The organism is Agrococcus terreus, from assembly GCF_014645235.1.
In the GTDB taxonomy this organism is placed as follows: domain Bacteria; phylum Actinomycetota; class Actinomycetes; order Actinomycetales; family Microbacteriaceae; genus Agrococcus; species Agrococcus terreus.
On record NZ_BMLM01000001.1, the window covers coordinates 1,568,524 to 1,678,492 of the forward strand.

Annotated in this window: 109 protein-coding genes, 1 tRNA gene and 1 pseudogene (2 of these 111 running past the window's edge); 64 read left to right on the forward strand and 47 right to left on the reverse strand. The window is 73.9% G+C overall.

The annotated features are described in order from the left end of the window. Together coaE and uvrB are read left to right on the forward strand one after the other, a co-directional pair. Positions 1–451: the 3' portion of a dephospho-CoA kinase gene (gene coaE / locus IEW90_RS07585; protein WP_188717555.1), read on the forward strand. It extends 167 nt beyond the left edge of the window; the window shows 451 of its 618 coding nt (coding positions 168–618); its start codon lies beyond the left edge, outside the window; the stop codon is at positions 449–451. A 9-nt stretch (positions 452–460) separates the two neighbouring features. Beyond that, complete coding sequence (gene uvrB / locus IEW90_RS07590) at positions 461–2,512, forward strand: excinuclease ABC subunit UvrB (RefSeq protein WP_188717556.1); 2,052 nt, start codon at positions 461–463, stop codon at positions 2,510–2,512. A 10-nt stretch (positions 2,513–2,522) separates the two neighbouring features. Here the strand turns inward: uvrB and IEW90_RS07595 are convergent, their stop codons facing one another. Continuing rightward, positions 2,523–3,257 carry a response regulator gene (locus IEW90_RS07595; RefSeq protein WP_188717557.1) on the reverse strand — a complete coding sequence of 245 codons (735 nt, stop codon included), beginning with the start codon at positions 3,255–3,257 and terminating at the stop codon, positions 2,523–2,525. 26 nt (positions 3,258–3,283) lie between these two features. Next, positions 3,284–4,522 carry a sensor histidine kinase gene (locus IEW90_RS07600; protein ID WP_188717558.1) on the reverse strand — a complete coding sequence of 413 codons (1,239 nt, stop codon included), beginning with the start codon at positions 4,520–4,522 and terminating at the stop codon, positions 3,284–3,286. A 112-nt stretch (positions 4,523–4,634) separates the two neighbouring features. Between IEW90_RS07600 and IEW90_RS07605 the strand changes: the two genes are divergently transcribed. Genes IEW90_RS07605 through IEW90_RS07615 form a run of 3 tightly spaced genes read left to right on the forward strand, consistent with a single transcriptional unit; the run spans position 4,635 to position 7,812 of the window. Beyond that, positions 4,635–5,615: a Bug family tripartite tricarboxylate transporter substrate binding protein gene (locus IEW90_RS07605; RefSeq protein WP_188717559.1), complete on the forward strand. Its 981-nt coding sequence runs from the start codon at positions 4,635–4,637 to the stop codon at positions 5,613–5,615. Continuing rightward, the gene (locus IEW90_RS07610) at positions 5,612–6,292 is read left to right on the forward strand and encodes a tripartite tricarboxylate transporter TctB family protein (protein ID WP_188718121.1); all 681 of its coding nucleotides are present in this window, start codon (positions 5,612–5,614) and stop codon (positions 6,290–6,292) included. Before IEW90_RS07605 ends, IEW90_RS07610 begins: the two co-directional genes overlap by 4 nt. Beyond that, positions 6,280–7,812, forward strand: coding sequence for a tripartite tricarboxylate transporter permease (locus IEW90_RS07615; protein ID WP_188717560.1), 1,533 nt, complete (start codon positions 6,280–6,282; stop codon positions 7,810–7,812). The genes IEW90_RS07610 and IEW90_RS07615 overlap by 13 nt, the downstream gene beginning before the upstream one ends. A 51-nt stretch (positions 7,813–7,863) precedes the next feature. On the opposite strand, the gene IEW90_RS07620 is transcribed toward IEW90_RS07615, so the two are convergent. Continuing rightward, on the reverse strand, positions 7,864–8,499 hold the full coding sequence (locus IEW90_RS07620; protein ID WP_229679539.1) for a GntR family transcriptional regulator: 636 nt from the start codon (positions 8,497–8,499) through the stop codon (positions 7,864–7,866). A gap of 293 nt (positions 8,500–8,792) precedes the next feature. On the opposite strand from IEW90_RS07620, the gene IEW90_RS07625 reads away from it, so the two are divergent. The 15 genes from IEW90_RS07625 (at position 8,793) to IEW90_RS07695 (ending at position 26,099) form a co-directional block, all read left to right on the forward strand. Next, positions 8,793–9,968, forward strand: coding sequence for an NRAMP family divalent metal transporter (locus IEW90_RS07625; protein WP_229679615.1), 1,176 nt, complete (start codon positions 8,793–8,795; stop codon positions 9,966–9,968). A gap of 9 nt (positions 9,969–9,977) precedes the next feature. After that, a complete protein-coding gene (locus IEW90_RS07630; protein WP_188717563.1) occupies positions 9,978–10,745 on the forward strand; it encodes a LamB/YcsF family protein in 768 nt (255 codons plus the stop codon). Continuing rightward, positions 10,745–11,563, forward strand: coding sequence for a putative hydro-lyase (locus IEW90_RS07635; protein ID WP_188717564.1), 819 nt, complete (start codon positions 10,745–10,747; stop codon positions 11,561–11,563). The genes IEW90_RS07630 and IEW90_RS07635 overlap by 1 nt, the downstream gene beginning before the upstream one ends. After that, positions 11,560–13,134 carry a 5-oxoprolinase subunit B/C family protein gene (locus tag IEW90_RS07640; RefSeq protein ID WP_188717565.1) on the forward strand — a complete coding sequence of 525 codons (1,575 nt, stop codon included), beginning with the start codon at positions 11,560–11,562 and terminating at the stop codon, positions 13,132–13,134. The genes IEW90_RS07635 and IEW90_RS07640 overlap by 4 nt, the downstream gene beginning before the upstream one ends. 5 nt (positions 13,135–13,139) lie before the next feature. After that, positions 13,140–14,852, forward strand: coding sequence for an acetyl/propionyl/methylcrotonyl-CoA carboxylase subunit alpha (locus tag IEW90_RS07645; protein WP_188718077.1), 1,713 nt, complete (start codon positions 13,140–13,142; stop codon positions 14,850–14,852). Between the two features lie 66 nt (positions 14,853–14,918). Next, positions 14,919–17,795 (forward strand): excinuclease ABC subunit UvrA, encoded by a 2,877-nt coding sequence (uvrA, locus tag IEW90_RS07650; protein ID WP_188717566.1) that lies wholly within the window; start codon positions 14,919–14,921, stop codon positions 17,793–17,795. Between the two features lie 7 nt (positions 17,796–17,802). After that, positions 17,803–19,722, forward strand: a complete 1,920-nt coding sequence (gene uvrC, locus IEW90_RS07655) for an excinuclease ABC subunit UvrC (protein ID WP_188717567.1) — start codon at positions 17,803–17,805, stop codon at positions 19,720–19,722. A 29-nt stretch (positions 19,723–19,751) separates the two neighbouring features. Beyond that, positions 19,752–20,582, forward strand: coding sequence for an RNase adapter RapZ (gene rapZ, locus IEW90_RS07660; protein WP_188718078.1), 831 nt, complete (start codon positions 19,752–19,754; stop codon positions 20,580–20,582). A gap of 14 nt (positions 20,583–20,596) precedes the next feature. After that, a complete protein-coding gene (gene whiA / locus IEW90_RS07665) occupies positions 20,597–21,574 on the forward strand; it encodes a DNA-binding protein WhiA (protein WP_188717568.1) in 978 nt (325 codons plus the stop codon). Positions 21,575–21,685: 111 nt separating this feature from the next. Beyond that, the gene (locus IEW90_RS07670) at positions 21,686–22,309 is read left to right on the forward strand and encodes a superoxide dismutase (RefSeq protein WP_188717569.1); all 624 of its coding nucleotides are present in this window, start codon (positions 21,686–21,688) and stop codon (positions 22,307–22,309) included. Positions 22,310–22,393: 84 nt separating this feature from the next. Beyond that, the gene (gap, locus tag IEW90_RS07675) at positions 22,394–23,398 is read left to right on the forward strand and encodes a type I glyceraldehyde-3-phosphate dehydrogenase (protein ID WP_188717570.1); all 1,005 of its coding nucleotides are present in this window, start codon (positions 22,394–22,396) and stop codon (positions 23,396–23,398) included. A 5-nt stretch (positions 23,399–23,403) separates the two neighbouring features. Next, the gene (locus tag IEW90_RS07680) at positions 23,404–24,615 is read left to right on the forward strand and encodes a phosphoglycerate kinase (RefSeq protein ID WP_188717571.1); all 1,212 of its coding nucleotides are present in this window, start codon (positions 23,404–23,406) and stop codon (positions 24,613–24,615) included. Continuing rightward, positions 24,609–25,394 carry a triose-phosphate isomerase gene (gene tpiA, locus IEW90_RS07685; RefSeq protein WP_188717572.1) on the forward strand — a complete coding sequence of 262 codons (786 nt, stop codon included), beginning with the start codon at positions 24,609–24,611 and terminating at the stop codon, positions 25,392–25,394. Before IEW90_RS07680 ends, tpiA begins: the two co-directional genes overlap by 7 nt. A gap of 100 nt (positions 25,395–25,494) precedes the next feature. Then, positions 25,495–25,743, forward strand: coding sequence for a preprotein translocase subunit SecG (gene secG, locus IEW90_RS07690; RefSeq protein ID WP_188717573.1), 249 nt, complete (start codon positions 25,495–25,497; stop codon positions 25,741–25,743). Continuing rightward, on the forward strand, positions 25,743–26,099 hold the full coding sequence (locus IEW90_RS07695) for an RNA polymerase-binding protein RbpA (protein ID WP_188717574.1): 357 nt from the start codon (positions 25,743–25,745) through the stop codon (positions 26,097–26,099). Before secG ends, IEW90_RS07695 begins: the two co-directional genes overlap by 1 nt. A gap of 83 nt (positions 26,100–26,182) precedes the next feature. Here IEW90_RS07695 and pgl read toward each other — a convergent pair whose 3' ends face one another. From pgl to tkt, 6 genes are all read right to left on the reverse strand, one after another. Continuing rightward, positions 26,183–26,887: a 6-phosphogluconolactonase gene (pgl, locus tag IEW90_RS07700; RefSeq protein WP_188717575.1), complete on the reverse strand. Its 705-nt coding sequence runs from the start codon at positions 26,885–26,887 to the stop codon at positions 26,183–26,185. Further along, on the reverse strand, positions 26,884–27,837 hold the full coding sequence (locus IEW90_RS07705; RefSeq protein ID WP_188717576.1) for a glucose-6-phosphate dehydrogenase assembly protein OpcA: 954 nt from the start codon (positions 27,835–27,837) through the stop codon (positions 26,884–26,886). Before IEW90_RS07705 ends, pgl begins: the two co-directional genes overlap by 4 nt. After that, positions 27,834–29,405 (reverse strand): glucose-6-phosphate dehydrogenase, encoded by a 1,572-nt coding sequence (gene zwf, locus IEW90_RS13825; RefSeq protein WP_229679616.1) that lies wholly within the window; start codon positions 29,403–29,405, stop codon positions 27,834–27,836. The genes IEW90_RS07705 and zwf overlap by 4 nt, the downstream gene beginning before the upstream one ends. A 62-nt stretch (positions 29,406–29,467) precedes the next feature. Next, the gene (locus IEW90_RS13830; RefSeq protein ID WP_229679540.1) at positions 29,468–31,063 is read right to left on the reverse strand and encodes a glucose-6-phosphate isomerase; all 1,596 of its coding nucleotides are present in this window, start codon (positions 31,061–31,063) and stop codon (positions 29,468–29,470) included. Next, complete coding sequence (tal, locus tag IEW90_RS07715; protein WP_188717577.1) at positions 31,060–32,172, reverse strand: transaldolase; 1,113 nt, start codon at positions 32,170–32,172, stop codon at positions 31,060–31,062. The genes IEW90_RS13830 and tal overlap by 4 nt, the downstream gene beginning before the upstream one ends. 26 nt (positions 32,173–32,198) lie before the next feature. Next, complete coding sequence (gene tkt / locus IEW90_RS07720) at positions 32,199–34,295, reverse strand: transketolase (protein WP_229679541.1); 2,097 nt, start codon at positions 34,293–34,295, stop codon at positions 32,199–32,201. Positions 34,296–34,495: 200 nt separating this feature from the next. Between tkt and IEW90_RS07725 the strand changes: the two genes are divergently transcribed. Next, a complete protein-coding gene (locus tag IEW90_RS07725) occupies positions 34,496–35,446 on the forward strand; it encodes a heme o synthase (RefSeq protein ID WP_188717579.1) in 951 nt (316 codons plus the stop codon). Between the two features lie 27 nt (positions 35,447–35,473). Here the strand turns inward: IEW90_RS07725 and IEW90_RS07730 are convergent, their stop codons facing one another. Next, positions 35,474–36,430: a Ppx/GppA phosphatase family protein gene (locus IEW90_RS07730; RefSeq protein ID WP_188717580.1), complete on the reverse strand. Its 957-nt coding sequence runs from the start codon at positions 36,428–36,430 to the stop codon at positions 35,474–35,476. Between the two features lie 64 nt (positions 36,431–36,494). Next, positions 36,495–37,403: a COX15/CtaA family protein gene (locus tag IEW90_RS07735; RefSeq protein WP_188717581.1), complete on the reverse strand. Its 909-nt coding sequence runs from the start codon at positions 37,401–37,403 to the stop codon at positions 36,495–36,497. Positions 37,404–37,590: 187 nt separating this feature from the next. Here IEW90_RS07735 and sufB point away from each other — a divergent pair, with 187 nt between their 5' ends. From sufB to IEW90_RS07760, 5 genes are read left to right on the forward strand one after another with little or no spacing between them, the layout of a single operon-like run. Further along, positions 37,591–39,009, forward strand: a complete 1,419-nt coding sequence (gene sufB, locus IEW90_RS07740; protein WP_188717582.1) for a Fe-S cluster assembly protein SufB — start codon at positions 37,591–37,593, stop codon at positions 39,007–39,009. Continuing rightward, positions 39,009–40,196, forward strand: coding sequence for a Fe-S cluster assembly protein SufD (gene sufD, locus IEW90_RS07745; protein ID WP_188717583.1), 1,188 nt, complete (start codon positions 39,009–39,011; stop codon positions 40,194–40,196). The genes sufB and sufD overlap by 1 nt, the downstream gene beginning before the upstream one ends. Continuing rightward, the gene (locus tag IEW90_RS07750) at positions 40,193–40,516 is read left to right on the forward strand and encodes a non-heme iron oxygenase ferredoxin subunit (protein WP_188717584.1); all 324 of its coding nucleotides are present in this window, start codon (positions 40,193–40,195) and stop codon (positions 40,514–40,516) included. Before sufD ends, IEW90_RS07750 begins: the two co-directional genes overlap by 4 nt. 31 nt (positions 40,517–40,547) lie before the next feature. Further along, the gene (gene sufC, locus IEW90_RS07755; protein WP_188717585.1) at positions 40,548–41,306 is read left to right on the forward strand and encodes a Fe-S cluster assembly ATPase SufC; all 759 of its coding nucleotides are present in this window, start codon (positions 40,548–40,550) and stop codon (positions 41,304–41,306) included. Next, positions 41,306–41,638 carry a metal-sulfur cluster assembly factor gene (locus IEW90_RS07760; RefSeq protein WP_188717586.1) on the forward strand — a complete coding sequence of 111 codons (333 nt, stop codon included), beginning with the start codon at positions 41,306–41,308 and terminating at the stop codon, positions 41,636–41,638. Before sufC ends, IEW90_RS07760 begins: the two co-directional genes overlap by 1 nt. Positions 41,639–41,695: 57 nt before the next feature. Here IEW90_RS07760 and IEW90_RS07765 read toward each other — a convergent pair whose 3' ends face one another. Together IEW90_RS07765 and IEW90_RS07770 are read right to left on the reverse strand one after the other, a co-directional pair. Continuing rightward, a complete protein-coding gene (locus tag IEW90_RS07765) occupies positions 41,696–42,067 on the reverse strand; it encodes a tryptophan synthase subunit alpha (protein ID WP_188717587.1) in 372 nt (123 codons plus the stop codon). Continuing rightward, the gene (locus tag IEW90_RS07770) at positions 42,064–43,929 is read right to left on the reverse strand and encodes a DEAD/DEAH box helicase (protein ID WP_188717588.1); all 1,866 of its coding nucleotides are present in this window, start codon (positions 43,927–43,929) and stop codon (positions 42,064–42,066) included. Before IEW90_RS07770 ends, IEW90_RS07765 begins: the two co-directional genes overlap by 4 nt. Positions 43,930–43,980: 51 nt before the next feature. Here IEW90_RS07770 and pnuC point away from each other — a divergent pair, with 51 nt between their 5' ends. Beyond that, positions 43,981–44,679 carry a nicotinamide riboside transporter PnuC gene (gene pnuC / locus IEW90_RS07775; protein WP_188717589.1) on the forward strand — a complete coding sequence of 233 codons (699 nt, stop codon included), beginning with the start codon at positions 43,981–43,983 and terminating at the stop codon, positions 44,677–44,679. 12 nt (positions 44,680–44,691) lie between these two features. On the opposite strand, the gene IEW90_RS07780 is transcribed toward pnuC, so the two are convergent. The 4 genes from IEW90_RS07780 to IEW90_RS07795 form a co-directional block, all read right to left on the reverse strand. Beyond that, complete coding sequence (locus tag IEW90_RS07780) at positions 44,692–46,209, reverse strand: DHA2 family efflux MFS transporter permease subunit (RefSeq protein WP_268236821.1); 1,518 nt, start codon at positions 46,207–46,209, stop codon at positions 44,692–44,694. Between the two features lie 115 nt (positions 46,210–46,324). Next, positions 46,325–47,365, reverse strand: a complete 1,041-nt coding sequence (locus tag IEW90_RS07785) for a LacI family DNA-binding transcriptional regulator (protein ID WP_188717590.1) — start codon at positions 47,363–47,365, stop codon at positions 46,325–46,327. Beyond that, positions 47,353–47,547: a hypothetical protein gene (locus IEW90_RS07790; protein ID WP_188717591.1), complete on the reverse strand. Its 195-nt coding sequence runs from the start codon at positions 47,545–47,547 to the stop codon at positions 47,353–47,355. Before IEW90_RS07790 ends, IEW90_RS07785 begins: the two co-directional genes overlap by 13 nt. A 175-nt stretch (positions 47,548–47,722) precedes the next feature. Continuing rightward, the gene (locus IEW90_RS07795) at positions 47,723–48,346 is read right to left on the reverse strand and encodes a biotin transporter BioY (protein WP_188717592.1); all 624 of its coding nucleotides are present in this window, start codon (positions 48,344–48,346) and stop codon (positions 47,723–47,725) included. A 77-nt stretch (positions 48,347–48,423) separates the two neighbouring features. On the opposite strand from IEW90_RS07795, the gene IEW90_RS07800 reads away from it, so the two are divergent. From IEW90_RS07800 to IEW90_RS07810, 3 genes are all read left to right on the forward strand, one after another. Beyond that, positions 48,424–49,179 carry an isocitrate lyase/PEP mutase family protein gene (locus IEW90_RS07800; RefSeq protein ID WP_188717593.1) on the forward strand — a complete coding sequence of 252 codons (756 nt, stop codon included), beginning with the start codon at positions 48,424–48,426 and terminating at the stop codon, positions 49,177–49,179. 91 nt (positions 49,180–49,270) lie between these two features. Continuing rightward, positions 49,271–50,881 (forward strand): ABC-F family ATP-binding cassette domain-containing protein, encoded by a 1,611-nt coding sequence (locus IEW90_RS07805; RefSeq protein ID WP_188717594.1) that lies wholly within the window; start codon positions 49,271–49,273, stop codon positions 50,879–50,881. Positions 50,882–50,920: 39 nt separating this feature from the next. Then, complete coding sequence (locus tag IEW90_RS07810) at positions 50,921–51,613, forward strand: trimeric intracellular cation channel family protein (RefSeq protein WP_188717595.1); 693 nt, start codon at positions 50,921–50,923, stop codon at positions 51,611–51,613. Here IEW90_RS07810 and IEW90_RS07815 read toward each other — a convergent pair. Genes IEW90_RS07815 through IEW90_RS07825 form a run of 3 tightly spaced genes read right to left on the reverse strand, consistent with a single transcriptional unit; the run spans position 51,610 to position 52,978 of the window. Continuing rightward, on the reverse strand, positions 51,610–52,404 hold the full coding sequence (locus tag IEW90_RS07815; RefSeq protein ID WP_188717596.1) for an SURF1 family cytochrome oxidase biogenesis protein: 795 nt from the start codon (positions 52,402–52,404) through the stop codon (positions 51,610–51,612). The genes IEW90_RS07810 and IEW90_RS07815 overlap by 4 nt on opposite strands. Continuing rightward, complete coding sequence (locus tag IEW90_RS07820) at positions 52,404–52,640, reverse strand: hypothetical protein (protein WP_229679542.1); 237 nt, start codon at positions 52,638–52,640, stop codon at positions 52,404–52,406. Before IEW90_RS07820 ends, IEW90_RS07815 begins: the two co-directional genes overlap by 1 nt. Then, complete coding sequence (locus IEW90_RS07825; protein WP_188717597.1) at positions 52,637–52,978, reverse strand: DUF3099 domain-containing protein; 342 nt, start codon at positions 52,976–52,978, stop codon at positions 52,637–52,639. Before IEW90_RS07825 ends, IEW90_RS07820 begins: the two co-directional genes overlap by 4 nt. A gap of 81 nt (positions 52,979–53,059) precedes the next feature. On the opposite strand from IEW90_RS07825, the gene fabG reads away from it, so the two are divergent. Together fabG and IEW90_RS07835 are read left to right on the forward strand one after the other, a co-directional pair. Continuing rightward, positions 53,060–53,767, forward strand: a complete 708-nt coding sequence (gene fabG / locus IEW90_RS07830; protein WP_188717598.1) for a 3-oxoacyl-ACP reductase FabG — start codon at positions 53,060–53,062, stop codon at positions 53,765–53,767. 31 nt (positions 53,768–53,798) lie between these two features. After that, entirely contained in the window at positions 53,799–54,194 is a 396-nt protein-coding gene (locus tag IEW90_RS07835; protein WP_188717599.1) for an SRPBCC family protein, read from the forward strand. A gap of 3 nt (positions 54,195–54,197) precedes the next feature. Here IEW90_RS07835 and serB read toward each other — a convergent pair whose 3' ends face one another. After that, on the reverse strand, positions 54,198–54,833 hold the full coding sequence (serB, locus tag IEW90_RS07840; RefSeq protein ID WP_188717600.1) for a phosphoserine phosphatase SerB: 636 nt from the start codon (positions 54,831–54,833) through the stop codon (positions 54,198–54,200). After that, complete coding sequence (gene glgC, locus IEW90_RS07845; protein WP_188717601.1) at positions 54,830–56,080, reverse strand: glucose-1-phosphate adenylyltransferase; 1,251 nt, start codon at positions 56,078–56,080, stop codon at positions 54,830–54,832. The genes serB and glgC overlap by 4 nt, the downstream gene beginning before the upstream one ends. Before the next feature lie 127 nt (positions 56,081–56,207). Here glgC and glgA point away from each other — a divergent pair, with 127 nt between their 5' ends. The 3 genes from glgA to IEW90_RS07860 all read left to right on the forward strand — a co-directional run bounded on the left by glgA (position 56,208) and on the right by IEW90_RS07860 (position 58,567). Continuing rightward, a complete protein-coding gene (gene glgA, locus IEW90_RS07850; protein WP_188717602.1) occupies positions 56,208–57,407 on the forward strand; it encodes a glycogen synthase in 1,200 nt (399 codons plus the stop codon). Positions 57,408–57,438: 31 nt separating this feature from the next. Then, positions 57,439–58,224, forward strand: coding sequence for an ABC transporter ATP-binding protein (locus tag IEW90_RS07855; RefSeq protein WP_188717603.1), 786 nt, complete (start codon positions 57,439–57,441; stop codon positions 58,222–58,224). Positions 58,225–58,318: 94 nt separating this feature from the next. Further along, positions 58,319–58,567: a type B 50S ribosomal protein L31 gene (locus IEW90_RS07860; RefSeq protein WP_188717604.1), complete on the forward strand. Its 249-nt coding sequence runs from the start codon at positions 58,319–58,321 to the stop codon at positions 58,565–58,567. A gap of 73 nt (positions 58,568–58,640) precedes the next feature. Here the strand turns inward: IEW90_RS07860 and IEW90_RS07865 are convergent, their stop codons facing one another. Continuing rightward, positions 58,641–59,372: an exonuclease domain-containing protein gene (locus IEW90_RS07865; RefSeq protein ID WP_229679543.1), complete on the reverse strand. Its 732-nt coding sequence runs from the start codon at positions 59,370–59,372 to the stop codon at positions 58,641–58,643. Between the two features lie 48 nt (positions 59,373–59,420). Between IEW90_RS07865 and IEW90_RS07870 the strand changes: the two genes are divergently transcribed. Continuing rightward, positions 59,421–60,326 carry an alpha/beta fold hydrolase gene (locus tag IEW90_RS07870; protein ID WP_188717605.1) on the forward strand — a complete coding sequence of 302 codons (906 nt, stop codon included), beginning with the start codon at positions 59,421–59,423 and terminating at the stop codon, positions 60,324–60,326. Next, the gene (locus IEW90_RS07875) at positions 60,323–61,405 is read left to right on the forward strand and encodes a glycosyltransferase family 4 protein (protein ID WP_188717606.1); all 1,083 of its coding nucleotides are present in this window, start codon (positions 60,323–60,325) and stop codon (positions 61,403–61,405) included. The genes IEW90_RS07870 and IEW90_RS07875 overlap by 4 nt, the downstream gene beginning before the upstream one ends. Here IEW90_RS07875 and IEW90_RS07880 read toward each other — a convergent pair. Then, on the reverse strand, positions 61,402–62,277 hold the full coding sequence (locus IEW90_RS07880; RefSeq protein WP_188717607.1) for a Sir2 family NAD-dependent protein deacetylase: 876 nt from the start codon (positions 62,275–62,277) through the stop codon (positions 61,402–61,404). The genes IEW90_RS07875 and IEW90_RS07880 overlap by 4 nt on opposite strands. Between IEW90_RS07880 and IEW90_RS07885 the strand changes: the two genes are divergently transcribed. Then, positions 62,267–63,082 carry a TrmH family RNA methyltransferase gene (locus IEW90_RS07885; protein ID WP_188717608.1) on the forward strand — a complete coding sequence of 272 codons (816 nt, stop codon included), beginning with the start codon at positions 62,267–62,269 and terminating at the stop codon, positions 63,080–63,082. The genes IEW90_RS07880 and IEW90_RS07885 overlap by 11 nt on opposite strands. Then, positions 63,079–64,341, forward strand: coding sequence for a D-alanyl-D-alanine carboxypeptidase family protein (locus IEW90_RS07890; RefSeq protein WP_188717609.1), 1,263 nt, complete (start codon positions 63,079–63,081; stop codon positions 64,339–64,341). The genes IEW90_RS07885 and IEW90_RS07890 overlap by 4 nt, the downstream gene beginning before the upstream one ends. 22 nt (positions 64,342–64,363) lie before the next feature. Here the strand turns inward: IEW90_RS07890 and IEW90_RS07895 are convergent, their stop codons facing one another. After that, positions 64,364–65,164, reverse strand: coding sequence for an SGNH/GDSL hydrolase family protein (locus IEW90_RS07895; protein ID WP_188717610.1), 801 nt, complete (start codon positions 65,162–65,164; stop codon positions 64,364–64,366). A gap of 97 nt (positions 65,165–65,261) precedes the next feature. On the opposite strand from IEW90_RS07895, the gene dinB reads away from it, so the two are divergent. Then, entirely contained in the window at positions 65,262–66,521 is a 1,260-nt protein-coding gene (gene dinB, locus IEW90_RS07900; protein WP_229679544.1) for a DNA polymerase IV, read from the forward strand. On the opposite strand, the gene IEW90_RS07905 is transcribed toward dinB, so the two are convergent. The 6 genes from IEW90_RS07905 to IEW90_RS07930 form a co-directional block, all read right to left on the reverse strand. Continuing rightward, positions 66,518–67,219 (reverse strand): DUF8692 domain-containing protein, encoded by a 702-nt coding sequence (locus IEW90_RS07905; protein WP_188717612.1) that lies wholly within the window; start codon positions 67,217–67,219, stop codon positions 66,518–66,520. The two genes, dinB and IEW90_RS07905, sit on opposite strands and share 4 nt — an antisense overlap. A 75-nt stretch (positions 67,220–67,294) precedes the next feature. Beyond that, entirely contained in the window at positions 67,295–67,870 is a 576-nt protein-coding gene (locus tag IEW90_RS07910; protein ID WP_188717613.1) for an isochorismatase family protein, read from the reverse strand. A gap of 86 nt (positions 67,871–67,956) precedes the next feature. Continuing rightward, a complete protein-coding gene (locus IEW90_RS07915; RefSeq protein WP_188717614.1) occupies positions 67,957–68,196 on the reverse strand; it encodes a PspC domain-containing protein in 240 nt (79 codons plus the stop codon). A 122-nt stretch (positions 68,197–68,318) separates the two neighbouring features. Beyond that, positions 68,319–69,812: an HNH endonuclease signature motif containing protein gene (locus IEW90_RS07920; protein WP_188717615.1), complete on the reverse strand. Its 1,494-nt coding sequence runs from the start codon at positions 69,810–69,812 to the stop codon at positions 68,319–68,321. A 107-nt stretch (positions 69,813–69,919) separates the two neighbouring features. Further along, positions 69,920–70,339 (reverse strand): pyridoxamine 5'-phosphate oxidase family protein, encoded by a 420-nt coding sequence (locus IEW90_RS07925; RefSeq protein ID WP_188717616.1) that lies wholly within the window; start codon positions 70,337–70,339, stop codon positions 69,920–69,922. 101 nt (positions 70,340–70,440) lie between these two features. Further along, a tRNA-Leu gene (locus IEW90_RS07930) sits at positions 70,441–70,526 on the reverse strand. Between the two features lie 132 nt (positions 70,527–70,658). Here IEW90_RS07930 and IEW90_RS07935 point away from each other — a divergent pair. The 3 genes from IEW90_RS07935 to IEW90_RS07945 are packed head-to-tail and all read left to right on the forward strand — an operon-like array spanning position 70,659 to position 74,063. After that, positions 70,659–71,951 carry a M20/M25/M40 family metallo-hydrolase gene (locus IEW90_RS07935; RefSeq protein ID WP_188717617.1) on the forward strand — a complete coding sequence of 431 codons (1,293 nt, stop codon included), beginning with the start codon at positions 70,659–70,661 and terminating at the stop codon, positions 71,949–71,951. A 7-nt stretch (positions 71,952–71,958) separates the two neighbouring features. Beyond that, positions 71,959–72,792, forward strand: coding sequence for an undecaprenyl-diphosphate phosphatase (locus IEW90_RS07940; protein WP_188717618.1), 834 nt, complete (start codon positions 71,959–71,961; stop codon positions 72,790–72,792). Continuing rightward, on the forward strand, positions 72,789–74,063 hold the full coding sequence (locus tag IEW90_RS07945; RefSeq protein WP_188717619.1) for a cysteine--1-D-myo-inosityl 2-amino-2-deoxy-alpha-D-glucopyranoside ligase: 1,275 nt from the start codon (positions 72,789–72,791) through the stop codon (positions 74,061–74,063). Before IEW90_RS07940 ends, IEW90_RS07945 begins: the two co-directional genes overlap by 4 nt. Before the next feature lie 4 nt (positions 74,064–74,067). On the opposite strand, the gene IEW90_RS07950 is transcribed toward IEW90_RS07945, so the two are convergent. Beyond that, positions 74,068–75,120 (reverse strand): PAC2 family protein, encoded by a 1,053-nt coding sequence (locus IEW90_RS07950; protein WP_229679545.1) that lies wholly within the window; start codon positions 75,118–75,120, stop codon positions 74,068–74,070. Between the two features lie 80 nt (positions 75,121–75,200). Here IEW90_RS07950 and IEW90_RS07955 point away from each other — a divergent pair, with 80 nt between their 5' ends. From IEW90_RS07955 to IEW90_RS08000, 10 genes are all read left to right on the forward strand, one after another. Next, a complete protein-coding gene (locus tag IEW90_RS07955) occupies positions 75,201–75,887 on the forward strand; it encodes an HAD family hydrolase (RefSeq protein WP_188717620.1) in 687 nt (228 codons plus the stop codon). Positions 75,888–75,900: 13 nt separating this feature from the next. Beyond that, on the forward strand, positions 75,901–76,902 hold the full coding sequence (locus tag IEW90_RS07960; RefSeq protein WP_373284737.1) for a tRNA (adenine-N1)-methyltransferase: 1,002 nt from the start codon (positions 75,901–75,903) through the stop codon (positions 76,900–76,902). 33 nt (positions 76,903–76,935) lie between these two features. Continuing rightward, the gene (locus tag IEW90_RS07965; protein WP_188717621.1) at positions 76,936–77,928 is read left to right on the forward strand and encodes an FKBP-type peptidyl-prolyl cis-trans isomerase; all 993 of its coding nucleotides are present in this window, start codon (positions 76,936–76,938) and stop codon (positions 77,926–77,928) included. Positions 77,929–77,935: 7 nt separating this feature from the next. Further along, the gene (locus tag IEW90_RS07970; protein WP_188717622.1) at positions 77,936–78,973 is read left to right on the forward strand and encodes a helix-turn-helix transcriptional regulator; all 1,038 of its coding nucleotides are present in this window, start codon (positions 77,936–77,938) and stop codon (positions 78,971–78,973) included. Continuing rightward, positions 78,970–79,908, forward strand: a complete 939-nt coding sequence (locus tag IEW90_RS07975) for a helix-turn-helix transcriptional regulator (protein ID WP_188717623.1) — start codon at positions 78,970–78,972, stop codon at positions 79,906–79,908. Before IEW90_RS07970 ends, IEW90_RS07975 begins: the two co-directional genes overlap by 4 nt. Positions 79,909–79,987: 79 nt before the next feature. Beyond that, a complete protein-coding gene (locus IEW90_RS07980; RefSeq protein WP_188717624.1) occupies positions 79,988–80,197 on the forward strand; it encodes a twin-arginine translocase TatA/TatE family subunit in 210 nt (69 codons plus the stop codon). A 3-nt stretch (positions 80,198–80,200) separates the two neighbouring features. After that, positions 80,201–81,004, forward strand: a complete 804-nt coding sequence (tatC, locus tag IEW90_RS07985; protein WP_229679546.1) for a twin-arginine translocase subunit TatC — start codon at positions 80,201–80,203, stop codon at positions 81,002–81,004. Then, positions 81,001–83,430: a DEAD/DEAH box helicase gene (locus tag IEW90_RS07990; protein WP_188717625.1), complete on the forward strand. Its 2,430-nt coding sequence runs from the start codon at positions 81,001–81,003 to the stop codon at positions 83,428–83,430. The genes tatC and IEW90_RS07990 overlap by 4 nt, the downstream gene beginning before the upstream one ends. 49 nt (positions 83,431–83,479) lie before the next feature. Beyond that, complete coding sequence (gene lnt / locus IEW90_RS07995) at positions 83,480–85,054, forward strand: apolipoprotein N-acyltransferase (protein ID WP_229679547.1); 1,575 nt, start codon at positions 83,480–83,482, stop codon at positions 85,052–85,054. Further along, positions 85,047–85,775 carry a glycosyltransferase gene (locus IEW90_RS08000; protein ID WP_188717627.1) on the forward strand — a complete coding sequence of 243 codons (729 nt, stop codon included), beginning with the start codon at positions 85,047–85,049 and terminating at the stop codon, positions 85,773–85,775. Before lnt ends, IEW90_RS08000 begins: the two co-directional genes overlap by 8 nt. Positions 85,776–85,820: 45 nt before the next feature. Here IEW90_RS08000 and IEW90_RS08005 read toward each other — a convergent pair whose 3' ends face one another. From IEW90_RS08005 to IEW90_RS08015, 3 genes and pseudogenes are all read right to left on the reverse strand, one after another. Beyond that, positions 85,821–86,570, reverse strand: coding sequence for a glycerophosphodiester phosphodiesterase family protein (locus tag IEW90_RS08005; RefSeq protein WP_229679548.1), 750 nt, complete (start codon positions 86,568–86,570; stop codon positions 85,821–85,823). Between the two features lie 359 nt (positions 86,571–86,929). Next, a pseudogene (locus IEW90_RS08010) lies at positions 86,930–87,847 on the reverse strand (SPFH domain-containing protein); the annotation flags it as partial. A gap of 169 nt (positions 87,848–88,016) precedes the next feature. After that, positions 88,017–88,475, reverse strand: a complete 459-nt coding sequence (locus tag IEW90_RS08015; RefSeq protein WP_188717629.1) for an NfeD family protein — start codon at positions 88,473–88,475, stop codon at positions 88,017–88,019. A gap of 98 nt (positions 88,476–88,573) precedes the next feature. Here IEW90_RS08015 and IEW90_RS08020 point away from each other — a divergent pair, with 98 nt between their 5' ends. The 3 genes from IEW90_RS08020 to IEW90_RS08030 are packed head-to-tail and all read left to right on the forward strand — an operon-like array spanning position 88,574 to position 92,413. Continuing rightward, positions 88,574–89,359: an SDR family oxidoreductase gene (locus tag IEW90_RS08020; RefSeq protein WP_229679549.1), complete on the forward strand. Its 786-nt coding sequence runs from the start codon at positions 88,574–88,576 to the stop codon at positions 89,357–89,359. Next, positions 89,359–91,365, forward strand: a complete 2,007-nt coding sequence (locus IEW90_RS08025; protein ID WP_188717631.1) for a S9 family peptidase — start codon at positions 89,359–89,361, stop codon at positions 91,363–91,365. The genes IEW90_RS08020 and IEW90_RS08025 overlap by 1 nt, the downstream gene beginning before the upstream one ends. A gap of 4 nt (positions 91,366–91,369) precedes the next feature. Then, positions 91,370–92,413, forward strand: coding sequence for an NUDIX domain-containing protein (locus IEW90_RS08030; RefSeq protein ID WP_188717632.1), 1,044 nt, complete (start codon positions 91,370–91,372; stop codon positions 92,411–92,413). On the opposite strand, the gene IEW90_RS08035 is transcribed toward IEW90_RS08030, so the two are convergent. Genes IEW90_RS08035 through IEW90_RS08045 form a run of 3 tightly spaced genes read right to left on the reverse strand, consistent with a single transcriptional unit; the run spans position 92,410 to position 95,649 of the window. Then, a complete protein-coding gene (locus tag IEW90_RS08035) occupies positions 92,410–93,540 on the reverse strand; it encodes a hypothetical protein (RefSeq protein ID WP_188717633.1) in 1,131 nt (376 codons plus the stop codon). The two genes, IEW90_RS08030 and IEW90_RS08035, sit on opposite strands and share 4 nt — an antisense overlap. A 27-nt stretch (positions 93,541–93,567) precedes the next feature. After that, positions 93,568–94,509, reverse strand: a complete 942-nt coding sequence (locus IEW90_RS08040; RefSeq protein WP_188717634.1) for a diacylglycerol/lipid kinase family protein — start codon at positions 94,507–94,509, stop codon at positions 93,568–93,570. 9 nt (positions 94,510–94,518) lie between these two features. Beyond that, positions 94,519–95,649: a DNA glycosylase AlkZ-like family protein gene (locus tag IEW90_RS08045; RefSeq protein ID WP_188717635.1), complete on the reverse strand. Its 1,131-nt coding sequence runs from the start codon at positions 95,647–95,649 to the stop codon at positions 94,519–94,521. A 94-nt stretch (positions 95,650–95,743) separates the two neighbouring features. On the opposite strand from IEW90_RS08045, the gene IEW90_RS08050 reads away from it, so the two are divergent. Beyond that, positions 95,744–96,838, forward strand: coding sequence for a trans-sulfuration enzyme family protein (locus IEW90_RS08050; RefSeq protein ID WP_188717636.1), 1,095 nt, complete (start codon positions 95,744–95,746; stop codon positions 96,836–96,838). 94 nt (positions 96,839–96,932) lie between these two features. Next, the gene (locus IEW90_RS08055) at positions 96,933–99,317 is read left to right on the forward strand and encodes an ATP-binding cassette domain-containing protein (RefSeq protein ID WP_188717637.1); all 2,385 of its coding nucleotides are present in this window, start codon (positions 96,933–96,935) and stop codon (positions 99,315–99,317) included. 146 nt (positions 99,318–99,463) lie between these two features. On the opposite strand, the gene IEW90_RS08060 is transcribed toward IEW90_RS08055, so the two are convergent. Further along, positions 99,464–99,718 (reverse strand): hypothetical protein, encoded by a 255-nt coding sequence (locus IEW90_RS08060; protein ID WP_188717638.1) that lies wholly within the window; start codon positions 99,716–99,718, stop codon positions 99,464–99,466. A 101-nt stretch (positions 99,719–99,819) separates the two neighbouring features. On the opposite strand from IEW90_RS08060, the gene IEW90_RS08065 reads away from it, so the two are divergent. Continuing rightward, positions 99,820–100,356: a MarR family winged helix-turn-helix transcriptional regulator gene (locus IEW90_RS08065; RefSeq protein ID WP_188717639.1), complete on the forward strand. Its 537-nt coding sequence runs from the start codon at positions 99,820–99,822 to the stop codon at positions 100,354–100,356. A gap of 152 nt (positions 100,357–100,508) precedes the next feature. Here the strand turns inward: IEW90_RS08065 and IEW90_RS08070 are convergent, their stop codons facing one another. Next, positions 100,509–100,817: a hypothetical protein gene (locus IEW90_RS08070; RefSeq protein WP_188717640.1), complete on the reverse strand. Its 309-nt coding sequence runs from the start codon at positions 100,815–100,817 to the stop codon at positions 100,509–100,511. Between the two features lie 65 nt (positions 100,818–100,882). Then, positions 100,883–101,440 carry a DinB family protein gene (locus tag IEW90_RS08075; RefSeq protein ID WP_188717641.1) on the reverse strand — a complete coding sequence of 186 codons (558 nt, stop codon included), beginning with the start codon at positions 101,438–101,440 and terminating at the stop codon, positions 100,883–100,885. A gap of 115 nt (positions 101,441–101,555) precedes the next feature. On the opposite strand from IEW90_RS08075, the gene IEW90_RS08080 reads away from it, so the two are divergent. Beyond that, positions 101,556–101,960 (forward strand): hypothetical protein, encoded by a 405-nt coding sequence (locus tag IEW90_RS08080; RefSeq protein WP_188717642.1) that lies wholly within the window; start codon positions 101,556–101,558, stop codon positions 101,958–101,960. 26 nt (positions 101,961–101,986) lie between these two features. Here IEW90_RS08080 and IEW90_RS08085 read toward each other — a convergent pair whose 3' ends face one another. Together IEW90_RS08085 and IEW90_RS08090 are read right to left on the reverse strand one after the other, a co-directional pair. Further along, positions 101,987–102,646 (reverse strand): dihydrofolate reductase family protein, encoded by a 660-nt coding sequence (locus IEW90_RS08085; protein ID WP_188717643.1) that lies wholly within the window; start codon positions 102,644–102,646, stop codon positions 101,987–101,989. 32 nt (positions 102,647–102,678) lie between these two features. Continuing rightward, the gene (locus IEW90_RS08090) at positions 102,679–103,260 is read right to left on the reverse strand and encodes a class I SAM-dependent methyltransferase (protein WP_188717644.1); all 582 of its coding nucleotides are present in this window, start codon (positions 103,258–103,260) and stop codon (positions 102,679–102,681) included. A gap of 166 nt (positions 103,261–103,426) precedes the next feature. Between IEW90_RS08090 and IEW90_RS08095 the strand changes: the two genes are divergently transcribed. Then, entirely contained in the window at positions 103,427–103,894 is a 468-nt protein-coding gene (locus IEW90_RS08095) for a cupredoxin domain-containing protein (protein WP_188717645.1), read from the forward strand. Between the two features lie 10 nt (positions 103,895–103,904). Here the strand turns inward: IEW90_RS08095 and IEW90_RS08100 are convergent, their stop codons facing one another. Both IEW90_RS08100 and IEW90_RS08105 read right to left on the reverse strand, forming a co-directional pair. Further along, positions 103,905–104,876 (reverse strand): IS481 family transposase, encoded by a 972-nt coding sequence (locus tag IEW90_RS08100; RefSeq protein WP_188717646.1) that lies wholly within the window; start codon positions 104,874–104,876, stop codon positions 103,905–103,907. Between the two features lie 126 nt (positions 104,877–105,002). Continuing rightward, complete coding sequence (locus IEW90_RS08105) at positions 105,003–105,626, reverse strand: hypothetical protein (protein WP_188717647.1); 624 nt, start codon at positions 105,624–105,626, stop codon at positions 105,003–105,005. Between the two features lie 105 nt (positions 105,627–105,731). On the opposite strand from IEW90_RS08105, the gene IEW90_RS08110 reads away from it, so the two are divergent. After that, the gene (locus IEW90_RS08110; protein ID WP_188717648.1) at positions 105,732–105,923 is read left to right on the forward strand and encodes a hypothetical protein; all 192 of its coding nucleotides are present in this window, start codon (positions 105,732–105,734) and stop codon (positions 105,921–105,923) included. A gap of 16 nt (positions 105,924–105,939) precedes the next feature. Here IEW90_RS08110 and IEW90_RS08115 read toward each other — a convergent pair whose 3' ends face one another. After that, positions 105,940–106,497 carry a dihydrofolate reductase family protein gene (locus tag IEW90_RS08115; RefSeq protein ID WP_188717649.1) on the reverse strand — a complete coding sequence of 186 codons (558 nt, stop codon included), beginning with the start codon at positions 106,495–106,497 and terminating at the stop codon, positions 105,940–105,942. 114 nt (positions 106,498–106,611) lie between these two features. On the opposite strand from IEW90_RS08115, the gene IEW90_RS08120 reads away from it, so the two are divergent. Continuing rightward, complete coding sequence (locus IEW90_RS08120; protein ID WP_188717650.1) at positions 106,612–107,478, forward strand: AraC family transcriptional regulator; 867 nt, start codon at positions 106,612–106,614, stop codon at positions 107,476–107,478. 19 nt (positions 107,479–107,497) lie between these two features. Here the strand turns inward: IEW90_RS08120 and IEW90_RS08125 are convergent, their stop codons facing one another. Then, positions 107,498–109,477 (reverse strand): BCCT family transporter, encoded by a 1,980-nt coding sequence (locus IEW90_RS08125; protein WP_229679550.1) that lies wholly within the window; start codon positions 109,475–109,477, stop codon positions 107,498–107,500. Between the two features lie 112 nt (positions 109,478–109,589). Between IEW90_RS08125 and IEW90_RS08130 the strand changes: the two genes are divergently transcribed. Further along, positions 109,590–109,969 carry the beginning of a phosphatase PAP2 family protein gene (locus tag IEW90_RS08130; protein ID WP_229679551.1) on the forward strand. The gene runs 403 nt beyond the window's last position, so the window shows 380 of its 783 coding nt (coding positions 1–380); it begins with the start codon at positions 109,590–109,592; its stop codon lies off the right edge, out of view.

Sequence of the window (109,969 nt, forward strand, 5' to 3'; positions counted from 1 at the left end):
GATGCTGCTGCCGGACGGGCACCTCGACCGCGCGGCGCTCGGCGCCCGCATCTTCGCCGATCCTGCCGACCGTCGGGCGCTCAACGCCATCGTGCACCCGGCGGTGCAGGCCGAGAGCGCGCGCCGCTTCCGGGAGGCGCTCGAGGCGGACCCCGCGCGCATCGTCGTGTACGACGTGCCGCTGCTCGTCGAGGCGAGGCCGGACGACCCGTGGGACCTCGTGGTCGTCGCGCACGCGCCCGCCGAGGTGCGCGTGGCGCGGCTCGTCGAGCACCGCGGGATGGACGAGGCGGCGGCCCGCGAGCGGGTCGGCGCTCAGGCGAGCGACGCCCAGCGGCTCGCGATCGCCGACGTCGTCGTCGCCACCGACGGCACGCTCGAGGAGACGCTCGCGCAGGCGGACGCCCTGTGGGAGCGGCTCTCCAGCGACCCTGTGGGCGGCCGCTCCTAGGCTGGGGGCATGGAAGCGAGGCGTGCGGTCCGGCCGTTCGAGGTCATCAGCGAGTACCAGCCCTCCGGCGACCAGCCCAAGGCCATCCAGGAGCTCGCGGACGCCCTCGGGCGCGGCGAGACCGACGTGGTGCTGCTGGGCGCGACCGGTACCGGCAAGAGCGCGACGACGGCGTGGCTCGTCGAGCAGGTGCAGCGCCCCACGCTCGTGCTCGCGCACAACAAGACGCTCGCCGCGCAGCTCGCCAACGAGTTCCGCGAGCTGCTGCCGAACAACGCCGTCGAGTACTTCGTCTCCTACTACGACTACTACCAGCCCGAGGCCTACGTGCCGCAAACGGACACCTTCATCGAGAAGGACTCGTCGCTGAACGCCGAGGTGGAGCGGCTGCGCCACTCGGCGACGAACGCGCTGCTCTCGCGCCGCGACGTCGTCGTCGTCTCGACCGTCTCCTGCATCTACGGCCTCGGCACGCCCGAGGAGTACCTCGAGGCGATGGTCGCGCTGCAGGTGGGCATGCGCGTCGACCGGCAGGCGCTGCTGCGCCGGTTCGTGGCGATGCAGTACCAGCGCAACGACGTGGCCTTCCAGCGCGGCACCTTCCGCGTGCGGGGCGACACGATCGAGATCATCCCCATGTACGAGGAGCACGCGATCCGCATCGAGCTCTTCGGCGACGAGATCGAGGCGCTCTCGACCCTCCACCCGCTCACGGGCGAGGTGCTGCAGACGCACGACGCGATCTCGATCTTCCCCGGCAGCCACTACGTCGCCGGCAACGAGCGCATGCAGAAGGCGATCGAGCGCATCCGCGACGAGCTCGACGAGCGCCTGAAGGTGCTCGAGCGCGAGGGGCGCCTGCTCGAGGCGCAGCGCCTCCGCATGCGCACGACGTTCGACCTCGAGATGATGGAGCAGATCGGCTTCTGCTCGGGCATCGAGAACTACTCCCGCCACATCGACGGCCGCGAGCCGGGCGAGGCGCCGCACTGCCTGCTCGACTACTTCGCCGACGACTTCCTCGTCGTCATCGACGAGTCGCACGTCACGGTGCCGCAGATCGGCGCGATGTACGAGGGCGACGCGAGCCGCAAGCGCACGCTCGTCGAGCACGGCTTCCGGCTGCCGAGCGCGCTCGACAACCGGCCGCTGAAGTTCGACGAGTTCCTCGAGCGCACGCCGCAGAAGGTGTACCTCTCGGCCACGCCCGGCAAGTACGAGATGGGCCTCGCCGACACCGTGGTCGAGCAGATCATCCGCCCCACGGGCCTCGTCGACCCGAAGCTCGTCGTGAAGCCCACGAAGGGCCAGATCGACGACCTGCTCGAGGAGATCCGGGTGCGCGCGGAGCGCGACGAGCGGGTGCTCGTCACGACGCTCACGAAGAAGATGGCCGAGGAGCTCACCGAGTACTTCACCGAGGCCGGCGTGCGCGTGCGCTACCTGCACTCCGACGTCGACACCCTCCGACGCGTCGAGCTGCTCACGCAGCTGCGCCAGGGCGTGTTCGACGTGCTCGTCGGCATCAACCTCCTGCGCGAGGGCCTCGACCTCCCCGAGGTGTCGCTCGTGTCGATCCTCGACGCCGACAAGGAGGGGTTCCTGCGCTCGGCGACGTCGCTCATCCAGACGATCGGGCGCGCGGCCCGCAACGTGTCGGGCGAGGTGCACATGTACGCCGACCGGATCACCGACTCGATGCGGCTCGCGATCGACGAGACCGACCGCCGTCGCGCGATCCAGGTGGCGTTCAACGAGGAGCACGGCATCGACCCGCAGCCGCTCCGCAAGCGCATCGCCGACATCACCGAGGTGCTCGCGCGCGAGGAGGCCGACACGGCCGAGCTGCTCGAGGGCACCCGCCGCGGCGCGCCCACGCCGAGGCTCGCGAAGGACCGCTCGGCGCTCGACGGCCCGTCGCAGCTCGAGGCGATCATCGCCGACCTCACGGCGCAGATGTCGGAGGCGGCGGCCGAGTTGAAGTTCGAGCTGGCCGCGCGCATCCGCGACGAGCTGCACGACCTCAAGCGCGACCTGCGACAGATGCGAGAGGCGAGCTGAGGACGTCCGGCTAGGCCGCCGCCCGCCGGTACAGCACCTCGGGCCGGCCGCGCGCGCCGAACCGGTGCGTCGCGGTCACGGCGCCCGAGCGCACGAGATGGTCGAGGTAGCGCCGCACCGTGGCGCGCGAGGCACCGACGGCGTCGGCGACGGCGCTCGCGCCGAGCGGCGTCGTCGGGTCGAGCGCCGCGAGCACCGCCGCGAGCGTCGAGGCGGCGATGCCCTTCGGGAGCTGCGCGGTCGCGGCGTCGGCTGCACGGGGCACGACGGGCTGCACGCCGGTGTCGCCGCCGCCCACGAGCCGGTCGATCTCGGCCTGCGCGAGCGCGACCGCGCGCTCCTCGGGGCGGTCGACGCGGCGGGCCCGGTAGTCGACGAGCCGCCGCTCGAGCGCCTCGCGCGAGAACGGCTTCGCGAGGTACCCCACGACGTGGGCGGCCGCGGCCTGCCGGATCGTCCGCACGTCGCGGCTCGAGCTCACGACGAGCACGTCGACCGCCCAGCCGCGCGACGAGCGCAGCCGGTGCAGCACCTCGACGCCGCTGATGTCGGGCAGGTGCACGTCGAGCAGCACGAGGTCGACGCCGCCGAGCGCCGCGAGCTCGGCGGCCGCCGCGCCCGTGCGGGCGGTGCCGACCACCTCGAAGCCCTCGAGGCCCGCGACGGCCGCGGTGTGGAGGCGCACGACCGCCGGGTCGTCGTCGACGACGAGGGTGCGGATCGCGCGCGACGGCCGCGCGGGCACCGCAGGCTCCGCGTGGCTCGCGGGGCTCACCGCGGCACCGCCGCGAGCGGCAGCTCGACGAGCAGGCGGGCGCCGCCGTCGGGGGAGCGGCCCACGGTCGCCTCGCCACCGCGGTCGCGCACGTGCCGGGCGACGATGCCGAGGCCCAGCCCGCGGCCCGCGCCCTTGCCGCTCACGCCCCGCTCGAAGACGCGCGCGACCTCCTCCGGCGCGATCCCGGGGCCATCGTCGTCGACCTGCACGAGCAGCGCGTCGGCGTCGGCCGCGACGAGCAGCCGCACGCGGGCGCCGGGGCGCGACTCGATGGCGTTCCGCACGAGGTTCGCGACCACCTCGAGGTCGGCGTCGACGAGCGCGCCAGCCGGCACCGAGGATCCCGGATCGACCTCCAGCGCGCCGCCCGCGCTCGTCGCGGCCGCCGCGAGCCCCTCCACGAGCGCGCGCAGCGCCGGGTCGTCGAGCGCCGCGTCGACGCCCTCGCCCACGGGCACGAGCCCGCCGATGTAGTCGAGCGCGGCGGTCGGCTCGCCCTCGGCCACGAGCCCGCGGATGGCGTGCAGCCGGGTGTGGAACTCGTGCGCCTGGTCGCGCAGCGCGTCGGCCACGCGCCGCTGCGCCTCGAGCTCGCGCACGTCATCCTCGAGCCGACGGATCCGACGCGCGACTACCGCGCCGACGGCCGCGCTCAGGGCGACGCCGACCACGAGCGCACCCGCGACCCAGGGGGTGAGCGAGCCGGTGGCCTCGGCCGTCGACGCGGCGAGGCGGTGCTCGGCGATGCCGACGGAGGCGACCCCCACGACGGCGCCGTCGCGCACGATCGGCACCTTCGCGCGCAGCGTCGGGCCCAGGGTTCCCTCCTCGACGCCGACGAAGACCTCGCCGCGCAGGACGGCGGCCGCGTCGGTCGACAGGGCGCGGCCGCGCTCCGCGGGCGTCGGATGGGCGAGGCGCACCCCGTCGGCGTCGGCGATCACGACGTAGTCGACGCCGCCGGATTCGCCCAGCAGGTCGGCGAGCGGCTGCAGCTCGGCCATCGCGGCCTCGCGGGGGCCGACGACCGCCGCCTGCACCTGCTCGAGCGAGGCGAGGCTGCGGGCGACGTCGAGCACGCGCGCCTCCGTCGCGGCGCGCACGGCCCGCTCCTGCACCGCGACCGCCACCGCGGTCGTCGCGCCCACGCACGCCAGCACGATGAGGCACTGGGCGACGAGCAGCCGCCAGAGCCGCGACGGGACGCCGACGCCGGCCGCGGATCCCGGCATCGTCCACCTCCGTACGCATCAATGCGCGCAACTCCGGACCGGCTCGGGCCCCAGGGCGCGCTCCTGCGAGCCTACTTCGCATCCGACGGACGACGAGGTCGAGGAGGACCGGATGCGGCTGAGCGCACAGGGTGCGATCGTGGGTGGGCTCGCGAGCGTCCTCCTGCTGGTCGCGGCGACGCACGCGAGCGCGAGCGGCGGCGAGGCCACGCCGCGCACGCGGCTGACGATGGTGGCCCCGGCGGCTCCCGGCGGCGGCTGGGACGGCTTCGCCCGCGAGGCGCAGCAGGTGCTCCGCACCGACGGCACCGTCGCGGCGCCGCAGGTCGTCAACGTGCCCGGCGCCTCCGGCACGATCGGGCTCGGCCAGGTCGCCCAGATGGGCGACCGCCACGACCTCATGCTCGTCACGGGCGGCGTCATGGTCGGCGGCATCGTCGTCAACGGCTCGAGCGTCGGCTTCGACGACGTCACGCCCATCGCCCGCCTCGCCGACGACTACAACGTGCTCGTCGTGCCGGGCGACTCGCCCCACGAGACGCTCGACGAATTCGTCGAGGCCCTCGCCGCCGACCCCGGCGGCACCGCGATCGCGGGCGGCTCGCTCGGCGGCATCGACCACCTGCTCGCCGGCATGCTCGCCGGAGAGAGCGGCGTCGACCCCGCGGACGTCAACTACCTCGCCTACCCGGGCGGCGGCGAGGTCGTCACCTCGATGCTGTCGCACACCGCCGAGGCGGGGCTCTCGGGCTACAACGAGTTCCGCGACCAGATCGAGTCGGGCAACCTGCGGGCGCTCGCGCTCTCGGCGCCCGAGCCGGTCGAGGGGATCGACGTGCCGACGTTCGTCGAGCAGGGCGTCGACGTGTCGATGGCGAACTGGCGCGGCCTCGTCGCCCCGCCCGGCATCTCGCCGGAGGTCGAGGCGGAGCTGCAGGCGATCGTGCGCGAGCTGCACGCGAGCGAGGGATGGCGCGAGGTGCTCGCGCGCAACGACTGGGAGGACAGCCTCATGATGGGCGAGGAGTTCGAGCGCTTCCTCGAGGACGAGACGGCGCGCACCGCGCAGGTCGTCGCGGAGCTCGGGCTGTGACCGGCGGGACGACCGCCGCGCGCGAGCGGGCCGCGCAGCCGCAGGCGCCCCGGCCGCAGCAGGCGCGACGCTGGTCGACCGGCCGCGGCGAGCTGTGGGTCGCGGGCGGCGTGCTCGCCCTCGCCGGCGCCCTCGCGTCGGGCACCGCGACGATGGAGGTGCCCGACGGCGTCGCGGCGCCCGGGCCGCAGTTCTTCCCCTGGCTCGTCGTGGGGCTCCTCGCGGTCGTCGGCGTCGCCCTCGGCGCGCAGGTGCTGCTGCAGGCGCGGCGCGCGCACGCCGACGGCGGCGCGCCCGCCACGATGTCGAACGACCTGCTCGAGGACCTCGGCGCCATCGACGGCACGAGCGAGCTGCGCATCGTCTCGCCCGCCGATGCGGCGCCCGCGCCGGGGGAGGACCCGGAGGATGACGGGGCGCGCCTCGACGTGCGCACGATCGCCCTCACCGTCGCCGCCCTCGCCGGCTTCGCGCTCGCGCTCACCTGGCTCGGCTGGATCCTCTCCGCCGCGGCGCTCTTCTGGGCGCTCGCGCGCCTGTTCGGCAGCGGCCGGCCGCTGCTCGACGTCGGCGTCGCCGTCATCGTCGCATCCGTCATCCAGCTCGCCTTCGGCGCGGGCCTCGGCCTGCCGCTCCCGGCGGGCATCCTGGAAGGGGTCGTCCCGTGGACCAGCTGACGCACCTGCTCGAGGGCTTCTCGGTCGCCCTCACGCCGAGCAACCTGCTCTTCCTCGTCATCGGCGCCGTGCTCGGCACCGCCGTCGGCGTGCTGCCGGGCCTGGGCTCCGCGATGGCGGTGGCGCTGCTGCTGCCCGTCACGTTCAGCCTCGACCCCACGGGCGCGTTCATCATGTTCGCGAGCATCTACTTCGGCGGGCTGTTCGGCGACTCGACCGCCGGCATCCTGCTCAACACGCCCGGCAACTCCTCGGCCATCGCGACGACCTTCGAGGGGCATCGGATGGCCAAGGACGGCCGGGCTGCGAAGGCGCTCGGCACCTCGGCGATCGGCGCCTTCCTCGGCGGCACGATCGCGTGCGTGCTCGTCGTCTTCTTCTCGCCGGCCATCGTGCGGCTCGCGACGGTCATGGGCCCGGCGGAGTACTTCGCCCTCACCGTGTTCGCGTTCGTCGCGATCGCGGCGGTCGTCGCCGACTCCATCGTGCGCGGCCTCGTGTCGCTCGGCCTCGGCTTCGCGGTCGGGATGGTCGGCATCGACGCGATGTCGGGCGCCGAGCGCTTCACGGGCGGCACGCCGGTGCTCTTCGACGGCATCTCGATCATCGTCGTCACCGTGGGCCTGCTCGCGATCGGCGAGGTGCTGCACGTCGCGGGCCGCATCCGCACGGCGGGCGGCAACGGGCCGTTCCTCAGCCCGAAGGGCTCGCCGCTGCTGAACCGCCGCGAGTGGCGGCAGGCGCTCCCGGCGTTCCTGCGCGGCACCGCGTTCGGCGTCCCCTTCGGCGCGATCCCCGTGGGCGGCTCCGAGGTGCCGACGTTCCTCGCCTACGGCACCGAGAAGCGCCTCGCGCGCCGCCGCGGGGACGCCGACTTCGGCACCCGCGGCGCGATCCAGGGCGTCGCGGCGCCGGAGGCCGCCGGCAACGCGACCGCGGGCTCCGCGATGGGCGCGCTGCTCGCGCTCGGCCTGCCGACCTCCGCGACCGCCGCGATGATGATCGCCGCCTTCCAGCAGTACGGCATGCAGCCCGGGCCGCTGCTGTTCGAGCGCTCGGGCGACCTCGTGTGGCCGCTGCTCGCGAGCCTCTTCCTCGGCCTCGGCATCCTGCTCATCATCAACCTGCCGTTCGCGGCGCTGTGGGCGCGGCTGCTCGTCATCCCGCGCCACTACCTCTACGCGGGCATCGCGGTCGTGGCCATGCTCGGCGTCTACGCGATCTCGTCGCGCGTGCTCGACCTCTGGATGGCGCTCGCGATCGGCGTCGTCGGCGTCATCATGCGGCACTTCTCGCTGCCGATCGCGCCGGTGCTCATCGCCGCGATCCTCGGCCCGATGGCCGAGACGCAGCTGCGCCGCGCGCTCGCCGTCTCGGAGGGCGACCCGACGGCGCTCGTCGCCTCGCCGTTCACGATCGTGCTCTACCTGCTGCTCGCGGCGACCGTCGCGGTGAGCGTCGTGCAGCACCTGCGCCACGCCCGCGCCGAGCGGGCGACGAAGGCGCGGGTGCCGGCCTGATCCGGCGCCCGCGACCGGCGCAGGCGGACGAGGCGCCGGCCCTCGCGGGCCTCAGGCCCTGCCGAGCCGCGCGTAGGCGCCCAGGATGCGCCGCTCCGACTCGGTGAGGTAGCGCTCGAGCTCGGCGGCGGCGGCCTCCGGGCCCTCGTCGACGAGTGCGTCGAGCACGGCGCGGTTGCGGGTGACGAACGGCCGGTGGAGCGACTCGAAGTCGGCGATCGCGAGGAACGCGAGCCGCAGCTCGGCCGAGAGCTGCTCGTGGGCGCGCTCGAGGCGCGGGCTGTCGGAGAGCGAGACGAGCGCGCGGTGGAAGGCCATGTTCGCCGTGCCGACCGTCGCCCAGTCGCCCTGCTCGACCGCTGCCTCGGCGCGCTCGACCTCCTGGCGCATGGCGGCGACGCCCGGGTGCAGCGGCGAGGCGTCGCGGAGCACGCCGCACTCGATCTGGCGGCGCGCCCGATAGATGTCGACGACGTCGGCGGTGGTGGGGGAGGCGACCGAGACGCCGCGGTTGGGCACGTGCTCGACGAGCCCGTGCTGCGCGAGCGCCCGGAACGCCTCGCGGAGCGTGTTGCGGGAGACGTCGAGGCGCGCCGCGAGCGCCGCCTCCGACAGCCGCTCGCCGGGCGCGAACTCGCCCGCGATGATCCGGCGGCGGAGGTCACCGGCGAGGCTCGTGTCGCTCATGGCTCGATCGTAGGGGAGCGGCCCGGAGGATCGTCCGCGCATCCGCAACAGGATGGAAACACGCCGGACCCGCATTGTTCAACAATCGTTGCCACGGTGTCCTACGACGGCTAGGCTCCCCTCCAGCGCACCCCGCGCGCCCGAGCCCACCGACGGAGATGGGAAGACAGATGTCCGACACGCAGCACACGGCGCAGCCGCAGCCGGCAGGCGAGCAGGAGCCGACGGGCGCCGACCGCGCCAAGGCCTTCGCGAAGAGCCGCCGGGGACCGATCCTCGGCGCCATCTTCCTCATGGCCACCTCGGCCATCGGCCCCGGCTTCATCACCCAGACCGCGACGTTCACCGCGCAGCTCGGCGCCGCGTTCGCCTTCGCGATCCTCGTGTCGATCCTCATCGACCTCGCGGTGCAGATGAACATCTGGCGCATGATCACGGTCACCGGCAAGCGCGCCGGCGACCTCGCGAACAGCGCCCTCCGCGGCTCGGGCCACGTGCTCGCCGTGCTCATCATCATCGGCGGCCTCGCGTTCAACATCGGCAACATCGCCGGCGGCGGCCTGGGCCTCAACGCGATGCTCGGCATCGACGCGAAGATCGGCGGCCTCCTCACCGGCCTCCTCGCGATCGGCATCTTCCTGTTCAAGAAGGCCGGCCGCGTCGTCGACATCGTCGTGATGGTGCTCGGCGTCGGCATGATCGCGATGACGATCTACGTCGCGATCGTCTCGAACCCGCCCGTCGGCGACGCCCTCCGGCAGACGTTCCTCCCCGACACGCTGAACTTCGCGACCATCACCACGATCGTCGGCGGCACCGTCGGCGGCTACATCACGTACGCCGGCGCGCACCGCTACCTGGAGTCGGGCCTCACGGGCCCCGAGCACGTCAAGGACGTGCACCGCGCCTCCATGAACGGCATCCTCGTCACCGGCGTCATGCGCTACGTGCTGTTCCTCGCCATCCTCGGCGTCGTCGCCTCGGGCGTCGCGCTCGACCTCTCGAGCCAGGCCGCCAATCCCGCGGGCCAGGCCTTCGGCATCGTCCTCGGCGAGGCCGGCATCCGGATCTTCGGCTTCATCTTCTGGGCCGCCTCCATCACGTCGGTCATCGGCGCCGCCTACACCTCGGCGACGTTCATGTCGGTGTTCTCGAAGCGCCTCTCCGGCGGCTGGCCCCTGCAGCTCGCGACGGTCGCGTTCATCGTCGTCTCGCTCATCGTCTACCTGCTCATCGGCACGGCGCCGGCGGCGCTGCTCGTCTTCGTCGGCGGCTTCAACGGCCTGATCCTGCCGATCGGCCTGACGATCTTCATGTACATCGGCTGGTTCCGGCAGCGCGACGTGCTGGGCGGCTACCGGTACCCCGTGTGGCTGCTCGTGCTCGGCACGCTCGCGACGGCGCTCACCTGGTACATGGGCTCGCAGTCCGTGGTCCCCATCTTCGCCTTCCTCGGCGTCGGCGCGTAGGCGGCGGCCGTGACGACCATCGACCTCAACTCCGACCTCGGCGAGAACGTCCCCGAGCGGATCGTCGGCGACGACGCGGCGATGCTGCGGGTCGTCACGAGCGCCAACGTCGCCTGCGGCTTCCACGCGGGGAGCCCGGAGGGCATCCGGGCGACCCTCGTGGAGGCGGCCACGCGCGGCGTCGCGATCGGCGCCCACCCCGGGTACCGCGACTACGAGGGCTTCGGCCGCGTCGACGTCGAGATCGACGACGCGACGCTGCAGGCCCACGTGGAGTACCAGCTCGGCGCGCTGGGCGCCCTCGCGGCCTCGGCGGGGGAGCGGATGGTCTACGTGAAGCCGCACGGCGCGCTCTACAACCGGATCGCGCACGACGAGGCGCACGCGCGCGTCGTCGTCGCGGCGGTGCGCGCCGTCGACCCCTCGCTCGTGCTGCTGGGGCTCGCCGGCTCGGTGGTGCTCGACGTCGCCGAGGCCGCGGGCCTCGCGACCGCCGCGGAGGCGTTCGCCGACCGCGCGTACACGCCCGAGGGCCTGCTCGTCTCGCGGAAGGAGCCGGGCTCGGTGCTCCACGACCCGGAGGCGGTGGCGGGGCGGATGGTGCGCCTGGCGCAGGAGGGCGTGCTCGAGGCGATCGACGGCACGACCGTCGCCGTGCGCGCCGAGTCGATCTGCGTGCACGGCGACAGCCCCGGCGCCATCGCGATGGCGGAGGCGACGCGCGCGGCGCTCGAGGCCGCGGGCGTCGCGATCGCCCCGTTCGCGGGGGCGCGCTGATGCTCGGCCCGCACGCGCCGGTCGCCACGCCCGAGCAGCTCGCCGCGGCGCGCGAGGCGCGCGAGGCCTACCGCGGCGGCCTCGTGGCCCCCACGAGCGGCGTCGCGCACGGGCTCGTGCAGGCCAACCTCATCGCCGTGCCGCGAGACTGGGCGTTCGAGACGCTGCTGTTCGCGCAGCGCAACCCGAAGTCGTGCCCCGTGCTCGAGGTCGTCGAGCCCTCGGCCGACGGCCGCGTCGAGCCGCGCCTCGCGCCCGGCGCCGACCTCCGCACCGACATCCCCGCCTACCGCGTGTGGCGCGACGGCGAGCTCGTCGAGGAGGTCGCCGACGCGACCGCCGCGTGGGCCGAGCAGCCGCTCGTCGCCTTCCTCATCGGCTGCAGCTTCACGTTCGAGGCCGGCCTCGCCGATGCCGGCATCCCCATCCGGCACCAGGAGCTCGGCACGAACGTGCCGATGTACCGCACCGCGCGGCAGTGCGAGCCCGCGGGCCGGCTCTCGGGCGAGCTCGTCGTCTCGATGCGGCCGATCCCCGCCGACCGCGTGGCCGACGCGGTGGCCATCTCCGGCCGCTTCCCGGCGGTCCACGGGGCGCCGGTGCACATCGGCGACCCGGGCTCGCTCGGCATCGCCGACCTCGGCGCGCCCGACTTCGGCGACGCGCCGGAGGTGCGCGAGGGGGAGGTGCCGGTGTTCTGGGCGTGCGGCGTCACGCCGCAGGCGGCCATCATGGCCTCGCGGCCCCCGTTCGCGATCACGCACGCACCCGGCCACATGATGGTGCTCGACGTGCCCGACGCGGCGTACGCCGCATGACGCGCGTCGTCACCGCGGCCGACACGGCGCTGCTGCTCGAGGCGGCCGACCTCGACGAGGCGATGCGGCTGCTGCCGCGGCTGCGCGAGGCGGCGCTGCCGGGCGTGACCGAGCTCGTCCCCGCCGCCCGCACCATCCTCGTGCGCTTCGACCCGCGCGCCGTCCGGGCCGCCGACCTCGCCGAGCGGCTGCTCGCTGTCGAGCCGGCCGCCGAGCGCGCGGCGAGCGATGCCTCCGTGACCATCCCGGTCCGCTACGACGGCCAGGACCTCGACGAGGTCGCCGGTCTCCTCGGCGTCTCGGCCGAGGAGGTCGTCGCGCGCCACCAGGCCGCCGCGTGGAGCGTCGCCTTCACCGGCTACGCGCCCGGGTTCGGCTACCTCGTCGGCGACGACGACCTCTTCCAGGTGCCGCGCCGCTCGAGCCCGCGCACGCGCATCCCGGCCGGCTCCGTCGGCCTCGCGGGCGCCTTCTCAGGCGTCTACCCGCGCGAGAGCCCGGGCGGCTGGCAGCTCATCGGCCGCACCGATGCGCGCATGTGGGACCTCGGCCGCGAGCCCGCGGCGCTGCTGGCGCCCGGCACCGCGGTGCGCTTCGAGCGCGTCGAGCGCGAGCTCGTCGAGGCGGCGCCCGCCGAGCGGCCCGCCGTCGACAGCGCGCACGCGCTCGAGGTCGTGCGCCCCGGCCTGCAGCTGCTCGTGCAGGACCTCGGGCGGCCCGGCATGGCCGCGACGGGCGTGAGCGCGTCCGGCACCGCCGACCGCACGGCGCTGCGCGCCGCGAACCGCGCGGTGGGCAACGACCCTGGCACGCCCGCGCTCGAACTCGCGGGCGGCGGCGCGGTGCTCCGCGCCCGCGGCCCCGCCGTCGTCGCGATCGCGGGCGGCACGGCCGAGGCGACCGTCGAGGGGCCGGCCGGCACCGCCGCCGTCGTGCACGGCGCGCCCGTCGCGCTCGACGACGGCGACGAGCTGCGGATCGGCGCGGTCACCGCGGGCCTGCGCGCCCTCGTGGCCGTGCGCGGCGGCATCGCGCTCGAGCCCGCGCTCGGCAGCCTCGCGACCGACACGCTCGCCGGCCTCGGCCCGGCGCCGCTCGCCGCCGGCGACGTGCTGCCGCTCCACGGCCCCGCGGCGGCGCCGCACGCGGTCGACCCGGTGCCGGCCGCGCTCGGTGCGCCGCCCGCGCCCGGGCAGGAGGTGCCGCTGCGCATCGTCCTCGGCCCGCGCGCCGACTGGTTCGCCCCGGCGGCGCTCGAGGCGCTCACGGGCCAGGCCTGGCTCGTCACGCCGCGCTCCGACCGCGTCGGCGTGCGACTGGAGGGCGAGCCGCTCGAGCGCGCGCGCGACGGCGAGCTGCCGAGCGAGGGCGCCGTGACGGGTGCGATCCAGGTGCCGCCCGACGGCCAGCCCGTGCTCTTCCTGCCCGACCACCCGCTCACGGGCGGGTACCCGATCGTCGGCGCCGTCGTCGACGACGACCTCGACCTCGCCGGCCAGCTGCCGCCCGGCGCCCGCATCCGCTTCGTCCTCGTCGACGAGCCGCCGATCGACCTCGGAGCCCCCGCATGACCCGCATCCAGACCGTCCTCATCGCCAACCGCGGCGAGATCGCCGTGCGGGTCGCGCGCGCGTGCGCCGAGGCGGGCATCCGCTCGGTCGCCGTGTACGCCGACCAGGACGTCGACGCGATGCACGTGCGGGCCGCCGACGCCGCCGTCGCCCTCGGCGGCTCGACCGCGGCCGAGACGTACCTCGACATCCCGTCGCTGCTCGAGGCGGCCCGCGCCTCGGGCGCCGACGCCGTGCACCCCGGCTACGGCTTCCTCTCCGAGAGCGCCGCCTTCGCGCGCGCCGTCGAGGACGCGGGCCTGACCTGGATCGGGCCGGCGCCAGAGAGCATCGAGGCGCTCGGCGACAAGGTCTCCGCGCGCCGCATCGCGGTCGAGGCGGGCGCGCCGCTCGCGCCCGGCATCGACCGCCCGCTCGAGGGCGCGCACGAGGCGGTCGCCTTCGCCGAGGAGCACGGCCTGCCGATCGTCGTGAAGGCGGCGTTCGGCGGCGGCGGGCGCGGCATGCGCATCGCCAGGACGCTCGAGGAGGTGCCGGAGGCGTTCGAGGCCGCCTCGCGGGAGGCGGTGGGCGCCTTCGGCCGCGGCGAGTGCTTCGTCGAGCGCTACCTCGAGCACCCCCGCCACGTCGAGGCGCAGGTGCTCGGCGACGGCCACGGCCGCGTGGTCGTCGTCGGCGACCGCGACTGCTCGCTCCAGCGCCGCAGCCAGAAGCTGCTCGAGGAGGCGCCCGCGCCGGGCCTCACCGACGAGCAGCGCGCGCGCATCCACGCCGCCGCGCGCGACATCTGCGCGGCCGTCGACTACCGGGGCGCCGGCACGGTCGAGTTCCTGCTCGCCGCCGACGGCACGATCGCGTTCCTCGAGGTCAACACCCGCTTGCAGGTCGAGCACCCGGTCACCGAGATGGTGACCGGCGTCGACCTCGTGCGCGAGCAGCTGCGCATCGCCGAGGGCCGCGGCATCTCGTTCGACGCGACGCCCGCGCCGTCCGGCCACGCGATCGAGCTGCGCGTCAACGCCGAGGACCCGGGCCGCGGCTTCCTGCCGAGCCCCGGTCTCGTCACGGTCCTGCGCGCCCCCGGCGGCCCCGGCGTGCGCTGGGACGCCGGCGTCGAGGCCGGCGACCGCGTCGAGGCGGCGTTCGACTCGCTCGCGGCCAAGCTCATCGTCCACGCGCCCGACCGCGACGCGGCCCTCGTGCGCCTCCGTCGCGCGCTCGGCGAGCTCGAGGTCGAGGGCGTCGCCACCGTCGCGCCGTTCGCGCTCGCCGTGCTCGACGAGCCCGCGTTCTCGACCGACGGCTTCGCGGTGTCGACGCAGTGGATCGAGGCCGAGCTCATGCCCCGCCTCGAGCCGCAGCTGCGCCCCGCGCCCGCGCCCGCGGACGCGCTCCGCCGCGTCGCGATCGAGGTCGACGGCCGCCGCGTCGTACTGGGGCTGCCGGAGGCGCTCCTCGCGGCCGCCGCGGGCGCCGGCGGCGGAGCGCCCGCAGCGCCGGCGCGCGACGAGGCGGCCGTCGAGGCGCCGGTGCCCGGCACGCTCGTGCGCTGGTTCGTCGACGACGGCGCCGAGGTCGCCGAGGGCCAGGAGGTCGCGGTGCTCGACGCGATGAAGATGGAGACGAAGGCGCTCGCGCACCGCGCGGGCACCATCGCGCGGGTGCTCGAGGAGGGCGCGGCGGCCTCGGTCGGGGAGACGATCGCGCGGATCGACTAGCGCAACCGAGTGCGCCCTGGGCGAAGCCAGGGGATGCGTGTCAGCGGCCGGTCGTAGGCTTCTTCGGTGACATCCAGGACCACGAACACCGCCGAGCTGCACGTCCGCGGCGCCCGCGAGCACAACCTCAAGGACGTCGACCTGCGCATCCCGCGCGACGCCCTCGTCGTGTTCACGGGCCTCTCCGGCTCGGGCAAGTCGTCGCTCGCGTTCGACACCATCTTCGCCGAGGGGCAGCGCCGCTACGTCGAGTCGCTGTCGGCGTACGCGCGGCAGTTCCTGGGCCAGGTCGACCGCCCCGACGTCGACTTCATCGAGGGGCTGAGCCCCGCGGTGTCGATCGACCAGAAGTCGACGAACCGCAACCCGCGCTCGACGGTCGGCACCATCACCGAGGTGTTCGACTACATGCGCCTGCTCTGGGCGCGCATCGGCGTCCCGCACTGCCCGATCTGCGGCGAGCGCATCCAGCGCCAGACGGTGCAGCAGATCGCCGACGACCTCATGGACCTGGCCGAGCGCACGCGCTTCCAGATCCTCGCGCCGGTCGTGCAGCAGAAGAAGGGCGAGTTCGTCGACCTGCTGCGCAACCTCGTCGCCACCGGCTACTCCCGCGCCGTCATCGACGGCGAGGTCGTGCAGCTCGCCGAGGCTCCCGCGCTCAAGAAGCAGAACAAGCACGACATCTCGGTCGTCGTCGACCGCCTCGTCGCCGAGCCCGGCATGCTCTCGCGCCTCACTGACTCGCTCGAGACGGCGCTGCGGCTCGCCGACGGCCTCGTGACGATCGACTTCGTCGACGAGGAGGCAGGCACGGCCGCGCGCACGCGCACGTACAGCGAGAAGCTCGCGTGCCCGAACCGCCACCCGGTCTCGCTCACCGAGATCGAGCCGCGCACCTTCTCGTTCAACGCGCCCTTCGGCGCGTGCCCCGAGTGCTCGGGCATCGGCACGCGCATGGCGGCCGACCCCGACCTCGTCATCGCCGACGAGTCGCTGACGCTCCGCGAGGGCGCCATCCTGCCCTGGACGCAGGCGGGCAAGGGCCTCTACACCTACTTCGAGCGGCTGCTCGGCGGCCTCGCCAAGGAGATGGGCTTCTCGCTCGACACCGCCTGGAACGAGCTCGACGCCGACGTGCGGAAGGTCATCCTGCACGGCACCGACGGCAACGTCATGGTCCAGTGGCGCAACCGCTACGGCCGCCAGCTGCGCTACGCCTCCGGCTACGAGGGCGTCATGCCGTACATCCAGCGCAAGCACGCGGAGGCCGACTCCGACTGGTCGCGCCAGAAGCACGGCGAGTACCTGCGCGAGGTGCCGTGCCCCGAGTGCGGCGGCGCGCGCCTCAAGCCCGAGGTGCTCGCGGTCACGGTGCACGAGCGCTCGATCGCCTCGGTCGCCGAGATGAGCCTGGTCGATGCGCACGCGTTCGTGCACGAGCTCGACCTCACGGCCCGCGAGGCCGAGATCGCCGCGGCGGTGCTGCGCGAGATCCGCGCGCGGCTCGACTTCCTCATCCGGGTCGGCCTCGGCTACCTGTCGCTCTCGCGCAGCGCCGGCACGCTCTCGGGCGGCGAGGCGCAGCGCATCCGCCTCGCCACGCAGATCGGCGCGGGCCTCACCGGCGTGCTCTACGTGCTCGACGAGCCCTCGATCGGCCTGCACCAGCGCGACAACCGCAAGCTCATCGGCACGCTCGAGGCGCTCCGCGACCTCGGCAACACGCTCATCGTCGTCGAGCACGACGAGGACACCATCCGCACCGCCGACTGGATCGTCGACATCGGCCCCGGCGCGGGCGAGCACGGCGGCGAGGTCGTGCACTCGGGCACCTACGAGGAGCTCGTCGAGAACGAGGCATCGCTCACGGGCGCCTACCTCGCGGGCCGCGAGCGCATCCCGACGCCCTCCTCGCGGCGGCCGATCGACCCGGAGCGGATGCTGCGGATCGAGGGCGCGCGCGCCAACAACCTCAAGGACGTCTCGGTCGACGTGCCGCTCGGCGTCTTCGTCGCCGTCACGGGCGTCTCCGGATCCGGCAAGTCGACGCTCGTCAACGACATCCTCCACAAGGTGCTCGCCAACGCCCTCAACGGCGCCCGCCAGGTGCCCGCGAAGCACACGCGCGTCACGGGCCTGCAGCACCTCGACAAGGTCATCCACGTCGACCAGGGGCCCATCGGCCGCACGCCGCGCTCGAACCCCGCGACGTACACGGGCGTGTTCGACAAGATCCGCACGCTGTTCGCCGAGACGGCCGAGGCCAAGGCCCGCGGCTACCTCGCAGGCCGCTTCTCGTTCAACGTGAAGGGCGGCCGCTGCGAGGCCTGCCAGGGCGACGGCACGCTGAAGATCGAGATGAACTTCCTGCCCGACGTCTACGTCGAGTGCGAGGTCTGCGGCGGCAAGCGCTACAACCGCGACACGCTCTCGGTGCACTACAAGGGCAAGTCGATCGCCGACGTGCTCGAGATGCCCATCGAGGAGGCGGCCGACTTCTTCGAGCCCATCTCGTCGATCCACCGGTACCTCCGCACGCTCGTCGACGTCGGCCTCGGCTACGTGCGTCTCGGGCAGTCGGCGACGACGCTCTCGGGCGGCGAGGCGCAGCGCGTCAAGCTCGCCACCGAGCTGCAGCGCCGCACCTCCGGGCGCGCGATCTACGTGCTCGACGAGCCGACGACCGGCCTCCACTTCGACGACGTCCGGAAGCTCCTCGAGGTGCTCGACGGGCTCGTCGAGAAGGGCAACACGGTGCTCACCATCGAGCACTCGCTCGACGTCATCAAGTCGGCCGACTGGATCATCGACCTCGGCCCCGAGGGCGGCTCGGGCGGCGGCACGATCGTCGCGACCGGCACGCCGGAGCAGGTGGCCGACGTCGACGAGAGCTTCACGGGCGGCTTCCTCAGGGAGATCCTGGGCGCCGCGGTCCGATGAGGGCGCGATGAGCGCCGCCCGTCCCTCCCGCACCGTCCCGTACAAGCCCGCGCCGGGCACGATCCCGACGGCGCCGGGCGTCTACCGGTTCCGCGACGAGCACGAGCGCGTGCTCTACGTCGGCAAGGCGAAGAACCTGCGGCAGCGGCTCTCGAACTACTTCCAGCCGCTCGAGGCGCTCCACGAGCGCACGCGGCGGATGGTGCTCACCGCCGTGCGCGTCGAGTGGACGATCGTCGCGAGCGAGTACGAGGCGCTGCAGCTCGAGTTCACCTGGATCAAGGAGTACGAGCCGCCCTTCAACGTCCAGTTCCGCGACGACAAGTCGTACCCGTACCTCGCGGTGACGATGGGCGACGACGTGCCGCGGGCGATGATCACGCGCAACCGCGGCATCCGCGGCGCCCGCTACTTCGGCCCGTACACGAAGGTCTGGGCGATCCGCGAGACGCTCGACCTGCTGCTGAAGGCCTTCCCGGTGCGCTCGTGCAGCGCCTCCACCTACGACCGCGCCGAGCGCACGGGCCGGCCGTGCCTGCTCGGCGACATCGGCAAGTGCGCCGCGCCCTGCGTCGGCCGCATCTCGCAGGAGGACCACCGCGGCCTCGCGCGCGAGCTCGTCGCGTTCATGAACGGCGGCGACCAGGCGGTCGTCGACCACATGCGCGAGGAGATGCAGCGCGCGAGCGCCCGGCTCGAGTTCGAGCGCGCCGCGCGCGTGCGGGACCAGCTGCAGGCGCTCGACGCGGTGCTCGAGCGCACGAGCGTCGTGCTCTCGGACCGCGTCGACGCCGACGTCTTCGGCGTCGTCGCCGACGAGCTGAGCGCCGCCGTCCACCTGTTCGCGGTGCGCGGCGGCCGCATCCGCGGCACGAAGTCGTGGGTCGTCGACACCGAGATCGACATGACCGACGGCGAGCTCGCGACGCAGATGCTCCGCATCGCCTACGACGAGGGCGGCGACGCGCCCGCGCGCGAGGTCCTCGTGCCGAAGGAGCCCGACCTGCCCGACGAGGTCGCGACCTGGCTCACGACGCGCCGCGAGGCGCACGGCCTCGGCGGCCGCGTCGACATCCGGGTGCCGCAGCGCGGCGAGAAGCGCCGCCTCGCCGACTCCGCGACCGTGAACGCCGCGCACGCGCTGCAGGTGGCGCGCACGAAGCGCACGAGCGACTACGTGACGCGCTCGCAAGCGCTCGCCGACCTCCAGGAGGCGCTCGGCATGGCCGAGGCGCCGCTGCGCATCGAGTGCTTCGACGTCTCGCACCTCGGCGGCACCGGCGTCGTCGCCTCGATGGTCGTCTTCGAGGACGGCCTGCCGCGCAAGGACCAGTACCGCAAGTTCGCGATCGCGCAGACGACCGACGACACCGACTCCATCCGCCAGGTCATCGCCCGGCGCGCGCGGTACATCGTCGACGGCGACCCGGAGGACACCGGCAGCCGCTTCGCCTACACGCCGCAGCTGCTGCTCGTCGACGGCGGGCGACCGCAGGTGCAGGCCGCGAAGCGGGCGCTCGACGAGGCCGGCGTCCGCGGCGTCGCGCTCGCCGGCATCGCCAAGCGCCTCGAGGAGCTGTGGCTGCCCGACGACGAGTACCCGGTGATCCTGCCGCGCACGAGCGAGGCGCTCTACCTCGTGCAGCGCCTGCGCGACGAGGCGCACCGCGTCGCGATCTCGTACCAGCGGCAGAAGCGCTCGAGCGCCATCGAGACCGAGCTGAGCGGCATCCCGGGCCTGGGGCCCGCACGCGTGCGCGCCCTGCTCAAGCACTTCGGCTCGGCGAAGCGCGTGCGCGCGGCGAGCCCCGAGCAGCTCCAGGAGGTCGCAGGCGTCGGTCCCGCGCTCGCCGTCGCCGTCGCGCGGGCCCTCGGCGCCGATACGATGGTGGCGAGCACCGACGGCGACCAGGGAATCGGAACGTGAACGCGAGAGAGATCGTCATCATCACCGGCATGTCCGGGGCGGGCCGCTCGACGGTCGGGAACGCGCTCGAGGACCTGGGCTGGTTCGTGGTCGACAACCTCCCGCCGACGATGCTCCAGGCGCTCGTCCGCACGGCGGCCGCGCCCGAGGCGACCGAGCCGCAGCTCGCGATCGTCGTCGACGTCCGCGGCGGCACGCTCTTCGACGACGCGAAGCGCTTCATCGAGATGCTCCGCAGCGAGCACAGCGTGCGCATCCTCTTCCTCGAGGCGAGCGACGCCGAGCTCGTCCGCCGGTACGAGCAGGTCCGCCGGCCGCACCCGCTGCAGGGCGACGGCACGATCCTCGACGGCATCCGGCTCGAGCGGAACCGGCTGCAGGCCATCCGCGGCCTCGCCGACGACCTGCTCGACACGACGGGTCTCAACCCGCACCAGCTCACGACGCGCGTGGGGGAGCGGTTCGCGCCCGGCGGCCAGCTCGAGGTCACGCTCACGGTCATGAGCTTCGGCTTCAAGTACGGCACGCCGGTCGACGCCGACCTCATCGCCGACATGCGCTTCCTGCCCAACCCGTTCTGGGTGCCGGAGCTGCGGTCGCACAACGGCACCGACGCCGTCGTGGCCGACTACGTGCTCGCGCAGGAGGGCGCCCAGGAGTTCGCCGACCGGTACGTCGAGGCCCTGCGCCCCGTGCTCGCCGGCTACCTGCGCGAGAACAAGCTGCACGCGGTGCTCGGCATCGGCTGCACGGGCGGCAAGCACCGCTCGGTCGCCATGAGCCAGTACATCGCGGCCCGGCTCGAGGGCACTCCCGGGGTGCGCGTGGCCGTGAAGCATCGAGACCTGGGGCGCGAATGACGAGGGGAGCGGGCGTGGCACTGACCGACGACGTCAAGGAGGAGCTCGCGCGCGTGCGCGTGACGCGACCCCAGACGAAGGCGGCGGAGGTCGCGACCCTCCTGCGCTTCGCGGGTGGGCTGCACGTGATCTCGAGCCGCGTGGCGGTGGAGAGCGAGCTCGGCTCGGCCTCCGTGGCCCGGCGGCTCGCGAAGAGCATCCTCGAGCTGTACGGCATCCGGCCGGAGATCGCGCGGATCTCGTCGTCGTCGAACCGCGCGAGCGGCGCCTACCTGGTGCGCGTCATCGCGGACGGCGAGACGCTCGCGCGCCAGACCGGCCTCATGGATGCGCGGCGCCGCCCCGTGCGCGGCCTCCCGAACAAGGTGACGACGGGCTCGATCGAGGACCTCGCCGGCATCTGGCGCGGCGCGTTCCTGGCGCAGGGCACGCTCTCCGACCCCGGCCGCTCCGCGGCGCTCGAGGTCGCGTGCCCCGGCAACGAGGCCGCGATGGCGCTCGTCGGCGCCGCCGGCCGCCTCGGCATCCCCGCGAAGTCGCGCGAGGTGCGGGGCGCGCACCGCGTCGTCATCCGCGAGGGCGAGCCCATCTCGCGCATGCTCACCACGATGGGGGCGCACGACACCGTGCAGGCGTGGGCGGAGCTCCGGCAACGCCGGGAGGTGCGGGCGACCGCGAACCGGCTCGTCAACTTCGACGACGCCAACCTGCGCCGCAGCGCCCAGGCGGCGGTCGCGGCGTGCGCGCGCATCGAGCGCGCCCTCGAGATCCTCGGGCCCGACGTGCCCGAGCACCTCGGCTACGCGGGCCGCCTGCGGCTCGACCACCGCGAGGCGAGCCTCGACGAGCTCGGCCACCTCGCGACGCCGACGATGACGAAGGACGCCGTCGCCGGTCGCATCCGGCGCCTGCTCGCGATGGCCGATCGCGCCGCGCAGGACCAGGGCATCCCGAACACCGAGGCCGCCGTGCCGGAGGACCTGGACGTCTGATCCGAGGGCGCCGAGCGGTCGATCGCGCACCGCTGGCACGCACCCCCGCGTGGATAGGATCGGAACGACCGCCATGCGCGCCAGGAGCGCGCGAGTGAGGAGAACCGGACCATGACCGTGTACACCCTTCCCGACCTGCCGTACGACTACGCGGCGCTCGAGCCCCACATCTCTGCGAAGATCATGGAGCTCCACCACGACAAGCACCACAAGGCCTACGTCGACGGCGCGAACACCGCTCTCGAGAAGCTGCAGGCCGCGCGCGACGCCGACGACTTCGGCGCCGTCAACAAGCTCGAGAAGGACCTCGCGTTCAACCTCGGCGGCCACACGAACCACACCGTCTTCTGGAACAACCTCTCCGGCGACGGCGGCGGCGAGCCCGAGGGCGAGCTGCAGGCCGCGATCGACGAGTTCTTCGGCGGCTTCGGCAAGTTCCAGGCGCACTTCACCGCCAACGCCACGGGCATCCAGGGCTCCGGCTGGTCGGTGCTCGCGTGGGACTCGATCGCGTCGCGGCTCAACGTCTTCCAGCTCTTCGACCAGCAGGGCAACGTCCCGGTCGGCGCGCACCCGATCCTCATGCTCGACATGTGGGAGCACGCCTTCTACCTCGACTACCTCAACGTGAAGGCCGACTACGTGAAGGCCTTCTGGCAGATCGTGAACTGGCAGGACGCGCAGGCCCGCTTCGACGCGGCCAAGGCGCAGACCTCGGGCCTCATCGTCCGCTGATCCCCCCAATCGTCACCCAGTGACCCGGGGCCCCGGGCACGTCGCCCGGGGCCCCGTCCACCCCGACAGTCAGGAACCCATCCCATGACTATGAAGGTCGCCATCAACGGCTTCGGTCGGATCGGCCGCAACTTCGTGCGTGCAGCGCTTGCCCAGGGCGCTGACATCGACGTCGTCGCGGTCAACGATCTGACCGACAACGCCACCCTGGCCCACCTCCTCAAGTACGACTCCGTCTCCGGTCCGCTCGCCGCCGAGGTCTCCTCGGACGAGGGCTCCATCCGCGTCGGCGACGACGAGTTCCGCGGCTTCGCCGAGAAGGACCCGTCGAAGCTGCCCTGGGGCGACCTCGACGTCGACGTCGTGATCGAGTCGACCGGCCGCTTCACGAAGGTGGAGGACGCCTCGGCGCACCTGACCGCCGGCGCGAAGAAGGTCATCCTCTCGGCGCCGGCCACGGGCAAGGCCCCCACGTTCGTGATGGGCATCAACGAGGACCAGTACGACGCCGAGAACGACCACGTCATCTCGAACGCCTCGTGCACGACGAACTGCCTCGCGCCGCTCGCCAAGGTCTTCCACGAGTCGTTCGGCATCGAGCGCGGCTTCATGATGACGGCGCACGCCTACACGGCCGACCAGAACCTCCAGGACGGCCCGCACAAGGACCTGCGCCGCGCGCGCGGCGCCGCGATCAACATCGTGCCGACGTCGACGGGCGCCGCGAAGGCCATCGGCCTCGTGCTGCCGGAGCTCAACGGCCTGCTCGACGGCTCCTCGTACCGCGTGCCGGTCCCCACGGGCTCGATCGTCGACCTGACGCTCGTCACCCGCGACGGGCTCACCGTCGACGAGATCAACGCCGCGTACCTCGAGGCCGCGAACGGCTCCCTCAAGGGCTACCTGCAGTACTCGGACGAGCCGCTCGTCTCGAGCGACATCGTCGGCAACCCGCACTCGTCGATCTTCGACTCGGGCCTCACCGCCGTCATCGGCAACCAGGTGAAGGTCTCGTCCTGGTACGACAACGAGTGGGGCTACTCGAACCGCCTCGTCGACATCACCGAGTTCGTCGGCGCGAAGCTCTGATCCGCATGGCGATCCGCACGCTCGAGACCCTCGGCGACCTGGCCGGGCGCACCGTCCTCATCCGGTGCGACTTCAACGTCCCGCTCGAGGACGGCCGCATCACCGACGAGGGCCGCATCGTCGCGTCGCTGCCCACCCTCCGCGCCCTGCTCGAGCAGGGCGCGAGGGTGGTGGCGATGTCGCACCTGGGCCGCCCGAAGGGTGCGCCCGAGGAGCGGTACTCGCTGGCCCCCGTCGCGGCCCGCCTCGGCGAGCTGCTCGGCCAGGAGGTCGCGTTCGCGGCCGACACGGTCGGCGAGGACGCGCAGCGCGTGCGGATCGCCCTGCAGGACGGGCAGCTCGCGCTGCTCGAGAACCTGCGCTTCGACCCCCGGGAGACGAGCAAGGACGCGGGCGAGCGGGCCGAGCTCGCCGCGGAGCTCGCCGCCGGCGCCGACGTCTTCGTCTCCGACGGCTTCGGCGTCGTCCACCGCGAGCAGGCGAGCGTCCTCGAGGTCGCCCAGGCGCTCCCGAGCGCCGCGGGCCTGCTCGTCGCGAAAGAGCTCGAGGTCCTGTCGCGCCTCACCGAGTCGCCGGAGCGGCCGTACGCGGTCGTGCTCGGCGGTTCGAAGGTCTCCGACAAGCTCGGCGTCATCGAGCACCTGCTGCCGCGGGTCGACCGCCTCGTCATCGGTGGCGGCATGCTCTTCACCTTCCTCCGGGCGCTCGGCCACGACGTGGCGTCGAGCCTCCTCGAGGAGGACCAGGTGGAGCGGGTGCTCGGCTACATGAAGCAGGCCGAGGAGCTCGGCGTGCAGCTGCTGCTGCCGACCGACGTCGTCGTCGCGGAGGGCTTCTCGGCCGACGCGGCGCACGAGACGGTCGCCACCGATGCGATCGGCGCCTCGCGCTTCGGCGCGAAGGGCATCGGCCTCGACATCGGCCCCGACTCCGCCGCCGCGTTCGCCGAGGCGATCCGCACCTCGCGCACGGTCTTCTGGAACGGCCCCATGGGCGTGTTCGAGATGCCGGCCTTCGCGCACGGCACGAAGGCCGTCGCGCAGGCGCTCACCGAGGTCGACGGCCTCGCGGTCGTCGGCGGCGGCGACTCCGCCGCCGCGGTCCGCGGCCTCGGCTTCGACGACGCGGCGTTCGGCCACATCTCGACCGGTGGCGGTGCGAGCCTCGAGTTCCTCGAGGGCGCCCGCCTCCCTGGACTGGAGGTACTCGGATGGTGACCCGCATCCCCCTCATCGCCGGCAACTGGAAGCTCAACCAGGACCACCTGCAGGCCATCGCGCTCGTGCAGAAGCTGGCCTGGACGCTGCAGGACGGCAAGCACGACCACGCGGCGGTCGAGGTGGCGGTCTTCCCGCCCTTCACCGACCTCCGCAGCGTGCAGACGCTCATCTCGGCCGAGCGGTTCGAGCTGCGCTTCGGCGCGCAGGACGTCTCGGAGCACGAGTCGGGCGCCCACACGGGCGAGGTCTCGGCCGCGATGCTCGCGAAGCTCGAGTGCTCGTACGCGATCGTCGGCCACTCCGAGCGCCGCCAGGACCACGCGGAGACGGATGCCATCGTCGGCCGGAAGGCCGCCGCGGCGCTCCGCGCGGGCATCGTGCCGGTGATCTGCGTCGGCGAGACGGCCGAGGACCTCGAGCAGCACGGCGCGTCCGCGGTGCCCGTGCAGCAGCTGCGCGACGTGCTCGCCGAGCTGCCCGATGCCGGCGAGATCGTCGTGGCCTACGAGCCCGTCTGGGCGATCGGCTCCGGCCAGGCGGCGACCGCCGAGCAGGCCCAGCAGGTCTGCCAGGCGCTGCGCGCCGCGATCGCGGAGGGCCGCGGTGCCGAGGCGGCCGAGGCCACCCGCATCCTCTACGGCGGCAGCGTGAAGTCGGGCAACATCGCCGGCTTCATGCGCGAGCCCGACGTCGACGGCGCGCTCGTCGGCGGCGCGAGCCTCGACGCGGCGGAGTTCGCGGCGATCGCGCGCTTCCGCAGCCACGTCGGCACCTGATCGCTCGCAGCGCCGCTGGCCTCCCCGCGACCGGGAAGGCCTGCGCTAGACTGCCCGTTGCACTTCCCGCGGCCTGACCGCGGAACCGGAAAGAGGGCTAGTGGAGATTCTCCAGATCATCATGCAGGTGATCCTCGGCATCACCTCGGTGCTGCTGACGCTGTTCATCCTGCTGCACAAGGGCCGCGGAGGCGGCCTCTCCGACATGTTCGGCGGCGGCGTCACGTCGTCGCTCGGCGCCTCGGGCGTCGCGGAGCGCAACCTGAACACGCTCACGGTCGTCGTCAGCCTCGCCTGGCTCGCGTCGATCGTGGTGCTCGGCCTCATCACGAAGTTCGCGGGGATCTGATGGCATCCGGTGGCAGTGCGATCCGTGGCTCGCGCGTCGGCGCGGGCCCCATGGGCGAGCAGGACCGGGGCTTCCACGCCGAGCGCGTGGCCGTCTCGTACTGGGACGCGATGGGCAACGAGACCATCCGCTACTTCGCGGCCGACCTCCCCGAGGACGAGATCCCCGAGGTGATCGACTCGCCGTCGACCGGCCTGCCCGCGGGCCGCGACAAGGCGAACCCGCCGCAGGTGGCGAAGAACGAGCCGTACAAGACGCACCTCGCGTACGTGAAGGAGCGCCGCACCCCCGAGGAGGCGGTGCAGCTGCTCGACGAGGCGCTGCAGAAGCTGCGTTCCTCGGAGGGCCGCGCCTGATACGACGCGCGCTGACGCGACCCGCACGACGAAGCGGCCGTCCCTCCTCGGAGGGCGGCCGCTTCGTCGTGCGGAGCCGCGGTTCAGGCCACGAGCGACGCGGCCTCCGCGTCGGCCAGCAGCAGCGTCTCGACGCGCCCGCGGGCGTGTGCGACGGGCGCGGTCGCCGCGTCGGCGTCGCCGAGCGCGAGCCGCACGGACTCCGCCTTGTCGGCGCCGGCGACGATGAGCCACGTCCGCTCGGAGGCGGCGATCGCGCCCAGCGTGAAGCTCAGCCGCTCGGGCGGCGGCTTGGGGGAGTCGCGCACGGCGATCACCCGCTCGCCCGGCTCGTCGACGCCCGGCATCCCTGGGAAGAGCGACGCGATGTGCGCGTCCGGCCCCACGCCGAGCAGGGTGACGTCGACGGGCCCGAGCCACTCGAGCACCGAGGTGGCGCGCAGCGCCGCCTGGTCGAGCGTCGTGCCATCGGCCGCGGGCAGCTCGTGCACGTGGTCGGCGGGGATCGGCACGCGGTCGAGCAGCGCCTCGCGCGCCTGCACGGCGTTGCGATCGGGGGAGTCGGCGGCGACGTAGCGCTCGTCGCTCCACGTCACGTGGAGCCGCTCCCAGTCGACGTCCCGCTCGCCGAGCGCCGCGAGCAGCTCGATGCCGACGCTGCCGCCGGTGACCGCGACGAGCGCGCGGCCGCGCGCCGCGATCGCGTCGGCGATCGCCGCGGCGAGGCGGTCGGCGGCGTCCGCCACGAGGGCGGCGCGGTCGGCCGCGACGTGCAGCTCGGCGCTCACGCGGCGGCCCGCTCGTCGGCGTGCGAGGCGATCGCGAGCAGCACCTGGCGGTACATGTCGTCCGCGTCGAGCTTGCGCAGCTCCTCGGCCAGCTGGTCCTCGAGGCCGCGGGTCGAGAGCGCCACGTGGTGCTCGGGCTGCCCGGGCTGCGCGAGGATGCCGACCGAGTCGCGCACGCGGGTGAGCGACGAGTCGCCGCTCGGCCGGTGCAGCTCGACCGCGTGCAGGCCGCTCGAGCCGACGGGCGCCTCGCCGGCGTCCTCCAGCTCGACGTCGACGCCGAGGCGCAGGCGCAGCCACGCAGCCATGAGGTGCGTGCTCGGGTTCGCGAGGTCGCCGGAGACCCTGCCCGACGTCACCTGCTCGAACGGCGGCTGGTCGAGCAGCGCCGCGAGGTGCGCGCGCCAGTTCGTCAGCCGCGTCCACGCGAGGTCGGTGTCGCCGGGCGCGTAGCAGCCGGCCAGCCCGAGGATCGCTGCGCGCGGGTCGGCCTGCTTCGCCGAGTCGGTGATGCGACGCTGGGCGATCTGCCCGAGCTGCGACCCCGAGGGGAGCGTCGGCATGAAGCTCGGCCACCACGCCACGACGGGCGCGTCGGGGAGCAGCAGGCCCTGCACGATGCCGAGCAGGTGGCTGCCGAGCTCGCCGTAGCACTGCAGCAGCACGACCTCGCTCGCGCCCGCGTCGGCGCCCACGCGGAGCTCCGCGTCGAGGCGCGCCTCCTCGCCGGCGTTGACGTGATCGGGGTTGCGGGAGACGACGATGACGCGCATCGGGTGCTCACGGGAGGCGGCGTTGGCGGCGCGGATCGCCTCCTCCTCGCCGCCGATCTGCGTGTGCACGACGAGCGTGAGCACGCGGCCGAGCGCGACGACGCCGCCCTCGTCGCGGATCTCGAGCATCCGCTTCTGGACCTCGGCGGTCGACGTGCGGGTGAGTCGGATGATCACGGTCGCCTCCAGTGCCTGCCGTCGCGCGCGAGCAGCTCGTGCGCGCTGCGCGGTCCCCACGAGCCGGGCTCGTACTGCTCGACCGGGCCGCCCTCGGCCTCCCAGTGCTCCTCGATCGGATCGAGGATGCGCCACGAGAGCTCGACCTCCTCGTGCCGCGGGAAGAGGGGCGGGTCGCCGAGCAGCACGTCGAGGATGAGGCGCTCGTACGCCTCGGGGCTCTCCTCGGTGAACGCGTGGCCGTAGCCAAAGTCCATCGTCACGTCGCGCACGTGCATGCCGGGGCCCGGCACCTTCGAGCCGAAGCGCATCGAGACGCCTTCGTCGGGCTGGACGCGGATGACGAGCGCGTTCTCGCTCATCGTGCGCAGGTCCGACGGCTCGAACAGGTACTGCGAGGCGCGCTTGAAGACGATCGCGATCTCGGTGACGCGGCGGCCGAGGCGCTTGCCGGCGCGCAGGTAGAACGGCACGCCCGCCCAGCGCCGGGTGTCGACCTCGAGCTTGATGGCCGCGTACGTCTCGGTGCCCGAGTCGGGCCGCATGCCGTCCTCGTCGAGGAAGCCGCGCACCTGCGCGCCCCCGTGCCAGCCGCCGCCGTACTGGCCGCGGGCCGTCGACTCGCCGAGGGGGCCGGGCACGCGTGCCGCGCGCAGCACCTTCTCCTTCTCGAGCCGCAGGTCGGCGGCCGCGAACGAGACGGGCTCCTCCATCGCCGTCAGGGCGAAGAGCTGCAGCAGGTGGTTCTGGATGACGTCGCGCGCGGCGCCGATGCCGTCGTAGTAGCCGGCGCGGCCGCCCACGCCGATGTCCTCGGCCATCGTGATCTGCACGTGGTCGATGTGGTTCGCGTTCCAGATCGGCTCCCACAGCGCGTTCGCGAAGCGCAGCGCGAGGATGTTCTGGACCGTCTCCTTGCCGAGGTAGTGGTCGATGCGGAAGACGCTGTCGGGCGGGAAGACCGACTCGACGACGTCGTTGAGCTCGCGCGCCGAGGCGAGGTCGTGGCCGAACGGCTTCTCGATGACGACGCGCTTCCAGCGGTCGCCGTCGGCCTGCGCGAGGCCCGAGCGCTTCAGCTGCTGCGTGACGAGCGGGAACGCGTTGGGCGGGATCGAGAGGTAGAAGGCGTGGTTGCCCATCGTGCCGCGGCTCTCGTCGAGCTCGGCGAGCACCTCGGCGAGGCGGTCGAAGGCCGCGTCGTCGTCGAAGTCGCCCTGCACGAAGCGGATGCCCTCCGACAGCTGCCGCCAGACGGACTCGCGGAACGAGGTGCGTGCGTGCTGCTGCACGGCCTCGCGCACGACCTCGGCGAACTGCTCGTGCGTCCAGTCGCGGCGGCCGAAGCCGACGAGGCCGAAGCCGGGCGGCAGGAGGCCGCGGTTCGCGAGGTCGTAGACGGCCGGGAGCAGCTTCTTGCGCGCGAGGTCGCCCGTGACGCCGAAGAACGTCATGGCGTTGGGGCCGGGGATGCGCGTGAGGCGCTGGTCCGAGGGGTCGCGCAGCGGGTTGACGCCGGGGCCGACGGCGGCTGCCCCGGCGGGGGCCGCGGCGACCGGGGTCGGCACGACCGGTGCTGGGCCGCCCGCGACCGGGGCCGCCGTGGCGGCCCCGGTCGTCGTGGTGTCGGTCACCGCGCCGCGAGGGCGAGGAGCCGGTCGAGCCCCTCGTCGAGGTCTTCGAGCGTGAGCGTCAGCACGGGCCGGCCGTGGTCGGCGAGCACGCTCGCGTCGCCCGAGGCCTGCGCGTGGATGAGCTGGCCGAACGAGAACGGGCGCCCGGGGATCTCGAGGTCCTCGTGCGGCCGGCCGAGCAGCTGCAGGAAGACGCCGTTCGGCGTGCCGCCCTTGTGGTACTGGCCGGTCGAGTGCAGGAAGCGCGGGCCCCAGCCGAACGTGACCGGGTGGCCCGTGCGCGCCGCGAGCACGGCGCGGAGCCGCTCGAAGCGGGGCTGCCCGATGCGGTCGAGGTAAGCGTGGACGGCCACGTAGCCGCCCTCGCCGAGCGCGCCGAGCAGCGCGTCGAGCGACGCCTCCACGGTCTCCTTCGCGACGTCGGCGGTGCCGCGCACCTCGATCGAGCCGTCGACCGCGACGGGCGCGGCCTCCGGCTGCAGGTCGTCGAGGAGGCCGCGGGCGGCGATCTTCGCCGACTCCACGTCGGGCTGGTCGAACGGGTTGATGCCGAGCAGGCGTCCGGCGACGGCGGTCGCGAACTCCCACACGAGCAGCTGCGCGCCGAGCGTGCCGGCCACCTCGACCTCGCCGTGCTCGACGTGCTTGGCCTCGCGGGCCGAGCCGACGAGCCGCACGACCTGGAGGTCGCCGAGGTCGGCGGACAGCTCCGGGGCGTCCTTCTCGAGCACGACGGGCAGGATGCCGACGCCCTCCTTGCCGGTCGACTCCGCGATGAGCTGCTCGGCCCAGTCGCCGAGGCCGAGGATGTGCGTGCCGTCGGCGACGATGCCCAGCTTGTCGCGCAGCGGCGACGTGCCGGCGATGACCGCCGCGAGGCGGAGGCCCGGGTTGTCCTCCGAGTCCTCGCTGATCTCCGGCAGCGCCGCGATCGCCTCGTCGAGCAGCTCGCGCACGTCGACGCCCGCGAGGGCCGAGGGCACGATGCCGAAGGCCGTGAGCGCCGAGTAGCGGCCGCCGACGTTCGGGTCCGCGTTGAACACGCGGTAGCCCGCGGCGCGGGCGTCGGCGTCGAGCGGGGAGCCCGGGTCGGTGACCACGACGATGCGCTCGGTCGGGTCGATCCCCGCCTCGCGGTACGCGGCCTCGAACGCGCGGCGCTGGCTGTCGGTCTCGAGCGTCGAGCCCGACTTCGACGAGACGACGAGCGCGGTCTGCGACAGGTGGTCGCGGAGCGCCCGGCGCACCTGGCCCGGCTCGGTCGAGTCGAGCACCGTGAGGTTGACGCCCTCGGTGCGCGTGATGACCTCCGGCGCGAGCGACGAGCCGCCCATGCCGGCGAGCGCGATGCGGTCGACGCCCTTGGCGCGCAGCTCCTTGCGGAGCGCCTCGAGCTCGTCGACGAGCGGACGCGTCACGGACGCGGCCTCGACCCAGCCGAGGCGGATCGACGCCTCGGGCTGCGCGGCCTCGCCCCAGAGCGACGCGTCGCCCGAGACGATGGCGCCGGCGACGCCGTCGGCCACGAGCTGCGGCACGACGCGGTCGATGGCCTCCTGCGCGGCACCCGATGCGGTGAGGATGAACGTCATCGCGCCACCGCCGCATCGAGCTGCCCGCGGACGGTCTCGACGAGCTCGGCCCACGAGGCGTCGAACTTCTCGACGCCCTCGTCCTCGAGCACCTGGACGACCTCGGCGTAGGAGACACCGACCGCCTCGAGCGCGTCGAGCACGCCCTCTGCCTCGTCGGCCGTGCCGGAGACCGCATCGCCGCGGATCTCGCCGTGGTCGGCGACGGCCTCGAGCGTCTTCTCGGGCATCGTGTTCACGGTCTGCGGCGCGACGAGCTCGGTCACGTAGAGCGTGTCGGGCAGCGACGGGTCCTTGACGCCCGTCGAGGCCCACAGCGGCCGCTGCGTGTTGGCGCCCGCCTCGAGCAGCGCCTGCGCGCGCTCCGAGCCGAAGGCCTCCTGCCACACGCGGTAGGCGAGGCGAGCGTTCGCGACGCCGGCCTTGCCCTTGAGCGCGGCTGCCTCGTCGGTGCCGATCGCCTCGAGGCGCTTGTCGATCTCCGTGTCGACGCGCGACACGAAGAACGAGGCGACGGAGTGGATGCGCGAGAGGTCGTGGCCGGCCTGCTGCGCGCGCTCGAGGCCCGTGAGGTAGGCGTTGATGACGTCGCGGTAGCGGTCGAGCGAGAAGATCAGCGTGACGTTGACGCTGATGCCCGCGCCGATCGTCGCGGCGATCGCCTCGAGCCCCTCCTGCGTGGCGGGGATCTTGATGAGCACGTTCTCGCGGGCGACGAGCTCGTGGAGCTGCTGCGCCTGCGCGATCGTGCCCTCGGTGTCGCGGGCGAGGCCGGGCTCGACCTCGATCGAGACGCGGCCGTCGAAGCCGCCGGTCGAGCGGTAGAGCGGCGCGAACAGGTCGCACGCGTTCGCCACGTCGGTGGTCGTGAGGTGCGTGATCGTCTCGTCGACGCTCGCGCCCTTCTCGGCGAGGGCCTTGACGTCCTCCGCGTACGACTCGCCGTTGGCGAGCGCGTTCGCGAAGATCGTCGGGTTCGTCGTCACGCCCACGACGTCGCGGGTCTCGATGAGCTCGGCGAGGTTGCCGGACAGGATGCGCTGGCGCGACAGGTCGTCGAGCCAGATGCTGACGCCTGCGTCGCTGAGCGCCTTCGTGTGCTGGGTCATGCGGTTGCCTCCAATGTGCGCCCGCGTCAGCGAGCGGCCTCGATCGATGCGCGCGCGGCCTCCACCACGGCCTCCGCCGTGAAGCCGAACTCGCGGAACAGCGTCTGCCAGTCGGCGCTCGCGCCGAAGTGGTCGATCGCCACGGTGCGGCCGGCGTCGCCGACGATGCCCTGCCAGGTGAGCGCGGAGCCGGCTTCGACCGACACGCGCGCGCGCACGGCGGCCGGCAGCACCGACTCGCGGTACTCGGCGCTCTGCTCGGCGAACCACTCGAGCGACGGCGCCGCGACGACGCGCGCCTGCACGCCCTCGGCGCGCAGCTGCTCGCGCGCCTGCAGCGCGAGCTGCACCTCGGAGCCCGTGGCGATGAGGAGCACATCGGGCGTGCCCTCGGCCTCGGCGAGCACGTAGGCGCCCTTCGCGACGTTCGAGGCGTGGGCGAGGACGTCGCCCGAGGCCTCGCCCTCGCCGCGCTCGAGCACGGGGAGGTTCTGGCGGGTGAGCGCGATGCCGACCGGCTGGTCGCGGCGCTCGAGGATCGTCTTCCACGCCCACGCGGTCTCGTTGGCGTCCGACGGGCGGACGACCTCGAAGCCGGGGATGGCGCGGAGCGTCGCGAGCTGCTCGATGGGCTGGTGCGTGGGGCCGTCCTCGCCGAGCGCGATCGAGTCGTGCGTCCAGACGTGGATGGGGTGCACGCCCATGAGCGCGGCGAGGCGCAGCGCGGGGCGCTGGTAGTCGCTGAAGATCAGGAACGTGCCGCCGTAGGGGCGGGTGTTGCCGTGCAGCACGATGCCGTTGAGGATCGACGCCATCGCGTGCTCGCGGATGCCGAAGTGCAGCGTGCGGCCGGCGTACGAGCCCTGCGGCCACGCCTTCGTCGAGCGGTCGCCGGGCACGAACGAGCCCTTGCCCTCGAGCGTGGTGTTGTTCGACTCGGCGAGGTCGGCGGAGCCGCCCCACAGCTCGGGGAGCACGTCGGCGAGGGCGTTGAGCACCTTGCCGCTCGCGGCGCGGGTCGACACCTCGGTGCCGGCCTCGAAGGTCGGCAGCGCGTCGGCGAGGCCCTCGGGCAGCTCGCCCGCCTCGATGCGGTCGAAGAGCGCCTTGCGCTCCGGCTCGGCCGCGGCCCACGCATCGAAGCGCGCCTGCCACGCCTCGCGCGACGCCGTCGCGCGCTGCGCGGCGTTGCCGCGGGTGTAGTCGATGACCGAGTCGGCGACCTCGAACGACTGCTCGGGGTCGAAGCCGAGCACCTGCTTCACGGCCGCGACCTCGTCGCCGCCGAGCTTCGAGCCGTGGATCTTGCCCGTGCCCTGCTTCGAGGGGGCCGGCCACCCGATGATCGTGCGGAGGATGATGAGGGTCGGCTTCTCGAGCTCGCCCTTGCCCTGCTCGATCGCGGCGTGGAGCGCCTCGACATCCTCGACGTAGCCCTCGGGGGTGCGCCAGGAGACCTCGAGCACCTGCCAGCCGTAGGCCTCGTAGCGGGCCTTGACGTCCTCGGTGAAGGCGATGTCGACGTCGTCCTCGATCGAGATCTCGTTCGCGTCGTAGATCGCGATGAGGCGGCCGAGGCGCTGGTGGCCCGCGAGCGAGCCGGCCTCGCTCGTGACGCCCTCCTGCAGGTCGCCGTCGCCGGCGATCACGTACGTCCAGTGGTCGAACGCCGACTCGCCCTCGGGGGTCGCCGGGTCGAAGAGCTGGCGCTCGTAGCGCTGCGCGTAGGCGAAGCCGACGGCCGAGGCGAGGCCCTGGCCGAGCGGGCCCGTCGTGATCTCGACGCCCTTCGTGTGGCGGTACTCCGGGTGGCCGGGCGTCTTCGAGCCCCACGTGCGGAGCGACTCGATGTCGGCCTTCTCGAGGCCGGAGCCCGTGAGGTAGAGCTGGATGTACTGCGTCAGCGACGAGTGGCCGACGGAGAGGATGAAGCGGTCGCGGCCGACCCACTGGTCGTCGGCGGGGTCGCGGTCCATCACCTTCTGGAACAGGAGGTGGGCGACGGGGGCGAGGCTCATGGCCGTGCCGGGGTGGCCGTTGCCGACCTTCTCGACGGCGTCCGCCGCGAGCACCCTCGCGGTGTCCACGGCCTGCTGGTCGTCGTTGGTCCATTCGAGCGCCAAGGAGGCTCCTTCTGACAGGCGGCACGCGGCCGCTGCGTATGCGGGCTGTTGCGACCGTCCCAGCATAGTGAGGGCATGGGTGCGCGCCCGGTGCGTGACCCCCGGTGACGGGCGGCGCGCGGACGGTGGCGGCGTCCGCGGGCGCGATAGGATGGGGGAGGCCGCGCCCACCGGCCCGCACACCTCGAGATCGGGAGTCCATGTCGCACGCGACCCAGTCGGACGCGCACCACGCGCCGACCGCACAGCGACCGACGGTACAGCGACCGACCCTCCGCACGAAGGCCGCCGCCTACGTCGCCCTCACGAAGCCGCGCGTCATCGAGCTGCTGCTCGTCACCGCGCTGCCGACCATGGTGCTCGCGGCGGGCGGCGTGCCGCCGCTCGTGCCGGTGGTCGCGACGCTCATCGGCGGGTTCCTGAGCGCGGGCAGCGCGAACGCGTTCAACATGATCATCGACCGCGACATCGACCGCGTCATGCACCGCACGAAGCAGCGGCCGCTCGTCACGGGCACGCTCTCGGTGGGGGAGGCGAAGGGCTTCGCCTGGACGCTCGCGGTCGTCTCGACGCTCGTGCTCGGCGTGTTCGCGAACTGGCTCGCGGCGGCCCTCTCCATCGCGGCGATCTGCTTCTACGTGTTCGTCTACACGATGCTGCTGAAGCGCCGCACCGAGCAGAACATCGTCTGGGGCGGCATCGCCGGCTGCTTCCCGGTGCTCATCGGCTGGGCGGGCGTCACCGGCACGCTCGACTGGCCCGCCTGGATCCTCTTCACGCTCGTCTTCCTCTGGACGCCGGCGCACTACTGGCCGCTGTCGATGAAGTACCGCAGCGACTACGAGGCCGCCGACGTGCCGATGCTCGCGGTCGTCCGCGGCCGCCAGATGGTCGGCGTGCAGGTCATCCTCTACGCCTGGGCCTCGCTCGCGTGCACGTTGCTGCTCATCCCGGTGGGCGGCATGGGGCTGCTCTACGCGGCCGTCGCGGTCGTCGCGGGCGGCTGGTTCGTCTGGGAGTCGCACGCGCTGTACGGGCGCGCGATCCGGGGCGAGCGCGAGATCCGCGCGATGCGCGTCTTCCACGCCTCGAACACGTACCTGACGCTCGTCTTCCTCGCGGTGGGCGTCGACCCGCTGCTGCCGTTCTAGCCCGCGCCCGCGGCGGCCGCGATCGGCCTACAGCCGGTCGAGCATGTCGAGCAGGCGTCCCTCGCGGAGCGCCCACGGGCTCACGTCGAGCTCCTTCGCGCCGAACGCGCGCATCGCCTCCGAGAGCACGATGCCGCCCGCGACGATCTGGAACGTGCGGTCGGGCGTGATGCCCGGCAGCGCGGCGCGCGAGGGCGCGTCCATGCGCGCGAGCCGCGGCACCCAGTCGTCGAGCTGGTCGCGGCGCAGCACCACCCGGTCGGCGCCGCCGACGCCCGGCATCGCGTTGCCCGCGAGGCGCGCGAGCGAGCGGATGGTCTTCGACGAGCCGACGACGTGGTCGGGCCGCCCGACGGGCTTCGCCTCCGCGACCGCGTCCTCGAGCACGGCCTTCGCGTACATCCGGAGCGCCCTCTGGTCGGCGGCGGTCGGCGGGTCGCCGTGGAAGAAGCCGACCGTCGAGCGGCCGGCGCCGAGCGGCACCGAGAGCGCGATCGCGGGCTCCTCGTCGTCGCCCGCGGCGATCTCGAGCGAGCCGCCGCCGATGTCGAAGAGCAGGATCCGACCGGCGGACCAGCCGAACCAGCGGCGCACCGCGAGGAACGTGAGCCGCGCCTCGTCGGGGCCGGAGAGGATCTGCAGCGGCACGCCCGTCTGCGCCTCGATGCGGGCGACGACGTCGTCGCCGTTGTCGGCCTCCCGCACCGCGCTCGTCGCCATGACGACGAAGTCGTCGAGCTGCTCGCCGCGCGCGATCTGGGTGCACTCGCCGATCGCGTCGAGGAGCGCCGCGACGCCCTCGTCGCTGATCGCGCCGTCGACGAGGTAGCGCATGAGCCGGAGCGTGCGCTTGTGCGAGCGGGAGGGCACGGGCCGCCCGCCGCGGCGCACGTCGACGATGAGCAGGTGCACCGTGTTCGAGCCGATGTCGAGCACGCCGAGGCGCGCGCCGTGGCCGATCGCGGTGTCCGGGGGAGCGGTCATGGTGCGATCCTGCCACCCGGCGCCACCGGCACCCCGCAGGTGGGGTCTGCCGTCGGGCCCGGTGTCAGGCCGCGACGGCCTCCCGGTCGTCGGTCGCGACGGGCGCGGCCTCGGCCGGCGGGCGGAGCGACAGCACGACGGCCGAGCCGAGCGCGGCGATGATCACCGAGAGCACCATGTGGATGCCGACGAGCCCGATGGGCAGGCCGAGGTTCGACTGCGCGATGCCGATCGCGACCTGCAGCAGCACCACCGCGAACGTGGCGACGACGAGGCGGAGGTGGCGGCGGGGGCCGCGCAGCACGGCCGCGGCGAGCACGGCGCCGAGGAGCGCGACGAGCGCGTAGCCGGGCCAGGCGTGCACGTGCTGCATGACGGATGGGTCGAGGCCGTTGCGCGCCGCGCCGCCGTCGCCGGCGTGCGGGCCGGAGCCGGTCGTGAGCACGCCGACGACGATCACGACGGCGAGCACGGCCGTCATGGCATGGACGAGGATCGTCTGCCCGCGGGCCGCGACGCGGGGGCCGCTCGGGCCGACCACGACCTTCCAGGTCATGACCGCCGCGAGCACGACCAGCACGACCGAGAGGAAGAAGTGGATCCCGACGGTGTCGGGGCGCAGGTGCATCCAGACGACGACGGCGCCGATGAGCGCCTGCGCGACGGTGAGGCCGACGACGAGGCTCGCGAGGGTCACGATCGTCCGGCCCGCGCGCTGGACGATCGCCATGACGAGCATGACGACGGCGATGAGGACGACGATGCCGCCCCAGACGCGGTTGCCGAACTCGATGAGCCCGTGGATGCCCTGCTCGGGCACGGGCGTGAACGACTCCGGCGTGCAGTTGGGCCACTCCGAGCAGCCGAGACCGGAGCCCGTGAGGCGCACGGCCCCGCCGGTCCCGACGATCACGATCTGCGACACCAGGGTCGCCCACGCGGCGATGATCAGGCTCCGCGAGCGCTGCAGCACGATGCACCTCTCTGCCTCGCGCGATAGGATCGGGGTCGAGCCCATCGGCTCCGAGACCCCAGCGCCGCATCGGCGGCGCCGCATGCGCGCGGCACATCCAGTATGGCCCTCGCAGGGAGGCTCGCGAGACGAGCGGAATGCCGAGGAGCGCCGCGGGGTTCTCATTGATGCGTGGAAGGGGGAGACGATGTCCGACGTCCTGATCGATCGTCCCGAGCTCGAGGGCCTGGGGCAGTACGAGTTCGGGTGGCACGACTCCGACGAGGCCGGCCAGATCGCCAAGCGAGGCCTGAGCGAGCAGGTGGTCCGCGAGATCTCCGAGCTGAAGAACGAGTCGGAGTGGATGCTGGAGCGGCGCCTGAAGGGCCTCCAGCTGTTCGGTCGCAAGCCCATGCCGACGTGGGGCGCCGACCTCTCCGGCATCGACTTCGACAACATCAAGTACTTCGTGCGGTCCACGGAGCGCCAGGCGCAGTCGTGGGAGGACCTCCCTGAGGACATCCGCAACACGTACGACCGCCTCGGCATCCCCGAGGCCGAGCGCTCCCGCCTCGTCGCCGGCGTCGCCGCGCAGTACGAGTCGGAGGTCGTGTACCACCAGATCCAGGAGGACCTGGAGCGCCAGGGCGTCATCTTCATGGACACCGACACGGCGCTGCGCGAGCACCCGGAGATCTTCGAGGAGTACTTCGGCACCGTCATCCCGGCCGGCGACAACAAGTTCGCCGCGCTGAACACGGCGGTGTGGTCGGGCGGCTCGTTCGTCTACGTCCCGAAGGGCGTCCACGTCGAGATCCCGCTGCAGGCCTACTTCCGGATCAACACCGAGAACATGGGCCAGTTCGAGCGCACGCTCATCATCGCCGACGAGGGCTCGTACGTGCACTACATCGAGGGCTGCACGGCCCCGATCTACTCGTCCGACTCGCTGCACTCGGCGGTCGTCGAGATCATCGTGAAGAAGGACGCCCGTGTCCGCTACACGACGATCCAGAACTGGTCGAACAACGTCTACAACCTCGTCACGAAGCGCGCCATCGCCGAGGAGGGCGCGACGATGGAGTGGATCGACGGCAACATCGGCTCCAAGGTGACGATGAAGTACCCGTCGATCTACCTCGTGGGCGAGCGCGCCAAGGGCGAGACGCTGTCGGTGGCCTTCGCGGGCCCCGGGCAGCACCAGGACGCCGGCGCGAAGATGATCCACATGGCGCCGCACACGACGTCGTCGATCGTCTCGAAGTCGATCGCGCGCGGCGGCGGCCGGGCCGGCTACCGCGGCGAGGTCCGCGTCGACGCCAACGCCCACCACTCCGCGAACACCGTGCGCTGCGACGCCCTGCTCGTCGACACGATCTCCCGCTCCGACACGTACCCGGCGATCGACATCCGCGTCGACGACGTCGTGCTCGGCCACGAGGCGACCGTGTCGAAGGTGAGCGAGGAGCAGCTGTTCTACCTCATGTCGCGCGGCATGGAGGAGGACGAGGCGATGGCGATGATCGTCCGCGGCTTCATCGAGCCGATCGCCCGCGAGCTGCCGATGGAGTACGCGCTCGAGCTCAACAAGCTCATCGAGATGAGCATGGAAGGATCCGTCGGCTGATGACCGTCATCGACACGACCCCCGTCGTCCCCGTCCAGACGCGCTCCGAGCGCCCCTGGTCGTTCGACCCCGAGGACTTCGAGCGGCCGACCGGCCGCGAGGTCAACTGGAAGCTGAGCGACCTGCGCCGCCTGGCGCCGCTGCTCGTCGACGAGGAGACCGAGGCGGGCGAGCGCTCGCTCGACTACGACACCGGCGACGCCGAGGCCCGCGGCCTGCTCGTCGAGTCGACGGGCCACGACGCCGCACCGCGCGGCGAGATCTTCCAGCCGGAGGACCTCGCGAGCGCGATCGCGTGGAAGCGCTGCGCGAACGCCCTGCACGTGCGCCTGCCCGAGGGCCAGGCCGTCGAGGCGCCCGTCGTCGTCCGCATCGCGGGCCGCGGGGCCGACGTGCACGGCAACGCGCACATCGTCATCGAGGCGATGCCCGGCTCGCAGGGCACGGTCGTGCTGTCGCACGAGGGCTCGGCCGCCTACGCCCAGAACGTCGAGATCCTCGTGCGCCCCGGCGCGCGGCTCGAGGTCGTCTCGGTCCAGGACTGGGAGGACGACGCGGTGCACGCGGCGGCCCACCAGGCCGTCGTCGAGCAGGGCGGGTTCCTGCGCCACATCGTCGCCTCGTTCGGCGGCGGCGTCGTGCGCGTGAACCCCTCGGTGCGCCTCGCGGGCGAGCACGCGGAGGGCGAGCTGTTCGGCCTCTCGTTCGCCGACGCGGGCCAGCACCTCGAGTCGCAGGTCTACCTGCACCACGAGGGCGTCTCGACGAAGGGCGACGTGCTCTACAAGGGTGCGCTGCAGGGCGAGGGCGCGCGGTCGGTCTGGATCGGCGACGTGCTCATCGGCTCGGGCGCCACGGGCACCGACTCGTACGAGAAGAACCAGAACCTCGTGCTCACCGACGGCACGCGCGCCGACTCGATCCCGAACCTCGAGATCGAGACGGGCGACATCGCGGGCGCCGGCCACGCCTCGGCCACCGGCCGCTTCGACGACGAGCAGCTCTTCTACCTGCAGTCGCGCGGCATCGAGGAGGAGGAGGCGCGTCGCCTCGTCGTCATCGGCTTCCTCATGGAGATCGTGCAGAAGGTGGGCGTGCCCGAGGTCGAGGAGCGCCTGGCCGCCGCGATCGAGGAGGAGCTGCGCCGCGGCGCGAGCCTCGCGCCCGCCTCGCGGGCCGGCGCATGACCGCTCAGCGAGCCTGCGGCGTGGGCGACGTCGCCGTCGGGTCGGCCCTCCGGGTCGAGCTCGACGGCGTCGCCGTGTGCGTCGTGCAGGACTCCGCGGGCGCGATCCACGCGCTCGGCGACACCTGCACCCACGGCGAGATCTCGCTCGCGGAGGGCTTCGTCGAGGACGACGCCATCGAGTGCTGGGCCCACGGCTCGCAGTTCGAGCTCACGACGGGGAAGCCGAAGAACCTGCCGGCCTACGAGCCCGTGCCGGTCTTCCCCGTGACCATCGACGGCGACGACGTGCTCGTCGACGTCCAGAACCCACTGACGTGACGCGGCACGAGCCGCGGAGGAAGGGAGCGCGATGAGCGTGCTGGACATCAAGGACCTGCAGGTCTCGATCGAGACCGAGCAGGGCAAGAAGGAGATCCTGCGGGGCGTCGACCTGACGATCAGCTCCGACGAGATCCACGCCGTGATGGGCCCGAACGGCTCGGGCAAGTCGACGCTGGCCTACACGATCGCGGGCCACCCGCGGTACACGGTCGACGGCGGCTCGATCACGCTCGACGGCGAGGACGTGCTCGGCATGAGCGTCGACGAGCGCGCCCGTGCGGGCCTGTTCCTCGCGATGCAGTACCCGGTGGAGATCCCCGGCGTGACGGTCTCGAACTTCCTGCGCACCGCGAAGACCGCGGTGTCGGGCGAGGCGCCGCGCGTGCGCGAGTGGATCGGCGACGTCCGCACGGCGATGGAGTCGCTGCGCATGGACCCGTCGTTCGGCGAGCGCAACGTCAACGAGGGCTTCTCGGGCGGCGAGAAGAAGCGCCACGAGATCCTCCAGATGGAGCTCCTGCGCCCGCGCTTCGCGGTGCTCGACGAGACCGACTCGGGCCTCGACGTCGACGCGCTGCGCATCGTCTCGGAGGGCGTGAACCGCATCAAGGGCGAGACGCTGCTCGGTGTGCTCCTCATCACGCACTACACGCGCATCCTGCGCTACATCCAGCCCGACCACGTGCACGTGTTCGTGAACGGCCGGGTCGCCGAGCAGGGCGGCCCCGAGCTCGCGGAGCGTCTCGAGGAGGAGGGCTACGACCGCTACCTCAAGGCCGGCGTCTGATGGCGCTCATCGAGGTCGAGGCGGCGAAGTTCGACCAGATCACCGATGCGCTCAAGGACGTCGTCGACCCGGAGCTCGACGTCAACATCGTCGACCTGGGCCTCGTCTACGACCTGGCCTGGGACGACGAGCAGGACGCGCTCGTCATCTCGATGACATTGACGTCGGCGGGCTGCCCGCTCACCGACGTCATCGAGACGGAGATCGCCGAGAAGCTCGACGGCGTCGTGGAGCAGTTCCGCATCAACTGGGTGTGGATGCCGCCGTGGGGTCCGGAGCGGATCACCGAGGACGGCCGCGAGATGATGAGGGCTCTAGGGTTCACCATCTGACCACCACGAAGGGGACGACCACCGCGGTCGTCCCCTTCATCGTGCCTCCAGCGACCGCTACGCCGCGTCCCTGCTCACCCGCGGCGCCCACGCCCGCTCGGGCTCGGCGGGCTCGAGCATCGACCACACGGTCGGCGCGAGCGGCGGGTAGTCGTCGACGATGCGCCGCAGCACGAGGTCGCTCACGTCGTGCCCGGGCCGCACGGCGTGCGGCGGCAGGATCCGCTCGGAGCGCAGCAGCAGGACGACGATCTCGTCGACGCTCGGCAGCTCCGACATGAAGTCCCACGGGTCCTCGCCGGAGCGCAGCCGCTCGTCGACGAGCACGGAGCGCTCGTCGGCGGCCTCGGCGCGCAGCACCTCGAGGCTCGCGCGCCGGCGCGGCGCCGGGTGGGGGGTCGCGTCGTGGGGCGTCGGAGCCTCCGTCATCGATCCCGTCCGTGGCGGGGCTTGCGCGCGGGCCGCTCGTCGCGGTCGCCGCGGGGCGCCCGGTCGTCGCGGTCGCGGCGCGGGGCGCGGTCGTCGCGGTCCCTGCGCGGGCCGCGGTCGTCGCGGTCGCGGCGGGGTCCGCGCTCATCGCGCTCACCCCGCTCACGGCGCCCCGTGTCGACGCGCAGGTCGATCGGCACGCCGAGGATGCGGGTCTGCGACAGCTTCTCGAGCTGGCCGGGGGAGAGCTCCGGCAGCTCGACGAGCGTGAAGTCGTAGCGGATGGTGATGCGGCCGAAGTCGTCGCGGCCGAGGCCGCCCTCGTTGGCGAGCGCGCCGACGATCTGGCGCGGCTCGACGCCCCGCCTGCTGCCGACCGCGAGGCGGTAGGTCGTCGCGTCCGAGGGGCCGCGGCGCGGGCCCCGCTCCGCGCGGTCCGGCCGGTCGCCGGCGTCGCGGTCGCGGCCGCGCTCCCGCTCGCGCGGCGGCTGCAGCGCGCGGTCGGCCTCGGCGTCGAGCAGCAGCGGGGTCTCGCCCTGCGCGACGACGGCGAGCGCCGCCGCGACGTCCTCCTGCTGCGCGTCGTGGTTCTCGACGTAGTGGGCGATGATCTCGCGGAACCGCTCGATCCGGTCCGTCTCGGCCAGGGCTGCCGTGATGGCATCGTCGAAGCGCGTGAGGCGGGTCGCGTTGACCTCGCCGGCGCTCGGCATCGGCATGACCGCGACGGTGCCGCGGGTCGCCTTCTCGATGGCGCCGAGCATCCGGCGCTCGCGCGCGGTGACGAAGCTGATCGCGTCGCCGGTGCGGCCGGCGCGGCCCGTGCGGCCGATGCGGTGCACGTACGACTCGGTGTCGATCGGCAGGTCGTAGTTGATGACGTGGCTGATGCGCTCGACGTCGAGGCCGCGGGCGGCGACGTCGGTGGCGACGAGCACGTCGAGGGTGCCGGAGCGGAGCGCGTCGATCGTCTTCTCGCGCTGCGGCTGCGCGATGTCGCCCGAGATGGCGGCGGCCGCGTAGCCGCGCGCGCGGAGGCGCTCGGCGACGGTCTCGGTCTCGTTGCGCGTGCGGGTGAAGACGATCGCGGCCTCGAAGGGCTCGACCTCGAGCACGCGGGTGAGCGCTTCGAGCTTCTGCTGGTACGAGACCATGAGCGCCCGCTGCGTGATGCTCGGCGAGGTCTGCGAGCCGCCCTTCACGGTCACCTCGGCGGGCTGGCGGAGGTGCTGCTGCGAGATGGCGCGGATCTGCCTCGGCATGGTGGCCGAGAAGAGCGCGACCTGCTTGTCGGCGGGCGTCTGCTGGAGGATCTCGTCGACGTCCTCGGCGAAGCCCATCCGGAGCATCTCGTCGGCCTCGTCGAGCACGACGTGCGTGAGGCCCGAGAGGTCGAGCGTGCCCTTGGCGAGGTGGTCCATGATGCGGCCGGGCGTGCCGACGACGACGTGGACGCCGCGGCGCAGCGCCGAGAGCTGGACGCCGTAGCCCTGGCCGCCGTAGATCGGGAGCACGTGCACGCCGCCGAGGTGGGCGGCGTAGCGCTCGAAGGCCTCGCAGACCTGCACGGCGAGCTCGCGCGTGGGCGTGAGCACGAGCGCCTGCGGCTCGCGGCGGTCGACGTCGATGGCGGCGAGCACGGGCAGCGCGAAGGCGGCCGTCTTGCCCGTGCCGGTCTGGGCGAGGCCGATGATGTCGCGGCCCTCGAGCAGCAGCGGGATGGTCTCGGCCTGGATCGCCGAGGGCGTCTCGTAGCCGACGTCGTCGAGCGCGGCGAGGATGCCGGCGGGGAGGCCGAGGTCGGCGAAGGTCGTGCGATCGCCCTCGTCGTCGGAGGCGGGAGCGGTCTGCGTGTCGGTCATGCCTCCAACGCTACGCGCTGCGGAGGCCTCCCGCAGACCTACGCTGGTGGCATGGACCTCGACTGGCTCGCCGCGATATACGGCGCGACCATCCCCGTGGGCGGCGGCCAGGAGCTGCTGCTGCGCGAGGTGGTGGGCAACGCGTTCGGCCTGGCGAGCGCGGTCGGCGGGATGCTGCGGCGCGTGTGGGCGTGGCCGGTCGGCATCGTCGGCAACGTGCTGCTGCTCACGGTCTTCCTCGGCGCGCTCTTCGACCCGACGCACACGCTGCCCGCGCTGCTCGGCCAGGCGGGCCGCCAGGTGATGTTCATCGCCGTGGCGATCTACGGCTGGGTGCGGTGGCGGCAGGCGCGGGGCGCCGACGGCCAGATCGTGCCGCGCTGGGCCACCTGGCCGCAGCGCGCCGGGCTCGCGGTCGTGCTCGTCGTCGGCACCGTGGCGCTCACGCCGCTGTTCGCGGCGCTCGGCTCCTACGAGCCGGTGTGGGCGGATGCTTGGACCTTCGTCGGGTCGCTGCTGGCCACCTACGGCATGGCGCGCGGCTGGACGGAGTTCTGGCTCGTCTGGGTGCTCGTCGACCTCGTCGGGGTGCCGCTGCTGCTCTCGGCGGGCTACTGGGCGACCGCGGCGATGTACGCGTTCTACGGCGCGTTCACGGTCTGGGGCTTCGTGGTGTGGGCGCGCGCACGCCGCAAGCCCGCGGTCGAGACCCTGCTGCCGGATCCGCGGATCGGGCCGACCGAGCGCTGACCGAACCGGGCGCTAGTCGTCGGCGACCGCTCCCTGTGCGGGCGCGGCGGCCGAGCGCCGCTCGGGCGCCTTCGGCGGCGCGAAGCACAGCGCCGCCACGATCGCGACGAGCAGCACCGCGGCCGGCAGCAGCATCGACTGCCCCATCGCGGCGGCGAACGGCGCGACGAGCTGCTCGGGCAGACCGCCGGTGCCGCCCTCCTGCTCGGCCGTCGGCGCCATCCCGAGCTCGGCGGTGAGCCGCGCCGTCATGAGCGCGGCGATCGACGCCGAGCCGATGACGGCGCCCACCTGTCGCATCGCGTTGTAGACGCCGGCGCCCGCTCCGGCGGCGGACAGCGGCAGGTTGCGGGTGGTGGTCACCGAGATCGGCCCCCACATGAACGCGTTGCCGACGCCGAGGAGCGCGGAGGGCAGGAGCAGCCACAGCACGTCGACGCCCGGCTGCATCCACGCGGCGTACCAGGCGAGCGCACCCGCGACGGACGCGATGCCGAAGGCCGCGAACAGCTTGACGTCGCGGCCCTGGAGGGCGCGGCCGACGAGCGGCGAGAGGACGCCGGCGAGGATCGCCATCGGCAGCAGCAGCAGCGCCGACTCGGTCGTGCCGAGCCCGCGCGCGGTCTGCAGGTAGAGGAAGAGCGGCACGCCCTGCGCGGTGATCGCGAAGCCGACGGCCGAGATCGCGATGCAGCCGAGCGTGAAGCTGCGGTCGCGGAAGAGCGAGAGCGGCAGCAGCGGCTCGCCGCGCGTGCGCGCCTGCCACCGGACGAACGCGGCGAGCAGCACGACGCCGACGGCGACGAGCCCGAGCAGGCCGGGCCCCGAGCGGCCGGCCTCCTGCACGCCGAACACGAGGGCGAGCATGCCGGCGGAGCTCAGCACGACGCCGAGCAGGTCGAAGCGGTGCCCGCTCAGCGGCAGCCGCGGCACCGTGCGGACGACGAGCAGGAAGCCCAGCACGCCGACGGGGACGTTGATGAAGAAGATCCACGACCAGCCGACGCTGTCGATGAGGAGGCCGCCCACGAGCGGGCCGACGAGCGTCGCGAGGCCCGCGATGCCGCCCCAGAGCCCGAGGGCGGCGCCGCGGCGGTCGGGCGCGAAGGTGCGCGTGATGACGGCCATGGTCTGCGGCGTCATGAGCGCGGCGCCGAGGCCCTGCGCGACGCGCGCGACGATGAGCACCTCGATGCTCGGGGCGAGCCCGCACGCGAGCGAGGAGGCGGTGAAGAGCGCCAGGCCCGCGAGGTAGACGTGCTTGGGCCCGAAGCGGTCGCCGAGCCGGCCGGTGACGAGCAGCGGTGTCGCGTAGGCGAGCAGGTAGGCGCTCGTGACCCAGACGACGCTCGTGACGTCGGCGTCGAGCGAGCGCATGAGCGCGGGGGTGGCGATCGTCACGATCGTCGAGTCGACGAGGATCATGAAGAAGCCGAGGACGAGCGACCAGAGCGCGGGCCAGGGGCGGTCGATCCGCGGGTCGCGCGGCTCGTCGAGGGTCCCGGTCGCGGGCTGCTGGGCGGCGCTCACGCTGCCTCCGATCCGGCGTCGCGGTCGGGCGCCCCGCCCATCCTGCACCCGGTCGCCCACGAGCCGCGCATCCGTGCCCTGCGCGTCGCCTGCGGGCGCGGCCGGACGCCGTGGTTTACGAGGCGCGCGGGGGAGCGGTGCTCTCGCGCACGACGAGGGTGGTCGCGAGCGGCGGCACCGCCTCGGGCGCGCCTCCGTCCAGCATCGACAGGAGCGCCCGCACCGCGGCGTCGCCCTTGGCGTCGAGGTCCTGCCGGACGGTCGTGAGGGGCGGCGTGACGCGCGAGGCGAGCGGCACGTCGTCGAAGCCGACCACCGACAGGTCGGCGGGGACCGAGAGCCCGGCTTCGCGCGCGGCCTCGAGCACCTCGACGGCGGCGAGGTCGGACCAGCAGAGCACCGCGGTCGGCGGCGCGGCGAGCAGCTCGCGGATGCGGGCCCGGAGCGCGTCGTCGACCGAGGTGGCGCCGGTCGCGACGATGCGCGGCACGACGTCGGCGGCCTGGAGCGCGGCGTACCAGCCGGCGAGGCGGCCGCGCGTGACGGAGTAGTCGGAGGCGGGCGGGTCGTGCAGCGGCCGGCCGTCCGCGTCGATGCCTCCGGCGACGATCGCGATGTCGCGGTGGCCCAGGTCGAGCAGGTGCTGGGCGGCGGCGCGCGCCCCGCCCTCGTCGTCGAGCGCGACGCTCGCGACGCCCTCGATCGGGAGGCCCTCGACGCGCACGATCGGCAGGCGGCGGCGGAGCAGGTCGCCGACGCCCTCCGACTGCGGGGCGCAGGAGTAGACGATCGCGCCGTCCATGGCGACGTCGCGCGTCGGCACGATGTCGCCCGAGCGGTTGGAGTGCAGGAGCGCGAGCGAGTAGCCGGCGTCGGCGAGGCCCGCTGCGGCGGCGCGCATGAAGCCGACCGAGACCTCGTCGACGAAGGCGTCGAAGGGCGAGGTCTCGAGGAGCATGCCGACGACGCCCGTGCGGCCGCGGGTGAGGGCGCGCGCCGCGGCGTCGGGCCCGGCGTAGCCGAGCCGCTCGGCGGCGGCGAGCACCCGCGCGCGCAGCTCGCCGGAGAGCTGGTCGGGCCGCGAGAACGCGTTCGAGACCGTCATCCGGCTCACGCCGACCTCGTCGGCGATGGTCTGCAGCGTCACACGGGCCATGCACCCATCCTGGCCGACGCCGCCTGAGGCACGTCGACGCGGCGCGCGAGCGAGCGCAGGCCGCGCGCGAGCGAGCGGCGGAGGACGGGGAGGCGGCGGCCGCGGGCGCGGCGGGTCGCGCGGCCGTCGCCGGGGCGGCGGTCGTCGAGCGAGGAGAGGATCGCGAACTGCATGGGATCCATCGGACTGCCTTTCTGTATCGGTATAGCGGCGGTCTCACTGTACCGGTACAGCAATCGAGGAGCAAGATCGCGCGCACGACGACGGGCGAACCGACGGCGCAGCACGCGGCCGCAGCACGACGGAGGGCCCGCACCCTGCGGTGCGAGCCCTCCGTGCATCCGGGGTCCGGACGCGTCAATCGATGTCGCGCTCGAGGCGGCGGACGCCCGCCCACGCGGCCGGCATGACTGCCGCGGCGACGGCCCACTTGACGATGCCGCCGACGATGAACGGCACGAAGCCGAGGCCGAGCGCGCCCGCGAGGTCGACGGGCGTGCCCATGGCGGCGAGCACCGCGGCCATGTACGGGATGCCGAAGGCGAAGGGGATGAGGCTCGCCGCGCCGAAGAGCGCGATCGCGAGCACCGGGCGGCGGTCCCAGCGGCGCTCCGCGAGCCAGCCGACGACCGCGGCGGTCGCGACGAAGCCGAGGATGAAGCCGAAGCTCGGCTTGCCGATCGTGGCGATGCCGCCCGAGAACGTCGCGAAGATCGGCAGTCCGGCGAGGCCCAGCACGAGGTAGCCGGCCATGGCCATCGTGCCGCGGCGGAGGCCGAGCGTCGCGGCGACGAGCATGACGCCGAGGGTCTGGCCCGTGATGGGCACCGGCCACATCGGGATCTCGACCTGCGCGAGGCCGGCGACGACGGCGATGCCCGCGAAGACGAGCAGGAGGTCCTTGACGAGCGTGCGCCGGCCGACGAGCGCGTCGGCGAGCACGGTGCGCCGCGAGAACGGGCGTGCGATGGCAGTGGTCATGCGGTCAGCCTAGGACGCCGTGCGTGCGTGCAGGGCATCCTCAGCGGCGACCCCGGCCGCCTGCCTACGATCGGCCCATGAGCGATCTCGCATCGAAGGCATCCGCACTGCTGGCCATGCACGACGACCTCGTCGTGCTCCCGACCGCGTGGGACGCGTGGTCGGCCCGCACCCTCGTCGACGCCGGCTTCGGCGCCCTCACGATCGGCAGCCACCCGCTCGCCGACTCGCTCGGCCACGCCGACGGCGAGGCGATGACCCCCGACCAGGCGTTCGAGGGCATCGCCCGCGTCGTCGCATCGGTCGACGTGCCCGTGAGCGCCGACCTCGAGTCGGGCTACGGCCTCGCCCCGGAGGAGCTGGTCGAGCGGCTGCTCGCCGCGGGCGCCGTCGGCCTCAACGTCGAGGACACCGTGCACTCGGAGAGCCGGATGCGCGAGCCGCAGGAGCACGCCGACTACGTGGCGGGCCTGCGCGCCGCCGCCGACGCCGCGGGCGTCGACGTCGTCATCAACGCCCGCACCGACGCGTGGGCGCGCCCCGAGCTCCACGGCGCCGACGCCACCGAGCAGGCGGTGCTGCGCATGCAGCTCGCCGAGCAGGCGGGCGCCCGCGCGCTCTACCCCGTGAAGCCGCCGAGCCCCGAGGCGCTGCGCGCGGTGCTCGACGCGGTCTCGCTCCCCGTCAACGTCACGGCGCACCCCGTGCAGGGCTCCGTCGTCGGCGGCCTCGAGGAGATCCGGGCGTTCGGCGCCCGACGCGTCTCGTACGGCCCGCTGCTGCAGGCGGCGCTCACCGAGCGCATCCAGGAGGTCGTGCGCGACTGGCGCTGACGCGACCGACGCGCCGCAGCTCCCGCCGCGGGTAGCATGGAGGGCTGGGCACCGACCCGGCCCTCCACCACCCCCTGCGACAGGACCCCTCATGATCGACGTGCGCGACTTCTCGCTCTCCGTGGGGCCGCGCACCCTCATGGCCGACGTCGCCTTCCGCATCGACCGCGGCGACAAGATCGGCCTCGTCGGCCGCAACGGCGCCGGCAAGACCACCATGACGAAGGTGCTCGCGGGCGTCAGCGACGACCGCGACGGCCACGACTTCACCGGCTCGATCTCGCGCACGGGCGAGATCGGCTACCTGCCGCAGGACCCGCGCTCCGGCGACCCGAAGCAGACGGCGCGCCGCCGCATCCTCGACGCGCGCGGCCTCGGCGAGCTCGTCGAGGGCATGCGCGAGGCGACCGAGCGCATGGGAGAGGGCGGCGCGGCCGCCGACGAGGCGATGCGCCGCTACGGCAGGCTCGAGGACCGCTTCCTCGCCCTCGGCGGCTACGCGGCCGAGGCGGAGGGCGCGGCGATCGCGTCCAACCTGCAGCTGCCCGAGCGCATCCTCGACCAGCAGCTCGAGACGCTCTCGGGCGGCCAGCGCCGCCGCATCGAGCTCGCCCGCATCCTCTTCTCGGGCGCCGAGACGATGATCCTCGACGAGCCCACGAACCACCTCGACGCCGACTCCGTCACCTGGCTGCGCGAGTTCCTCAAGGGCTACCAGGGCGGCCTGCTCGTCATCAGCCACGACGTCGAGCTCGTGGAGGAGACCGTGAACCGCGTCTTCTACCTCGACGCCAACCGCCAGGTGATCGACGTCTACAACATGGGGTGGAAGCACTACCTCCGGCAGCGCGAGGCCGACGCCGAGCGCCGCAAGCGCGAGCGCGCCAACGTCGAGAAGGCGGCGAGCCAGCTCGAGCTGCAGGCGGCGAAGATGGGCGCCAAGGCGTCGAAGGCCGTGGCGTCGAAGCAGATGGCGAAGCGCGCCGAGCGGATGCGGTCGGGCCTCGAGGAGGAGCGCGCCGTCGACAAGGTGGCGAAGCTGCGGTTCCCGAAGCCCGCGCCCGTCGGGAAGACGCCGATCATGGCGCACGACCTATCGAAGTCGTACGGCTCGCTCGAGATCTTCACTGCCGTCGACATCGCGATCGACCGAGGCTCGCGCGTGGTCATCCTCGGCCTCAACGGCGCCGGCAAGACGACGCTGCTGCGGATCCTCGCGGGCGTCTCCGAGAGCGACACCGGCGGCATCGAGCGCGGCCACGGCCTCCGCGTCGGCTACTACGCGCAGGAGCACGAGACGCTCGACGTCGAGCGCTCGGTGCTGCAGAACATGCTCTCCGCCTCGCCCGACATCACCTCGACCGAGGCGCGCCGCGTGCTCGGCTCGTTCCTGTTCACGGGCGACGACGCCGACAAGCCCGCCCGCGTGCTGTCGGGCGGCGAGAAGACGCGCCTCTCGCTCGCGATGCTCGTCGTCTCGAGCGCGAACGTGCTGCTGCTCGACGAGCCGACGAACAACCTCGACCCGGCGAGCCGCGAGGAGATCCTCGGCGCGCTCGGCGCGTACGAGGGCGCCGTCATCCTCGTCAGCCACGACGAGGGCGCCGTCGAGGCGCTCGACCCCGAGCGCGTGCTCATCATGCCCGACGGCACCGAGGACCTCTGGAACCCCGAGTACCTCGACCTCATCGGCCTCGCCTAGCCTCGGAGGCGTGGGAGGCGCAGCATGGAGCCGGGGGTCATGGAACCGCTGAGCGGCGCGTGGCTCGTCGCGCACGACGCGTTCGTCGCGCTCGGGGTGCTCGCGTTCGCGGTCTCGGGCGCCCTCCTCGCCCTGCAGAAGCGCATGGACATCGTCGGCATGGCCGGCCTCGCGGTCGTCACGGCGACGGGCGGCGGCATGCTGCGCGACCTCCTCATCGGCGCGACCCCCGTCGCGGCGCTCGTCGACTGGTGGATGCTCGTCGTCGCCCTCGGCGGTGCGCTGCTCGTGTTCCTGCTGCACCGGTGGATGGACCGGCTCGACCGGCCGGTGCTCGTCTTCGACGCGATCGGGCTCGGCATCTTCGCCGTCGAGGGGGCCGCGAAGGGGCTCGAGCACGGCATGGGGCCGGTGGGCGCCGCGTTCGTCGGCATGCTCACGGGCATCGGCGGCGGCATCCTGCGCGACGCGCTCGCCAACGAGATCCCCGCGGTCTTCCGCCGCGACTCCCGGCTCTACCTCGTGCCGGCCCTGCTCGGCGCCGCGGGCGCGGCGGCGGCGGGCTCCCTCGGCGCGGGCAACTGGCTCGTGCTCGGGCTCATCGCCGCCGGCGTCACGGCGCTGCGCATCGCGAGCGAGCTGCTGCGCTGGCATGCGCCGGCGGTGGCGACGAGCGCGATCCCGCTCGCCGAGCGCGACGACCGCGACCCGTCCGCGGGCGCCGGGCGCTAGGCGCGGTCGAGGATCTCGTCCTCGACGTCCGCGTCGCTGCGGCGGCGGCGCACGGGGCGCTCCGGCTCGACGCCGCGCAGCTCCTGCCGCATCGCCCAGCCGAGCGCGACGAAGCCGCCGGCCGCGAAGACGAACCACTGCAGCGTGTACGACAGGTGCGGGCCCTCGTCGAGCACCGGGCGGGTGGCCACGGCGACGTCAGCCGGCTCGCCGCCCGCCTCCTCGGCGAGCAGCCCGTAGGCGCCCGTGTAGGTGGGCTCGCCGAGCGCCGCCGCGAGCGAGCCGAGGTCGACCGAGGCGATCTGCCCCTCGGGGGCGCCGCGGCCCGCGATGACGCCCTCGTCGGGCCGCAGCCGCGCGACGATCGCGACCGGGCCCTCCGGCGTCGCCGGCTCGGCCACCGGCCGCTCGGCGCCCGGGCCCTGCCGGATCCAGCCGCGGTCGACCCAGAGGATCGTGCCCTCGGTCGTGCGGAACGGCACGACGACGTCGAAGCCCACGTCGCCGCCGCGCACGCGGCCGCGCAGCAGCAGCGACTCGTCGACGAGGTACTCGCCCTCGACCGCGACGGGGGTCCACTGCTGGTCCTCCTCGTACGCGTCGAGCTCGGGCAGCGCCTCGGCGAGCGCGACGGGCGTGCGGTCCCAGTTGGCGTCGAGCCGCGCGATGGCGGCGAGCGCCTCCTCGCGGCGGTGCCACTGCCAGGCGCCGAGCGCGCAGCAGACGACGGCGAAGATAACTGCCACGCCGAGGTAGCCGAGCCACCGGGGCTCGCGGAGGAGGCGCAGCATCAGGCGACCCGCTCGACCGTCTCGCCGAAGGGCGTCACGGCCACGGGGAACGCGCGCGAGCGCAGCCACGCGGCGAGGCTCTCGCGGTGGTCGTCGCACGCGGCCCACGTCTTCACGCGGTCCTCGCCGTGGATGCGCGGGTTGCGCCAGTGGATGGCGTGCGCGGCCGACGCGGCGCAGCCCGAGGCGGAGCACACCGCACCCGGGCCGCCGTCGAGCATGCCCAGCAGGCTCATGGGCCGCCCTCCCGGCGCTCGTCGGCCCCCGGCCGCGCGTCGTCGACGGGCGGCGTCCAGGTCTCGGGCTGCGGCGTCGGCGCCGCGGGCAGCGCGTTCGGGATCTCGCGCACCTCGACGGGCTGCCGGGTCACCTGGTTCGCGACGACGACCGCGAAGTAGGGGATGAAGATCGCGCCGGCGGCGGGGATGAGCTTCCACCAGCCGGGCACGACGAAGAAGATGCCGAGGCAGGCGACGCGCGCGAGCATCATGTACAGGTACGTCCGGAATCGCCTCTGACGCTCCTCATCAGGAGACATCGGGAGGTCGGTGATCGACGCGGACCTGTCTCGCATGCTGCTGCAACTCTACGCCCGACCACCGACAGGCGCGCCCCGCTCCCAGGGGTCGATGGGCAGACGAATAGGCTCGGAGCCATGACCTCTCGCACCGTGCTCGTCACCGGCGGCAACCGCGGCATCGGCCGCGCCATCGCCCAGGCCTTCCTCGACGCGGGGCACCGCGTCGCGATCACCTCGCGGAACGGCGAGGGCCCGGAGGGCGCGCTGGCCGTCGCGGCCGACGTCACGGACGCCGCGTCCATCGACGCGGCGTTCACGACGATCGAGGCCGAGCTCGGCCCGGTCGAGGTCGTGGTCGCCAACGCCGGCATCACGCGCGACACGCTCCTCATGCGCATGAGCGAGGAGGACTTCTCGGACGTCGTCGACACGAACCTCACGGGCGCCTTCCGCGTCGTGCAGCGCGCCTCCAAGGGCATGCTGCGCAAGAAGTGGGGCCGCGTCGTGCTCATCTCGTCGGTCGTCGGCCTCTACGGCGGCCCCGGCCAGGTGAACTACGCCGCCTCGAAGGCGGGCCTCGTGGGCATCGCCCGGTCGATCACGCGCGAGCTGGGCGCCCGCGGCATCACCGCGAACGTCGTCGCCCCGGGCTTCATCGAGACGGACATGACGGCCGAGCTCGACGAGGGCACGCAGGCCGAGTACCGGAAGGCCATCCCGGCGGGCCGCTACGCGACCGCCGACGAGGTCGCGGGCGTCGTCCGCTGGATCGCCTCCGACGAGGCCGCGTACATCTCGGGTGCCGTGATCCCCGTGGACGGCGGCCTGGGGATGGGCCACTAGGCCGCATCCGGAGCGACGGGCCGGAGCCGCGATGGAGTCCCGCCACCTCGCCGTCGTCGTCCGCCGCGACCCCGCGGCGGTCGCGGCGTTCGCGCGCGAGCACCTCGCCGAGTGGGCTGCCGGGCTCGCCGCGGGCGACCCGCGTCCCGACCCGGCCGATCCGGCCGCGCTCGTCGTCGACTCGCCGATGGGGGAGGTGCGGGTGCGCTTCGCGCCGCGGAACGACCTCGGCGTGCTCGACCACGCGGTGACGCTGCCGGACGGCGCCGTCGTGCTGAACCCGCTCCGGGTGCTCCCGCATCCGCACGGCGCCGAGGTCGTCTTCACGCTCCGGCACCTCGACGGCGTGACGGACGAGGCGTTCGAGGCCGACGCCGCCGCGGTGCGCGCCGACCTCGACCGGCTGCGGGCGCTCCTCGAGCGCTGACCGTCAGCCCGGCAGCAGCGGGATGAGCTCGCGGAAGTCGGGCACCGAGACGACGTGGGTGGCGCGCTCGCGCACGAGCGGCTTCGCGCAGAACGCGACCGAGATGCCCGCCGCCTCCATCATGAGGAGGTCGTTGGCGCCGTCGCCGACGGCCATGATCCGCTCGCGCGGGATGCCGAGGTTGAGCCGCAGCGACTCGAGCGTGTCGCGCTTCGCGGCGCCGTCGATCACGGGGCCGGTCGAGCGCCCCGTGAGCCGCCCGTCGACCACCTCGAGGCGGTTCGCCCGCGCGTGATCGATGCGCAGCTCGGCCGCGAGCGGGTCGAGCACCTCGTGGAAGCCGCCCGAGACGGCCGCGACCGCGCCGCCGAGCGCGTGCACCGCCGCGACGAGCTCCGGCACGCCGTCGGTGACGGTGACGGCCGCGCGGGCGTCGTCGACGACCGATGCCGGCAGCCCCTCGAGGATGAGGAGGCGCTCGGCGAGCGAGGCGGCGAAGTCGAGCTCGCCGCGCATCGCGCGCTCGGTGACCGCGGCGACGTGCGCCTCCGCATCCGGCCCGACCGCGCGCGCGAGCAGCTCGATCACCTCGTCGCGGATGAGGGTCGAGTCGACGTCGGTGACGACGAGGACGCTCACGCGTGGAGCTTCGTGCCCTTGGGCACGGTGACGATGCCGCTGGCGGAGACCGACAGTCCGCGCGCCCGGTCGTGGTCGTGGTCGACGCCGACCGCGACGTTCGGGCCGATCTCGACGTCCTTGTCGACGATCGCGCGCCGCACGACGGCGCCCGCGCCCACCTTCACCTGGTCGAAGAGGATCGCGTCCGAGACGGTCGCGCCCGCGTCGATCGTGCACCACGGCGCGACGACGCTGCGGACGACGGAGGCGCCCTGCACCACGGAGCCCGCACCCACGATCGCCTCGTTCACGTCGGCCGCGCGACCCCACGCATCCCGCGTGAACTTCGCCGGGGGCATGTTCACCTGCTGCGTGTAGATCGGCCAGTCGCGGTTGTAGAGGTTGAAGATCGGCAGCGCCGAGATGAGGTCCATGTGGGCGTCGAAGAACGACTCGATCGTGCCCACGTCGCGCCAGTAGTACTTGTCGCGCTCGGTCGCGCCCGGGACCGTGTTCTCCTTGAGGTCGTAGACGTGCGCCTCGCCGCGGTCCACGAACCAGGGGATGATGTCGCCGCCCATGTCGTGGTTCGAGCCCTCGATGGCCTCGTCCTGCGTGACGGCATCGACGAGCGCGTCGGCGTCGAAGACGTAGTTGCCCATCGACGCGAGGATCTCGCCGGGGCCGACGGCGTACGGCTGCGCGTCGGCGGGCTTCTCGTGGAAGGCCTTGATGGCCCCGGTCTCCTCGGCCTCGATGACGCCGAACTGGTCGGCGAGCTCCATCGGCTGGCGGATGCCCGCGACGGTCGCCTTCGCGCCCGACTTGATGTGCGCGTGGATCATGTCCGAGAAGTCCATGCGGTAGACGTGGTCGGCGCCGACCACGACGACGATGTCGGGCTTCTCGTCGACGATGAGGTTGAGGCTCTGGTAGATCGCGTCGGCGCTGCCGGCGAACCACTGCTTGCCGGTGCGCTGCTGCGCGGGCACCGAGGTGACGTAGGAGTTCAGCATGTTCGACATGCGCCACACCTGCGAGATGTGGCGGTCGAGCGAGTGCGACTTGTACTGGGTGAGCACCACGATCTGGCGGAGCCCGGAGTTGATGAGGTTCGAGATCGCGAAGTCGATGAGCCGGTACGCGCCGCCGAACGGCACGGCGGGCTTGGCCCGATCCGCGGTGAGCGGCATGAGCCGCTTGCCCTCGCCGCCCGCCAGCACGATGCCGAAGACCTTCTTGTCGATGCGGCGCGCCGTGTCCATGGCTCCACACTAGGGCCGAGGGCTGGGAGCGGGGCCACATGCTGCTGGACGGCCCCCAGGCGGATGGGGTACATGCGGGCGGATGCGGGGATGGGTCGCGCGGGGGACCGCGGGATAGTCTCGTGCCGTGCGAGTCGACGTCATCTCGAAGGAGTATCCGCCCGCGATCTACGGCGGCGCCGGGGTCCATGTCACGGAGCTCGTGCGTGCGCTGCGGCGCACCGACGAGGTGCAGGTGCGCTGCTTCGGCGCCCCGCGCGACGAGGCCGACGTGACGGCCTACGACGTGCCCGCCGAGCTCGCCGACGCGAACGCCGCGCTGCAGACGATCGCGGTCGACCTGCAGATCGCCGACGCCTGCGCGGGCGCCGACGTCGTGCACTCGCACACCTGGTACGCGAACGAGGCGGGCCGCCTCGCCCAGCAGCTGCACGGGGTCGGGCACGTCGTCACCGCCCACTCGCTCGAGCCGCTGCGCCCGTGGAAGGCCGAGCAGCTCGGCGGCGGCTACGCGATCTCGAGCGACATCGAGCGCCGCGCGTACGAGGCCGCCGACCGGGTCATCGCCGTCTCCGACGGCATGCGCGCCGACATCCTCCGCAGCTACCCCTCGCTCGATCCCGAGAAGGTCGTCACGATCGTCAACGGCATCGACCTCGACGACTGGGCGCCGAACCCGGACGCGGACCGCGCGCGCGAGCTGGGCCTCGACCCCGACCGCCCCTCCGTCGTCTTCGTCGGCCGCATCACGCGCCAGAAGGGCCTCCCGCACCTGCTGCGCGCCGCCCGGGCGCTCCCGCCGGAGGCGCAGCTCGTGCTGTGCGCCGGCGCGCCCGACACCCCCGAGATCATGGCCGAGGTGCGCGGCCTCGTCGAGGAGCTGCGCGCCGAGCGGGAGGGCGTCGTCTGGATCGACGAGGTGCTGCCGCGCGAGGACCTGCGGGCGCTCCTCACCCACGCCACCACGTTCGTCTGCCCGAGCGTCTACGAGCCGCTCGGCATCGTGAACCTCGAGGCCATGGCGTGCGGCGCGGCCGTCGTCGGCAGCGCGACCGGCGGCATCCCCGAGGTCATCGACGACGGCGTGACCGGCGTGCTCGTGCCGATCGACCAGGTGCAGGACGGCACGGGCCGCCCCACCGACCCCGAGCGCTTCGAGGCCGACCTCGCCGCCGCGCTCACCCGCGTGCTCGCCGACCCGGAGGCGGCGCGCCGGATGGGCGAGGCCGGCCGGGAGCGGGCGCGCGAGCGCTTCGACTGGGGCCGCATCGCCGAGCGGACGCGCGAGGTGTACGAGCAGGTGGTCGCCGAGCGCGCCGCGCGCTGAGGCGGGCTCACGGCTCGATAGGCTCGCTCCCATGGCCAGCGTCCTCGAGCTCACCGACGTCTCGTTCGTCCGAGACGGCAACCGCATCCTCGACTCGGTCACCTGGTCGGTCGACGAGGCCGACCGCTGGGTGATCCTCGGCCCGAACGGCGCCGGCAAGTCGACGATCCTGCAGCTCGCCGCGGCCGCCACGCACCCCTCGAGCGGCACGGTCGACGTGCTGGGGGAGCGGCTGGGGCGCGTCGACGTGTTCGAGCTGCGCACCCGCATCGGCCTCGCCGCGACGGCGCTCGCGCGCCGCATCCCCGCGTGGGAGCGCGTCGGCGACGTCATCCTCACCGCCGCCTATGCCGTCACCGGCCGCTGGCAGGAGCGGTACGAGTCGGTCGACCTCGAGCGCGCCGCCGAGGTGATGGACGCGTGGGACCTCACGAGCCTCTCGACCCGCACGTTCGGCACCCTCTCGGACGGCGAGCGCAAGCGCGTGCAGATCGCCAGGGCCGTCATGACCGACCCCGAGCTCATGCTCCTCGACGAGCCGGCCGGCAGCCTCGACCTCGGCGCGCGCGAGTCGCTGCTCGAGTCGCTCGAGGACTACGCCTCGAGCTCGCTCGCGCCCGCGATCGTCATGGTGACGCACCACGTCGAGGAGATCCCGCCGGGCTTCACGCACGGCCTGCTGCTCTCGGCCGGCCGCGTCGTCGCGGCGGGCCCGCTCGCCGAGGTGCTCACCGACGAGCGCCTCACCGAGACCTTCGGCGCGCCGCTGCGCGTGCGCCAGGAGGACGGCCGGTGGACGGCGCGCGCGGCGCGCTGAGACTGGCCCGGCGGCACCGCGCCTGGTATATTCGTCTGTCGGCCCACATGTGGCCGATTCCAGACTTCCCTCGCTCGAGCGACCAAGGACGACCATGAAGACCGAGATCCACCCCGACTACCAGCCGATCGTGTTCCGCGACCTCGCCTCGGGCGAGACGTTCCTCACGCGCTCCACGATGACGAGCGACAAGACGATCGAGCTCGACGGCACGACCTACCCGGTCATCGACGTCGAGATCTCCTCGGCCTCGCACCCGTTCTACACGGGCAAGCAGCGCATCATGGACTCGGCCGGCCGCGTCGAGAAGTTCAAGAACCGCTACAAGGGCTTCGGCGGCTGAGCCGACCCACGAGCGTCCGGAGGGGCGGCGAGCATCTGCTCGCCGCCCCTCCGTCGTTCCCGGACCGCTGGGCTCAGGCGCGCAGCGGCCAGCCGCGGCCCGCGGTGAACGACGGGTCGGTGCGGCGGCGGAACTCCTCGAAGTCGGCCGCCTGGGCCTCGGCCCACTGCTCGGTGCGCTGGTGGAGCGAGATGGGGTCGATGCGCAGCTCCTCGAAGCGGCCCGTCATCGCCTGGGCGATGCGGCCGGCCGCGATCGCGTCGGCCGACGCGTCGTGCGCGTCGACGAGCCGCACGCCGTAGTGCTCGGCGACGAGGCCCAGCGTGCGCTTGCCGCGGCGGTAGCGGTCGAGCTGCTTGTCGAGCACGAGCGGGTCGATGACGGGGCGCACGACGAGCGGGTCGAGGCCGTGGCGCGCGCACTCGGCCGTGAGGAGCGACACGTCGTAGGCGGCGTTGTAGGCGCACACGGCCAGGCCGTCGGCGAGGTGGCCGGCGATCGCATCGCGGACCTCGGCGACGACCTCGGCGGCGGGCCGGCCCTCCGCGCGGGCGCGCTCGGTGGTGATGCCGTGCACGGCGACGGAGCCCTCGGGGATCTCGATGCCGGGGTCGGCGAGCCAGTGCCGCTCGGCGACGACCGCGCCCGCGGCGTCGAGCACGCCCACGTACGCGGTGACGATGCGGGCCTCGCGCGGGTCGACGCCCGTGGTCTCGAGGTCGAACACGACGAGCCGGTCGATCCAGCGATCGGGAGCCGCGGGGCTCACCTCGAGGATCGGGCGGTGCAGCATCGTCTCGGCCATGCGTCGACGGTACCGGCGGCCGCCCACGCACGCCGGTAGGCTCGGCGGGTGCCGACGCCCTCGCCCTTCTCCGACCTGCTGGAGGCGCTGCCGCAGCGCGAGCGCCGCGTCGAGGCGGCGGGCACGTCGACCGCCGTGTTCGAGTACGGCGCCGAGGACGCGCCGCCCGTCGTCTTCGTGCACGGCTTCCGCGGCGACCACCACGGCCTCGAGCCGATCGCGGCGCACCTGCCGGGCCTCCGCGTCATCGCGCCCGACCTGCCGGGCTTCGGCGCCTCCGACGCGCTGCCGCTCGCGAGCATCGACGCCTACGCCGACCACCTCATCGCGCTCGTCGCCGAGCTCGCGCCCGGCGCACCGGTGCTCGGCCACTCCTTCGGCTCGATCGTCGTCGCCCACGCCGCGGCGCGCGGCCTCGACACGAGCCGCATCGTGCTCGTCAACCCCATCGCGACGCCCGCGCTCGAGGGGGGCAGCCGCCTCGGCTCGCTCGCGGCGCTCGGCTACTACCGCGCCGCCGCGGCGCTGCCCGAGCGCGCGGGGCTCGCGCTGCTCGGCGCGCCGCCGATCGTGCGCGGCATGAGCGCATTCATGGCGAAGACGCGCGACCGGGCGCTGCGCGCCTGGATCCACGAGCAGCACGACCGCTACTTCTCCACCTACGCGTCGCGGCAGGCGGTGCTCGAGGCCTTCGACGCCTCGATCCGCCACACCGTCGGCGAGGTCGCCGCGAGCATCCGGCAGCCCGTGCAGCTCATCGCGGCCGACCGCGACGACATCACGCCGCTCGCGCACCAGCACCGGCTGCGCGCGACCTTCCCGGACGCGCGCCTCTCGGTGCTGACGGGCGTGGGCCACCTCGTGCACTACGAGCGGCCGCGCGAGGCGGCGGCGATCGTGCGCCGGTTCCTCGCGGAGGAGGCCGGCGGGTCCGTCGGCGGGGCCGCCGCGTGAGGGTGCTCTTCGACTGCCGCTACGTGCGCCTCGAGCGGCACGACGGCATCTCGCGCTACTCGGCCGAGCTCGTCCACGAGCTCGCGCGGCACCACGAGGTGACGATGCTCGTGAGCGACGCGCGGCAGCTCGCGATGCTGCCGGACCTCCCGCACGTGCTCGGGCCGTCGCCCACGGGCCCGCTCGAGCCGCTCGCCGCGCGGCGCCTCCGGCACGTCGACGTCGACGTGGCGTTCTCGCCCATGCAGACCATCGGATCCGCGGGCCGCGCCTGGCCGCTCGTCACGACGGTGCACGACCTCATCTACTACCGCCATCCGACGCCGCCGCGGAACCTGCCGGCGCCCGTCCGCGCGCTCTGGCGGCTCTACCACCTCTCGTTCGCCCCGCAGCGGATGCTGCTGAACGGCGTCGACGGGGTCGTGACGGTGTCGGAGACGACGCGGTCGCTCATCGCCGAGCACCGGCTCACGCGCCGCCCGGTGGCGGTCGTGCCGAACGCCGCGGCCGACCTCGGCGCGCCCGTCGTGCACGACGCGCCGCCGACCCGCAGGCTCGTCTACATGGGCTCGTTCATGCCCTACAAGGACGTCGACACGCTCGTGCGCGCCGCCGCCATCCTGCCCGAGCACGAGCTGCACCTGTGCAGCCGCGTCGACGCCGCCGAGCGGGCGCGGCTCGAGGCCGTCGCGCCCGGTGCACGACTGGTCTTCCACGACGGCATCTCCGACGAGGGCTACGTCGAGCTGCTGCGCAGCGCCACGGCGTTCGTCCACGCCTCGCACGACGAGGGCTTCGGCATCCCCATCCTCGAGGCGATGAGCCTCGGCGTGCCCGCCGTCGTGGCCGACACCGCGATCTTCCGCGAGGTGGGCGGCGAGGCGGCGCTGCGGTTCCCGGTCGGCGACGCGCGGGCGCTCGCGGATGCGGTGCGGGCGCTCGAGGGGGCGTGGGCGGCACGCTCGCGCGCCTCGCTCGCGCACGCGGCGCGGTGGTCGTGGCGCGACTCGGGGGAGCGGCTCGCGCGGTTCCTGGAGGAGGTCGTCGCCGGACGGGCGAGGGCGGCGGGTCGGCGCTAGAACGGCGCGACGAGCGCGTCGGCGAGCTCGGTGAGCAGCTCGCTCGTGCCGCCCTCGACCCGCACCGCGGCCCTCGCATCCCAGCGCGTCGGCCCGCGGTTGATGATGACGATCGGCACGGCCTTGCGCCGCGCGACCTCGAGCAGCCGCGTGCCGGAGTTCACGACGAGCGACGAGCCGGCGACGAGCACGGCGTCGCCCTCGGCGACGATGTCGCGCGCTGCCGCGAACACGTCGGTGGGCACGAGCTCGCCGAAGAAGACGACGTCGGGCTTGAGGATGCCGCCGCAGACGGGGCACGGCGGCACGTGGAAGTCCTGCGAGGCGTCGATCTCGACGTCGCCGTCGGGCTGCAGGCGCACCTGCTCGGGCACGACGATCCAGGGGTTCAGCGCCTCGATGTCAGCGGCGATCCGCTCGCGGTCGAAGGCCGTGCCGCACTGCAGGCACGAGACGGTGTGCATCTGCCCGTGCACGTGCGTGACCCTGCGGCTGCCGGCGCGCTCGTGCAGGTCGTCGACGTTCTGCGTCGCGATGCCGGTGATGAGGCCGGCCTCCTCCATGAGCGCGAGCGCGCGGTGCCCGTCGTTGGGGTGCACGGAGGTGAAGCGGCGCCAGCCGAGGTGGCTGCCGGCCCAGTAGCGGCGGCGCGCGTCCTCGCTCGAGCGGAAGGTGTCGAACACCATCGGCGTGCGCGGCGGGGCGCCCTCGCCGCGGTAGTCGGGGATGCCGGAGTCGGTCGAGATCCCGGCGCCCGTGACCACCGCGATGCGGCGGCCGCGGAGGAGGGAGATCGCTGCGTCGAGCACGGTCGACAGCCTATCCGCCGGTACGATCTGAGCTGGCGGAAGGGAGGTCCGGATGGCCGTCATCGCGATCGAGTCGCTGGAGGACCCTCGCCTCGAGGACTACGTCTCGCTCACCGACGTGGCGCTGCGCCGCCGCACCGAGCCCGAGCGCGGCCTCTACATCGCAGAGTCGCAGACCGTGCTCGAGCGGGCGCTCCGCGCCGGCCACGAGCCGCGCAGCGTGCTCGTCGCGCCGCGGTGGCTGCCGCAGGTCGAGGAGGTGCTCGACGGCCGCGACGTGCCGGTCTTCGTCGGCGAGGAGCCCGTGCTCGAGGCGCTCACCGGCTTCCACCTGCACCGCGGCGCGCTCGCCGCCATGCAGCGCCCCGCGCTGCCCGACCCGGCGGCGCTGCTCGCCGACGCCCGCCGCGTCGTCATCCTCGACGGCCTCGTCGACCACACGAACGTCGGGGCGGCCTTCCGCTCGGCGGCAGGCATCGGCGCCGACGCCGTGCTCGTGACGCCCACGAGCGCCGACCCGCTCTACCGTCGCAGCGTCCGCGTCTCGATGGGCACGGTGCTGCAGGTGCCGTGGACGCGCATCCCGGCAGTGCCGGAGGCGATGCCGCTCCTGCGCGAGGCGGGCTTCGAGGTGGCCGCGCTCGCGCTCCGCGACGATGCCGTCGACCTCGCCGACTACGCGGCCGCGCCGCCCGAGCGGGTCGCGCTGCTGCTCGGCTCCGAGGGCCCCGGCCTCGACGCGCGGGCGCTCGCCGCCGCCGACCGCACGGTGGTCATCCCCATGCTCCACGGGGTCGACTCGCTCAACGTCGCCGCGGCCGCCGCGGTCGCGATGTGGGCGCTGCGTCCGCCGCGGGGCGGCGCGTGACCGTCACGGCGGCGACGCAGCGATCGCGGCGGACGCCCTGGGGCGTCGTGCTGCTGCGCTCGCTCGTCGTGCTCGGCCTCGCGGTCGCCGTCGTGCTCGCGACCGCGGTCGCGTTCGCGCCGGCGCCGGCGGTCGAGGCGACGGCGGTGCCGATCGCCGCCGAGCCGGAGGCGGAGGCCGCGTCGGTCGAATGGCCGGACTCGCGCAGCGCCGGGTACGGCGTCGTCGGCGTCGACGGCTCCGCGCGCACCGCCGGCAGCACCGACGCGCACCCCATGGCGAGCGTGACGAAGCTCGTCACCGTGCTCGTGGTGCTCGACCGGCACCCGATCGCGTCCGACTCCAGGGGCGCCGACATCGTCCTCGACTCCGCCGACGTCGACGCGCTCGGCGCCGCGATCGCCGACAACGCGCCGATCGCGCCCGTCTACGACGGCATGGTCGTGTCGCAGCGCGACCTCGTGGAGTGGGCGCTCGTCGACTCCGCCGCGAACGCCGCCTGGTCGCTCGCGCGCTGGGGCTTCGGGTCGATCGACGGCTTCCTCACGGCCGCCGACGACTTCGCCGCCCGTCACGGCCTCACGCAGACCGACCTCGCCGACCCCTCGGGCCTCGACGCGGCGAGCGTCTCGAGCGCGGCCGACCTCGTGCAGATCGGCCTCATGGCGGTCGACGACCCCGTGATCCTCGGAACCCTCCAGCTGGAGTCGGTGCGCATCCCCGGCATCGGCATCGCCCCGAACACGAACCGGATCCTCGGCGAGGGCGACGTCGACGGCGGCAAGACCGGCACGCTGCGCGTCTGGGGGCGCAACCTCTTCGCGACCGCGGTGCGGACGGTCGACGGCGAGCAGCGGCGCGTGGTCGCGATCGTCATGGGCACCATCACCGCCGACGGCATCGACGCGCAGATGCTCGCGCTCGTCGAGTCGCTCTGGGACGACTTCGGCGAGCGGGTCTCGCTGCCGGAGGGCACCGTGGTCGCCGAGTACCGCGCCCCGTGGGGCGACACGGTCGAGGCGACGACGACGGCCGACATCGCGGTCGACTCCTTCGGCGACATCGTGCCGAGCGCGAGCGCCGAGGTGCGCTCGGTGGAGGTCGACGCGCCGCGCGGCGAGGTCGGCGAGGCGTGGGCGGTCGTCGGCGAGGAGCGCATCGCGGTGCCGGTGCGCACGGGCGGGATGCTGCCGGGGCCCGACGTGCAGTGGCGGCTCGCCAACGCGGTCGAGGTGCTCGGGTGGTACGGGCTCTGGTGAGCGCGCCCGGCGGCGCGCGCCGCTAGTCGAGGTGCTCGAAGGGCAGCACCGGGCCCGGCGTCGGCCGCTTCGGGTGGATCGTGTCGCCCGACGACTGCCCGCGGAGGCGCCGCACCACCCACGGCGCGAGGTGCTCGCGCGCCCAGTGGAGGTCCTCCATGCGCATCTGCTGGCGCGTGCGGTGGGGGAGCGGCTCGGGCTCGAGGGGCGCGAGCTCGTGGTGGACGCCGAGGGCGTCGAGCACGAGGATCGCGATCGTGTGGTGGCCGAGCGGCGCGAAGTGGAGGCGGTCGGGCGCCCACATCTGCGGCTGCTGCAGCTGGCGGGCGGACCACATGTCGGCGACGACGGCGCCGTGCTTCGCGGCGATGCCGTGGAGGTTCGCGTTGTAGATGCCGACCTTGCCGCGGATGGCGCGCAGCACCGGGGTCATGGCGATGTCGGGGCCGTTGAAGAGCACCACCTCGGCGCCGGTGGCGCGGAGGCGCCCGACGACGCCGTCGAGCCTGGCTGCGATCGCGTCGGGGTCGCCGCCCGGTCGGATGAGGTCGTTGCCGCCGGCCGAGATGGTGACGAGGTCGGGCTCGAGGGCGATCGCGGCGTCGAGCTGCTCGGCGACGATCTGGTCGAGGAGCCGGCCGCGGATGGCGAGGTTCGCGTAGCCGAGGTCGGTGCGGGTGCGCGCGAGCTCCTCGGCGACCCGGTCGGCCCAGCCCCGGACGCCGTTGGGGAGGTCCGGCTCCTCGTCGCCGACCCCCTCCGTGAAGCTGTCGCCGATCGCGACGTATCTGGAGTAGGGGTGCTCCATGCCCGGGTGCTGCATGCCTCCATCCTGCACCCGGAACCTGGTCGGGCGTCCACCTCCGACGGCGTGTGGGCGGGCCGTGCCAGCATGGAGGCGTGAGCAAGCAGGACGGGCCGTGAGCAAGCAGGACGGCTCCGACCGCCTCGTCTCCGGCCCCGACGTCGACGACTCGACGGCCACGATCCTCCACGTCGACCTCGACGCCTTCTTCGCGTCGGCGTCGCTGCTCTCGCGGCCCGACCTGGTCGGCCTGCCGGTGGTGATCGGGCACGACTCGTCGCGCTCGGTCGTGACGGCGGCGACCTACGAGGCCCGCCGGTACGGCGTGCACTCCGCCATGCCGATGGCGCGGGCGCTGCGGCTCTGCCCGACGGCCGTGATCCTCGAGCCGGACTTCCGGCTGTACTCGACGCTGTCGAAGCAGGTGATGGCGATCCTCGACGACGTCTCGCCCGAGGTGGAACGGCTCGGCATCGACGAGGCGTTCGTGGGCATCGCGGGGGTGCGGCGGCTGTCGGGCGGCGCGAACCGGATCGGGCCGGCGATCCGTGGCCGGGTGCGCGCCGAGACGGGGCTCGTCGCCTCGATCGGGGCCGCGTCGACGAAGTACGTCGCGAAGCTCGCGTCCTCGCGGGCGAAGCCCGACGGCCTCCTCGTCGTGCCGGACGACCGCGTGATCCAGTTCCTGCACCCGCAGCCGGTGTCGGCGCTGTGGGGCGTCGGCCCGAAGCAGCAGGAGCGGCTCGCGCGCTACGGCCTGCACACCGTCGGCGACGTGGCGCGCACGAGCCAGGAGCGGCTCTCCGCGTGGTTCGGCGAGGCGACGGGAGCCCACCTGCACGCGCTCGCGTGGGCGCGGGATCCCCGCTCGGTCGTCGAGCGCGAGGCGCAGGAGCGGGGCCACGAGCAGTCGTTCGGCCACAACCACACGTTCTTCCGCGACGTCACCGACCGGGGCGAGCTGCAGAGCGAGCTGCTGCGGCTCGCGACGGGGGTCGGGCGCCGGCTGCGCGACAAGGGCGTGCAGGGGCGCACGATCACGCTCACCGTGCGGTTCCACGACTTCCGCACGATCACGCGGTCGCGGACGCTCACGGAGCCCACCGACGTGACGCGCGTCATCGTCGAGACGGCGTGGTCGCTGCTCGACGCGCTCGGCGAGATCCCGCCCGTGCGGCTGCTCGGCGTGCGGGCGAGCTCGGTGCAGGACGCCGCCGACCACGGCCTGCTGTGGGACGATTCCGCCACCTGGGGCAGCGCGGAGCGGGCGATGGATGCGGTGCACGACCGCTTCGGCGCGGCGGCGGTCGCTCCGGCGAGCATGCTGCGGCGCGAGCGCAAGCGCGACGACACGGGGCCGTCCGGCGGCGACTAGGCCGGCACCGGCGACTCGCGGGGCGCCGTCGGTGCGAGCGCGTGGAGCGCCTCGAGCGCCACGACCCAGAGCATCGCGCTCGCGAGGAGCATCTCACCGCCATCCTCGAGCAGATCGCCCCAGACCCGCTTGACCTCGACGGGGAGGAAGGTGGCGGCCGCCACGTCGACGAGCACCCCGACGACGACGAGGCCGGCACCGAGGGCGATGACGCGCGAGCTCCGGTCGCGCACGCGGCCGCGCGATGTCGCCCAGGCGATCACGACCGCAGGCACGAGGACCGCGCCGAACGCCGCGATGACGACGAGGCCCCCCAGCTCGACGGCGGGCACATGCGGCACCGCGACGTCGATCGCGATGCCGACGCGGCGGCCGAGCTGCTCGTGGAGGAGGAAGGCGTCGGTCAGGAGCAGCACGCCGAACGTGGCCGACAGCGGCAGCCAGCGCCACTCACGGCCGACCCAGGCCAGCACGACGAGCCCGAGCGAGAGCCACGACCACTTCAGATACTGGTACAGCTCGCCCCAGCCGCCGTCCGCCGCGAGGCTCCACTGGCCGTACGTCCCTGCCCCGGCGAGCGTGTGGCTGAGATGCAGCGCGATGAGGCCGAGGTCGACCACGAGGAGCGCCCCGAGCAGCACAGCGCCCAGCGGCAGCCGCCGCTCGTGCCGGTGCCCGGCCACCTCTTCCACCGCCATCCGCCACCTCCTCGATCGCCCGTCAGGCTAGCGACCGGTCGGCCGGTCACGGCGGAGGCTGGGATGAGAGTCGTCTCATGCTGCCCGATGGCGATCGGCGAGCAGAGCGCCGATCGTGGCGACCGTCGCGAACCGGCCGTGGAGCGCCGAGCCGGTGGCTCGCTGGATCTCGGCGGCGGTGATCGTGCCGCCGTCCCATGCGGGATGCGGATGCGTGGCGGTGGCGTCGAGCACGAACGTCACGGCGTAGCCGAGGTCGCTCGCGGCGCGTGCCGTGGTCTCGCAGCACTGCTCGGTTCGGATGCCGGTGATGACGACCTCGTCGACGCCGAGGGCGCGGAGTCGCTCGTCGAGGCCGGTGCCGTCGGCGTCGGCGCCCGCGAACGCGCTGTGGACGCGCTTGGCGATGCGCACATCGCCGTCGCCCGGCTCGAGGCCGGCCTGGAGGCGCACGTGGCCGAGCGCTGGATCGAACGGGCCGCCGGAGCCGGGCTCCTCGTGCAGGACCCAGACGACGGCGTCGCCGGATGCGCGGCCGTGCTCGACGACGCGGCCGATGCGCTCGACGATGTCCGGGGCGGAGACCTGCGCCCACTCGTCCTCGCGAGCGAGGAAGGAGTCCTGGACGTCGACGACGAGGATGGCGCGCATGCGCTCAGCCAACCATCGCGCTGCTCCGCGTGCGAGGCGGGATCCCGCCGACGACCGACGAGATGGTGCCGTTCAGGCAGGAGGACTCAGCGGCGTCCGAGCCACCGCTCGAGCGGGATGGAGCCCGACTGGTTCGGGGTCACGACCCAGAGCACGAGGTAGAGGCCCCAGCCGACGACCGGCAGCAGGAAGAGGAGGAGCGTGACGATGCGCACGACGAGCGGGCTGACGCCGAGCTTGGCGGCGATGCCGCCGCAGATGCCGGCGAGGAGGCGCGAGGGGCCGCGGCGGAAGCCGGAGCGGCGGATGCTGTCGAAGACGGACATGGCACGACGGTAGCCGGGCAGCCCTGCGGAAGGCTGAGCGGGTGCCGCTGGGACGCCGTCATCTGGTCGAGCGCCCCACTGGTCGAGGAAGCCGCGCTCGGGCCCGCTGGTCGAGGGGGATCTCAGAAGGGGTGCGGGCGGCCGGGCGGGCCGCGAGCGCGTGCGGGTCTGGGGTCGTGGAAGCTCGGGATGCGGGGCCGGGGCGGCGGCTCGGGCTCGTCGGTGAGGATGGTGCCGGTGGGGCTGGTCCACTCGAGGACGCCGCCGGAGAGCTGACGGACGTGCCAGCGGGTGGCGTGCTTGATGGTGTGGTGGCGCCTGCACAGGTGCGCGAGGTTCCCGTCGGCGGTCGGGCCGCCGTGGGCGTGCTCGCGGGTGTGGTCGGCGTCGGCGCGGAGGGCGGGCGCGCCGCAGCCGGGGAAGCGGCAGCGGCCGTCGCGGGCGCGCAGCCAGCGGCGCTGCGCCGCGGACGGCCGGTAGCGGTCGACGGCGAGCGCGCGGCCGGTGACGGGGGAGAGGAAGAGCCGGTCCCAGCCGGACGCGCCGGCCGCGATGGCACGGGCGGTGGCGGGGTCGACGAGCATCCGCCCGTGGAGCGACGCCGGGTCCGGGTCGGCCGCGCCGTCGTCGGCCAGCAGCGCCGTGGCGGGGATCGTGACGGTGACGACGGGCGTGATCGCGGAGGCGGCGTGGGCGTCGTCGGGCGCCTGCCCGCAGAGCAGCAGCTCCGCCAGCGCGTCGGCGCGCCGCTGGTCGATCGTGCGGGGATCGTCAGCCGGCAGGGCGCGGACGGCCTGCGTGAGGCGGTCGAGGATCGCGGCACCGAGCAGCGCGGGCATCCGGGCGGCGACCTCGCACATCCCGTCGGGCAGCTCGTGGAGGCGCACGTGCCGCTCCTCGCGGGCGGCGTCGTACCGCTGCTGCAGCGGCGCCGACAGCGCCGCATCCACGATCCGCCCCGCCCGACGCCGCAGCCTCGCCGGCGTCGTCCTCTCGGCGATCGCGACCAGCTCCGCCTCCACCCGCGCCCGCAACTCCGGCGCCACCGCGGCATCGAGCCGCAGCGGCAGCGTCTCCGCGTCCAGCACCCGCAGGTGCGAGGCCGACAGCCGGCCCTCGCACGCCGCGGCGTGCGCGAGCGGCAGCTCCTCGACGATCGCGACCGCCTCGGTCATCGCGCGCTCCATCGCCACGTCCGAGACGCGCAGCTCCGCCGCCGCGATCGTCGCGAGCTCGCGCACCTGCATCGTCGCGTCGCCACCGCGGCGGCTCGCCCGTCGCAGATGCTCGGCGAGCAGGGCGCGACGCCGGCCGGCGATGCGCGCCGCCTGCGCGTCGAGCGCACGGAGCTCGGCCGCGAATCCCTCATCGAGCCGAGCATGCCGCTCAGCATCGGTCATGGGCGCCTCAGCGCGCCGCGGCAGGTTCGCGCCCGCCTCGGCCAAGGCCGCGACCTGCGCATCGCTCAACGCCAGCAGCCGCTCGAGCCAGTCCGCCTCGGCCGCGTCGAGCGACGCCTCCAGCTCGTCGGCCGCAGCACCCGAGGGATCGAGCAGCAGCCCGGCGCGCACGAGCCCGATGTGGGCGTCTGCGTCGATCACGGGCTCCGTCGGCATGCCCTCATCTGACCACGGGCCACTGACATGGCCGGCTCGCGGTGCGGGTGGTCTCGAGACGCGTGCCGCCTGCGGCGGCGCGCTCCTCGACCAGCGGGGCGACCCGCTCACCCCATCTGGGCCGAGAGCCACGCGACCGGCCGCAGGACGAAGACGACTTCCGGACCGATCCCGCCTCCCTCGGCCCACGCGATGTACGCCTCCGCCGCCTCCGGCGGCAGGTTGCGGCGCGCCATCCGGGCCGCGTCCTCCCGCGTCGCGGGACGTTCGGCGACCACGTCGCACTCCGCGCTCGCGTAGCGCACCTCCGGCTCGACCTCGTCGACGACGAGCGCGCAGCGCCCCGCCTCGCGCAGGAGCCGCGCCTTCAGCGAGTCCCGCGGCGTGACGATCCACGCGGTGCCGTCGGGCTCGACCGCGTGCCAGATCGGCACGGCGACGGGCGCTCGGCCAGGCCGCTCGATCGCGAGGATCGGGATCGCGCCGGAGGCGAACAGGCGGTCGCGGACATCGGTGTCGAGTGCCATGCCCGGCACGGTGCCATCGGCCGCCGACACGGACGCCGACGCCCCGGCCGACACCACCCGGATACGACGAAGGCCCCGGATCGCTCCGGGGCCTTCATTCGTGCGCGAGGGGGGACTTGAACCCCCACGCCCTAATACGGGCACTAGCACCTCAAGCTAGCGCGTCTGCCAATTCCGCCACCCGCGCAAGGTGTCGGACCACTCGGTGGGCCGTGAAGAACATTAGCACGCACGGAGGGGCCCCGATGACCACCGGGCGTGCAGCCCATCGTCCCCGCGGCGGACGAGTCCGGGATCCGCGGAGGACTAGCCTTGACCGGTGACCGACGCCCTCTCCCGCACCGCCGTGCTCGCCAGGGACCTCATCCGCTTCGACACCCAGAACTGGGGCGGCGGCCGCTCGAACGGCGAGGCCGACGCCGCCGCCTACGTCACCGAGGTGCTCGCCGCGATGGGCGTCGAGAGCACCACCTACGAGTCGGCGCCGGGACGCGCGAGCGTCGTCGCGCGCATCGAGGGGGAGGATCCGACCCTCCCGTGGCTCGTCGTGCACGGCCACCTCGACGTCGTGCCCGCCGACGCCGCCGAGTGGAGCGTCGACCCCTTCGCGGGCGAGGTGCGCGACGGCCTCCTCTGGGGCCGCGGCGCCGTCGACATGAAGGACATGGACGCGATGATCCTCGCGTCGCTCGAGCGCATCCTCGCCGCAGGCCGGCGCCCGCGCCGCGGCATCGTCGTCGCCTTCTTCGCCGACGAGGAGGCGGGCGGGGCGTACGGCGCGCACTGGCTCGTCGAGCACCACCCCGAGCTGTTCGAGGGCGCGACCGAGGCCATCAGCGAGGTCGGCGGCTACTCCGTCGAGATCGCCGGGCAGCGCGCGTACCTGCTGCAGACCGCCGAGAAGGCGCTGCAGTGGATCCTGCTGCGCGCCCGCGGCACCGCCGCCCACGGCTCGCAGCGGATGCGCGACAACGCGGTCACGAAGCTCGCCCGCGCGGTCGCCGCGGTGGGGGAGCACGAGTTCCCCGTCGAGCTCACCGACACGACCCGCGAGCTCGTCGCGCGCATCGCACGGCTCACCGACATGGAGGGCGCGGACCCGGACGAGGTCGCCGAGCGCACCGGCTCGATCGCGCGCTTCCTCCGCTCGAGCCTGCGCCACACCGCCAACCCGACGATGCTCGACGCCGGCTACAAGCACAACGTCATCCCCTCGGTCGCGGAGGCGCGCATCGACGTGCGCCCGCTGCCGGGCCGCGAGCGGGAGGCGATCGACGCCATCCGGGCGCTCGTGGGCGACGACATCGAGGTCGAGCTCGTGCACGGCGACATCGGGCTCGAGCAGCCGTTCTCCGGCGGCCTCGTCGAGGCGATGACCGCCTCCCTCGGCCGCCACGACCCGGATGCCCCGGTGCTGCCGTACATGCTCTCCGGCGGCACCGACAACAAGTCGCTCGCCGCGCTCGGCATCGCCGGCTACGGCTTCGCGCCCCTCCGGCTCACGCCCGACCTCGACTTCGCCGCGATGTTCCACGGCGTCGACGAGCGGGTGCCCCTCGACGCCCTCGACTTCGGCACCGACGTGCTCGAGGACCTCCTGCTCACCTACTGAGAGACCCATGGACTGGCTGATCGCGATCTTCCTCGGCGCGCTGCAGGGCGCGACCGAGTTCCTCCCCATCTCCTCGAGCGCGCACCTGCGCATCGCGGGGCTGTTCCTGCCGGGCGCGGAGGACCCGGGCGCCACCTTCACCGCCATCACGCAGATCGGCACCGAGCTCGCGGTCGTGCTGTTCTTCTGGCGCGACATCGTGCGCATCATCTCGAAGTGGTTCGGGGCGCTCGGCGGCAAGGTCGCGAAGGACGACCCGGACGTGAAGATGGGCTGGCTCGTCATCATCGGCACGATCCCGATCGTCGTGGCGGGCGTGCTGTTCCAGTCGCTCATCCGCGACCAGCTGCGCAGCCTCTGGATCACCGCGACCGTGCTCATCGTCTTCGGCCTCATCCTCGGCGCCGCGGACATCTGGGGCCGCCGCGTGAAGACGCTCGAGACCATCACCTATCGCGACGGCCTCCTCGTGGGCGTCGGCCAGGTGCTCGCGCTCATCCCGGGCGTCTCGCGCTCGGGCGCGACCGTGACGGTCGGCCGCGCGCTCGGGTACGAGCGGCCCGCCGCGGCGAAGTACGCCTTCCTCCTCGCGATCCCCGCCGTGTTCGGCTCGGGCCTCTACGAGACGTACCAGGCGTTCACCGAGCCGTCGTCGATCGGCCTCGGCTGGGGACCGACGATCGTCGCGACGCTCGTCGCGTTCGTGGTCGGCCTCGTCGTCATCAAGTGGCTCATGGCGTTCATCTCGCGGCGCAGCTTCGCGCCGTTCGTGCTCTACCGCATCGCGCTCGGCGCCGTGCTGCTCGTGCTGCTCGCCGCCGGCTGGATCCAGCCGCTGTGAGGGCCTGGCAGCGGCCCGACGTCCCGTCGCTCGACGACCTCGGCCTCGGCCGGGGGGAGCGGCCCGCGGTGCACGACACGAAGCGCGACGACCGCGTCGTCGTGCCCTACGGCGACAGCGCCACGATGTACACGTGCGGGATCACGCCGTACGACGCGACGCACCTCGGCCACGCGTTCACCTACCTCGCCTTCGACACGCTCACGCGGGCATGGCTCGACGCCGGCGTCCCGGTGCGCACCGCGATGAACTCGACCGACGTCGACGACCCGCTGCTCGAGCGCGCCGCCCGCGACGGCGTCGACTGGCGCGAGCTCGCGGAGCAGCAGCAGGAGCTCTTCCGCGAGGACATGGCCGCGCTGCGCGTCATCCCGCCCGACGCCTGGATCGCCGTGACCGAGCGGATCGATCGGATCGGCGACGCGGTGCGGCGGATGGTCGACTCCGGGGATGCGTACCTGCTGCCGGTGCCGGAGGGCGACGGGGCCGCCGAGGGCGCGCACGACGTGCTCTTCGACACGACGCGCACGCGTGCGTTCCCGATCGGCCTCGGCAGCCGCACCGACCACGACGAGATGGTCGCGCTCACGCGCGAGTTCGGCGGCGACCCCGACCGGCCCGGCAAGCGCTCGCCGCTCGACCCGCTGCTGTGGCGCGCGGAGCGGCCGGGGGAGCCGGCGTGGGAGTCCGCCGTCGGCCGCGGCCGGCCCGGCTGGCACGTGGAGTGCACCGAGATCGCGATGGACGAGCTGGGCTCGCCGTTCACGGTCGCCGCCGGCGGGCGCGACCTGCGCTTCCCGCACCAGGAGCTGCAGGCGCACCACGCGCTCGCGCTCGGCGCCCCGCTGTTCAGCGAGATCCGGATGGGCGCGGGCCTCGTCGCCTACGACGGCTCGAAGATGTCGAAGTCGCTCGGCAACCTCGTGCTGGTCTCGCGGCTGCGCGAGGCGGGCGCGCGCCCGGCCGCGATCCGGCTGGCGCTCCTCGCGCACCACTGGCGCGCCGACTGGGAGTGGCAGGACGAGGAGCTCGAGGCGGCAGAGGAGCGGCTCGACCGCTGGGCGGCGTGGGCGCGCACGCCCGGCGACGACCCCTCGCTCGAGGACAGCATCGTGCCGTGGCTGCGCGTGACGATCGCGAGCGACCTCGACACGCCGGCCGCGCTGCAGGCGATCGACGACTTCGTGCTGCGGGCGCCGGCCGACGAGGGGAGCCTCGCGGCGATCGACGCACTGCTGGGCATCGACCTGCTGGCGGTCGAGCCGCGGTAGGCGGCTAGACCGGCGGCGGCTGCTCCTCGTCGCCGCGGCGCTCGTCGGAGCCCGCGTCGGGGTCGGTGCCGGCCTCGTCGTCGTCCTCGGGCGCGTCGTCGACGTCGTCCGCGGCACGCGACTGCTCGATCCGTCGCGCCCGGCCGGGGTCGCCCTCCGCCCGCAGCCGCGGGTCGGGGCGCCGCGCCTGGTCGCGCAGGAAGCGCTCGAAGTCGTGGGCGATCGCCTCGCCGGACGCCTCGGGCGAGTCGACGGCGTCGCGCTGCTCCTCGAGCTTGCCGATGTACGCGCGCATGTCGTCGTCGCGCTCGGTGATCTCGTCGATCCCGCGCTCCCACTCGCCCGCCTGCTCCGGCAGGTCGCCGAGCGGGATGGTGACGTCGACGAGCTCCGAGAGCCGGTCGAGCAGCGCCACGACCGCCTTGGGCGCGGGCGCGTTGTGCACGTAGTGGGGCACGGACGCCCAGAGCGAGGCGGTCTGGATGCCGGCCTCCTGCGCGGCGAGGGCGAGGACGCTCATGATGCCCGTCGGGCCTTCGTACTCGCTCTGCAGCACGCCCAGGCGCGCCTGCAGCTCGCGGCTGTCGCTCGTGATCGCGGTCGCGATCGGGCGCGTGTGCGGCACGTCGGCGAGCATCGCGCCGACGAACACGATCGACTGCACCTCGCAGCCCTGCGCGATCTCGAGGAACTCGGCCGCGTACGCCGCCCAGTTGCGGCTCGGCTCGGCGCCGACGAGCGCGAAGAGCTCGCCCTCGTTGCCGCTCGAGACCTCGAGGCCCGCGTCGGCCGCGAGCGGCTCGCGCGCCGACGGGCGCGTCGGGGCGTAGGCGACCGTCGTCGGCCACTGCAGCGCCCTCGTGCCGTCCTCGAGCGTCCGCACGACCGGCCGGTGCATCGCGAAGTCGACGTACTCGTCGGGCTCGATCTCGTCGAAGGGCTCGAGCCCGCACGCCTCGATGAGCCGCCGCACTGCGCCGCTGGCCGCGTCGCCCGCATCCGTCCAGCCCTCGAAGGCGACGACCATGGTGCGCCCCTCGATGGGTCCTCGTGCCACGCCCGGCCCTCCTCACGTCGAACCGCCACTCTACGCGCCGACGCCGAGGGGGAGCCGCCCCGCGCCGGTAGGCTGTCGCGGTGACCTCGCCTGCCGCCGTGCTCTTCGACCTCGACGGCACCCTCATCGACACCGAGCCGCTCTGGATGGCCGCGGAGGACCGCCTCGCCGCCGAGTTCGGCATCGGCTGGACGGAGGCCGACAAGGCCTCGCTCGTCGGCATCGACCTGTGGGACGGCGCCCGCGTCTTCATCGCGAAGGGCGTGCCGCTCGAGGCCGACGCGATCGTCGCGCGCCTCGTCGGCGAGGTGCTCGACGGCCTCGGTGGCGCCCTGCCCGCCCGGCCGGGCGCGATCGAGCTGCTCCGGGCGCTCCGCGCCGACGGCGTGCCCGTCGCGCTCGTCACCATGTCGACGCGCGCGATCGTCGACCGCGTCGAGGCGACCCTCGCCGACCACCTCGGCATCGCCCCGTTCGACGCGACCGTCGCGGGCGACGACTGCGAGCGCGGCAAGCCCGACCCGGAGCCCTACGAGCGCGGCCTGGCGCTGCTGGGCGTCGACGCCGCCGACGCCGTCGCCGTCGAGGACTCCTTCACCGGTGCCCGCAGCGCGCTCGCCGCGGGCCTCACGACCATCGGCGTCCCGCACGCCGTGGACGTCTCGCAGCTCGCGGGCGTCGTCCACTGGCCCACGCTCGCCGGGCGGACCCCCGGCGACCTCGCGGCCGCGATCGAGGAGCGACGAGCATTGGGCGCACGCGCATGATGGGCAACGCAGCATGATGGGCAGGACCGGCCCCTTCCAGTGGGGCGACGTCGTCCAGCTGACCGGCCCGAAGCAGCGGATGCACACGATCGTGCTCACCGAGGGCAAGCAGTTCCACACGCAGCACGGCGCCCTCGGGCACGAGGCGTTCGTGGGCCTCGACGACGGCTCCCTCGTCGAGGTGGGGGAGGCGCCGCACCTGGCGATCCGCCCGCTGCTGCACGACTACGTCATGTCGATGCCGCGCGGCGCCGCGATCATCTACCCGAAGGACGCCGCGCACATCGTCGGCTTCGCCGACATCCACCCCGACCTCACGGTCGTGGAGGCGGGCGTCGGCTCGGGCGCGCTCTCGCTCTGGCTGCTGCGCGCGCTCCACGGCACCGGGCGGCTCGTCTCGTTCGAGCGCCGCGAGGAGTTCCGCGACGTCGCCGAGGCGAACGTCACGGGCTTCTTCGGCGAGCGCCCTGCCAACTGGACCACGGTGCTCGGCGACCTCGTCGAGGAGCTGCCCCAGCACGTCGGCGCCGGCGAGGCCGACCGCGTCCTGCTCGACATGCTCGCGCCGTGGGAGTGCGTCGACGCGACCGCCGAGGCGCTCCGCCCCGGCGGCCTCGTGCTCTGCTACGTCGCGACCGTCACGCAGCTGAGCCGCACGGTCGAGGCGATCCGCGCCGACGGCCGCTTCACGGCGCCGAAGTCGCAGGAGACCCTGGTGCGCGGCTGGCACGTCGAGGGGCTCGCCGTACGGCCCGACCACCGCATGGTCGCCCACACCGGCTTCCTCATGACCGCCCGACGCGTCGCCGACGGCGTCGACCTGCCCTCGTTCCGTCGCCGCGCCGCGAAGGCCGACTTCGCCGACGCCGACATCGAGGCGTGGACCCCGGGCGCCCTCGGCGACCGGCCGACGAGCGACAAGCGCGCCCGCCGCGCGGCGCGCGACGCCCGCCGCCAGGCGGAGGCGATCACCGGTGCGGGCGGCCAGGACGCCGACGCGCCGCAGGTAGACTGACCGCCAGTCACCCCGACCCCGAAAGGCTCCGTCGTGCGCACACGCCCCCTCTCGATCGCCGTGCTGCTCGTGGCAGCCGCGTCGCTCACCGCATGCCACCCGGGCGCGCCCGTCTTCGACGGCACGGTCGACGGCTGCACGCCGGACGTCCGGCCGGGCGAGGCGACGAGCCAGGTGCGCGTCGAGGCGGGCGAGGGCGCGCCCTCGGTCGACTTCCAGGCGCCGCTCGTCACCGACGGCACGCAGGCGCAGGTCTCCGGCGGCGAGGGCCGCCGCGCGGCCGACGGCGACATCGTCGACGCGCAGTACGTCGTCTACTCGGGCAAGACGGGCGAGCTCATCTCGACCTCGTACCAGGAGGCCGGCCAGGCGCTGCCGCCGGCGAACGCGCTCCGCCTCACCGCCGGCAGCGAGAACGCGCTCGCCGCCGCCACCTCGTGCGCGGCGCCCGGCGGCCAGGTCGTCCTGACGACGACGATCGCCGACCTCTTCGGCCCGACCGCCGCCTCCGAGGAGCTCGACATCGCGCCCACCGACACGGCCGTCGTCGTGCTCGAGGTGACCGACGTGCACCCCGGCCGCGCCGAGGGCACCCCGAAGCCCGGCATCCAGGGCATGCCCGCGATCGCCCTCGCGACCGACGGCCGCCCCGGCGTCACCTTCCCCGGCGGCCCCGCCCCGGCCGAGCTGACGGTCATGACGAGCATCGAGGGCGACGGCGAGGAGGTGCAGGAGGGCGACTCGCTGCTGCTGCACTACACCGGCATCGTCTGGGAGACCGAGGAGGTGTTCGACTCCTCGTGGGAGAGCGGCGCCCCCGCGACCTTCACGATCGACGACGCGAGCCTCATCCCGGGCTTCGTCGACGCGGTCGTCGGCCAGCCGATCGGCAGCCAGGTGGTCGTCTCGATCCCGCAGGAGCTCGGCTACGACGACCCCGCGACGCGGCCCGCGTCGATCGGCGAGGGCCAGCACCTGCTGTTCGTGATCGACATCCTCGACCGCCTCGAGCCCACCGCGGGCTGAGCCGAGCATGGCGAGGATCGAGGCCGAGGAGCGCCAGTTCTCGCTCCTGCTCGCGCTCGTCGACACGCGCACCGGCTTCACGAAGCAGGAGCTGTTCGAGCGGGTCGCGGGCTACCAGGGCCAGCGCCCGGGCGACGCCCTCGAGCGGATGTTCGAGCGCGACAAGGATGCGCTGCGCGAGCTCGGCATCGTCATCGACGTCACCGCGCCCGCGGGCGACGACTCCAACCACGAGTCCCGCTACCGCGTGCTCGACGGCGTGCTCGGCAGCCCCGCCGAGCTGCAGTTCGACGCCGACGAGCGCGACCTCCTCGACCTCGCGCTGCGCGTGTGGCACGAGGGCGGCCTCACCGAGGAGTCGCAGCGCGCGGCGCTCAAGCTGCGCGCCGACCCGGAGTTCCGCGGCGGGCTGCCGCTCGAGCGCGTCCCCGGCCGCAGGGTCGACCACGCGCCGACCGCCGCCCTCGTGCAGGCGCGCCAGCGGCCCCGCGAGGCGCCGTTCGCGGCGCTGAAGCGCGCCGCCGACCGCGGCCGCGAGGTCGTCTTCGACTACCTGAAGCCCGGCGAGCGCTCGCCGCGCACGCGCACGGTGCAGCCCTGGGCGACCGTGCTCTTCCGCGGCCGCTGGATGCTCGTCGGCCACGACGTCGACGCCGACGACAGCCGCACCTTCCTCATGCAGCGCATCGTCTCGCCCGTCCGCGACCGCGCCGCACGCACGCCCTTCGAGGTGCCGGAGGCCGCCGCCGCGACCGCCCTCGCCAAGCTCGAGGAGATCTGGGACGGCGCGACCGTCGCGCTGCGGGTCGTGCCGGGCTCCGACGCCGACATCCGCCTGCGCCACCGCCCGGGCACGGAGGAGCGCGACGGCCTCGTCGTCATCCACCACGCCGACCGCCACCTCGTCGCCGACGAGCTCGCGGGCTTCGGCGCCGACGTCGCGGTCGTCTGGCCCGAGGAGGTGGGCGCGCTCGTGCGCGCGCGCCTCGAGCGCATCCGCGACGCCCACGGCGGCGCCGCAGCGGCCGAGGGGAGCGCCGCATGAGCGCGCGCCGCGCCGAGAGCGGCCTGGGGCTGCTGCTCTCGCTCATCCAGTACGCCACCGCGTCCGGCTCGGTCTCGGTGCAGGACGCCGCCGCGCACTTCGGGGTGCCGGAGGCGCGGATCCGCGAGGCCGTCGTCCGCGTGTTCATGGCGGGCGTTCCCGACGGCGCCGGCGACTTCATCCGCTTCGACATCGACTTCGACGCGTTCGAGGACCAGGACCTCATCTCGGTGACGATGCGCCCCGCCTTCGAGGACGAGACGGTGCGCCTCTCGCCGCGCGAGGCGAGCGCGCTCATCGCGGGGCTCACGCTCGTCGGCGACTACACCGACGCGGGCGCCGAGCGGGTCGAGGCGCTGCGCGCCAAGCTGCGCCGCGCCGCCTCGCAGGGCGCCGACACCGTCGCGGTCGACGCGCCCGGGGCGCCCCGCACCGCCCAGGTCGTGCGCGATGCGATCCGCCACCGCCGCGCGCTCGAGCTCGCGTACCGCAAGCCCGGGGAGCCGACGGCGTCGCGCAGCGTCGCGCCCACGCGCCTCGAGCTGCGCGACGGCCAGGTCTTCGTCGAGGGCGTCGACCTCGACAAGCAGGCCATGCGCACCTTCCGCCTCGACCGCATCGAGGCCGTCGCGCCCAGCGCCGCGCCGTGGCCCGAGTCGCTCCCGCCGCACGAGCGCGCGGTGGCCGGCACCGCCGAGGTGCTCGCGACGCCCGCCGCCGCGGCCATGCTCGCCGACTACGCGACCTCGGCGCCCGTCGAGGTCGACGGGGGACGGGTGCGGCTCGAGATCGAGGTGTGGAGCGAGGCGAGCGTCCTGCGCGCGGTCGCCGGCTGCGGCGGCGACGCGGAGGTCGTGGCGCCTGCGAGCCTGCGCGATGCGATGCGTCGCTTCGCCGACGACGCCCTGAGCGCCGCAGGTCCCGCACCCGCATGATCCGAACGCGCCACCGTCGCGTCACCGAGGCGCGGTAGGATGGGAGCGCACCGCGTCGACGACTAGGGGGAGACCGACCATGGGCGGATTCTGGGCCAACGCAGGCGCGCACTGGTGGATCATCCTCATCATCGTGATCCTGGTGTTCGGCGCCGCGAAGCTGCCTGCGCTCGCACGCAGCGTCGGCCAGTCGGTGAACATCCTCAAGAAGGAGGTCAAGACCGGCAGGGACGAGACCTCCGAGACCGACGCCGACGGCACGACCACCACCTCCACCGACCGGAAGTAGCGGATGGCCCGGGCAGGGCGCACCGCGAACCCCGAGGGCCGCATGGCCCTCACCGGCCACCTCCGCGAGTTCAAGCGCCGCTTCTACATCGCGGGCGCGGCGCTCGTCGTCGCCGCGATCGGCGGTTTCTTCCTCGCCGCCCCCGTCCTGCACCTCCTCAGCGCGCCGCTCGACGAGCTGCGCGCGCAGGGCCTCGACGTCGAGCTCAACATCACGAACGTCACGCAGGCGTTCGACGTGCAGATGCGCATCGGGTTCATGCTCGGCATCATCATGTCGAGCCCGATCTGGATCTGGCAGCTGCTCGCGTTCGTCGTGCCCGCGCTCCGCACGGTCGAGCGCCGCTACGTCTTCGGCTTCCTCGGCGCCGCCGTGCCGCTGTTCATCGGCGGCTGCGCGACGGGTTGGTTCGTCCTGCCGCGCATCATCCGCCTCTTCGTCGGGTTCGCCCCCGACGGCCTGACGTCCTACCTCGGCGCGCAGGACTACTGGGACTTCTCGTTCAAGCTCGTCTTCGCCGTGGGCGTCGCCTACGCCCTGCCCGTCGTCGTCGTCTTCCTCGCGCTCGCGGGCGTGATCACCGGTGCGCAGATCCTCAAGGGCTGGCGCTGGGCGATCCTCACGGCCACGCTCTTCGGCGCGTTCGTGACGCCCGCGGGCGAGGTGCTCTCGATGTTCATCATCGCCGTGCCCATGGTGGTCCTGTACTTCGGTGCCGCAGGTGTCGCGCTGCTCGTCGACCGGCGGCGCGCCAAGCGCGACGCCGCCCTCGCCGCGGCCGGCCCGACCGCGGGGGCGGCGGCATGACGGGCGTCGAGGCGATCGCGACCGAGGCGTTCGCCCGCGCGATGCCGTTCGGGCTCGACCCGTTCCAGCGGCAGGCGTGCGAGGCGATCGAGGAGGGCGCGAGCGTGCTCGTCGCCGCCCCGACCGGCGCGGGCAAGACCGTCGTCGCCGAGTTCGCCATCCACCTCACGATGCAGGCGCCCACGGGCCGCGTCTTCTACACGACGCCCATGAAGGCGCTCTCGAACCAGAAGCACCGCGAGCTCGTCGAGACCTATGGCGCGGGCGAGGTGGGCCTCCTCACGGGCGACACGAGCCTCAACGGGGATGCGCGGATCGTCGTCATGACGACCGAGGTGCTGCGGAACATGCTCTACGAGGGCCGCCGCCTCGACGACCTCGAGTTCGTCGTCATGGACGAGGTGCACTACCTCGCCGACCGCTTCCGCGGCCCCGTGTGGGAGGAGGTCATCATCCACCTCCCGCGGCACGTGCGGCTCGTCTCGCTCTCGGCGACCGTGTCGAACGCCGAGGAGTTCGGCGCGTGGCTCGACGCCGTGCGCGGCGGCACGCGCGTCATCGTGAGCGAGCACCGGCCCGTGCCGCTCGACGCGCACGTGCTCATCCGGGGCCGGCTCGTGCCGCTCTTCGAGTCGCGCGCGGCCGAGGAGGCGCACCGCCCGAGCGGCGAGCTCGTCGACCTCGCCCGCGGCACCGACCTCGCCGACTCCGCCGCGCACGGGCACCGCGACCGGGGCGGCCACAGCCGGTACCGGGAGCGGCGCCCGCAGCGCGGCGGGCGCCGGCAGCCGCCGCCCCGTGGCGGGCTGGGCGCGCGCACCGACCGGGCCGAGCTCATCCGCATGCTCGACGAGCGCTCGATGCTGCCGATGATCGGCTTCATCTTCTCGCGCAACGGCTGCGACGCCGCGGTCCAGCAGGTGGTGCGCAGCGGCATCAGCCTCACGACCGCCGAGGACCGCGCCGAGATCCGCGCGATCGTCGACGAGCGATGCCGCCTGCTGGACGACGCCGACCTGGGCGTGCTCGGCTGGTACGAGTGGCTCGCTGGCCTCGAGCGCGGCGTCGCCGCCCACCACGCGGGCCTCCTGCCGGTCTTCAAGGAGGTCGTCGAGGAGCTCTTCCGCGCGCGCCTGCTCAAGGTCGTGTTCGCGACCGAGACGCTCGCGCTCGGCATCAACATGCCCGCGCGCACCGTCGTGCTCGAGCAGCTCGAGAAGTTCAACGGCGAGGCGCGCGTGCGCATCACGCCGGGGGAGTACACGCAGCTCACCGGCCGCGCGGGCCGCCGCGGCATCGACACCGAGGGCCACGCCGTGGTCGTGTGGAACGGTCGGCTCCAGCCGCAGGAGGTGGCCTCGCTCGCCTCGCGGCGCACCTACCCGCTGCAGTCGGCGTTCCGGCCCACCTACAACATGGCCGTCAACCTCGTCGACCGCCTCGGCGTCGCAGGCACCCGCGAGGTGCTCGAGACGTCGTTCGCGCAGTTCCAGGCCGACCGCTCGGTCGTGCAGCTCGCGCGCCGCGTCGTCGACCAGCGCGCGAGCCTCGACGGCTTCCGCGCGTCGATGGAGTGCCACCTCGGCGACTTCTCGGAGTACGCGCGCCTGCGGCGGGAGGCGAGCGACCTCGAGCGCGACGCGCAGCGGCAGGGCCTCTCGCACGGCGACCGCGAGCGCATCCAGCGGGAGCTCAAGGGCGTGCGGGCAGCGATGCGCGCCCACCCGTGCCACGCGTGCCCCGACCGCGAGGCGCACGCCCGGTGGGGCGAGCGCTACTGGCGGCTGCGTCGCGACGTCGAGAAGGCGGAGCGCCAGATCTCCCGCCGCACGGGCCAGATCGCGCAGCAGTTCGACCGGATCTCGGCGGTGCTGCGCGAGCTGGGCTACCTCGAGGACGCCGACGGCCGCACGCGCGTGACACCCGCGGGCGACGCGCTGCGCCGCATCTACGGCGAGCGCGACCTGCTCACGGCGGAGTCGCTGCGGCAGGGCCTCTGGGACGGCCTCGACGCGCCGTCGCTCGCCGCGCTCGCGTGCGCGCTCGTCTACGAGGGCCGCCGCGACGACGGGATGCTGCCGGAGCGGATGCTGCCGAGCGGCCCGTTCCGTGCCGCGCTCGACGCGACGCAGACCCTCTGGGCGCGGCTCGACGACCTCGAGCAGGCGCACCGGATGCCCGGCACCGAGCCCCTGCAGACCGGCCTCACGCTCGCGATGCACCGCTGGGCGCGCGGCTATCCGCTCGACGGCGTGCTGCGCGACACCGAGCTCGCCGCGGGCGACTTCGTGCGCTGGACGAAGCAGACGATCGACGCGCTCGACCAGATCGCGCAGGTCGCGCCGAAGCGGCTCGCGCGCACCGCCGAGGACGCCGTCGACCGCATCCGGCGCGGCGTCGTCGAGGCCTCGGGGTCCGCGCTGTGACGGGCCTGGCACGGTGACGGCCGCTCGACCGGCGCGCCCGACGCGACCGGTGCGCCTCCGCTCGCGCGAGCCGCTGCCGCTCGCGCTCTCGTGGGCGGCGGCCATCCTCGCGGGCGTGCTCCTGCCGCTCGCGTTCCAGCCGCTCGACTGGTGGCCCCTCGTCGTCCCCGCCGTCGCGCTCTCGCTCGTGAGCCTCCGCGGCCGCACGCTGCCGCAGGCGTTCTGGCTCGGCCTCACGACCGGCGCGCTCTTCTTCGGCGTGCACATCCAGTGGATCACCGTCTACCTCGGCCCCGTGCCGCTCGTCGCGCTCACGCTGTGGATGGCGGTCTGGTGGGGCCTCGGCGCGCTGCTGCTCGCGCTCGCGTGGCGGTGGGCGGATCCGCGGATGCAGGGCGGCCTCGGCGCGTTCCTCGTGCTGCCGCTGCTGCTCGGCGCGCTGTGGACGCTGCGGGAGTCGCTCTCGTCGGCCGTGCCGTGGGGCGGCTTCGCGTGGGGCCGCCTCGCGCACACGCAGGCCTCGAGCCCGCTCGCCGACACCACGAGCTGGGTGGGCCTCACGGGCCTCACCTTCCTGCTCGCCGCCGTCTCTGCGCTCGTCGCGCAGCTCGTGCTGCACCACCGCGCGCTCGCGCGGCGGCGCCTCACGATCGGCGGCGCCGCGCTCATCGCGCTCGTCGCGATCCCCGCGTTCCCCGTCATCGAGACCGGCTCCGTCCGGGTGGGCGCCGTGCAGGGCGCGAGCGAGGCGGGGCTCCTCGCGCAGTACGAGCGCGGCGACATCCTGCGCCAGCACCTCGCGGCGACGCAGGCGCTCGCGGGCGAAGACCTCGACCTGCTCGTCTGGCCCGAGAACGCGGCGGAGTTCTTCGCCGACGAGGACCCGTCGACGATCCTCGCGCTCGACCGGGTCGCGGACGCGTTCGACGCCCCGCTCGTCGTCGGCACCGTGACCCGCGAGGGGCCGGGCGAGTCGTACGACCCAGACACGGACCGCACCTACAACAGCCTGCTGCTCGTGGAGCCGGGGGAGGGGGCGGTCGCCGAGTACCGCAAGCGGCACCCAGTGCCATTCGCGGAGTACCTGCCGCAGCGCGCGTTCTTCGGGCCGATCCTCGACGCGATGGGCTTCCTCGAGCTCATCCCGCGCGACTACTCGATCGATCCGACGAGCGCGAACGCGTTCGACATCGACGGCCTGCAGGCGGGCCTCGCCATCTGCTTCGACATCATCGACGACCGGCTCGCCCGCGAGATGGTGCTCGATCACGGCGCTCAGATCATCCTCGCGCCCACGAACAACGCCGACTTCGGCCGCGGCTCGGCCGAGAACGTGCAGCAGCTCGCGATCGCGCAGCTCCGCGCCGTCGAGGCCGGGCGCTCGCTCGTGAACATCTCGACGGTCGGCACGAGCGCCATGGTGCTCCCTGACGGCACCATGGTCGAGCGGCTGGCCCAGTACGAGCCGGGCACGATGGTCGCCGACCTGCCGCTGTCGGACACCGTGACGCCCGGCATCCGTCTGGGAGGATGGATCGAGTGGGCGCTGTGCATCGGTGGGGCCCTGGGGCTCGCGGCGCTCGGCGCGGTCCGATTCTCGGAGCGGAGGAGCGCGGATGCCTGACGTGATGATCGTCGTGCCGACGTACGACGAGATCGAGGGGCTCGAGCGCACGGTCGGGCGCCTGCGCCAGTCGGTGCCGCACGCCGAGCTGCTCATCGTCGACGACGGCAGCCCCGACGGCACGGGCGAGCTCGCCGACCGGCTCGCGCGCGCCGACGCCGGCACGCTCGTCATCCACCGCGCCGAGCGCGGCTACCGCTCCGCCGTCATCGAGGGCATGCGCTTCGCGATGGCGCGCGGCGCCACCCGCGTCGTCGTCACCGACGCCGACGGCTCCTACGACGCCGACAGCCTCCCGGCGCTGCTCGAGGCGTCCGCCTCCGGCGTCGACCTCGTCATCGGCTCCCGCTTCGTCGAGGGCAGCGACGTGCGCAACATGCCGCCGCGCCGCACGGTCTCGGCGCGGCTCGGCAACGCCTACGCGCGCGCGATGCTCGGCACGCAGGTGCACGACCTCACGTCGAGCCTGCGCGTCTACCGCACCCGCATCCTCGAGCAGATCGACCTCGACGCCATCCGCGTCGACGCCTACGCCTTCCAGATCGCCATGGCCGTGCGGATCGCGCAGGCCGGCGGCACGATCGCCGAGGTGCCGATCGGCTTCGTCGAGCGCGCCGTGGGCGCCTCGAAGATGAAGGTGGCGCAGGAGCTCGACACGCTCGCCGCCGTCACGCGGTGGGGCCTGCGCGGCGTGCGCGCCGTACCCCGCGCGCCCCGCTGACGCAGCGCGCCCCGCTGACGCCGGCCGCGCAGCGGCCAGAGCGGCTCAGCGCTCCGCGACCACCCGCACCGCGAGGTCGCAGCGGTCGGTGACGATGCCGTCGACGCCCAGGTCGAGCAGCTCGCGCATCTCGTCGGTCTCGTTCACGGTCCACACGTGCACCTCGACGCCCGCGGCGTGCAGCGCGGCGACGCTCCGCTCGGTGACGATCTCGACGCGGCCCGCGCGCCGGGGCACCTGCAGCGCGACGACGGGTTCGAGGATGCGCTCGAGCGCGCCCCGCATCCCGAGCCGCAGCGCCACGAGCGCCTTCGCGACGATCGCCTGCGACGCGCTCGTCGCGGCCGTCGGCAGCAGCGCCTGCGCCTGCCGGCGACGTCGCTCGGAGAACGAGGTGAGCAGCACGCGGTCGGCGGCCTTGGCCTCGACGACGGCGCGGACGGCGGGCACGACGGCCGCATCCGACTTCAGGTCGATGTTCCAGCGCGCGTCCGGGAGCGCGAGCAGCGCCTCACGGAGGCCCGGCACCTGCTCGCCCCGCCCGAGGTCGACCGCCGCGAGGTCCTGCCAGAGCATCGCCTCGATCGTGAGGTCGTGGCCGGCGACGCGGTCGAGGCTCGGGTCGTGCGCGAGCACGGCGACGCCGTCGGCCGTGGCGTGCACGTCGGTCTCGAGGTAGCTCGCCCCGGCATCCATGGCGTGGACGAACGCGAGCATCGTGTTCTCGGGCGCATCGACGGCGAGCCCCCGGTGTGCGAGCACACGCGGGGGCAGGCCGTCGAGGTATCGGGTCACGCGTGCCGCGGACCGCCCTGGCCGTCGTCGCCGGGCAGCTGCTCGCCGGGCAGCTGGTCGCCGGGCACGGCGGGCGGGTCGACGCGCGGCGCCTCGGCCTTGGCCTCGCGCGCGGAGTCGAGCGCGTCGCCGAGGTCGGTGTCGGGCACCTCATCGGCGAGCGACGTCCGCGAGGACACCTGGTCGACCGAGCCGGCGCCCTGCGGGTCGATGCCGCTGCTCTCGAGCGTCTCGGCGATCGAGGGCACCTCGACGTCGGAGACGGAGTCAGCCTGGAAGGTCTCGTCGAGGATCGACGCGTCGGGCTCCTCGTCCTTGCGCTTCGGCTTCGTGAACGGCACGTCGGCGCGGCCCTCGAAGAAGCCGCGGCCCACGCCCTGGAGGGCGTCGGTGAGCTCCGACGGGATGATCCACAGCTTGTTCGCGTCGCCCTCGGCGAGCTTCGGCAGCGTCTGGAGGTACTGGTAGGCCAGCAGCTTGTCGTCGGCATCGCCCTCGTGGATGGCGGCGAACACGCGCTCGATGGCCTCCGACTCGCCCTTCGCGAGCAGCACCTGGGCCTCGGCGTCACCCTTGGCGCGGAGCACCTGGGCCTTGGCCTGGCCCTCGGCGCGGAGGATCTCCGACTGGCGGAGGCCCTCGGCCTCGAGGATCTGCGACTGCTTCGAGCCCTCGGCGGTGAGGATCGCGGCGCGGCGGTCGCGCTCGGCGCGCATCTGCTTCTCCATCGAGTCCTGGATCGAGTGGGGCGGGTCGATCGCCTTGAGCTCGACGCGTCCGACGCGAAGGCCCCACTTGCCGGTGGCCTGGTCGAGGACGGTGCGGAGCTGGCCGTTGATCGTGTCGCGGCTCGTGAGCGCCTCCTCGAGGTTCATGCCGCCGACGACGTTGCGGAGCGTCGTGGTGGTGAGCTGCTCGACGGCCGAGAGGTAGTCGGCGATCTCGTACGTCGCGGCGCGCGCGTCGGTCACCTGGAAGTAGACGACCGTGTCGATCGAGACGACGAGGTTGTCCTCGGTGATGACGGGCTGCGGCGGGAACGACCGCACCTGCTCGCGCATGTCGACGTGGTACGCGACCCGGTCGATGAACGGCACGAGGAAGTTGAGGCCGGGCTGGAGCACCTTGTGGAAGCGGCCCAGTCGCTCGACGACCCCGGTGTAGCCCTGCTTGATGATCCGGATCGACCGGAACAGCGTGACGAGCACGAAGAGGACGACGAGGACGACGAGGACGAGCAGGAACGCTCCGAGGATGAATCCTCCGTCGATCGGCATGGGACACGGCTCCTTCGCGGGTCGGCGGTTCGCCCTGCGCGAGGGGACGCGCGTGCGGGCGGTGCTGGTCCTGCCACGCTATCGGCCCGACCTGGACGGACGCCTCCGCCTCGCGGGGGCTCGCTGAGGTCGGCTCAGCCGTCGTGGAGCGGCAGGGGAGCGGCTGCGCTCAGCGCTCGGCGGGCACCACGAGGGCCGTCGCGCCCTCGATCTGCGTCACGACGATCCGCTCGCCGACGTCGAGGTCTCTGAACCGCACCGTGGGGGCGAGCCGCGAGGTCCAGACGTCGCCGTTCGCGAGGGTCACCTCGCCGGCGCCGCGCTCGAACATGCGGGTCACCTCGCCCGCCATGCCGATGAGCGCCTCGACGCCCTGCTTCGCGACCTCGCCCGAGGCGTGCAGGCGCTGCAGCAGCTTGGGCCGCACGAGCAGCAGCAGGAGCAGCGCCGCCGCGGCCGCCACCAGGATCTGCAGCCACCACGGCAGGTGGGTGATGCTGCCCACGAGCCCGACGACCGACGCCATGCCGATCATGAGGAACGTGAACTCGAGCGTGACCATCTCGATGATGAAGCACACGAGCGCCACGACGAGCCAGACGACCCATGCGTACTGGACGAGATCCATGGCGCCATCCTAGGCGGCGCACCCGAGGATCCCTCCGAGCGGCGCGGCGCCGCGGGACGCGCCGACAAGTAGGGTCGTGCGAGACAGAAGGAGACACCGTGTCGAACCCCGCCAGCCCCCTCGCCCCCGGCTCGCTCGCAGGCCGCACCGCCCTCGTCACCGGCTCGAGCCGCGGCATCGGCGCCGCCACCGTCGCGCTCCTGGCGCAGGCCGGCGCGAACGTGGTCGTGAACTACCGGGCGAAGGCCCCGCGCGCCGAGAAGGTCGTCGCTGCGGCGAAGGAGCAGGGCGTCGGCGCCATCGCCGTGCAGGCCGACCTCACCGACGTCGCGAGCGTCGCCGCGATGTTCGCCGCCGCCGAGGACGCCTTCGGCACGCTCGACGTGCTCGTCATGAACGCCTCGGGCGGCATGGAGTCCGGCATGGGCGAGGACTACGCGATGCGCCTCAACCGCGACGCGCAGGTGGGCCTGCTCGAGGCAGCGCTGCCGCACCTCGCCGAGGGCGCCCGCGTCGTGTTCGTCACGAGCCACCAGGCGCACTTCATCCGCACGACGCCCACGATGCCGGAGTACGAGGCCGTCGCGCTGTCGAAGCGGGCGGGGGAGGACGCGCTCCGCGAGCGCATCCCGGCGCTCGCCGAGCGCGGCATCGAGCTCGTCGTCGTCTCGGGCGACATGATCGAGGGCACGATCACCGCGACGCTCCTCGAGCGCGCGAACCCCGGCGCCATCGAGGGCCGCCGCGCCGACGCCGGCAAGCTCTACGACGTCGAGGAGTTCGCGGCCGAGGTCGCGCTCGCCGCCGTCGAGCCCGTGCCGGCCGACAGCACGCGCCTCGTCGGCGACGTCTCGGGCTTCGGCGACGCCGAGGGCGTCCGCTGATGCGCGCCGAGGACATCGAGCGGCTCGTCTCGCTCTCGCGCCCCGCCGTCCACCCGTCCGGCGAGTGGGCGATCGTCGCGGCGAGCCGGCCGAGCCTGCGCGCGAACCGCAACGTCGGCCAGCTGTGGCGCGTCTCGCTCGACGACGGCGCCCGCACCCGCATCACGGGCGGCACCGCCGATCGCGACCCGCAGCTGACGCCCGACGGCGGCACGGTGGTCTTCCTCCGCGACGACGCGGACGGGAAGGCGCAGGCCTGGGCGATGCGCGTCGACGGCGGCGAGCCCGTGCAGGCCACCGCCGAGCCCGGCGGCGTGCGCGAGGTCGCGATCTCGCCCGAGGGCGACCGGATCGCGTTCACGGCGACCGTCGTCGAGCCGGGACGCTACGGCTCGGTCGAGGGCGTCTCGCCCGCGCAGGAGCCCGCGCGGCTCATCACCCGCAACCGGAGCCTCGCGAACGGCGTCGGCAGCCTCGTCGGCCGCCGCACGCACCTCTTCGTCGCGCCGCTGCCCGACCTCGACGCCGAGCCGCGCTACGACCGCGCCGCGCATCCGCACGACGACGAGCGCACGCACGACGACGAGCCCCGGGCGCCGCGCGCGATCCGGCTGAGCCACGGCGACTTCGACCACGCGAGCCCCGCCTTCACGCCCGACGGCCGCCGGGTCGTCGCGATCTCGGCGCGCCACGACACGCGCGACGACGACCTGCGCAGCGCCGTCGTCGAGCTCGAGGCCGACGTCGCCGAGGGCGAGCCGCACATTGTGGTCTCGTCGCGCGCCGACCTCTCGATCTCCGAGGCGAAGCCCACGCCCGACGGCGGCTACGTGCTGCTCGCCCAGCAGGTCGGCGAGTCCGGGCGCGACTTCGTCGCCCGCCACACGCAGCTCTTCGTCGTCGAGCACGCGGGCGCGCACCCCGAGGAGGTCACCGACGGCGAGCGCGTCGACCTCGGCGAGGTCGGCAGCCACGCCACCGTCGTCGAGGACGGCGTGCTCGTGCAGGAGCGCCGCCGCGGCCGCGTGCGCCTCGTGCACGTGACGGGCGGCGGCTCGCGCGAGCTCATCGGCGGCGACGTCGAGGTGCTCGGCCACGGCGTGGGGGAGGGGCGCACGGTCGCGACCGTCGCGACGCCCACCTCGCTCGGCGAGGTCGCGGTGCTCGACGACCGCGGCATCACGGTGCTCACCGACTTCGGCGCGCCGCTCGCCCAGACGGGCCTCGTGCAGCCGCACGAGCACGAGCTCGTCGGCCGCGACGGCACGAAGGTGCACGGCTGGGTCTGGGTGCCCGAGGGCGAGGGCCCGCACCCGGTGCTGCTCAACATCCACGGCGGCCCGTTCGCGCAGTACGGCGTGCACGTGTTCGACGAGGCGCAGGTGGCGGTCGCGGCCGGCTACGCCGTCGTGCAGTGCAACCCGCGCGGCTCCGCCGGCTACGGCCGCGAGCACGGCGCCGCGATCCGGCAGCGGATGGGCACGGTCGACATGCACGACGTGCTCGACTTCCTCGACGGCGCGCTCGACGCGCACGACGAGCTCGACCGCGAGCGCCTCGGCATCATGGGCGGCTCCTACGGTGGCTACCTGACCGCCTGGACGATCGCGCACGACGAGCGCTTCGCGGCGGCGATCGTCGAGCGCGGCTTCCTCGACCCGGAGTCGTTCGCGGGCACGAGCGACATCGGGTGGTTCTTCGGCGGCGAGTACACGGGCACCGACCCGGAGCAGGTGCGCGCGCAGAGCCCGATGGCGCACGTCGACCGGGTGACGACGCCGACGCTCGTCGTGCACTCCGAGCAGGACTGGCGCTGCCCGCCCGAGCAGGCCCAGCGGTACTTCGCGGCGCTCAAGCGCCAGGGCGTCGAGACGGCGCTGCTGCTCTTCCCCGGCGAGGACCACGAGCTCACCCGCTCGGGGCAGCCGCGCCACCGCCTCGAGCGCTTCGAGCACGTGCTCGCGTGGTGGGCGAAGCACCTCCCGACGGCGCAGAACCACGGCTGAGGCCATGGCCGACGACGCGCGTCCAGGCGGCATCCGCCGCTCGGCGCGCGTCGTCTGCGTCGATCCCTCGGGCGCGGCGCTGCTGCTGCTCCACGACTGGAGCGGCCGCGGGGCGCCCGCGCGCTGGCTCACGGTCGGCGGCGGGATCGACGCGGGCGAGAGCGAGCGGGAGGCGGCCCTGCGCGAGCTGCGCGAGGAGACCGGCCAGGCGCCGCGGCCCCGCGAGCTCGTCGGCCCCGTGCGGCACGTGCGGCAGGCGACGCCGCCCGGCCACCGGCACGACGCGCTCGACATGTCCACCTTCGTCTGGCGCACGCCGCGCTTCGACGCCGACGCGTCGGGGCGCGAGCCGGGCGAGCACGACTCGATCCGCGACGAGCGCTGGTGGACGGCGGCCGAGATCGCCGCGAGCGCCGACCCGTTCGACGCAGAGGACGTGCTCGGCACGCTCGCGCTCGTCGCCGGCGGCGAGCCGGCGCCGGGGGAGCGGGTGCGGGTGCGCGCCTCGAAGTGGGACGGCACCCCCCACTGGACGTACGACGCGGTCGCGCTCGGCAGCGACGCGGAGGGCGTGTGGCTCGGCGTCGACGGCCCGACCACGATCTTCGAGAGGCCCGGCATCCGCGCCTTCATGGGCGAGGAGCGCAAGGTGACGCTCGTGCCGCGGCGCCCGCTCGCGATGCTCGAGGGCACGTGGGCGCTCGTGCACTGGCTCGAGGGCGGGGCGACGACCCTGTACGCCGATGTCTGCACGCCGCCCGAGCTCGTGCGGCGCCCCGAGGGCTGGGTGCTCGACTACTGCGACCTCGACCTCGACGTCGTGCGGCGCCCGCAGGGCACGCCGTGGATCGACGACGAGGACGAGCTCGTGCTGCACGCCGAGCGGATGGGCTACCCGGCCTGGGTGCGCGACCGCGTGCGGCAGACGGCGGATGCGCTGCTCGCGGGCGCGCTCCTGCGCACCGCGCCGGGCGAGACCGCCCGCCGCCGCTGGCACCGGCGGCTCGACGAGCTCGTGCCGCCCTCGGCGACGCCCGGCTCGGCCTAGGCCGCCTCGGCCGCGAGCGCCGCCTCCAGCCGGTCGCGGCCCGGTCCCGGCTCGAGCGCGGCGACGGCTCGTCGCACCTCGGCGTCGATCGCCTCGGCCGCGTCACGCTCGATGAGCCCGTCGTCGGCGAGCATTCGGGCGGCCCCCGCGTACGTCCCGAAGGTCTCGACGCCCTGGGCCGCGAGCGCCGCGCGCTCGGGCTCGGCGAGGCCGACGACGTCATGGATGAGCACGCGCACGACGAACTCGGGATCGCGCTCGCGCATCGCGGCGCCGACCTGCGGGTCCGCCTGGCCGGAGTCGCCGATGAACACCTTGCGGCACTCCGGGAACAGCAGCCGCTCGCGCTCGAAGTTCTGCAGCTTGCGCGCGGCGATGCGCGACTTCGTGAAGAGGTTGAGGAGCGAGCCGCCGAGCACCGTGTGCGGCGGCATGCCGAGATCTGCGAGGCCCCCGCGCGTGTACTGCTCGATGATGCCGCGCGGGCCGCCGGGTCGGGCTGTGACGAACGTGAGGTCGCCCGGCCGCCACGGGTCGCCGGAGCGGCCGCGGTCGAGCGCGTGCAGGAGCGCCACGACACCCGGGTAGACCGTGCCGCGCGGCCACCGCGGGTCGTGGAGCAGCGAGCGCACGGTGTCGTCGATGTCGCAGAGGATCCGCAGCTCGAGGTGCTCGGCCTGCTCGGCCTGCTCGCGGATGTGGGCGAGCACCGCCTCGCGGTCGGGCGGCAGCAGGTGCTCGAAGACGATGTGCTCGAGGTCGTGGTGGTCGCCGGAGGCGTTGAGCAGGTACTTGAGGTCGCGGAACGCCTCGCCCGTGCGCGAGCGGAGCGCGTCGCGGATGGCGCTCGACGAGCTCGGCGTCGGCGGCAGGCGCCGCATCGCGTGCAGGAGGCGTGCGACGGTCTCGGCGCTCAGCTCGTCGATGCGCCGACGCGTGAGCAGGTCGAGCAGCTCGCGGCGGCTGCGCGTGCGCAGCGGCAGCGTGAGCCAGCCGCCGGCGATCGCGCGCACGAGGGCATCGAGGTCGGCGTCCGCGAGCACGGCGTCGAGCGCGCCCTCCGGCGTGCGGCGGAGCCGCTCGAGCGCCTCGGATGCGGTGATGGGCCGGCGGTCGGTGTCTGGCACGCGGTTCCTCTCGTCGCGCGCCGCGGCTCAGCGGCGCGACTCGATCCTGCCGGTCGCCGCTGGACGGCGGCCGGGCGCGCGGACGAGCAGGGCGCCGGGCTCGACGGCCGCCTCGATGCGCACGGCGCGGCCCTCGGCATCGCCGTCGACCTGCACGGGCAGCGGCTCGGCGCCGACGGGCGCGAGGAGCGCCCGCCGCACGGCGCGAGTGCCGAGCACGCCCGCGGCGCGTCCGAGGCCCGCACCGGACGCGGCGATGCGGGCCCAGTCCTGCACGCGGCGCGGCGTCACGGTCACGACGTGCAGGAGCCCATCGTCGACGCTCGTGCCCGGCACGACCCGCAGGCCCGCCGGCAGCCCCGCGGCGTTGTGCACGAGCACGCTCCAGGCCTCGGTCGTGGCGCTCTCGTCGTCGAGCACCCCGTGCACCCGGAAGCCGGGCAGCCGGAGGCGGCCGAGCCCCGCCGCGACGTACGCGGGCCAGCCGAGCCGGTGCTTGCGGCGCAGGGACGCGGCCTCGATCGCGAGCGCGTCGTGGCCGACGCCGACGACGACGAGGAACCGCTGCGCATCCGCCCGGCCGTCGGCGCGGTGCAGCACGCACGTGCCGAGGTCGACGGCGCGGGGCTCGCCCGCCACCGCGGTCGCCACGGCGGCGGAGGCGGCGAGCGGGAGGCCGAGGTTACGGGCGAAGAGGTCGGCGGTGCCGCGGGGCACGATGCCGAGCGGGATGCCGGTGCCCGCCAGCGCCGTCGCCACGGCGCGGACCGTGCCGTCGCCGCCGATCGCCACGACGGCCGCGTCGCCCGCCGCGAGCGCGCGGCGCGCCTGCGCCTCGCCGGTCTCGGCCACCGTCGTGCGCGCGACCCGTGCGTCCCAGCCGCGGGCGGCCGCCGCGCGGAGGACGTCCTCGACGGCGCCGGCCGAGCCCCGCGAGGTCGGGTTCGCGACGACGGTCAGGACGGGCACGCGCCCAGGCTAGCGAGGGTGGCTCCGCCGCTCAGGCATCGCGAGCCGGAGCCCTTGGAAGGCGGCAAGCACGTCGAGCTCGTCGCGCACCGCGTCGACGAGCCGCGCATCCGCGTCGACGTCCCAGTGGATCGTCGCGACGCGCAGCAGGCCGCGGTCGCGCTCCGCGCGAGCATCGACCTTGCCGACGAGGCGGTCGCCGTCGAGCACCGGCAGCGCGTGGACGCCCCAGCGGCGCTTCGCGGGCGGCGTGTACTGCTCGAGCGCGTACTCGAAGCCCCACAGCGCCTCCATGCGCCGTCGGCCGGCGATGAGCCGGTCGAGCGGCGCGAGCACGGCGACGCGGCCGACGAAGCCCTCGGCGGTCGCCGCGGGATCGAGTCGCCAGGTCCCGGAGAGCCCCTCGACGCGGACCGGCTCGCCCGCGTCGCCCAGGTGCTTCGGGCGGGCGAACCCGCACGCGCGCAGCCAGCGCTCGCGCCAGGTGCGCCGTGCCTCCTCGAGCGCGACCGGCTCGACGGGCGGCAGCACGCGCTCCGCGAGGCCCCACGCGCGCGCCTGCCCGAGCCGCTCGACGACCACCGCCTCGCCGCGGATCTGCAGCAGCTCCAGCAGCATCGCGACGTCGCGCCCGGTGTTCCAGCCGCTCGAGCGCCAGGGCACGTCGACGGTGTCGAGGATGTCTGCCTGGGGGAGCGGGCCGTCCTGCCGCAGCTGCTCGAGGACGCGCTCGCGGAAGCCCGCGTTCGCCTCGAGCCACGCGAGGGTCGACGGGTGGAGGGCGTCGGGGTCGCGGCCGAGCGGCGCGAGCCACGGGAGGTCGCGCATCGCGCGGACGCCGATCGCCCACGCCTCCATCGGGTGCTGGCGCGGGCCGAGGTGCTCGACGAGCGTCTGCTCCACCTCGATCGCGCGCCGCACGTCGTCGGCGCCGAGGCCCCGGATGCGCGTGAGGGCGATGTGCTCGGCGGAGGGGCACACGATGTCGGTGGGGTTGAGCGGCAGCATCGTGAGCGCCGCCACCACGTCGGACAGGTCGCCGGCCTCCCGCTCGCGGTCGCCGGCGTCGAGCAGCTGCGCGCGCACGGCGATGCGGCGCGCCTCCTCGCGCGAGAGGGTGCGGACCGGGGCGCTCGGCATGCGGCCAGGGTAGAGGGCGCGCCGCATGACGCACCGTGACGGGCGCGCGACCCGGCCGTCCTGCGGGGCATCCGCCGCCTGGCAGGATCGCACCATGGCCGACGCGCAGCACAGCATCCCCGGATCCGCACCCCACGCCTCCGGCTCGCTGCGGCCCGAGACGCTCGCCGTGGCCGCCGGCCGGCCCGCCCGCGTGCAGGACGCGCCCGCGAACCAGCCCGTGACCTTCGCGTCGTCGTTCGTCGCCGGCGGCCCCACCGAGTACGCGCGCTACGGCAACCCGAGCTGGACCGCGCTCGAGGAGGCGCTCGGCGCCCTCGAGGGCGGCGAGAGCGTGGCGTTCGCGAGCGGCATGGCCGCGGTGAGCGCCGTGCTGTCGCTCGTGCCGCACGGCGGCGCGGTCGTCGTGCCGCGGCACGCCTACCAGGGCACGCTGTCGCTCCTCGACGCCGAGGCGGAGCGCGGGAGGTTCGCCGTGCGCCGCGTCGACGTCGAGGACGCGGGAGCCGTGGAGGCGGCGCTCGACGGCGCCGCCCTCCTGTGGCTCGAGTCGCCCACGAACCCCGCGCTCGAGATCGCCGATGTGCCGCGCCTCGCCGCGGCCGCGCGTGCGACGGGCGTGCTCGTCGCGGTCGACAGCACCTTCGCGACCCCGCTGCGCCTCCAGCCGCTCGCACTCGGCGCGGACTTCGCCGTCCACTCGGCGACGAAGCTCATCGCCGGCCACTCCGACGTGGTGCTCGGCGCGGTCGGCGCCTCCGATCCCGCGCTCGCCGAGCGCATCCGCACCCACCGCGGCATGCACGGCGCGATCCCGGGCCCGATGGAGGCGTTCCTCGCCCTCCGCGGCTTGCGCACCCTCGCTGTGCGCCTCGAGCGCGCCGAAGCGAACGCGCGCGAGCTCGCGCGCCGCCTCGCGGAGCACCCGGCGGTGCTGGAGGTGCGCGACCCCGGCTTCGGCACGGTGCTCGGCATCGTGCTCGCCGACGCCGCCGCGGCCGACGCGGCGGTCGAGCGCGTGCGGCTCTGGCTGCACGCGACGAGCCTCGGCGGGGTCGAGTCGACCCTCGAGCGGCGCCGTCGCTGGGCGACCGAGGCGCCGACGATCCCGGAGGGGCTCATCCGCCTCTCGGTCGGCATCGAGCACGTCGACGACCTGGCCGACGACCTGCTCGCGGCGCTGGGCTGACGCGCACGGCCGAGGAGGGCCGGGGGAGGGGAGCGGCCGTCACCGGCGTGTGGTTGCATCGGATCCTCGCACCTCCACGCCGGACGGAGATCCCATGAGCGCGCCCGACCGCACCGCACACGTCCCCACCGACGCGCACGCCGCCGACAGCCACGAGCGCATCCGCGTCGAGGGCGCCCGCGAGCACAACCTCAAGGACATCAGCGTCGAGCTGCCGAAGCGCCGGCTGACGGTGTTCACGGGCGTCTCCGGATCCGGCAAGTCATCGCTCGTCTTCGGCACGATCGCCGCCGAGTCGCAGCGCATGATCAACGAGACGTACAGCACCTTCGTGCAGGGCTTCATGCCGACGATGGCGCGGCCCGACGTCGACGTGCTCGAGGGGCTCACGACCGCGATCATCGTCGACCAGGAGCGGATGGGCGCGAACTCGCGCTCGACCGTCGGCACCGTCACCGACGCGAACGCGATGCTGCGGATGCTGTTCTCGCGCCTCGGGCAGCCGCACGTCGGCTCGCCCAACGCGTTCTCGTTCAACGTGCCCTCGGTCTCCGGCAAGGGCGCCGTGACGGTCGAGAAGGCCGGACGCACGACCAAGGAGCGGGCGGAGTTCAGCGTGCTCGGCGGCATGTGCCCGCGCTGCGAGGGCATGGGCTCCGTGACCGACATCGACCTGACACAGCTCGTCGACGACTCGAAGGCGCTGCTCGAGGGCGCCATCACGGTGCCCGGCTACACGGCCGACGGCTGGTACGTGAAGATCTTCGGCGCGGTCGTGCCGCTCGACGTGCCGGTGCGCGAGTTCACGGCGAAGCAGCGCGACGACTTCCTCTACGGCAGCGCCCGCAAGGTGAAGCTCGAGAACATCAACATGACGTACGAGGGCCTCGTGCCCAAGGTGCAGAAGTCGATGCTGCAGAAGGACCGCGAGTCGATGCAGCCGCACATCGGCGCCTTCGTCGACCGCGCCGTCACCTTCCAGACCTGCCCCGACTGCGACGGCACCCGGCTCGCGGCGCACGCGCGCGAGTCGCGCATCGCCGGCGTCTCGATCGCCGACGCGTGCCGCATGCAGATCGACGTGCTCGCCGAGTGGGTGCGCGGGCTCGACGAGCCCTCGGTCGCGCCGCTGCTGCGCGGGCTCTCGCACCTGCTCGACTCCTTCGTCGGCATCGGCCTCGGCTACCTCTCGCTCGAGCGGCCCTCCGGCACGCTCTCGGGCGGCGAGGCGCAGCGCACGAAGATGATCCGGCACCTGGGCTCGTCGCTCACCGATGTCACGTACGTCTTCGACGAGCCGACCGTGGGCCTCCACCCGCACGACATCCAGCGCATGAACCGGCTGCTCGAGCGCCTGCGCGACAAGGGCAACACCGTGCTCGTCGTGGAGCACAAGCCGGAGACGATCGCGATCGCCGACCACGTCGTCGACCTCGGTCCCGGCGCGGGCTCGCACGGCGGCGAGATCTGCTTCGAGGGCACCGTCGAGGCGCTGCGGGCGAGCGGCACGCTCACGGGGCGCCACCTCGACGACCGCGCGACGCTCAAGGACGCCGTGCGCGAGCCGAGCGGATGGCTCGAGGTGCGCGGCGCGAGCGGCAACAACCTCCAGGACGTCGACGTCGACCTGCCGCTCGGCGTGCTGTGCGTCGTCACGGGCGTCGCCGGCTCGGGCAAGAGCTCGCTCATCCACGGCGAGATCGCGCCGCGCGACGGGGTCGTGGCGATCGACCAGGGCGCGATCCGCGGCTCGCGGCGCTCGAACCCGGCCACCTACACGGGCCTGCTCGAGCCCATCCGGAAGGCGTTCGCGAAGGCGAACGGCGTGAAGCCGGCGCTCTTCAGCGCCAACTCGGAGGGCGCGTGCCCCGTGTGCAACGGCGCGGGCGTGATCGTCACCGATCTCGGGTTCATGGACACGGTGTCGACGCCGTGCGACGAGTGCGAGGGCAAGCGCTTCCAGGCGGCCGTGCTCGAGTACCGGCTCGGGGGCCGCGACATCAGCGAGGTGCTCGACATGAGCGTCGCGGAGGCGTCGGCGTTCTTCGCCGAGGGCGACGCGGCGCTGCCCGCGGCGCACGCCATCCTGGTCCGCATGGTGGACGTCGGCCTCGGCTACGTGAAGCTCGGCCAGCCGCTCAACACGCTCTCGGGCGGCGAGCGGCAGCGGCTGAAGCTCGCGACCCACCTGGGGGAGCGGGGCGGCGTCTACGTGCTCGACGAGCCGACGACCGGCCTGCACCTCGCCGACGTCGAGAACCTGCTCGGGCTGCTCGACCGGCTCGTCGAGTCCGGCAAGTCCGTCATCGTGATCGAGCACCACCAGGCAGTCATGGCGCACGCCGACTGGATCGTCGACCTGGGCCCGGGCGCAGGGACCGACGGCGGCCGCGTCGTGTTCTCGGGCGCGCCGCAGCGGCTCGTCGACGAGCGCTCGACCCTCACGGGCGAGCACCTGGCCGCGTACGTGGGCGCCTGACCGTCGGTCAGCGGACGGCTGTCCGCCGGCTCAGCGGCCGATCGCGACGACGCGCGCGCCGGCGGAGAGCCAGGGGCGCCGGAGCACCGGGGCGACGATCGTGGGCACCGGGGGAGCGGCAGGCTCCCGCAGCGTCGTCGCCGCGCTCACGCGCGGCCGGCCGTGAAGGCCGCCTGCGCCGCCTCGAGCGTCGCGTGGCGGCCGAGGGACGCGCCCTCGCCGTCGACGGCGACGTACTCGCCGAACGCGTGCTCGATGAAGCCGTGGAACGTCGTGGTGCCGTCGGCGTGGCGCGAGGCGACCCACAGGTCCTCGCCGGGCGTCGCCCAGACGAGGTCGGCGGCGCCGCTGTGCGCAGTGCCGAGGATGGCGGTGGAGCTCGCGACCATCAGCTGCGTCATGGTGCATGTCCCTTCGACCGGAAACGGTTAGTTCGTCGATCGAAAGATACAACGCTCTACCGACCTGTGGCAAACTTGCTCCAGGAGAGGAGAACGACGCCATGACGACCGAGATGCACGCCCGGACCTCGAGCGGGTACTGGTACCCGGAGCACGGGTCGCCGTCGAGCGTCGACGTCCTCAACCTGCTGCGCCGGTACCGATCGGCGGAGGCCGCCATGCGGGCGCGGACGCGCTCGTCGATGGCGATGGGCGAGACCGACCTGCTGGCCCTGCGGCTGCTGCTGCAGGCGCAGCGCAACGGCGAGCTCATGCGGCAGCGCGACCTCGCGACGGCGCTCGGCCTCGCATCCGCCTCTGTCACGGCGCTCGTCGACCGCCTCGTCAAGACGGGCCACGTACGCCGCGAGCCGCACCCGGACGACCGGCGCGCCACGATCGTCGTGCCGACCACCGACACCGACGACGAGGTGCGTGCGACGCTCGGCGCGATGCATCGGCGGATGATCGACATCGTCGACGCGCTGAGCGACGACGAGCGCCGAGCCGTGGCGATCTTCCTCGAGCGCATGGCCGAGGCCGTCGACCGCATCGACGAGCACGACGCGCCGGAGACCGGTCCGATCCTGATGGCCTGAGCCGGCGCGCCGCATCGGGCCGCGGCGTCAGCCGGGCCGCGCGGACCCGCTTCTCGCCGCACGTCGATAGCGCCGATAATGCACATTATGTCGGATCAAGGCTCGCGGCCGACGGGTCTGCACTGCCCCGGCGGCGGTGCTGAAGGGGTCGGTCAAGAAATCGTCGGGGTCCACCGCGCGGCATGCTTCGGCCAGCTCGACGCATCGACGCGATCCAGGTCGATGCCGCGGAGTCGGACCAGCAGGACGTCATCCGCTGCGCGGGTCACAGCCCAGACGCTTGGCGACCGGCCGTGCGCGTTGGCCTCAGCCCACGCGAGCACCTCGTCGACATCGGCGCCGCGGAGCTCCCACTCATCGTTGGAGAGTCCACCGGTCCGGTCGTCCCAGAAGTAGACGCGGTACGTGGGCTCATCCTCCTGGTGCGTCTGGTCGCGAGGATCGATCGGGCGGGCGTGCATGGCTCGAGCCTAGGACCGCCCGCCCGGCGCTCCCCCGGCGGCTGGCCCCACCGCGGCACGGATCCTCACTGCCCCGTGCGGCCGTCGATGCGCTCGCGCAGCAGGTCCGCGTGCCCGCAGTGGCGCGCGTACTCCTCGAGCATGTGCACGACGACGCCCCGCGCCTCCCACGGCTCTCCCGGGATGAAGCGATGGCCGAGGTCGTCGTACCGCGCGTACACGGCCCGCGCGTGCGCCACCTCGCGCTCCCACGACCGCCACGCCTCCCCCACGCACTCCTCCGTCGGCACCGCTCCGTCGAAGTCGAGGTCGGGTTCCTCGGTGCTCGCGTAGAGCGGCGGCAGCTCGCCCTGCCCCTCGAGCGTGCGCCGGAACCAGTGGTGCTCCATGCGCGCGAGGTGCCGGACGAGCCCGAGGAGGCTCATCGTGCTCGGCGGGACCGACCGATCCGCCAGCTGCGCCGGCGTCAGCCCATCGCACTTCATCGCGAAGGTCGTCCGGTACCGGTCGAGGTACTGGCGCAGCGTCACCACCTCCCCCACCGGTAGCTCGTCGGTCTCGCGCGGATCGTCGGCGGGATCGACCCAGAAGGCGCGGCGGGCGGGCGGGGCGTCGTCGACCATGGCGTCAGTCCATCAGCGCCGCGGCCGACGGGCAACCGGGCGTCGGCCTTCCGAACCCTCGACCCGGTCGGTGTGCTGCGCCGAACGCCCGGGCGCTGTCCGGCATGCTGTCGGGATGGCACGGGCGAAGCGGCGGCGCGAGCAGGCGGCGGATGCGGCCGGCACGACCGTCGTCGTCTGCCGCGGTGGCGACTGCGGCAGCCGCGCCAAGCATCCGGACATCGACCACGTCGGGCTGCTGCGCGAGGCGCGCGAGCGGCTCGAGGGCGTCGCCCGCGTGCTGCCGAGCGCGTGCCTCGACGCCTGCGAGCGCTCGAACGTGGTGGTGGTCGTGCCGCCCGACGAGGAGCCGGTGTGGATCGGCGAGGTGCTCGATGCCGACACGAACGCCGCGGTCTGCTCCTTCGTGCGCGACGGCGGCCCGAGCGCGGCGGCCGAGCCGATCGAGGTCGAGCTGCGGATGTTCCGCCCGACGCGGCGCAACCGGCAGGAGCTCGAGCACGAGCTCGGCGGCGACTGACGCCCGGCCCGCCGGACGGAGGTGGCTCAGCGGCGTCGCGTCCAGACCTGGTGCACGACACCGGTCGGCGACGCGGTCGTCTCGACGTCGAAGCGATCCTCGAGGCCCTCGAGCCCGTCCCACAGGCGGACGCCGCGGCCGAGCACGATCGGCACCACCACGACGTGCAGGAGGTCGACGAGGTCGGCCTCCAGGAACGCGCGGACCGTCGTGGGGCCGCCGCCGAGCCGCACGTCGCGCCCGTCGGCGAGCTCGGCGGCGAGCGCGAGCGCCTCCGCGGGCGCGAGGTCGCGGAACGTGAACGTCGTCCCGCCGAGCACGAGGTCGGGCCGCGGATGGTGGGTGAGGACGACGACCGGGGTGTGGAAGGGCGGCTCGGGCCCCCACCAGCCCTGCCACTCGTGGTCCTGCCACGGGCCGGTCTGCGGGCCGAACTTGCCGCGCCCCATGATCTCGGCGCCGATCCCGATCTCCGTGGCGGCCGCGAACGCGTCGTCGACGCCGCGCGCGCCCTCGCCCACCGCCTCGTCCTCGTGGCCGGCCATCGCCACGAACGTCCGGGTCGGGAAGAACCACGACATCAGGCGCCCGCCCGCGTGCCCGAAGGGCGCCTCGACCGTGCGCCCCTCCCCCGTCGCGAAGCCGTCGATCGAGACGGCGAGGTTGTGGACCCGCAGCTGCGCCATCCGCTCACGCTAGCGGCGGCGGGCGCGACGGGTCAGCGATCGCTCACGAGCAGGTAGCGCTCGTCGTCGATCGGCCGACCCCAGAGGGCCGGACCGGCGAGGTGCGTCAGCTCGACGTGCGCGCGCCGAGCCTGCACCAGGGCCTCGCAGTCCGCCGCCGTCAGGCCCGCGCCCGTCGACCAGCGGCCCTCGACCAGCACGAGCCGGCCGCCCGGCCGCAGCAGCGCGAGCCAGCGGTCGAGCGCGACCGCGGGGTCCGGCGTCGCCCACAGCACGTGGCGCGAGAGCACGACGTCGAACGAGCGCGGCGCCAGGGGCGGCGCCGACGCGTCGGCCTCGAGCAGCACCGGTCGCGGCTCGACGCCGTGGGCCTTCGCCCTCGCCTGCGCGAGCATCGCAGGCGAGAGGTCGATGCCGGTGACGCGGTGCCCCTCCCCCGCGAGCAGCACCACGAGGCTCCCCGTGCCGCAGCCGAGGTCCGCCACGTCGCACGGCGCGTCACCGACGACCTGCACGAGGAGGCTGCGCCATGCCTCGCGCACGTCGGGGTCGCGGAGGCCGTGGTCGGCCGGCTCGTCGTACCGCTCCGCCTCGGCGTCCCAGACCTCGCGCATGCCCCGACCCTAGGCCCGCGCGGGGCGTTCGCCGGCTCGATCGCGCCCATCCGCGCCGGCGTCCGCACCGAACCCCTCGCAGCGACGTTCCCGGGTGCCTCGCACCCGCGGGGCGTAGCGTCCCCGCCGACGCGGCACCGACGCCGCACCACCAGGAGGTCGTCCCATGGCTCGCATCCGCCCCACCCTCGCTGCCGTCGCCGCGGCCCTGCTCCTCGCCGGGTGCAGCAGCCCCGCGACCCCCGACGCCTCCTCCACCGAGGCGCCGCCGAGCGCCACGACCGGCGCGACGAGCGACGCAGGCAGCGGCAGCGGCAGCGACGACGCATCGTCGATGGCGCTGATGGCCGTGGTCGGCACCGCCGACGACCCCGAGGCCTACGAGATCTCCATCACCGACGCCGATGGCCAGCCCGTCACCTCGGTGCCCGCCGGCGACTACGAGCTGACCTTCGTCGACGAGTCGACGATGCACAACTTCCACCTCATGGGACCGGGCGGCGTCGACATCGCGACGGACGTGGCGGGCAGCGACACCTCGACCGTCGAGGTCACGCTCGAGCCGGGCACCTACGAGTACCTGTGCGACCCGCACCCGAGTTCGATGACCGGCACGCTCGAGGTCACCGGCTAGCTGTACCCGGTCAGCAGGTTGGTTGCGTTCTGCTGGCGGGTGGTGTGCCGTGGGCGGAGTGGGTGCGTCGAGTGTTGTAGTGCTCGAGCCAGGGCGCAAGGGCTGCCGTGCGGTCGGCGTTGCTGGTGAACGGTCGCCGGTAGGCCCATTCGGTGGCGAGGGTGCGGTTGAAGCGTTCGACCTTGCCGTTCTGCCAGGGGCAGCGGGGCTTGATGAACAGCTGCTCCGCCCCGAGCGCCGCGACCGCGGTGCGGAACGCGCGCGAGTGGCGGTAGGCGAACGCGTTGTCGGTGATGACCTGCTCGATGCGGTCGAGGCCGTGGCTGGCGAAGTGGTCGGCTGCGCGGGTCAGGACCCCGGCCGCGGTCGCGCCCTTCTCGTCGGCGTGGATCTCGGCGTAGGCGAGCCGGGAGTGGTCGTCGACGACGGCGTGGATGTAGTCGTAGCCGAGGCCGTGCTTGCGGTCTCGGTTGTCGCCGGGCCCGCCGCGGCCGTTCGCGCGCCAGCCGCCGCCGTCCGGGATGCGGCCGAGCTTCTTGACGTCCATGTGGACCAGCTCGCCGGGCCGCTCGCGCTCGTAGCGGGTCGCCGTCTGCTTCGAGGACCGGATCAGCTGCCCGGTCATCGGATCCAAGGCCGACAGCGGCGGGGCGCCGCGGCGGGCGAGGATGCGCGAGACGGTCCGCGGCGCGACCGGCACGAGCTCCGCGATCCGGTCGCGGCCCAGCCGCTCGGCCGAGCGCAGCGCGAGCACCCGCTCCTCGACTGCGGCCGGCGAGCGCGTCGGGGACCGTCGGGGCCGGGACGAACGGTCGACGAGCCCGGCGTCGCCCTCGACGCGCCAGCGGCCGATCCAGCGAGCGACGCAGCGGCGCGAGCAGCCCATCGCTGCCGCGATGTGGGCCTGCCGCCAGCCGGCCAGGTGCCGGTCGATGATCAACCGCCTCCCGCGCGGGGTCAGACGAGCATTAGCGTGGGACACGAGGACCTCCGTTGGTCGGTGAAGCGTGAACAACTCCACTCAACCCGCGGGGGTCCTCCTCATGCCACCAGCAGTGCCACCAACGTCATGACCGGATACAGCTAGCGGCCCGGCTGGACGGCCGGGTCAGCCCTGCCCGGGGCCGCCGAGGCCCTCGCCCGGCGCCGGCGTCGGGCACGCGGTGGCCTCGCCGAACGCACCGGCGTGGGCGTGGATCACGATGCCGTCGTCGCTCGGCGCGAACTCGATCGCCATGCCCTCGAGCGACGCGAGGTCGGGCACGTGGCCGATGAGCCCGCTCGTCAGCGCCGGGTCGTGCTCCATCGGCATCGTGCCCGTCGCGATCAGCCCGTCGGCGACGTTCGCGGCGAGCCGATCGTGGGTGTCGGCCACCGTCCAGCCGTCGACCGCCCAGTAGCGGTCGGCGAATGCCATCGGCGCGCACCACCAGTCGGTGGACGCCCAGTCGAGACCGGGCGCGGTGCCCGGATCCTCGTCCCAGGCGACGGCCTCGTCCGGCATGGGCAGCGAGTCGAGCCACCCGTCGGCGCGCGCCTGCGCCACGGGATCGACCGACAGGCCCTCGGCGGCGGCCTCGAGTGCAGCCGCCTGCGCGAACACGTCGGGCGGCGTCGGCGCAGCCGTCGGCGCGGCGTCCGCCGCGGTGCTCGCCTCGTCGCTCGGTGCGGGCGCCGCTCCCCCGCTCGCGGCGCAGCCGGCGAGCACGCCGATCGACCCGAGGGCTGCCATGACGATGAGGGATGCTCGCTGACGCATGTCCGGACTGGAGCCGAGCGAGGCCGCCGAGCACAGCCCCTCGGGCGCTCCTCGGCCGACGGCCGGTAGGCTGGCGGCATGCGCCTGATCACGGAAGCCGCCCACGACGCGATCGTCCCGCTCGACGAGCCGATGAACCTCGTGGTGCTCGGCCTCGTGGCGCTCGGCACCCTCGCGACCGTCGCGCTCGTCGCCGCGCTCGCCGCCTCGACGCTCGACCGCCGCGTCATCGACGCCGCGCCGGGCGGCCGCGGCCACCGCGCCCAGTAGCCGGCGCGCCGAGCGCTCAGCGCGCGCGGTAGCGCGCGTAGAGCAGCCCGTTCGCGAAGGCCCGCTGCTCGACGAGCTCGAGGTCGAGCCGCACGCCGTCGGGGAAGAAGCGCGTGCCTCCGCCGACCACGCTCGTGGTCATGAACAGGTGGTACTCGTCGACGAGGCCTGCCCGGATCGCCCGCGCCGCGAGCGTCGGGCCGTCGATCGAGAGGTCGTGCGGCGACGCGTCCTTGAGCCGCCGCACGGCCTCCGGCTCGAACGACCGCACCACGCGTGTGCACTCGCTCGCCACGCGCTCGAGCCTCGTCGAGAAGACGACCTTCTCGGCGGCGCGCCAGTCGCGCGCGTAGTCGAGGATGTGCTGCGGCACGTCGGGCTGCTCGTGGACGGTCTCCCAGAAGAGCATCGTCTCGTACATGCGCCGGCCGTACAGGAAGGTGCCGACGTCGCGGAACGCATCGCCGATGAAGGCGTGCACCTCCTCGTCCTCGGCGCCGCGCCCGAGGTCGCCGTCGGCCGCGACCGCGTAGCCGTCGAGCGACGTGATCATGCCGTAGTGCAGCCGCGCCATGCGGCCAGCGTCGCCGACCGCCGTCGGTCGCGCAAGCGCCCGATCCGAGCGGTCCGGGATGATCGGGTGCGCACCGTCACCGCCCGCCAGGCTCGGATGCGGAGGAGGACCGACATGATCGAGCACCTGAACCGCGTCGTCGCGGTCGTCGAGGCGTCGCTCGCGGACGACCCTGACGTGGCGTCGCTCGCGCGCTCCGTCGGGACGACCGAGCACCACCTGCGCCGCATGTTCTCGTCGCTCGCCGGCCTGCCGCTGTCGGAGTACGTGCGGCGGCGCCGCATGACCGCGGCAGCCGCCGACGTGCTGCGCGGCGACGAGCCGCTGGACGTGGCGGTGCGGCACGGCTACGGCTCGACCGAGGCCTTCGGCCGTGCGTTCGCGGCCGTGCACGGCGCCACGCCGCGCGAGGTGCGCGAGCATGGCGGCCCCCTCCGATCGCAGCAGCAGCTCAGGTTCCGCCTGACCGTCGAAGGGAGCACGTCCATGGACGTCCGCATCGCAGAACGCCCCGCCTTCCGCCTCATCGGCCTCGCCGCGCGGGTGCCGCTCATCCACGAGGGGGTGAACCCGCACATCCGGGCCCACGTCGCGTCGATTCCTGCCGAGCAGCACGCTCGGCTGCGCGCGCTGAGCGGTGCAGAGCCCGCGGGCCTCCTGCAGGTCACCGCCGACGTCGATCCCGACGCACGGGAGGGCACGGAGCTGACCTACCTCCACGGCGTCGCCGTCGAGGCGGCCGCGACCGTGCCCGACGACCTCGACGCCATCGCCGTGCCGGCCGGCACCTGGGCGGCGTTCCGCAGCTCGGGCGCGCACCCCGGCGCCCTGCAGGCGACGTGGGCGGCGACGGCAGCGGAGTGGTTCCCGTCGAACCCGTGGCGGCTCCGCCCCGGACCGTCGATCGTCGCCGTGCTGGATCGCGCGGACGACTGGAGCACCGCCACGACGGAGCTCTGGCTGCCCGTGGAGCGCGCCTGACCCGCGCGGGGCGCGGCCGTCAGCGGCGCTCCGCGTCCCCCTCGTCCGTCGCCTCGCCCGCGGCCCCGTCGGCCCGGGCCTCGGCCTCGGCCTGCTCGAGGTCGAGTGCGGCCTGCGATGCCGCGAACTCCGGGGTGTCGAAGACCTCGCCGGCGATGGGGTCCTGCACCACCCGCTCCTCGTCGAGGGTCGCGACGCCGTCGGCGTCGAGGTCGACCGCGGCGGAGGGCACCTCGTGGAGCGCGACGAGGAACTCGCCCGACGGCGCGGTGGGCGCCGGCTCCTCCTCGCGCCGCGACAGGCCGGCGAAGGTCGTCGAGATCTCGCGCCGCCAGCTGCGGCGCGGTGCCGCCTCCGGCGCGGCCGGCGCCTCGCCGCCGAGCTGCAGCCCGCCGCCCGAGGCGATGCGCGCCCGCATGTAGCGCGGCGTGTTGGCCACCTCGTAGTGGAAGGCGCGCAGCAGCGAGATGCACGCGAGCACCATGATGATCGAGAACGGCACGGCCGTGGCGATCGCCGCCGTCTGGAGTGCGGTGAGCGCTTCGGAGCCGCCGACGACGAGGAGCACGCCCGCCGCGCCGGCCGCGATCGCGACCCAGAGGAGCCGCGTGAGGCGCGGCGTCGTGGTCGCCCCGCCGGTGGCGAGGATGTCGACGACGAGCGCACCGGAGTCGGCCGACGTCACGAAGAAGAAGACGATGATGACGATCGCGAGCACGCTCGTGATCGTCGCGAGCGGGTACGTCTCGAGCAGGTGGAACAGCGACGTGTTCGTGTCGACCTCGCCGTCCACGAGCATGTCGCCCTCGGTCAGCTGCCGCAGGATCGCGGAGTCGCCGAAGATCGAGAACCAGAGGATGCCGATGATCGTCGGCGCCAGCAGCACGCCGAACACGAACTGCCGGATGGTGCGGCCTCGGGAGATGCGGGCGATGAACATGCCGACGAACGGCGCCCAGCTCATCCACCAGCCCCAGTAGAAGATCGTCCAGGCGCCCGCCCAGCCGTCGGTCGCGAGCGGCCACGTCTCGAGGCCGATGCCGGGCAGCGACGCGATGTAGGAGCCGGTGTTCGCGACCATCGACTGCAGGATCACGAGCGTCGGCCCGAGGGCGAGCACGAAGAGCGCGAGCACGGCCGCGAGCGACATGTTGATGTTCGAGAGCCACTTGAGACCGCGGTCGAGGCCGGACACGACCGAGAACGCTGCGAGCGCCGAGACTCCCGCGATGAGCGCGATCGAGAGCCCCGGCGTCGCCTCGAGCCAGCCGAGGAACTCGAAGCCCGCCATGATCTGCTGCACGCCGAGTCCCAGCGAGGTCGCGACGCCGAACACCGTGCCGACGATGGCGACGACGTCGATCGCGTGCCCCATCCAGCCCTCGACGCGGTCCCGGCCGAGCATCGGCTCGAGCAGCCAGCGGATCGAGAGCGGCCGGCCGCGGCGGAAGGTCATGTAGGCGAGGCCGAGCCCGACGACGACGTAGATCGCCCAGGCGTGCAGGCCCCAGTGGTACAGGGTGAGGTCCATCGCGAGGCGGCCGGCCGTTGCGGTGCCGGGCTCGACGCCCGCACCCTCCGGCGGCGTCGTCATGTGCGACAGCGGCTCGGCGACCGAGTAGAAGACGAGGCCGATGCCCATGCCCGCCGAGAACAGCATCGTGAACCACGACACCGTCGAGAACTCCGGCTCCTCGTCGTCGCGTCCGAGGCGGATGCTGCCGATGCGGGAGAGCCCGACGTAGAGGGCGAAGATCACGAAGGCCGAGGCCGCGAGGATGTACCACCAGCCGACGCCGCTCGTGATGGCCTGGTTGAGCACCGTGAACGCGTCGCCGCCGGTCTGCGAGTACACGATGGCGAACGTCGTGAGCGCGACGATGAGCACGATCGCGGGGATGAAGACCGGCTTGCTCAGCTGCCGCCAGACGACGGGGGGCGACCAGTCCCGTCGGAGCTGCGACTCGGTGCCTGCGCCCATCTGGGTGCCATCGGACATGCGGGCCTCCTGCGTCCGGCCCTGGGACGATCGGTGCTGCGGAGCGGGCCGCCGACGACCGTACCGCCGTGCGCTGGACGCAGTCTGGTCGGTGCGGCCCTACAGTGACCCCATGCACGCAACCCGCACCGAGGCCGACACGAGCCGGATGACCGCCTGGCGCCGGAAGCTGACGGTCGAGGAGCGCTACATCCCGCGCGAGGAGCGACGCGCGCTCTACACCGGCGCGGTCTTCGTCGCGGTCGTCGGCGCGGCGATCTTCACGACGATGCTCGTCGGCGTCCTCACCGGGGGCGGCGCCGCCCTCCTCGACGACCCGGTGCGGCAGTGGATCCTCACCCTGCGCGACGCGCAGGAGACCTCGGTGATGGCCGTGCTCGCCTTCGTCTTCGGCCCCGTCGCGATGCCCGTCATCGTGCTCGTCGTCGGCGTCGCCTGGGCGATCTTCGCCACCCACGCGTGGCGGCCGTTCCTGCTGTGGTGCGGGATGGG

What these genes read in the sequence shown, in the direction of transcription:
- IEW90_RS07940 (WP_188717618.1), top strand. Translation starts at nt 71,959, where the DNA reads ATGGACTGGCTGATCGCGATCTTCCTCGGCGCGCTGCAGGGCGCGACC.
- IEW90_RS13830 (WP_229679540.1), bottom strand. Translation starts at nt 31,063, where the DNA reads ATGACGTTCATCCTCACCGCATCGGGTGCCGCGCAGGAGGCCATCGAC.
- IEW90_RS07885 (WP_188717608.1), top strand. Translation starts at nt 62,267, where the DNA reads ATGGCCGTCATCGCGATCGAGTCGCTGGAGGACCCTCGCCTCGAGGAC.
- glgC (WP_188717601.1), bottom strand. Translation starts at nt 56,080, where the DNA reads ATGGACACGGCGCGCCGCATCGACAAGAAGGTCTTCGGCATCGTGCTG.
- IEW90_RS07865 (WP_229679543.1), bottom strand. Translation starts at nt 59,372, where the DNA reads ATGGCCGAGACGATGCTGCACCGCCCGATCCTCGAGGTGAGCCCCGCG.
- IEW90_RS07915 (WP_188717614.1), bottom strand. Translation starts at nt 68,196, where the DNA reads ATGTCCGTCTTCGACAGCATCCGCCGCTCCGGCTTCCGCCGCGGCCCC.
- IEW90_RS07815 (WP_188717596.1), bottom strand. Translation starts at nt 52,404, where the DNA reads ATGCTGCGCCTCCTCCGCGAGCCCCGGTGGCTCGGCTACCTCGGCGTG.
- IEW90_RS07680 (WP_188717571.1), top strand. Translation starts at nt 23,404, where the DNA reads ATGGCGATCCGCACGCTCGAGACCCTCGGCGACCTGGCCGGGCGCACC.
- IEW90_RS08105 (WP_188717647.1), bottom strand. Translation starts at nt 105,626, where the DNA reads ATGGCAGCCCTCGGGTCGATCGGCGTGCTCGCCGGCTGCGCCGCGAGC.
- sufC (WP_188717585.1), top strand. Translation starts at nt 40,548, where the DNA reads ATGAGCGTGCTGGACATCAAGGACCTGCAGGTCTCGATCGAGACCGAG.
- IEW90_RS07905 (WP_188717612.1), bottom strand. Translation starts at nt 67,219, where the DNA reads ATGGCGGTGGAAGAGGTGGCCGGGCACCGGCACGAGCGGCGGCTGCCG.
- IEW90_RS08070 (WP_188717640.1), bottom strand. Translation starts at nt 100,817, where the DNA reads ATGCACGCCCGCCCGATCGATCCTCGCGACCAGACGCACCAGGAGGAT.
- IEW90_RS07750 (WP_188717584.1), top strand. Translation starts at nt 40,193, where the DNA reads ATGACCGCTCAGCGAGCCTGCGGCGTGGGCGACGTCGCCGTCGGGTCG.
- IEW90_RS07805 (WP_188717594.1), top strand. Translation starts at nt 49,271, where the DNA reads ATGATCGACGTGCGCGACTTCTCGCTCTCCGTGGGGCCGCGCACCCTC.
- IEW90_RS07880 (WP_188717607.1), bottom strand. Translation starts at nt 62,277, where the DNA reads ATGACGGCCATCCGGACCTCCCTTCCGCCAGCTCAGATCGTACCGGCG.
- IEW90_RS07635 (WP_188717564.1), top strand. Translation starts at nt 10,745, where the DNA reads ATGCTCGGCCCGCACGCGCCGGTCGCCACGCCCGAGCAGCTCGCCGCG.
- IEW90_RS08000 (WP_188717627.1), top strand. Translation starts at nt 85,047, where the DNA reads ATGCCTGACGTGATGATCGTCGTGCCGACGTACGACGAGATCGAGGGG.
- IEW90_RS08125 (WP_229679550.1), bottom strand. Translation starts at nt 109,477, where the DNA reads ATGTCCGATGGCACCCAGATGGGCGCAGGCACCGAGTCGCAGCTCCGA.
- IEW90_RS08060 (WP_188717638.1), bottom strand. Translation starts at nt 99,718, where the DNA reads ATGACGCAGCTGATGGTCGCGAGCTCCACCGCCATCCTCGGCACTGCG.
- IEW90_RS07795 (WP_188717592.1), bottom strand. Translation starts at nt 48,346, where the DNA reads ATGACCACTGCCATCGCACGCCCGTTCTCGCGGCGCACCGTGCTCGCC.
- IEW90_RS08055 (WP_188717637.1), top strand. Translation starts at nt 96,933, where the DNA reads ATGAGCGCGCCCGACCGCACCGCACACGTCCCCACCGACGCGCACGCC.
- IEW90_RS07860 (WP_188717604.1), top strand. Translation starts at nt 58,319, where the DNA reads ATGAAGACCGAGATCCACCCCGACTACCAGCCGATCGTGTTCCGCGAC.
- uvrB (WP_188717556.1), top strand. Translation starts at nt 461, where the DNA reads ATGGAAGCGAGGCGTGCGGTCCGGCCGTTCGAGGTCATCAGCGAGTAC.
- IEW90_RS07785 (WP_188717590.1), bottom strand. Translation starts at nt 47,365, where the DNA reads ATGGCCCGTGTGACGCTGCAGACCATCGCCGACGAGGTCGGCGTGAGC.
- IEW90_RS08045 (WP_188717635.1), bottom strand. Translation starts at nt 95,649, where the DNA reads ATGCCGAGCGCCCCGGTCCGCACCCTCTCGCGCGAGGAGGCGCGCCGC.
- IEW90_RS08110 (WP_188717648.1), top strand. Translation starts at nt 105,732, where the DNA reads ATGCGCCTGATCACGGAAGCCGCCCACGACGCGATCGTCCCGCTCGAC.
- sufB (WP_188717582.1), top strand. Translation starts at nt 37,591, where the DNA reads ATGTCCGACGTCCTGATCGATCGTCCCGAGCTCGAGGGCCTGGGGCAG.
- IEW90_RS07790 (WP_188717591.1), bottom strand. Translation starts at nt 47,547, where the DNA reads ATGGATCCCATGCAGTTCGCGATCCTCTCCTCGCTCGACGACCGCCGC.
- tal (WP_188717577.1), bottom strand. Translation starts at nt 32,172, where the DNA reads ATGACCCAGCACACGAAGGCGCTCAGCGACGCAGGCGTCAGCATCTGG.
- IEW90_RS07960 (WP_373284737.1), top strand. Translation starts at nt 75,901, where the DNA reads ATGATGGGCAGGACCGGCCCCTTCCAGTGGGGCGACGTCGTCCAGCTG.
- IEW90_RS08090 (WP_188717644.1), bottom strand. Translation starts at nt 103,260, where the DNA reads ATGCGCGAGGTCTGGGACGCCGAGGCGGAGCGGTACGACGAGCCGGCC.
- IEW90_RS07600 (WP_188717558.1), bottom strand. Translation starts at nt 4,522, where the DNA reads ATGCCGGGATCCGCGGCCGGCGTCGGCGTCCCGTCGCGGCTCTGGCGG.
- uvrC (WP_188717567.1), top strand. Translation starts at nt 17,803, where the DNA reads ATGAGCGCCGCCCGTCCCTCCCGCACCGTCCCGTACAAGCCCGCGCCG.
- IEW90_RS07980 (WP_188717624.1), top strand. Translation starts at nt 79,988, where the DNA reads ATGGGCGGATTCTGGGCCAACGCAGGCGCGCACTGGTGGATCATCCTC.
- IEW90_RS08015 (WP_188717629.1), bottom strand. Translation starts at nt 88,475, where the DNA reads ATGGATCTCGTCCAGTACGCATGGGTCGTCTGGCTCGTCGTGGCGCTC.
- IEW90_RS07725 (WP_188717579.1), top strand. Translation starts at nt 34,496, where the DNA reads ATGTCGCACGCGACCCAGTCGGACGCGCACCACGCGCCGACCGCACAG.
- IEW90_RS07810 (WP_188717595.1), top strand. Translation starts at nt 50,921, where the DNA reads ATGGAACCGCTGAGCGGCGCGTGGCTCGTCGCGCACGACGCGTTCGTC.
- IEW90_RS07990 (WP_188717625.1), top strand. Translation starts at nt 81,001, where the DNA reads ATGACGGGCGTCGAGGCGATCGCGACCGAGGCGTTCGCCCGCGCGATG.
- IEW90_RS08030 (WP_188717632.1), top strand. Translation starts at nt 91,370, where the DNA reads ATGGCCGACGACGCGCGTCCAGGCGGCATCCGCCGCTCGGCGCGCGTC.
- IEW90_RS07970 (WP_188717622.1), top strand. Translation starts at nt 77,936, where the DNA reads ATGGCGAGGATCGAGGCCGAGGAGCGCCAGTTCTCGCTCCTGCTCGCG.
- gap (WP_188717570.1), top strand. Translation starts at nt 22,394, where the DNA reads ATGACTATGAAGGTCGCCATCAACGGCTTCGGTCGGATCGGCCGCAAC.
- IEW90_RS08095 (WP_188717645.1), top strand. Translation starts at nt 103,427, where the DNA reads ATGGCTCGCATCCGCCCCACCCTCGCTGCCGTCGCCGCGGCCCTGCTC.
- IEW90_RS07800 (WP_188717593.1), top strand. Translation starts at nt 48,424, where the DNA reads ATGAGCGATCTCGCATCGAAGGCATCCGCACTGCTGGCCATGCACGAC.
- IEW90_RS07640 (WP_188717565.1), top strand. Translation starts at nt 11,560, where the DNA reads ATGACGCGCGTCGTCACCGCGGCCGACACGGCGCTGCTGCTCGAGGCG.
- IEW90_RS08115 (WP_188717649.1), bottom strand. Translation starts at nt 106,497, where the DNA reads ATGGCGCGGCTGCACTACGGCATGATCACGTCGCTCGACGGCTACGCG.
- IEW90_RS08080 (WP_188717642.1), top strand. Translation starts at nt 101,556, where the DNA reads ATGGCACGGGCGAAGCGGCGGCGCGAGCAGGCGGCGGATGCGGCCGGC.
- IEW90_RS07695 (WP_188717574.1), top strand. Translation starts at nt 25,743, where the DNA reads ATGGCATCCGGTGGCAGTGCGATCCGTGGCTCGCGCGTCGGCGCGGGC.
- IEW90_RS07925 (WP_188717616.1), bottom strand. Translation starts at nt 70,339, where the DNA reads ATGGCACTCGACACCGATGTCCGCGACCGCCTGTTCGCCTCCGGCGCG.
- IEW90_RS08050 (WP_188717636.1), top strand. Translation starts at nt 95,744, where the DNA reads ATGGCCGACGCGCAGCACAGCATCCCCGGATCCGCACCCCACGCCTCC.
- IEW90_RS07625 (WP_229679615.1), top strand. Translation starts at nt 8,793, where the DNA reads ATGGCCACCTCGGCCATCGGCCCCGGCTTCATCACCCAGACCGCGACG.
- IEW90_RS07820 (WP_229679542.1), bottom strand. Translation starts at nt 52,640, where the DNA reads ATGAGCCTGCTGGGCATGCTCGACGGCGGCCCGGGTGCGGTGTGCTCC.
- IEW90_RS08065 (WP_188717639.1), top strand. Translation starts at nt 99,820, where the DNA reads ATGACGACCGAGATGCACGCCCGGACCTCGAGCGGGTACTGGTACCCG.
- IEW90_RS07835 (WP_188717599.1), top strand. Translation starts at nt 53,799, where the DNA reads ATGGAGTCCCGCCACCTCGCCGTCGTCGTCCGCCGCGACCCCGCGGCG.
- IEW90_RS07975 (WP_188717623.1), top strand. Translation starts at nt 78,970, where the DNA reads ATGAGCGCGCGCCGCGCCGAGAGCGGCCTGGGGCTGCTGCTCTCGCTC.
- pnuC (WP_188717589.1), top strand. Translation starts at nt 43,981, where the DNA reads ATGGACCTCGACTGGCTCGCCGCGATATACGGCGCGACCATCCCCGTG.
- IEW90_RS08085 (WP_188717643.1), bottom strand. Translation starts at nt 102,646, where the DNA reads ATGGCGCAGCTGCGGGTCCACAACCTCGCCGTCTCGATCGACGGCTTC.
- IEW90_RS07765 (WP_188717587.1), bottom strand. Translation starts at nt 42,067, where the DNA reads ATGACGGAGGCTCCGACGCCCCACGACGCGACCCCCCACCCGGCGCCG.
- IEW90_RS07670 (WP_188717569.1), top strand. Translation starts at nt 21,686, where the DNA reads ATGACCGTGTACACCCTTCCCGACCTGCCGTACGACTACGCGGCGCTC.
- rapZ (WP_188718078.1), top strand. Translation starts at nt 19,752, where the DNA reads ATGTCCGGGGCGGGCCGCTCGACGGTCGGGAACGCGCTCGAGGACCTG.
- IEW90_RS07910 (WP_188717613.1), bottom strand. Translation starts at nt 67,870, where the DNA reads ATGCGCGCCATCCTCGTCGTCGACGTCCAGGACTCCTTCCTCGCTCGC.
- tatC (WP_229679546.1), top strand. Translation starts at nt 80,201, where the DNA reads ATGGCCCGGGCAGGGCGCACCGCGAACCCCGAGGGCCGCATGGCCCTC.
- IEW90_RS07920 (WP_188717615.1), bottom strand. Translation starts at nt 69,812, where the DNA reads ATGCCGACGGAGCCCGTGATCGACGCAGACGCCCACATCGGGCTCGTG.
- fabG (WP_188717598.1), top strand. Translation starts at nt 53,060, where the DNA reads ATGACCTCTCGCACCGTGCTCGTCACCGGCGGCAACCGCGGCATCGGC.
- IEW90_RS07895 (WP_188717610.1), bottom strand. Translation starts at nt 65,164, where the DNA reads ATGCAGCACCCGGGCATGGAGCACCCCTACTCCAGATACGTCGCGATC.
- IEW90_RS07620 (WP_229679539.1), bottom strand. Translation starts at nt 8,499, where the DNA reads ATGAGCGACACGAGCCTCGCCGGTGACCTCCGCCGCCGGATCATCGCG.
- IEW90_RS08075 (WP_188717641.1), bottom strand. Translation starts at nt 101,440, where the DNA reads ATGGTCGACGACGCCCCGCCCGCCCGCCGCGCCTTCTGGGTCGATCCC.
- IEW90_RS08120 (WP_188717650.1), top strand. Translation starts at nt 106,612, where the DNA reads ATGATCGAGCACCTGAACCGCGTCGTCGCGGTCGTCGAGGCGTCGCTC.
- sufD (WP_188717583.1), top strand. Translation starts at nt 39,009, where the DNA reads ATGACCGTCATCGACACGACCCCCGTCGTCCCCGTCCAGACGCGCTCC.
- tpiA (WP_188717572.1), top strand. Translation starts at nt 24,609, where the DNA reads ATGGTGACCCGCATCCCCCTCATCGCCGGCAACTGGAAGCTCAACCAG.
- IEW90_RS07770 (WP_188717588.1), bottom strand. Translation starts at nt 43,929, where the DNA reads ATGACCGACACGCAGACCGCTCCCGCCTCCGACGACGAGGGCGATCGC.
- IEW90_RS07760 (WP_188717586.1), top strand. Translation starts at nt 41,306, where the DNA reads ATGGCGCTCATCGAGGTCGAGGCGGCGAAGTTCGACCAGATCACCGAT.
- IEW90_RS07730 (WP_188717580.1), bottom strand. Translation starts at nt 36,430, where the DNA reads ATGACCGCTCCCCCGGACACCGCGATCGGCCACGGCGCGCGCCTCGGC.
- IEW90_RS07825 (WP_188717597.1), bottom strand. Translation starts at nt 52,978, where the DNA reads ATGCGAGACAGGTCCGCGTCGATCACCGACCTCCCGATGTCTCCTGAT.
- IEW90_RS07605 (WP_188717559.1), top strand. Translation starts at nt 4,635, where the DNA reads ATGCGGCTGAGCGCACAGGGTGCGATCGTGGGTGGGCTCGCGAGCGTC.
- IEW90_RS07855 (WP_188717603.1), top strand. Translation starts at nt 57,439, where the DNA reads ATGGCCAGCGTCCTCGAGCTCACCGACGTCTCGTTCGTCCGAGACGGC.
- IEW90_RS08025 (WP_188717631.1), top strand. Translation starts at nt 89,359, where the DNA reads ATGCGCGCCGAGGACATCGAGCGGCTCGTCTCGCTCTCGCGCCCCGCC.